The organism is Pseudomonas germanica (assembly GCF_019614655.1).
Taxonomy (GTDB): domain Bacteria; phylum Pseudomonadota; class Gammaproteobacteria; order Pseudomonadales; family Pseudomonadaceae; genus Aquipseudomonas; species Aquipseudomonas neuropathica.
The window spans coordinates 5,307,501-5,420,674 of the sequence record NZ_CP071586.1 but is presented as its reverse complement, the minus strand read 5'-3'; the positions used below and the strand labels follow the sequence as shown (position 1 = coordinate 5,420,674).

Genomic DNA, 113,174 nt, shown 5'->3' with positions numbered 1-113,174 from the left:
CAACTACATCAACGATCCGAAAGCGGACCCGGCCGACACCGCCAAGAAACTGGGCGCAGCGATCAAGTCGTCCAAATAAGCGTCGGTAGCACAGGCTTCTCCTGTGGGAGCGAGCCTGCTCGCGAAGGCGTTGTGTCAGTTGCTCCATCCGTCGACTGACACCGCATTCGCGAGCAGGCTCGCTCCCACAAGGGATCTCACTGTAGTTTTTATTCCCTGTACTGGATTTCCCCATGAGTTCTGTTGCTGTGTTCAGCAAGGCCTCGCCGTTCGATGCATTGCAACGCTGGCTACCCAAACTGGTGCTGGCGCCGAGCATGTTCATCGTGCTGGTGGGCTTCTATGGCTACATCCTGTGGACGTTCATTCTGTCGTTCACCACCTCGACCTTCCTGCCCAACTACAAGTGGGCCGGTCTGGCGCAATACGCGCGGTTGTTCGACAACGACCGCTGGTGGGTCGCGAGCAAAAACCTCGCGGTGTTCGGCGGCATGTTCATCGGTATCACTCTGGTGATCGGCGTGTTGCTGGCGGTGTTCCTCGACCAGCGCATCCGTCGCGAAGGCTTTATCCGCACCATTTACCTGTACCCGATGGCGCTCTCGATGATCGTTACCGGTACCGCGTGGAAATGGCTGCTCAACCCGGGCATGGGCCTGGACAAATTGTTGCGTGACTGGGGCTGGGAAGGCTTCCGTCTCGACTGGCTGATCGACCCTGATCGCGTGGTTTACTGCCTGGTGATCGCCGCTGTCTGGCAAGCCTCGGGCTTCATCATGGCGATGTTCCTCGCCGGCCTGCGTGGCGTTGATCAATCGATTATCCGCGCTGCACAGATCGATGGCGCGAGCATGCCGACGATCTACTGGAAAGTGGTGCTGCCAAGCCTGCGTCCGGTGTTCTTCAGTGCGGTGATGATTCTGGCGCACATCGCGATCAAGAGCTTCGACCTCGTCGCGGCGATGACCGCTGGTGGCCCGGGTTATTCCTCCGACCTGCCGGCGATGTTCATGTATTCCTTCACCTTCAGTCGCGGCCAGATGGGCATGGGCTCGGCCAGTGCGATTCTGATGCTCGGTGCGATCCTCGCGATCATCGTGCCTTACCTGTATTCCGAGCTGAGGACCAAGCGCAATGACTAGTCTCGCTGCCAAACCTGCTATCAGCCTGAGTCGCATCGCGATCTACGCGGTGCTGATCATCGCCGTACTGCTTTATCTGGTGCCGCTGGTGGTTATGTTGCTGACCAGCTTCAAGACCCCGGAAGACATCAGCACCGGCAACCTGCTGAGCTGGCCGACCGTGGTCAGCGGCATCGGCTGGGTCAAGGCCTGGGCCACGGTTGACGGTTACTTCTGGAACTCGATCAAGATCACCGTTCCGGCGGTAATCATCTCCACCGCCATCGGTGCGTTGAACGGTTATGTGCTGTCGTTCTGGCGCTTCCGCGGTTCGCAGTTGTTCTTCGGTCTGTTGTTGTTCGGCTGCTTCCTGCCGTTCCAGACCGTGCTGCTGCCGGCCTCGTTCACCCTCGGCAAGATGGGCCTGGCGAGCACCACCACCGGTCTGGTGTTTATTCACGTGGTTTACGGTCTGGCGTTCACCACGCTGTTCTTCCGTAACTACTACGTGAGCATTCCGGATGCACTGGTGAAAGCTGCACGCCTGGATGGCGCGGGGTTCTTCACGATTTTCCGCCGCATCATTCTGCCGATGTCGACGCCGATCATCATGGTTTGCCTGATCTGGCAGTTCACCCAGATCTGGAACGACTTCCTGTTCGGTGTGGTGTTCTCCAGCGGTGATTCGCAACCGATCACGGTGGCGCTGAACAACCTGGTCAACACCAGCACCGGCGCCAAGGAATACAACGTTGATATGGCAGCGGCGATGATCGCCGGCCTGCCGACCCTGCTGGTCTATGTGGTCGCAGGCAAGTATTTCGTGCGCGGGCTGACAGCCGGCGCAGTCAAGGGGTAATCATGGCAACGCTCGAACTTCGCAACGTCAACAAGACCTACGGTGCCGGCCTGCCGGACACCCTGAAGAACATCGAACTGTCGATCAAGGACGGTGAGTTCCTGATCCTCGTCGGCCCGTCGGGCTGCGGCAAGTCGACCCTGATGAACTGCATCGCCGGCCTGGAAACCATCACCGGCGGCGCGATCATGATCGGCGACCAGGACGTCAGCGGCATGAGCCCGAAGGATCGCGACATCGCCATGGTGTTCCAGTCCTACGCGCTGTACCCGACCATGAGCGTGCGCGAGAACATCGAATTCGGTCTGAAGATCCGCAAGATGCCGCAGTCGGCGATCGACGAAGAAGTCGCGCGCGTCGCCAAGCTGTTGCAGATCGAACACCTGCTGAACCGTAAGCCGGGTCAACTCTCCGGTGGTCAGCAACAGCGTGTGGCGATGGGCCGTGCTCTGGCGCGGCGACCGAAGATTTATCTGTTCGACGAACCGTTGTCCAACCTCGACGCCAAGCTGCGCGTCGAGATGCGCACCGAAATGAAACTGATGCACCAGCGCCTGAAAACCACCACGGTCTACGTGACCCACGACCAGATCGAAGCGATGACCCTGGGCGACAAAGTGGCGGTGATGAAGGACGGCATCATTCAGCAGTTCGGCACGCCGAAAGAGATCTACAACGATCCGGCCAACCTGTTCGTCGCGAGTTTCATCGGTTCGCCGCCGATGAACTTCATTCCGCTGCGCCTGCAGCGCAAGGACGGCCGTCTGCTGGCGCTGCTCGACAGCGGCCAGGCGCGTTGCGAGTTACCGATGAGCATGCAGGACGCCGGGCTCGAAGATCGCGAAGTGATCCTCGGCCTGCGCCCGGAGCAAATCGTACTGGCGAACGGCGAGGGCAATGGCCTGCCGAGCATTCGTGCCGAAGTGCAGGTGACCGAGCCGACCGGTCCGGACACCCTGGTATTCGTCAACCTCAATGAAACCAAAGTCTGCTGTCGCTTGGCGCCGGATGTGGCACCGCAGGTGGGCGAGAACCTGACGCTGCAATTCGATCCGTCGAAAGTGTTGTTGTTTGATGCCAACACCGGTGAGCGCCTCGGCACTGCCGGGCAACCACAGACCGATGCGCGGTCTGCGAACGTCGCCCAATTCAAAGGCCGCTGAAGATCGATGCTGGAATGCGGTCATGTGGGAGCTGGCTTGCCAGCGATGAGGCCGGCACATCCAACATGGATGTCGCCTGAAGCACCGCCATCGCTGGCAAGCCAGCTCCCACAGGGATTGGATTCCAAAAGGAGCACGCGGTGGATTGCCTGTAATCCATCGCACTTTATGTAAACCGCGTTAGATAAAAACAGTTAATAACAATAAAGACGAGGATGTAGGGATGAAAAAGAAACACGTCAATGCCCGGTTGATCTGCCAAGTGTCGGCTGCGGCGGCCTTGGTGCTGGCCGGTAACGCCATGGCGGCGGATGCCTTCAGTTCCGATTCGAAATGGATGACCGGCGACTGGGGTGGCGAGCGTACCAAGCTGATCGAGCAGGGTATCGATATCAAGGCTGACTACGTTGGGGAAGTCGGTGGCAACCTGAACGGTGGCTACAACGACGACAAGACCGCGCGTTACGCTGACCAGTTCGGTCTGGGCGTGGCACTCGATCTGCAAAAGCTGTGGGGCTGGGATAACACTCAGGCGAAGATCCAGCTGACCAACCGTAACGGTTACAACATCTCCAACGACCGCGTTGGCGATCCGCGTGCCGGCACCTTGAGTTCGTCGCAAGAAGTTTACGGCCGTGGCCACATGGTGCGTCTGACCCAGTTGTGGATTCAGCACCAGTTCTTCGACAACAAACTCGACGTCAAGGCCGGTTACTTCGGTGAAGGCGAAGACTTCAACACCTTCCCGTGCGACTTCCAGAACCTGGCGTTCTGCGGCTCGCAAGTGGGTAACTGGGCGACCAACATCTGGTACAACTGGCCGGTCAGCCAGGCCGCGATCCGTGTGAAGTACAACATCAACGACGAGCTTTACGCGCAGATAGGTGCGTACAACCAAAACCCGTCGCAGCTGGAACACGGCAACGGCTTCAAGCTCAGTGGCAGCGGCACCAAAGGTACCGTTCTTCCGGTCGAGCTGGTCTGGTCGCCGAAGGTCAACAGCCTGCCGGGCGAATACCGCGTCGGTTACTACAAGAGCACGGCCGATGCCGACGACGTTCGCGAAGACGTCAACGGTTTCGACGCTGCTACTACTGGCGATGCCTACAAGACCCACAGCAGCAAAAGCGGCTACTGGTTCGTCGCGCAACAGCAACTCACCAGCCACAACGGTGATGCGACCCGCGGTCTGAACATCGCGGCCAACGCCACGTTCCACGACAAGGACACCAACTTCATCGACAACTATCAGTCGGTGATGTTTGTCTACAAAGGCCCGTTCGACGCGCGTCCGAAGGATGACGTCGGTATCGGCGCGGCGCGTATCCACGTCAACGATGACGTGAAGAAAAACGCCGAACTGCTGAACGCTTCCAACGGTGTGTCGGACTACGACAATCCGGTGTTCTCGCCAATTCGTGAAACCGAATACAACTACGAGATCAACTACGGCTTCCACGTCACCAACTGGCTGACCGTACGTCCTAACCTGCAGTACATCACTCACCCGGGTGGTGTGGATGAAGTGGACAACGCATTGGTCGCTGGCCTGAAAATTCAGTCTACGTTCTAACGCGTCTGCGATAAGCTCCTCTCTATGTGCGCATATTTGCGGACAGCCAAGGCTGTCCGCTTTTTTTTGGGGGCGGCGCACCCCTGTGAAAGACGAGTTCAGGATCGTGGCAAATGCATGAGCATCCGCTACAACGCTTCTTCAAATCCCTGCGTGAACAACCGGTGTTCGCCTGGGAGCGCTATCAGATGCGCGACGTGTTGGTGATCGATCACCCGCTGTGTCAGGCGGTGTTCAGTCGTCAGGGCGCGCAGTTGCTGCACTTTCAGCCGCGCGGGCAAAAGCCGTGGTTGTGGTGTGCGGCGAAGTGGCCGCATGTCGGCGCTATTCGCGGTGGTGTGCCGGTGTGCTGGCCGTGGTATGGCCGTCATCCGAGCGAAAACGCCTGGCCATCGCATGGTTGGGCGCGACTGCTCGACTGGAAGTTGCTCGACAGCAGCAGCGCCGAAGATGGCGTGCGCCTGCACTGGCAATTGCAGCTATGCGACTGGCAGGTTGACCTGCATGCACATCTGGGCGAACGCATGGAACTGCGCCTGAGCACCGAGCATCAAGACGATATGCCGTGCCAGTTGAGCCAGGCTTTGCACGCTTACTGGCGTATTGGCGATGTCGGCGAGATAGCGCTGTCTGGGCTTGAAGGTGCGCAGGGCTATGACCAGTTGAATCGCCAGGTTTGCCAGCAGGAAGGCGAGTTGCGTGTGGATGGCGGCTGTCAGCGGGTGTTCCAGCATGACGGCGAATTGCAGCTGAAAGATCACGCCTGGCAGCGTGAGTTGTGCATTGATACCGGTGACAGTGCGGACACGGTGGTCTGGCATCCGGGCGCGCGGCCGTTGTTGGGCGTGAGCTGGGATGAGATTTCGGAGTTTGTCTGTGTGGAAGCGGCGGCGGGTGGGACGGACAGCTTGCACCTGGCGCCGGGGGAGAAGGCGCATTTGAGTTTGCAGGCGTGGGCGGCGGCTTGATGATCGTTCCCACGCAGAGCGTGGGAACGATCAACCCCTGTAGGAGCTGCCGAAGGCTGCGATCTTTTACGCGAAGCGTCCTAATTAAACTCGTCACCCACCGGATACCGGCTGGCATTCAAACTCTCTTTGATCTTGCGCAAATGCGGCTGGAAATCCACCCCGCGACGCAACGTCATCCCGGTCGCCAACACATCCAGCACCGTCAACTGAATGATCCGCGAAGTCATTGGCATATAAATGTCGGTGTCTTCCGGCAACGGAATATTCAGGCTCAAGGTACTGGCCTTGGCCAGCGGCGAATTCTCCGCCGTCAAACCCAACACCGAAGCCCCGTTCTCGCGAGCAATACGTGCCACCTCGACCAACTCGCGGGTGCGGCCGGTGTAGGAAATGATCACGAACAACTCACCGGTGTGCGCCACCGACGCAATCATCCGCTGCATCAACACATCAGCATGCGCGGTCACCGCCAGGTTGAAGCGGAAGAACTTGTGCTGCGCATCCAGTGCCACCGGTGCCGAAGCGCCGAGGCCGAAGAAGTGGATCTGTCGCGCCTGAATCAACAGGTCGACAGCGCGGCTGATCAGGTTCGGGTCCAGCGCCTGACAGGCACTGTCCAGGGACGCGATGGCGCTGCCGAAAATCTTCTGCGTGTAGGCCTCGGGATTGTCGTCGGCCTCGACCGCGCGGCTGACATACGCCGCGCCGCTGGCCAGACTCTGCGCCAGTTGCAGCTTGAGTTCGGGATAGCCGCTGACACCGAACGAACGGCAGAAACGGTTGACCGTCGGTTCGCTCACCGAGGCTGCCTGGGCGAGGGCGGCGATGCTGAAGCGGGTGGCCTGCTGCGGGTTGAGCAGGATCACCTCGGCGACTTTGCGTTCGGCCTTGTTCAGGTCTTCAAGGCGACTCTGGATCTGTTCCAGTAAATTTCGCACGCGGTCCATATGGAATTCCTAATTCACCTGCGCAAAGGTGCGCCGGGCTATGCAAATTGGGCCTTTGATATGGCCCGTAACGGTGGCCTATCCTACTGATGGCTCCGACCGACCACCACTCGGAATCTGTATTTTGCGAAAATGTTGTGGTTATTACTACATTTTCCCTTGAGTGATGCCTTGAAAAAAGGTATTTGTAGCTTAACTTGATAAAAGAACAAACATCATGCCTTCGATTACGGTTGAACCGTGCACCTTTGCCTTGTTCGGCGCGCTTGGCGATCTGGCCCTGCGCAAGCTGTTTCCTGCCCTTTATCATCTCGATGGCGCCGACCTGCTGCACGAGGACACGCGCATCATCGCGTTGGCCCGTGAAGAAGGTTCCGAGCAACAGCACATGGCGTTCATCGCCGCCGAACTGCGTCGTTATGTGGGCAAAGAGCTGGACGAGGCCGTCGCCGAGCGTTTTCTCGCACGCCTGACCTACCTGCACGTCGACTTCCTCAAATCCGAAGATTACGTGGCGCTGGCCGAACTGGCTGGCAGCACGCAACGCATGATTGCCTACTTCGCCACCCCTGCGGCGGTGTACGGCGCGATCTGCGAAAACCTGGCGAAAGTCGGTCTGGCAGAAAATACCCGCGTGGTACTGGAAAAGCCGATCGGCTCCGACCTCGAATCCTCGCGCAAGGTTAACGACGCCGTGGCGCAGTTCTTCCCGGAGAACCGTACCTACCGCATCGACCACTACCTGGGCAAAGAAACCGTTCAGAACCTGATCGCCCTGCGTTTCGCCAACAGCCTGTTCGAAACCCAGTGGAACCAGAATTACATCTCCCACGTGGAAATCACCGTGGCCGAGAAGGTTGGTATCGAAGGCCGTTGGGGCTACTTCGACAAGGCCGGCCAACTGCGCGACATGATCCAGAATCACCTGTTACAGCTGCTTTGCCTGATTGCCATGGACCCGCCGGCCGACCTGTCCGCCGACAGCATCCGCGACGAAAAGGTAAAAGTGCTCAAGGCGCTCGCGCCGATCAGTCCGGAAGGCCTCACCACACAGGTGGTGCGCGGCCAGTACATCGCTGGCCACAGCGAAGGCAAATCCGTACCGGGTTACCTCGAAGAACCGAATTCCAACACCCAGAGCGACACCGAAACCTTCGTCGCTTTGCGTGCCGATATCCGCAACTGGCGCTGGGCCGGCGTGCCGTTCTACCTGCGGACCGGCAAGCGCATGCCGCAAAAACTGTCGCAGATCGTCATCCACTTCAAGGAACCGTCGCACTACATTTTTGCGCCGGAACAACGCCTGCAGATCAGCAACAAACTGATCATCCGCCTGCAACCGGACGAAGGCATTTCCTTGCGCGTGATGACCAAAGAGCAGGGCCTGGACAAAGGCATGCAACTGCGCAGCGGCCCGCTGCAACTGAATTTTTCCGACACCTGGCGTAGCGCGCGGATCCCCGATGCCTACGAGCGGTTGTTGCTGGAAGTGATGAACGGCAATCAGAACCTGTTTGTCCGTAAAGATGAAATCGAAGCCGCGTGGAAATGGTGTGACCAGCTGATTGCCGGGTGGAAAAAATCCGGTGACGCGCCCAAGCCGTATGCGGCCGGGTCGTGGGGGCCGATGAGCTCCATTGCATTGATCACGCGGGACGGGAGGTCGTGGTATGGCGATATCTGATGTGCAACTGCCTGCGGGCGTGAACGCTCACGAATTCAAGAGCCCGGTGTTGTTGGCCGAAGGTCTGGCGCTGAACGTCGCCAAGCAATTGAGCGACGCCATTGCTGCACGCGGCAACGCGGTGCTGGTGGTGTCCGGCGGTCGTAGCCCGGTGGCGTTTTTCCAGCACCTGGCCAAGCAGGAACTGGACTGGTCGAAGGTCGTCGTGACCCTCGCCGACGAGCGCTGGGTACCGGTTGAACATGCCGACAGTAATGCCGGTTTGCTCAAGCAATACCTGCTCAAAGGCCCGGCAGCCAAGGCGCAGTTCCTCAGCCTGTATAGCGCGGCGGCCAACGTCGAGCAGGCTGCTGAACAGGCTGATCGCTTGCTTGCCGAATTGCCGCCGATTGACGTGCTGGTATTGGGCATGGGCGATGACGGTCACACCGCGTCGCTGTTCCCCGACAGCCCGAACCTCGCCGAAGCGCTGCAGGCTGATGGCACGCGCCGTTGCTGGCCGATGCTGGCGCCAAGCGTGCCGCGTCAACGCCTGACCATGAGTCGTGCGCTGCTGGCCTCGGCCAAACACAAGATTCTGTCGATTTCCGGTCAGTCGAAACTGACCACCCTGAATGCCGCACTGGCATCCGACGTCGCCGCCATGCCGGTGCGCGCGTTTTTGCAACCTACGTTAGAGATTTACTGGTGCCCATGAGCCAAGGAACAGCCGCTATGACAACCCCATCCCCGACCGTTTCCATGGCGGACAAAGTTGCCCTGATCGACAGCCTCTGCGCCAAGGCGCGGATCCTGCCGGTGATTACCATCGCTCGCGAACAGGACGTGCTGCCACTGGCTGACGCTCTGGCTGCCGGTGGCCTCACCGCGCTGGAAGTGACCCTGCGTTCGCAGTTTGGCCTCAAGGCCATCCAGATCCTGCGCGACCAGCGTCCGGAATTGATGACCGGTGCTGGCACCGTGCTCGATCGCAACATGCTCGCGGCTGCCGAAGCCGCTGGCTCGCAGTTCATTGTCACCCCAGGCATCACCCGCGACCTGCTGGAAGCCAGCGTCGACAGCCCGATTCCGCTGTTGCCGGGCATCAGCAACGCCTCCGGCATCATGGAAGGCTACGGTCTGGGTTATCGCCGCTTCAAGCTGTTCCCGGCTGAAGTCAGCGGTGGTGTAGCAGCAATCAAGGCCCTCGGCGGTCCGTTCGGCGAAGTGAAATTCTGCCCGACTGGCGGCGTCGGCCCGGCCAACATCAAGAGCTACATGGCGCTGAAAAACGTCATGTGCGTGGGCGGTAGCTGGATGCTTGATCCGGAGTGGATCAAGAACGGCGACTGGGCCCGTATTCAGGAATGCACCGCTGAGGCACTGGCGCTGCTGGACTGATTGTTACCAGACACTTCGTTGTGTGTTCTACGGCTTTACGGTGCGCTTGGTCGGTGCACCGTTTTTTTTTGCCTGAAAATTGCTGTGTAGAAGCCATGTAGGAGCTGTCGAGTGAAACGAGGCTGCGATCTTTTGACCTTGCTCTTGAGCGCCAACATCAAAAGATCGCAGCCTTCGGCAGCTCCTACATCGACACCGTTACGACGCGATACATAGTTACCGCACAGCCGCGTTTGCGTGGCGCTAATCTGCGTTCATCTTACGGAAGAGAGAACGCCTCATGGATGACCATCAATCAGTAGTCTTGCCACACCCACCTCTGCGGCAACGGACCATTCAAATCCCTGGCAGCTTCGATTGGCGCAAAACCGAAGGCAAGGAGCGCAACATCAGTAGCGGTGTCGAAGGCCTGCCACTGGTTTTGCGTCTGACCCTGGTCGATCTCATGACCGGTGAGCCGGTGGTTGGCGCCCGGGTCTGGATCGAACAGCACATTGGTGCCGATACGCTGTGTGGAACCCAGTCGACCGACAGTCAAGGCATCGTACGGTTTACCAGTATTTACCCGGATCGACCCTCTGGTGGTGCTTCGTGCATCGCCATGACCGTGTGCATCGCCAGCGACGATCAACATTCGCAAGCACTTCACGAAGCCTGGAACGGACGGCTGCATCTGCCCTGTGCCTGCCGCTGTGAGACCATCGGAAATGACGCCTCGCGGCTGGAGTTGCGACCGATTGCCGGGGCAGGCGTGGAGGATGGCTACTTCGGTTGCCAGACGATCGGCGTCGACACATTTGCGGTGTCGTCGCAGATCGGCCTTGCGGGCTACGAAAAGTCCACGGGCGCGGTGTTTTAGCGCAGCTCGTTCAGCGCCCGCACCAGTAACTGCATGTCGGCAGCGGTGGTGGTCAGCCCCGGTGTAATGCGGATGCTCGGCCCGCTGGCTGCGCCATGGCGCACCACGGTGAACAGGTTGTAGTCGTTGAGCAGACGTTCGGTCATCGCCTGTTGATCGTCGTGTCGAGTGAAGCGCATGGATGTGATGCCGCAATACAGCCGAGGGTCGTCGGGCGTCATCACTTCGATGCCCGGCAAGTGCCGCACCGCGCTGACCCAAAGGTTGCGCAGATAATTCAGGCGAGCGCCCTTGGCTGGTGCGCCGCCGAGGGAACGGTGCTCCTCGAACACCAGCGGCAAGGTCATCAGCGCCGGAATGTTGGGCGTGCTGTACGAAGTGCGCGCACGGATGTCATTGCCCGGGTAATGCATTTCGCCCATGTCCGGATCAATGTCGGCCAGGCGGTGTGGCGCGATATAGAGGAAGCCGAGGGTGAGCGGTGCGCCGATCCATTTGTGCAGGTTGTATCCGGCGAAAGCGATGCCGAGGGCATCAAGATCGAACTCGATCTGACCGAGTGCATGGGCGCCATCTAGGATGACATCGACGCCATGCTCTTTGGCCAGCGCGGCGATGGCTTGCACCGGCATGACCAGACCGGTGCGGTGAGTGACGTGAGTCAGGGCCATCAGCTTGACTTGCGGATGACCGACGAAGGCTTCGCGGTAAGTCTCCACCAGGCTGTCGTAGCTCGTCGGGTGCGCGTGAGCAATCTCGATCACTTCAGCGCCGCGCTGCCTGGCGAGCCAGCGCATGGCGCCTTTGACCGTGTCGTATTCCAGATCGCTGATCAGCACCTGATCGCCCGGTTGCAAGCGGTTGTAGTTGCGAATCAGCGACTGCAGGCCTTCGGTGGCATTGCGGGTGAACGCCACACTCTGCGCGCGCACGCCAATCAACTCGGCCAGTTGCGCGCGAATATCGAGGTTGTCGTGCTGCTCGAAACGCTGGCGCACGTACACCGAGTTGCTGGTGTTGATCAGCTCGATGTTGCGCTGGTATTCCTCGATCACCGTGCGCGACATGCGCCCGAAATAACCGTTTTCCAGGTTCACGGGGCCGGGTTGAACGTCGTAACGATCGGCGAACGTTCGCCAAAAGGCTTCGTCACGGGCGCGGCGGGTGTTATCGGGCATGGTCGGCTGACTCAAGAGAGAGGAAGGCGCTTCAATGGCGCGGAGCAGGTTTGCCGTGTTTGGCGCGCAGCGGTTCGAGCAGGTCCGAGAGGCCGTTATGGTCGATCTCCTGCATCAGTGCGAGCAAGCCACCGAGTTCGCCGTGCGGGAAACCTTCGCGGGCAAACCAGTTCAGGTATGGCCCCGGCAGGTCAGCAATGATCCGGCCTTTGTATTTACCGAAGGGCATTTCGCGGGTGATCAGCAGTTCGAGTTTTTCAGGATTCATCGGTGAGATCGTCTGGCTTCAAATCAGCTTGGAAAATACAGGCATTCTGCATGCAGGCCAAATGACAGATCATGCAAATAACCGTGATACAGATAGTTCACTTATCTTTAACTAACTGATTTATAAGTATTTTTTAAAAATAAAAAAGCTGGCATGCACACTGCAATATCCCTTGCATCTTCAACCAATCGCAAGGAATTGAAAAATGACCGACATGAATAAAGAAGCCATCTCTGTACTCAATGACCTGATTGAAACCAGCAAGGACGGTCAGGAAGGGTTCAAGACTTGCGCTGAAGACATCAAGCACCCAGAACTGAAAACCCTGTTTGTAACTCGCTCCGCTGATTGCGCCACCGCTGCAGCAGAACTGCAAGCCGAAGTTCGCAAGCTGGGCGGCGATCCGGAAACTTCCACCAGCGTCAGCGGTGACCTGCACCGTCGCTGGGTCGACGTCAAAGCCATGTTCACCGGCAAAGACGAAGAGGCTGTACTGAACGAAGCAGAGCGCGGTGAAGACCATGCGCTGAAGGCCTACAAAGAAGCCCTCGAGAAAATCAGCAAGCATAATCTGGTAGGTATTCGTGACCTGGTTGAACGCCAATACCACGGCGTACAACGCAACCACGACCAGGTGAAAGCCCTGCGTAACCAGGCTCGCGCTCGTTCGTAAGCGTTTGCCGGTTATAAAAAACGCCAGCTAGTCTGGCGTTTTTTGTGTCTGGAAAAAGCACAAGCCCCTCACCCTAGCCCTCTCCCGGAGGGAGAGGGGACTGACCGAGGTGGCTGTTGGAGATACACCGACTTGAGCGATCTGAGGTGAACTCAGGTTTTGAAAAGCACGAAGATCGGCTCCCTTTCCCCCTCGCCCCCCTGGTGTATGTACCGGAGACATGGTGGACAGGTGTTCGGAGACATGGTGGACACATTTTAATAGACACATTGCTCATCGCGAAGGAGATGGCCTGTGTCTTGGGAAGAGGTGTCCACCGTGCAGCTTCGTTCAGAATTCGTGCTGTTGGCTCGGCAAGAAGGGGCCAATGTTCGGCAGCTTTGCCGTCGATTCAATATCAGCCCAAGCACTGCCTACAAATGGCTCAACAGGTTTGAGACCTCAGGTGCAGAGGGATTGATCGATCAGTCTCGACAACCAAAGACATCACCCAAACGTTGCGCTGACGATGTTGAGCAGCAGATTCTGACCGTGAGTCAGGAGTACGCCGCTTGGGGCGCTCGCAAGCTCAAGCGTGTGCTGGAAGACGACGGCAAAGTGATGCCTTCGGTCAGTACCGTGCATGCGGTTTTACAGCGTCATTCGCGCGTTGATCCAAAGGCCGCTGAGATCAAACCGTTTATCCGGTTCGAGCATGAAGCGCCCAACGATCTTTGGCAGATGGACTTCAAGGGACATATCAGCCTGGCTCAGGGGCGTTGCCATCCGTTGACGATATTGGACGATCATTCACGGTTTTCGCTGTGCATCGCGGCATGCATTAATGAGCAGCGCCAAACCGTTCAGGAGCATCTAATCAGGACCTTTCGGCGTTTCGGCCTGCCTTTACGCATGACGATGGACAACGGTTCGCCATGGGGTGATCAGACAGGTGTTTATACCGCACTGGAGGTCTGGCTGATGAGCCAGGGCATCAAGGTCGGCCACTCCCGACCTTATCACCCGCAAACCCAGGGAAAGCTGGAGCGCTTCCACCGCAGCCTGAAAAGGGAAGTCCTGCAAGGCCAGCTCTTCATCGATCTGGACGATGCGCAACGGGCGTTTGATATCTGGCGTGAGATTTACAACCAGAAGCGCCCGCATCAAGCACTGGGCATGCAGGTTCCTGCTACTCGCTACAGTAGTAGCCCGCGGGAATATCAGGAGCAACCGGCGGCGCCTGAGTACGATGATGGGGATGTGGTCAGGAAGGTTCAGGTGAAGGGCGAGATCTACTGGGGCAATCGTGAATACACAGTTGGAAAGGCATTTTACGGGAGGTCAGTGGCTATCAGGGAAACGACGGAGGACGGCATCCACGATGTCTACTGGAGTAGACATCGTATCGCCCGAATCGACTTGAACTTGCAGATCGTGACGGCAGGTAAGAAGATCTAAAACCGTCCACCATGTCTCCGAACATGTGTCCACCATGTCTCCGGTACATACACCTGGGGAGAGGCTGGGGTGAGGGGGAAAAGCTTTACCTGACACCCCGCTAATCAATCAGCCAATGCTAATCGCCGGCAAAGTCGGCAACGTCACCGTCTGCTGCTTACGCGGCGCCAGAATCTCAGCCTCACCATCCACCACCAGCTCATCACGCTGGTTGAACACACGAGTGGCAATGCGCACGCGAAACTTCGGTAGCTTCTCGAGAATTTCCAGGCGCACGGTCAGCGTGTCACCGATCTTCACCGGCTTCTGAAAGCTCATCTGCTGACCGATATAAATAGTGCCGGGCCCAGGCAGCTCGCAGGCAACGGCGGCACTGATCAGCGCACCGCTGAACATACCGTGGGCGATACGCTCCTTGAACATGCTGGCGGCAGCGAACTCGGCGTCCAGGTGCACCGGGTTGTGGTCGCCCGACATCGCGGCGAACAGCTGGATGTCGCGCTCTTCGACGGTCTTGCTGTAGCTGGCGGTCTGGCCGACTTCGAGGGCTTCGTAAGGGATGTTGGTAACCTGGGTCATCGGTCTCGATTCCTGTGACGGATTCAGTGAATCCACAAAAAATTATTCGCTGCGATGAGGTCGCGGATGGCTCAAGGCCTGATCGATCCAGGCCAGCACATCAGCGATCACTTCGTCGCGGTTGGTTTCGTTGAACAATTCGTGCCGCGTCTGCGGGTAGATCTTCAGTTGCAGGTGCTGGCTGCCGGCCGTGCGCAACGCATTAGCCAGATCTGTCAGACGCTTGCCTTCACTCACCGGATCACATTCGCCGCCGATTACCAGCAGCGGCAGGCCCGGGTCGATCTGGGCGAGATTGGACGCTTTGCTGATCTGCTGCAAGCCGCCGAGCAGGTCGATCCACAGTTGATTGGTGCAGCGAAAGCCACACAGTGGGTCGTTGGCGTACAGGTCGACCTCGGCCGGGTCGCGGCTCAGCCAGTCGAACGGTGTGCGCGCCGGTTTGAACTTGTTATTGAACGAGCCGAACGACAGCCACTCGATCAACGCGCTGCGACCCTTGCCACCCTGACGCAGTTTTTCCAGGCGAGCGATCTGCCGCGCAGCGCGGTACAGCGCAACGGGTTGAAAGTTGGAACCACTGAGAATCGCCCCGTGCAGGCTGGCGCTGTGATGCAGCAGATAACCTTGGGCGAGGTAGCTACCCATACTGTGCCCCAGCAGGATGATCGGCACACCAGGGTGCTGCTGGCCGATGTGCTGATTGAGGCTGGCTAGATCGCCGAGTACTTTGCACCAGCCGTCGTCATCGGCGAAGTGGCCGAGGGTACCGTGATTGGCGGTTTTGCCATGTCCGCGTAAATCCGGCGCGTACACGCCATATCCTTTGTCGCAAAACGTGTCCGCCAATCGCGCATAGCGGCCGCTGTGTTCGGCCATGCCATGGGCCAGCAGGATCACCGCTTTCAACGGCGCCGCCGGCAGCCATTGATTGACGAACAGGCGGCTGCGGTCACTCGCGTCCAGCCATAGGGTGTCGTGGATCATGGCGATTCCTTTGCTCAAAGTCGGATCATTGTATAGCGCGTCTGATCAGCCCACGCCACGGCAGGAAGATTCACACGATCAATGACGGCTTTGGCCATATTTGCCTCAATGGCCATAACTGCTAGTGTCCGTGAAGCTCCGCTTTTTCAGAAATGACAGAAAGCGGCCCGGATCGGCTCAGGTAAAGAGGACAAGAACAATGCAACCTGATTTCTGGAACGACAAGCGCCCGGCCGGCGTACCGCTGGACATCGACATGGGTGAGTTCAAGTCGGTGATCGAGGTGTTCGAGCGTTCCTGCAAGAAGTTCGCTGATCGCCCGGCGTTCAGCAATATGGGGATCACCCTGACTTACGCTGAACTTGAGCGGCAGAGCGCCGCCTTCGCCGGTTACCTGCAGGCGCATACCGATCTGGTTCCGGGCGATCGCATCGCCGTGCAGATGCCCAACATCCTGCATTACCCGATTGCCGTGTTCGGTGCACTGCGTGCCGGGCTGATCGTGGTCAACACCAACCCGCTGTATACCGCACGGGAGATGCGCCACCAGTTCAAGGATTCCGGCGCGCGGGCGCTGGTGTACCTGAACATGTTCGGCCAGAAGGTCCAGGAAGTACTGGCCGACACCGACATCCAATACTTGATCGAAGCCAAAATGGGCGACCTGATGCCCACCGCCAAGGGCTGGCTGGTCAACACCGTGGTCAGCAAAGTGAAGAAAATGGTCCCGGCGTATTCGCTGCCGCAGGCCATCTCCTTCAAAAGCGCACTGCGCATGGGCCGAGGTCTGGGCATCAAGCCGCTGAAGGTCAGCCTCGACGACATCGCCGTGCTGCAATACACCGGTGGCACCACCGGGCTGGCGAAAGGCGCGATGCTCACCCACGGCAATCTGGTGGCGAACATGCAGCAAGTGCGCGCCTGTCTCGCGCAACTCGGCCCGGACGGGCAGCCGCTGCTGCGCGAAGGCCAGGAAGTGATGATCGCACCGCTGCCGCTGTATCACATCTATGCCTTCACCGCGAACTGCATGTGCATGATGGTTTCCGGCAACCACAACGTGCTGATCACCAACCCGCGCGACATTGCCGGCTTCATCAAGGAGCTGAAGAACTGGCGCTTCTCCGCGCTATTGGGCCTGAACACCTTGTTCGTGGCGCTGATGGATCACCCGGATTTCAAGACCCTCGATTTCTCCAGCCTGAAGCTCACCAACTCAGGCGGCACCGCGCTGGTCAAAGCCACCGCCGAGCGTTGGGAACAGATGACCGGTTGCCGCATCACCGAGGGTTACGGCCTGACCGAAACCTCGCCAGTGGCCTGCACCAACCCGTACGGCGACCAGTCGCGGCTGGGCACGGTCGGCTTGCCGGTGCCGGGCACGTTGCTCAAAGTCATCAACGATGACGGTGTCGAACAGCCGATGGGCGAGCGCGGCGAGTTGTGCATCAAGGGCCCGCAGATCATGAAAGGTTATTGGCACAAGCCTGAGGCCACTGCCGAAGTGCTGGATGCCGAGGGCTGGTTCAAGTCCGGTGACATTGCGGTGATCGATCCGGACGGTTTCGTGCGCATCGTCGATCGCAAGAAGGACATGATCATCGTCTCTGGTTTCAACGTTTATCCGAACGAGATCGAAGACGTAGTGATGGCGCACCCGAAGGTCGCCAATTGCGCGGTGATCGGCGTGCCGGACGAGCGTTCCGGGGAGGCGGTGAAGCTGTTTGTGGTGGCGCGGGAAACCGGGGTCAGTCTCGAAGAACTCAAGGCTTACTGCAAAGAGAATTTCACTGCGTATAAGGTGCCGAAACACATCGTGTTGCGTGAGTCATTGCCGATGACGCCTGTCGGGAAAATTCTGCGGCGCGAGTTGCGCGATATCGCGTAAAAGTCAAAAACACAAAGATCGCAGCCTTCGGCAGCTCCTACCTTGGAATGCATTTCCTGTAGGAGCTGTCGAAGGCTGCGATCTTTTGCTTTAAGCCCCCGAAAACCGGGGCTTAAAAGGTGTTCTAGGATTTTTGCTCTAAAATGACTGCTAGGTAGTCTTGAGTCATGATAATGACTGTAGGGGCCGCTTTTGGCTCTAGTCGACCCTTGGCAAAGCTGCTACTCTCGGCGCGCTTTGTGACTTCTCGGCCTCTGTAAAAGCCAGATTCACCAATACCAAACACACACCAATAATAATCGCATCAAATGCGGTGAAGAATTCGCGTTGCTGAGGAGTGGGCTTCCATGATCGAAGACTTTTGGAAGGATAAATACCCGGCTGGAATTGCTGCCGACATCAATCCGGACGAGTATCCGAACATTCAGGCAGTGTTGAAGCAATCCTGCCAACGCTTCGCCAACAAACCGGCTTTCAGCAACCTGGGCAAGACAATCACCTACGGTGAGTTGTACGAATTGTCCGGTGCGTTTGCCGCGTATCTGCAACAGCATACCGATTTGCAGCCCGGCGATCGAATCGCCGTGCAACTGCCCAACGTTCTGCAGTACCCGGTGGCCGTCTTCGGTGCGATTCGCGCCGGGCTGATCGTGGTCAACACCAACCCGCTGTACACCGCGCGGGAAATGGAACACCAATTCAACGACTCCGGCGCCAAAGCCCTTGTTTGCCTGGCGAACATGGCGCATTTGGCTGAAACCGTGGTGCCGAAAACCGGCGTCAAACACGTCATCGTCACCGAAGTCGCCGACCTGCTGCCACCGATCAAGCGCCTGCTGATCAACAGTGTCATCAAGTACGTGAAGAAAATGGTTCCGGCCTATCACTTGCCAAAAGCCGTCAAGTTCAATGACGTGCTGAGCAAGGGCCAGGGTCAACCGGTGGCCGAAGCCAATCCCGACAGCGGCGACGTTGCGGTGCTGCAATACACCGGCGGCACCACGGGCGTGGCCAAGGGCGCGATGCTGACCCATCGCAACCTCGTCGCCAACATGCTGCAGTGCAAGGCGCTGATGGGTTCCAACCTCAATGAAGGTTGCGAGATCCTGATCACGCCGCTGCCGCTTTACCACATCTATGCGTTCACCTTTCATTGCATGGCGATGATGCTTATCGGCAACCACAACATCCTCATCAGCAATCCGCGCGACCTGCCGGCGATGGTCAAGGAACTGTCGAAGTGGAAGTTCAGCGGTTTCGTCGGCCTCAACACGCTGTTTGTCGCGCTGTGCAACAACGAAGGTTTCCGCAAGCTGGATTTCTCGGCGCTGAAAGTTACGTTGTCCGGCGGCATGGCCTTGCAACTGGCCGCTGCCGAGCGCTGGAAAGCGGTCACCGGTTGCGCCATCTGCGAAGGTTACGGCATGACCGAAACCAGCCCGGTGGCCACGGTCAACCCGATCCAGAACATCCAGATCGGCACCATCGGTATTCCGGTGCCATCGACCCTGTGCAAAGTCATCGATGATGCCGGTGTCGAGCAGCCGCTGGGTGAAATCGGCGAACTGTGCGTCAAGGGCCCGCAAGTGATGAAGGGTTACTGGCAGCGTCAGGAAGCCACCGATGAAATGCTCGACAGCGAAGGCTGGCTGAAGACCGGTGACATCGCGCTGATCCAGCCGGACGGCTACATGCGCATCGTTGATCGCAAGAAAGACATGATTCTGGTCTCCGGTTTCAACGTCTACCCGAACGAACTGGAAGACGTGCTGGCGACCCTGCCGGGTGTGTTGCAGTGCGCAGCCATCGGCGTGCCGGACGAGAAATCGGGTGAGGCGATCAAGATTTTCATCGTCGCCAAACCGGGCGTCACGCTGACCAAGGAAACCGTGATGGAGCACATGCGCGCCAACGTCACGGGTTACAAGGTGCCACGTTCGGTGGAGTTCCGCGATGCGTTGCCGACCACCAACGTCGGCAAGATCCTGCGCCGCGAGTTGCGTGATGAAGAGCTGAAGAAGATCAAGGCCAAGTCCGCCGCCTAAAACACCAAGCCCCGCAGATGCGGGGCTTTTTGTTGGTGTATGCGAGGGAGTTTGCAGTGTCCGGTAAATCCTACCCCCTCACCCCAACCCTCTCCCCCAGGGGGGCGAGGGGGAAGGGAGCCGATCGGGGGGCTGTTTAGAATCTGAGTTCAACTCGGAATCTCAGGTCGGCGTACCTCGTCCAGACACCTCGGTCAGTCCTCTCTCCCTTGGGAGAGGGCTAGGGTGAGGGGAAGGGGGCTGCCAAATCCTACTGACGGAACGGCGCAAAATTCACATTGGTCCCCGCCGGACGCATGTCCTGCAGATACGAGTCCTTGTCCGCACTCAATTCCAGGCTCAACGCGGCTTTACGCTTGCCTTCATTACGAATCACCAGCCCTTCCAGCTTTTCACGCAGAAACACCGTCGGCACTTTCAGGTGCAGCAGTTCGTCAGTGGCTGGCGTGTGCATCAGCAGGTGAATCCACTCGTACTGACCGATGGCCAGACGCGACACCGGCAGATCGAACCACCAGATGTTGCGGTTACGGTTCAGTTCGGCGAAGTGGCAGTTGTTGGTGCCGAGCACGGCGCCGCCCAGTTCCTTGTTGCGACGGGCAATGGCCTGCGTTTTATCGAGTTTCATAACATTCCTGCGGGATCGGTTCCTGGCGCTTGACGCCCATATGTTGCGCATTCTCGGGGCTACGCACGCAAACATAAAGCCCAACCTGCACGCCGCGACGAAATGAGCCGCTGAAAATAAATGAAACTTGGCGCAAACCCGGCCAGTCAATCATTACGTACTGACTTTTCCCCCTAATTGCACCAAGGAGAAACACCATGAGTAGCACAGGCGATAAAGTAAAAGGCATGGCCAACGAAGCAGTCGGCAACATCAAGCAAGGCGTCGGCAAAGCCACCGACAACACCAAGCTGCAAGCCGAAGGCAAGATTCAAGAGAAAAAAGGTGAGGCCCAGCAAGCGGTCGGCAAAGCCAAGGACGCGGTCAAAAAAGGTGTCGACAAGGCGTAATTCAGCCTTGAACGAAATACATGAACGGCCATCCAAGGATGGCCGTTTTTGTGTCAAAAGCCTGCAGCAACCCGACGAGGTTCGCCAAACAGGCTACCGTGATGTAAAAAACGGCCCCTGAGTCGCCACGACTTCAACCTGTATTGCGGCGAAAGGAGACGCGAATGATATTTCCAGACATGAAAGGTCTGCCCCTGCATCGGGTGATGGTGCGCACGGTCACTGAATTCGTCGACGACGAGATGTCGACCTATGCCTCGGCACTGGCCTACCAGATGCTGTTCTCGCTGTTCCCGTTCATTCTGTTCCTGATCGCCCTGATCGGTTTCCTGCACCTGCCGGACTTTTTCTCCTGGCTGCGCCTGCAATCGGAACTGGTCCTGCCACCGCAGGCGCTGGAGCAGGTCAACCCGGTGATTGACCAGTTACAGCAGTCCAAGGGTGGCCTGCTTTCCGTCGGTATCGTTATCGCCCTGTACACTGCCTCCGCGGGCGTGCGCTTGATGATGAGCGCGATGAACGCCGCGTATGACGTGGTCGAAGGCCGGCCGATCTGGAAGCGTTTTCCACTGTCGATTGTCTACACCGTCGGCATTGCCGGCATGCTCCTGGTGGCCGCTGCGCTGATGGTGCTCGGGCCGCAGGTGATGGGCTGGATCGCCGCGCAGGTGGGACTGGAAGACTTCATCGTCACCGTGTGGACCATCGCGCGCTGGCCGGTGATCGTGATTCTGATGATGGTCGCTGTGGCACTGATCTACTACGTCATGCCCGACGTCAAACAGGAATTCCGCTTCATCACCCCCGGTTCGGTATTGGCCGTGGTGGTGTGGATCATCGCCTCGTTGGGTTTCGCTTTCTACGTGAAGACCTTCGCCAACTACAACGCGATGTATGGCAGCATCGGGGCGATCATCGTGCTGTTGCTGTATTTCTACATTTCCGCTGCGGTGCTGTTGCTCGGCGCCGAGATGAACGCGGTGATCGAGCACATGTCCAGCGAGGGCAAGGATGCGGGTGAGAAAGTCCCCGGCGAACTCGATGAACATCCCAAACAACACGTCTCGGGCCTGGGCCGCGATCATTCGCTCAAGCCGGACACTGACGAAGTCTGATCATGATCCGTGAAATTCTGAAAATGGGCGACGAGCGCCTGCTGCGCATTGCCCCGCCCGTGCCAGCCGAGATGTTCGACAGCCCCGAGCTGTGGCAACTGATCGACGACATGTTCCAGACCATGGAAAGCGTCGGCGGCGTCGGCTTGGCGGCGCCGCAGATCGGTGTCGATCTGCAATTGGTGATCTTTGGTTTCGAACACAGCGAACGCTACCCGGACGCTGAAGCGGTGCCGCAGACGATCCTGATCAATCCGCTGATCACGCCGTTGAGTCCGTTGATGGAGGAGGGCTTTGAAGGGTGTCTGTCGGTGCCGGGTTTGCGTGGCGCGGTAGATCGTTATCAGCAGATCCGCTACGAAGGGTTTGATCCGAAGGGCGAGCCGATTGTGCGCATTGCTTCAGGTTTCCACGCACGGGTTGTGCAGCACGAATGCGATCACCTGATCGGCCGGTTGTACCCGTCGCGCATCACCGACTTCACTAAGTTCGGTTTTACCGAAGTGATGTTCCCGGATCTTGATCCCACAGCTGACGATTGATCCAGTGCCCAGCACATATCCCTGTGGGAGCGAGCCTGCTCGCGAATGCGCAATATCAGTGACAGATTCTGTGACTGACACACCGCTTTCGCGAGCAGGCTCGCTCCCACATTGGTTTTTGCATGTCCTTCAGGATTGAGCGGGAACCCTTTCCATCGCAATCATCGGCTTGCTCCGCGCATACCGGCTCAAGCGCTCCGCCATCGCCTGCGGCAGCGCCGGGTCGAACGTGAATCCGCGTCGCTCATAAAACTCGCGCAAATCCGGATGACAGAACAGCCACACCGGCTCGCTCACATCCTGCACCGCCGCTGCAATCAGCTTTGCGGCAATGCCCTGTTCACGACACCCCGGATCAACGAACAGCCCGGTCAACCAATGCCCGCCGGACACTGGCCGCAAGCACAACGCGGCAACAATCTCGCCCCGTCGCGCGACCCACAATTGTGCCTCACGAACCGCTTTCATCGAGGACTGGTGGCTGCGGTAAAACTTGTTCATCAACGGCCATAACGACTCGTCGAGCAGGCTGTATTGGGTGTCGGGCATGGGATCGGACTGTCGGCGCTGAAAGCGGCGATTATAAAAGAACGCGCGCAACAGGATAGGTGTATACCTGAGCCTACATCCCCTGTGAGTGGAGTACGCATCATGTCCAAAGGTATGGATTCAAAGAAAGCCGCAAAGAAGAAACCGGCCAAGACCGCGATTGAAAAACGCGCAGAGAAGAAAGCCAAAAAGGTCGACATCTTCGGTCACTGATCACGCCTTTCCGGAGCCCGGTTCTCGGGCTCCTGCCTGAACCCGAAAATAATCTGCAAGATTGCACCGCGTCGTTGCACAGAAGGGGAAGAGTCCCGTTCCGAGCAATGCCATGCCCCATTACTTCGACGCCGCCCATCGTCAGCAGATCGAAACTCTGCGCCAACGCTTTACTGCCCGTACCGAGTGGCCGACCTGGTTGTTGCTGATCGGCGTCTATGGCGGCTGGTTTGCCATTGTTCTCAATAGTCATTGGCTGGGCCGTGCCTTGAGCACGCTGTTGCTGACTCCGCTGCTGGTGTTGTGGCTGTCGTTGCAGCACGAGTTGCTGCACGGGCATCCGACGCGCTGGGTTCGCTTCAACAAGATCCTTGGCTACGCGCCGTTTGCCGTGTGGTATCCGTACACGCTGTATCGCGACAGCCATTTGCTGCATCACCGTGATGAGGATCTCACCGTGCCCGGCGTCGATCCGGAAAGCCGCTATCTGACCCGCGTTGGCTGGCAGGGCAGTTCGCCGTTTGAACGCAGCTTGCACTGGTTGAACAAAACCGTGCTCGGGCGCTTTGTGATCGGCGCACCGCTGGCGCTGATGGCGCTGGCCAAAGAAGAGTTGCTGCGGCTGAAGAATGGCGAGCGCCAGGCCTGGTTGATGTGGCTGACCCACGGCCTGCTCACGTTATTGATGCTGTGGTTTGTCGCCCGTGTCAGCGTGCTGCCGGTCTGGCATTACGTGCTGCTGATCAGCGTGCCGGCGCTGTCGATTGCGATGATCCGCTCCTACTATGAACACCGCCCGCATGCGCAGCCGGAGCAGCGCACCGTCTTGAACGAAGCGGGTTGGCCATGGCGCTGGTTGTTCCTGAATCTGAATTTTCATCTGGTGCATCACGACTTGCCGAAGCTGGCGTGGTACGACTTGCCGACGGTTTACCGGATGCATCGCGAGCAATGGATCGCGCGCAGTGGCGGGTTTCTGGTGCATGGGTATGGCGAGTTCTGGCGGCGCCATGGAGTCAAGCCGATCGACAGTCCCGAGCATCCTTACCACTAACCCAAGAACACCACAAAACCCTGTGGGAGCGAGCCTGCTCGCGAAGGCGTCGTGTCAGTTGATGGATCTGTTGCCTGCCCCAGCGCTTTCGCGAGCAGGCTCGCTCCCACATTGGTTATTTGTAACTCGGGGAAAATGTGTATGGCTCAACACCACACCGAACTGCTGATGTACGTCGCCCCCGAGCCGATCCGCGCGGCCAATGAGCGCTGGATTGCGCGCATTATCGAGCAACTTGGCCACACTCGCCTGAGTGCTGAAGACCTGTCTCTGCCAGAACTCTGGCTATCCCCCGATCTGCTGCTCACGCAAACCTGCGGCTATCCACTGATGACTGTATTGCGCGGACAAGTGCGCATCGTCGGCCGCCCACGCTACGAACTGCCCGACGCCAGCGCTGGCAATCATTGCAGCCTGATCCTCGGCCACGCTGACGACCCACGCAAAACCCTGGCGGACTTTCACAACAGTCGCGGGGTGATCAACAGCGAAGACTCCAACAGTGGCATGAACCTGCTGCGTCAGCGCTTGGCGCCACTGAATCAGGACGGACAATTCTTCGCCTCGGTCGGTATCAGCGGCGGCCATCGCGAGAGCCTGCGCTGGCTGCGGGAAAACCGCGCCGATCTGGCTGCCATCGACAGCGTTACCTACGCCTATCTCGCCCGGTATGTGCCTGAAGAAGTCAGCGCCTTGCGGGTGATTGCGCGCAGCGCCCTGAGCCCGACCCTGCCGTTTATTACGGTAGGTAGCGCTACGGATGAGCAGGTCGAGCAGCTCCGACAGGTAATGAATGAAACCTTGCGCGAACTCCCTGATGTCGTACAGACCTTGGGATTGCCTGAGGTGTTTGCGGCCAGTGAGCGCGATTATCAAATCCTGCTCGACTATCAGCGTGAGGCTGAAGGACTTGGCTATGGGCGCTTGCGCTAAAGATCGCAGCCTTCGGCGGCTCCTACAGGGGATCGGTGTAGGCGCTGCCGAAGGCTGCGATCTTTTGATCTTTTATTTGTAAATGGAATATAAAGATTCGTTTTAAGTATTTTATAACGAATAAGGCGCCTTGCTACGATCGCGCCACCGGAACACCGGACATTCAGCGACCCCTCATCAAGGAGCCCCTATGTCCGGCGCCGACCTTTCCCATCGTCACACCGTGGACGGCCTGTTTCGCGCCCACTATGGTTGGCTCTGTGCTTATCTGCGCCGTCATCTGCATGACGCGGCCAGCAGCGAAGACATCGCCGCCGAAACCTTCGCCCAATTGCTCGAAGCCCCAGCGCTGAGGGCCATTCGTGAACCTCGCGCCCTGCTGACGACTATCGCCCAACGCCTGCTTTATCAGCGCTGGCGACGCGGTGATCTGGAACGTCACCATCGCCAGCACATCGATGTCGATTACGCCGCTTCGCCTGAAGACCTCGTAACGCTGTCGCAAACCCTCAACCGCATCGATCACAGCTTGCAGCGCTTGCCCGGCAAAGTCCGCGCGACGTTTCTGCTCGCCCGCATCGACGGCCTGACCTACCCGCAAATCGCCACCGAACTGGGTATCTCCCAGCGTTCGGTCAGCGTGTACATGAGCCGTTCCCAAGCGCTGTGCGATCGCCACAGCGCCAACCAATTCCTGCAAAACAAGAGGTCTGCATGAGATCGATCAAAACCCTGCTCGGCACGTCGTTGCTGGCTCTGAGCCTCAGCGTTGGTACTGTTTCGGCTACGGAGAAAACCGTGCCGATCCACTTCGGCGACATCACCTGGGAGAGCGGCAGTTTCATCACCGAAGTGCTGCGCCTGATCGTTGAGAAAGGCTATGGCTACCCGACCGACACGTTGCCCGGCAGTACGGTCAGCCTTGAGGCCGCATTGGCGAAAAACGATATCCAGGTGATTGGCGAAGAATGGGCCGGGCGCAGTCCGGCGTGGGTCAAGGCGGCCGCCGAAGGCAAGGTGTTCGGTTTGGGCGATACGGTCAAAGGCGCCACCGAAGGCTGGTGGGTACCTGAGTATGTGATTAAGGGCGACCCTGAACGCGGGATCAAAGCGTTGGCGCCGGAGTTGAAGTCGGTGGCGGACCTGCCGCGCTACAAAGACGTGTTCCGCGACCCGGAAGATCCGTCTCGCGGGCGCTTCCTCAATAGCCCGACCGGCTGGACCTCGGAGATCGTCAACAGCCAGAAGCTCAAGGCTTATGCGCTAAATGACAGCTTCGTCAACTTCCGCACCGGTTCCGGCGCGGCGCTGGATGCCGAGGTGGCATCGTCGATCAAGCGTGGCAAACCGGTGTTGTTCTACTACTGGTCACCGACGCCGCTGCTTGGCAGATTCAAACTGGTCAAACTGGATGAGCCGCCATTCGATGCCGAGGCCTGGAAGACCCTGGCCGATGCCAACAATCCCAACCCCAAGGGCACCCGCTCAATGCCGGCGAGCCTGGCGATTGGCGTGTCGGCGCCGTTCAAGGCGCAGTATCCGGAGCTGGTGACGTTCTTTGAAAAGGTCGATCTGCCGATCGATCTGTTGAACCAGACACTGGCGGGGATGAGCGAAAAACGTTTGCAGCCGAGAGTGGTGGCGCAGGCGTTTTTGCGTGATCAGCCGCAGGTCTGGAAGCCTTGGGTGCCCGCGGAGGTGGCGACCAAGGTGAACGGGAGCCTGTAAGTCATTTCTGGTTTTTTTGTAGTGCTGCAACTTTTGCCTTCGCGAGCAGGGGCAGGCGTTCCAATGTGGGAGCGAGCTTGCTCGCGAAAGCGTCCGCCCCGCCAACAATTCTCCCCGCGCTGAACCGTTTCTTGTGCAAAAAGTGCCAGATACTGGCCGACTAGTGGCCTTGCGCAGGTCTTTGCACTGGCTATGCTTCCCATAACTAACTATGTCGACCGTCATGTCAAAACATGGCTGAAACACATCGTTGGTCCGTGAATTCATGCTGCCAGAGTGCGCAACCCAAGGCACCGACACTGAACCAACAAGGAGCGTCGCTTACATGGAAGTTCTTCAACGCGTTAGGGCTGGCCCGCGTGCGGGCTATCAAGAGAAGGATGTCTTGATTAGAGCGTCGCTGCATGGACGCTCCGATTGATCATCATTTATCACCTGACAACTTCCTCCCGTGGAGGAATGCGTGTGCCTGTTCTGTGGAACGTAGTGGTGGATCGTGAAAGAACTGAACTTTCATCAAATCAAAAGTCCGCGCGGAAGGTGATACAACCATGTTCAACCTACATCACAAGGCTGACCTGCAGGAAATCGAGCGCTTCAGCTGCGCCCTGACCGAGGCCAATGCCAAGTTGGCTGCGATCAGCCGCTCGATGGCAATGATCGAGTTCTCCCCTGACGGCATCGTTCTGGATGCCAATGAAAATTTTTGCAAGACCATGGGCTACAGCGCCGATGAAGTGCGTGGCAAACATCATCGGGTGTTTTGTGAAGAGATGTTCTACCGCAGTGAGGAATACGCAAAGCTGTGGCGTGACCTGGCCCGTGGTGAACCGATCAGCGGGACTTTTCTGCGTTTGAACAAGGCCGGCAGGGAAGTCTGGCTCGAAGCCAGTTACATGCCGGTGTATGGCCCGGACAAGCAAGTCCACAGCGTTATCAAAGTGGCTGCCGACATCACCGCTCGGGTGAATAAAGAACACGAAGAAGAAAGCATGCTGGCAGCGATCAGCCGTTCGATGGCGGTGATCGAATTCACCCCGGAAGGCAACGTCATTGCCGCCAACGACAATTTCCTCAAGACCATGCAGTACTCGCTCAACGAAATCGTCGGTCATCATCACAGCCTGTTCTGCCATCGTGCCGAAGCCGAGTCCGCGCAGTACAAGGCATTCTGGGCCTCGCTCAACCGTGGCGAATATCACTCGCACCGTTTCGAGCGCAAGAACAAATCGGGGCAGATGGTTTATCTCGAAGCCTCGTACAACCCGTTATTCGATGCCAAGGGCCGACTGTACAAAGTGGTCAAGTTCGCCAGCGACATCACCCATCAAATGACCACCTTGCAGAACGCTGCCGAATCGGCCCACAGCACCTCGGTACAAAATGACGCCTGCGCGCAAAAAGGCTCACAGGTCGTGCAGCAAACCGTGCAGATCATTCAGGACATCTCCCGCGACCTCAACGAAGCTGCCGCCAGCATCGATGCAGTGAGCAAACAGTCGGACATCATCGGCACCATCGTTCAGACCATTCGCGGCATTGCCGATCAGACCAACTTGCTGGCGCTCAACGCGGCGATTGAAGCGGCGCGGGCCGGGGAACACGGGCGCGGTTTTGCCGTGGTAGCGGACGAGGTGCGTAGCCTCGCGGCGCGCACCAGTCAGGCGACGCTGGAGATTGTCGAGGTGGTGCGCAAAAACCATGACCTGTCGCTGAGTGCGGTGTCGAGTATGCAATCAAGTCTGAGCCGCACCGGGCTCGGGGTTGAGCTGGCCAATGAGGCGGGGGAGGTGATTCTGGAAATTCAGCAGGGCTCGCGGCATGTGGTGGACGCGATCAGTCAGTTCAATGAGACCCTGCAACTGAACTGATTTCTTCAGCTGGATACAATCAATGTGGGAGCGAGCTTGCTCGCGAAAGCGATGTGTCAGTAGGTGGAAATTTCACTGATACACCGCCTTCGCGAGCAGGCTCGCTCCCTCATTTGATTTCGGGTGACTTGAAGATCAGAGCGCAGCAAGAAACTTGTTGGCCTGCTTGTCACTGTCCTTCACATCGTTGTCTTTTTCCGCCTGCGCCAACTTCATCTTGTCCTGCAAGCGCTCGGCGATCTCTTTGCCGATGGCCAGTTGTTTCTCCGGCGGCATGGCTTTGATGTCGTCTTCGGTCAGCCCCATGGACTGCAGGATACTGTCGCGCAGACGCTGTTCCGGCGTCTTGCTCATGTAGTCCTTGAACTCGTCGGTGGCGGATGTCGCTGAGGTGCTGGTGGCGTCGGTCGATTGCAGGTTCACGCGGGTCTTGGCGAACGCTTCGTCGACGTTATCGCTGATGCGTGTGGCTTCGCTGACTTGCTGGGTGGCGATCTGCGTCGCCGAGTCCTGCACCTTGGCATTGGCTTCAGCGGTTTGCGCCTGGGTCTGGTTTTGCAGGGTTTGCAGCATGGCGCCGTGCAGGCCACCTTGCAGACCGGCGGCTGCCGTGGTGGTGGCATCGTCATTCAGCGCTTTGGGCAGGTGAATGATTTGCTGTTGTTTGGCACTGATCAACATGACGTGTAGACCTGTAGGTAATTGCTGACTCGCGTATCGGAGCAATTACCGTGCCTTTTGAATAAATCCTTTTATTTCAACAGCTTGATCATCAGTCAGGTATTCGTGGCGGTCATCCCTTGCCGATAAGCGGCAGAGGATGACCGTTGTCCATCAGCGATGAGCGATGTTTTCCAGCGCCAGATTGCGCGTGCGCGGGCCGAACCAGCCGATGGTCAGCATCACGATTAGCATGCTGCTGACGATAAACGCCAATACCCCCGGCGTACCGAAATTGTCGAGAAACAAGCCGATCAACAAGCTGCTGAACACTGTCGACAAGCGACTGAACGAATAACAGAAACCCACGGCGCGCGCGCGGATGTTGGTCGGGAACAATTCGCTCTGGTACGAGTGATAGCTGAAACTCAGCCAGGCGTTGCAGAAAGTGATCATCACCCCGCAGAAGATCAGCCCGAATGCGCTGGTCTGCAGGGCGAACAAGGTGCCGAAGGTCATCGCGCCGAGGGCCGAACCGACGATCTGCCATTTGTTCTCGAAGCGGTTGGCGAACTTGACGAACAGCAGCGGCCCGAGCGGGTAGGCGAGGGTGATGATGAAGGCGTACATCAAACTGTGAGTGACGCTGACGCCCTGACCGGACAGCAGCGCCGGCAGCCAGTTGCCGAAACCGAAGAACCCAATGGCCTGGAAGATGTGGAACACGATCAGCATCAACGCGCGGCGGCGATACGGTGGCTGCCAGATATCGGCGAAGCGGCCCTTGCCTTCGACATCGACCGGAACGGCTTCGGGGGCGTCCAGCGGTTTACCGTGATCCTTCGCGCAGCGTGCTTCGATGCCATCGAGAATCCGGTTGGCTTCCTCAAAGCGGCCATGCTGCGCGAGCCAGCGCGGCGACTCCGGCAGACGCTTGCGCAGCCACCAGATAAACAGCGCAAACACTGCACTGGCCAACACCACCCAGCGCCAGCCGCTGATGCCGAACGGCGCTTGCGGCACCAGCCACCACGACATCAATGCCACCGCCGGCACTGACAGGAACTGCACGAAAAACGCGAAGGCAAAGGCTGAGCTGCGCATGCGTTTCGGCACCAGTTCCGAGAGGTAAGCATCAATGGTGACCAGCTCGATGCCCAGGCCGATGCCAACCAGAAAGCGCATGCAGATGATACCCAGCGCCGAACTCTGAATCCCCATCAACACCGTTGCCACCGTGTACCAGACCAGCGCGAAGGTGAAGATCGCACGGCGGCCGAAACGATCCGCCAATGGGCTGAGCAGACTGGCGCCGAGGAACAGGCCGAGAAACGTTGCCGAGGCAAACGCTGCCTGATCAGAGAAACCGAACACGCCCTGATTGCCAGTGGCAAAGATCCCGTCGCGGATCAGTCCGGGGCTGATGTAAGCGGTCTGGAACAGGTCGTAGAGTTCGAAAAACCCACCGATCGACAGCAGCGCCACCAGCCGCCATATCGTCGCGACCGCCGGAAGGCGATCGATGCGGGCTGATACCTGAGCAGCGCGGATCGGGTCGATGCCGTCGCTTTGTGCGGTGGCGGGGGCGTGTGCAGTCATGGGCTGGTCCATTTTTTATTGATGGAAAAGCTTAGCCTGCTATCGGAGTTCACGGATTGTGAATATCGGCGGATTAAACAGATAAACCGCTGAATTCTCGCAATATCTGCTTACGAATTAACGATTTATGCCGCAGCCGCCGAATCTGGTAGCGCCGAGGCTGGCAGCCCGAAAATCCGGTCAAACAGCCAATTGAAGGCAAACGTGTAGCAGGGGATGAAAATGATCAGCGCCAGATCGAGCAGAAACGCCTGCACCAGACTGATGTTCATCCACCAGGCAATCAACGGAATCAGGAACACGATCAGCGTCAGTTGAAAGCCCACCGCGTGAGCGATACGGCGTTTCACTGTGCGCGTGCGCGATACCTGGCGACTTTCCCAGCGCTCGAACAGCGAGGTGTAAATGAAATTCCAGGTCACGGCGATGGTGGTGATGATCACCGCCAGTGGCCCGGTGCTGCCCGGTGAGGTGCCGGACAATAACGCCAGACCGAGGGCGGAGAAAGTCATGCCGATCACTTCGTAGAGCGACACGTAGACCAGTTTGCGTTTGACGCCTTGCATGGGGAGTTGCCTCTTTCTTGCCGTTTGTCGCCAGCGGGACTGGCGAAGGCGGCGAAAGATAGCTTCAATAGGGCTGACAGAAAAAGTCAGTAGCTTTCAGTTTTGTTGATAGGTGTGCAAATTGAATTTCAACAGTGACAGCATCGAGCTGTTTCTTGCCGTAATCGAACGCGGCTCGTTTTCGGCGGCGGCGCGTGCGTTGGGCAAAGTCCCGTCGGCCGTAAGTATGGGGATCGGCAACCTTGAGGCGGAACTCGGTTATCTGCTGTTCGACCGCAGCCATCGCGAACCGCAACCCACGGCGATGGCGCTGTCGCTGGTGCCACACGCGCGGCTGATTGCCGAGCAACTCAAGCAGTTGCAAGTGCATGCGGTGGAACTGTCGTTGGGGCTGGAGAGCAAGTTGTCGATCGGCGTAGTCGCGGACATCGACCGGCGCCGTTTGCTGGCGGCGATCAAGGTGATCGCCGAGCACCATCCGTTGCTCGATATCGAAGTGCTGACCGCACCGCAGGACGACGTGTTGGCGATGCTGCACAGCGGCCGCGTCAGCCTGTGCCTGGCGTTCGCCGGATTGAGCATGAATGTGCTGGAGCGTTTTCAGTTTGTCGGCAGCGAACGGATGATCGCCACCCTGGCGGCGGACAGTCCGTTGTTGCAGGGGCAGGATCTGTTTCTTGAGGATCTGGTGCATGTACGGCAAATCATCGTCGCCAGTCGTGACTTGCCGATCAGTGAAACGCGGCCGTTGGTGGCGGAGTCGTATTGGCGCACCGATAGCCTTGAGACGGCGATGGAAATGGTCGAGGCGGGATTGGGCTGGGGCAATTTTCCGTTGTCGGTGGTGCAGTCGCGGATCGAATCCGGGCGACTGAAACGGCTGAATTTCCGCAACATCGAAAACGGACTGGTGATGCCGGTGCATGCGGTGTGGCTCAAGAGCCAGCCATTGCAGAAGGGCGCGCATGCCCTCGTCGAATTGTTGGGCGGTTGATCGTTCCCACGCAGAGCGTGGGAACGATCGGTTACCTGTTGTCAGGTACTTTCGCGAATCTTCAGTTCAAAGCCCATGTCTTCCACCGGACGCGCCACGCTGTTACCCGCCATCAACGTCAGCATCTGCTCCGCCGCGCGCCGGCCGATCGCTTCACGCGGGGTGTTGATGCTGCTCAGGCGCGGCACCATGTGCTCTGACATCGGCAAATCGTTGAAGCCCAAAATCGCCACCTGCTCGGGAATCTTGATGCCGTGACGCAGCGCTTCCAGTAACGCACCCTGCGCCAGGTCGTCGTTGCCAAAGAAGATCGCATCAACGTCCGGATGCGCCGCGAGCAATTGCAAAAACAACTCCCCGCCCAAGCCCACCGATGAAGAACGAGGCGTCAGTACTTCCAGATCCGGGTCGTAACGCCCGGCCTTTTGCAACGCTTTGCGAAAGCCTTCACCGCGCAACAACGTGCGCTGATCAAGTTGCGCACCGATGTAAGCCAGACGCATGCGCCCACGTGAGAGCAAATGCTCGGCCGCCGTTTCACCGGCACTGAGCTGCGAGAAGCCGACGCAATTCACCCCGGCAGCGCTGTCCAGTTCCATCATGTACACGCAGGGAATATTGCTCGCCTCGATCATCCGTCGTGAACTTTCCGTGCGATCAAACCCGGTCAGCAAAAATCCACGCGGCTGATAGGCCATGTAGTTGCGCAGCAGGTTTTCTTCTTCATCGCGTGAATAGTGGAAGTTGCCGATCAGCACTTCGAAGCCTTTGGGCGTGAGCACCCGATGAATGGCTTCCAGCGTATCGATGAACAGAAGGTTGGACAGTGAAGGCACTAATACCACGACCGAATGGCTCTGCGCCGAGGCCAATGCGCGGGCGGCAGGGTTGACCACGTAGTTGAGTTCGAGCGCGGCTTTCTGGACTTTTTCCACAAGGTCAGTGGCCACGGTGCTGACACCGCGCAAGGCCCGGGAGGCGGTAATCGGGCTGACACCGGCCAGGCGGGCAACTTCATTCAGGGTGGGACGGCCGGTGGTGCGGGTATTTTTATCGTTTTTAGGGGAGGTCATCGGGCGGCTTGCCAAACAAAAATCAAGGCACTAAGGTAGCGCTGTCCTGATGCAGCTGTAAATGCGTAAGCGAGGTCCTGCCTGATCTTCGCTTTTTGGCGTTGGGAACAAACCTGCTGCAACCCAAAAAAACGACAAGAAGGCGTCGGCAACTTCTGCCTGTGCACTAGAGTCATAGCTAGCAAAGGTAGCGCTGTCTGCGCGCTGAGGTGTTATATGAGTCATCCCATCACCGCCCTGGTCATCATGGGCGTTGCCGGTTGCGGCAAGACGTGCGTCAGCGAGGCCCTGTGCCAATTGAGCGGCGCCACTGCCATTGAAGGCGATACTTTCCATCCGGCCGCGAACATCGAAAAGATGAGCGCGGGGATCCCCCTGAACGACGACGACCGTGCCGGCTGGCTCGACAGCCTGTGCGATGAACTGCGTCGCGTCGACGCGCTGGGCAAACGCCCGGTGCTGACTTGCTCGGCCCTTAAACACAGTTATCGCGAAGTGTTGCGCAGCGCCTTGCCGGGCCTGGGTTTCGTGTTTCTTGAATTGACCCCTGAAGTTGCCGCTGAACGTGTGTCCCACCGTCCGGGCCACTTTATGCCCGCGACGTTGATCGAAAGCCAGTTCGCCACCCTCGAATCGCCGAAGGGTGAGCCGTTGACGTTGGCGTTGAATGCTTCGATCCACAGCGTTGAAGAGCTGGCGTCCCAGGCTCACGTCTGGTGGCAGGCCCACGGTCTGAAGCAGGCGGTATGAGTGTGTTGAAAGAGATAGCGCTGTCCTTCCGACTTCTGTTTAACCCGCTTTAATAACAACAACAATCCAGGAGACACCCCCAATGTTTGGCATGTCCCACGACGCCTACCTGCTGCTCGATGCAGTGGTCACGGTAATCGGCCTGATTATCCTGATCACCAAATTCAAGATTCACCCGTTCATTTCCCTGACCATCGCCGCCGCGTTCCTCGGCCTGACGTCGGGCATGCCGATCGGCACCATCATCAAAGCGTTCCAGGACGGCTTCGGTGGCGTGCTCGGTTTTGTCGGCATCATCCTTGCGCTGGGCACCATGCTCGGCAAAATGATGGCCGAATCGGGCGGGGCGGATCAGATCGCCCAGACCCTGATCCGTGCGTTCGGTAAAGACAAAGTCCAGTGGGCGATGATGTTCGCCGCGTTTCTGGTGGGTATCCCGCTGTTCTTCGAAATCGGCTTCGTGCTGCTGATTCCGTTGGTGTTCATCGTTGCGCGCCGCACCGGCGTGTCGATCATCAAGATCGGTATCCCGCTGCTCGCCGGTCTGTCCGCCGTGCACGGTCTGGTGCCACCGCACCCGGGCCCGCTGCTGGCCATCGGCGTGTTTGGCGCTGACATCGGCAAGACCATTCTCTACGGTCTGATCGTTGCGCTACCGACCGCGATCATTGCTGGTCCGATCTTCGGTACGTTCATCGCCAAGCACATTCCGGGTCACCCGAATCAGGAACTGGTCGATCAACTGGCCCGCGAAAATGACGACTCGACCACGCTGCCGAGCTTCAGCATCACCCTGATCACCGTGCTGCTGCCGGTGTTCCTGATGCTGCTGAAAACCTTCGCTGACGTGGCGCTGCCGGACGGTCACTTCTTCCGCACCTGGATGGACATGATCGGTCACCCGATCTCGGCACTGCTGCTGGCGTTGCTGCTGTCGCTGTACACCTTCGGGCACAAGCAGGGCATCGGTTCGCAGCAAATGCTCAAGTGGCTCGACTCGAGCCTGGCGCCAACCGCCGCGATCATTCTGATCATCGGTGCCGGCGGTGGCTTCAAGCAGATGCTGGTCACCAGCGGTGTGGGCGACGTGATTGGCCACATGGCGGTCAGCGCGCAGATCTCGCCGATCCTGTTGGCGTGGCTGGTGGCGGCGGTGATCCGTATCGCGACCGGTTCGGCGACTGTGGCGACCATCACGGGCGCGGGCATTGTCGTGCCGGTGGTGGGGATGATCCCGGGCGTTAACCGTGAGTTGCTGGTGCTGGCCACCGGCGCCGGTTCGCTGATCCTGTCCCACGTGAACGACGCCGGTTTCTGGTTGGTGAAGCAGTACTTCAACATGACCGTGGCCGAGACGTTCAAGACCTGGACGGCGATGGAAACCATCCTCTCCATCGTCGCGTTGGGCTTTATCCTGCTGTTGTCGCTGTTCGTTTAAGCGGCTTCACGCAGACACAAAAAAACCGCAGCGATGCGGTTTTTTTGTGGGTGATCGTTCCCACGCGGAGCGTGGGAACGATCAGAGGTGGGTCAGTTATTTGGTAACTAACCCATCCGCCCGGAACATCCCGCGAATCCCGCGCACCGCCTGACGAATCCGGTCCTGGTTTTCGATCAGCGCAAAGCGCACATGATCGTCGCCATACTCACCAAACCCCACCCCCGGCGAGACGCAGACCTTGGCCTCGGCCAGCAGTTTCTTGGCAAACTCCAACGAACCCAGATGCGCGTAGGCCTCAGGGATCTTCGCCCAGACGTACATCGACGCCTTCGGATTCTCAACCATCCAGCCCAGTTCATGCAGGCCTTTGACCAGCACGTTGCGGCGCTGGCGATACTGCTCGGCGATGTCGCGCACACACTGCTGATCGCCTTCCAGCGCGGCAATCGCCGCCACTTGCAGCGGGGTGAAGGTGCCGTAGTCGTGGTAGCTCTTGATCCGCGCCAGAGCGTTGACCAGTTCCGGGTTACCGACCATGAAACCGATGCGCCAGCCGGCCATGTTGTAGCTCTTGGACAGGGTGAAGAACTCCACCGCAATGTCCTTGGCGCCTGGCACCTGCATGATCGACGGGGCTTTCCAGCCGTCGTAGACGATGTCGGCGTAAGCCAGATCGTGAATCACCAGCACGTCGTACTGCTTGGCGAGGGCGATCACCCGTTCGAAGAAATCCAGTTCCACGCACTGTGCGGTCGGATTCGATGGGAAGCCGAGGATCATCATTTTCGGTTTCGGAATCGAACCGCGAATGGCCCGTTCCAGTTCGTCGAAGAAGTCCACGCCTGGCACCAGCGGCACCGAACGCACCTGGGCACCGGCAATCACCGCACCGTAGATGTGAATCGGGTAGCTCGGGTTTGGCACCAATACGGTGTCGCCCTGATCCAGGGTCGCCAGCATCAAATGCGCCAGGCCTTCCTTGGAACCGATGGTGACGATGGCTTCGCTTTCCGGGTCGATGTCGACCTCGTAGCGTTGCTTGTACCAGTTGGAAATCGCCCGGCGCAGACGCGGAATACCCTTGGATGTGGAGTAACCATGGGTGTCTTCGCGTTGGGCAACCTGGACGAGTTTTTCGACAATATGCGGCGGCGTGGCGCCGTCGGGGTTGCCCATGCTCAAGTCGATGATGTCTTCACCACGACGCCTGGCAGCCATTTTCAGCTCGGCGGTGATGTTGAAAACATAAGGGGGGAGTCGATCTATGCGCGCAAAGCGGCGCGGCGAACCTTGTTCAGCCATTGTTGCCTCGGATAACGTAAGCGCCCGGAACCGTCCGAGCGACGCTGGTCACTGCGGTGACCTGTGGCGGAAGATAAGGTCAGTGATGGCATACTGTCCAGCCCGTTTGTAAACAATTTTGTCCCAAGGAAATCGGTAGATGGAATTCACCAGCGGCTTCTTGCTGAGCCTTTCGCTGTGCCTGGATATCGGCGTGGCCAACATCGCCATGATCACCCTGGCGATGCAGCGCGGTTACTTTCAGGGCTTTGCGCTGGGCCTCGGCACCTGTGTTGGCGACCTGGTTTATGCGGTTCTGGCGCTGGCCGGGATGACCGTTTTGCTGCAATACGAGACCGTGCGTTGGGTTTTGTGGATTGGTGGTTCGGCGCTGCTGATCTACTTTGCGGCGAAGATGATTTACTCGGCGATCCATCACGAAGCGCTGCTGGCCGAGACGGCGGAAGTGGGGCAGAACTCCCATCGCAAAGAGTTCTTCCGGGGGATATTTCTCGCCATGTCGTCGCCGAGCGCGATTCTCTGGTTCGCGGCGGTGGGCGGCACCTTGATTGCGCGTTCCGGTGGTGGCGGTCCTTTGAGTTCGGCGCTGTTCCTCGGTGGGTTCCTCTGCGCCGGACTGCTGTGGTCCGCCGGTTTGTGCTTCGCTGCGAGCCATGGCGGCAAGCTCTTGGGCGATAAGCTATTACGCTATTCCTACATGGCATCTGCAGCGATCTTCTGCTATTTCGCGGTGTACGTGATCGTATCTGGCTACAACGAATTTGTCGGTTCGGGCGCCGTCGAGCAGTTGCACGCGCTGTAACCGTGCGATTTGGATCGGGCTTTCTATACTCCCAGCCGAACCCCTTTTTTTGTTCCAGGAGTCGAGTCATGGATGAGCAAAAACGCGTCGAAGTGGCTGAACCTCGCTTCGAACATGGACACTTCTTGCTGATTGCAGGTTTTCGCGGTCGATTTACCCAAGACACAGCCAAAGACATCCCGGCGCTGTGGGAAAAGTTCTTGCCGCACCTGGGAAAGATCCAGGGGCAAAAGAACGAAGTGACCTACGGTGTCTGCAGCAATTTCGACGGCAAGGGCGGCTTCGATTACATCGCCGGGGTGGAAATCAGTAAGCTCGATGACCTCGACCAGAAGGTCTACCAGTGGGTCGAAGTGCTGCCTCGCCAGTACGCAGTATTCGAGCACAAAGGACCGCTCGAGCAATTGCCACAAACCCTGCAATACATCTACAAGACCTGGTTGCCGACCTCTCATTACGTGGAGCTCAACGCCCCGGAGCTGGAGCGTTACAGCGCGGATTTCAATCCGAAGCTGCACACCGGCAAACTGGAAATCTGCGTGCCGGTCGATACCAAGGCCTGAGCCGACAAGCATGAGGCGGATCAATGATCCGCCTCATGGTTTTCAACCCCGCTTGCCTTTGCCCAACCGTCGCGCCCGCAACAGGTCGATGCCCAGAGTGATAAAGCCGAACGTACTGATGCCCAACACCATCAACAGGCCGATTTCAACGCTGCTCATAAGCGGTTTCCCCCAAGGGTAGTCAGAGACACACCTGAGAAATAGCCCGCCGCGAACCCGAAGAAAAGCACTTATACGCAGGCTTTACGCCGCCCTTGCGCATCGATATGCAGGCCTTATTCCTTTATGCTTTCGGCACTTTCTTCTGCCGATTTCCGAGCCGCCATGAACACCGTTATCCGCAACGTCACCGCCGCCGACCTGGACCGCTGCTACGCCATCGAAACCGTTGCCTACGAAGGTGACGAAGCGGCCACCCGCGAGAAGATCGCCACGCGCATTGCCACCTGGCCGGAAGGTTTTGTCGTTGCCGAGGTGGACGGTGAGGTCGCAGGCTTCGTCAACTCCGGCGCGGCGTTTGATGTGCAGATGTCGGACGAGGCGTTTAAGGAGCTGATCGGCCACGACCCGAAAGGGCCGAACGTGGTGATCATGTCCGTGGTGGTGCACCCGGATTATCAAGGGCAGGGGCTGGCCAAGCGCTTGATGGGCGAGTTCATCGAGCGCATGCGCGGGATGGACAAGGCGACCATTCATTTGATGTGCAAAGAAATACACATCCCGCTGTATGCAGGCTTTGGCTTCGCTTACATCAAACCGTCTGAGTCCGATCACGGCGGCATGGCGTGGCACGAGATGATCCTCACACTCTAAAGCCAGCCCGATCTCCACTGTAGGAGCTGCCGAAGGCTGCGATCTTTTGATCTTGATTTTTAACAGCAAGGTCAAAAGATCGCAGCCTTCGGCAGCTCCTACAAGGGATCGAGTTGTGTCAGTAGAGGGTGTCGGTTACGCGTTTCGGCGCTTCACGGTCGTAGGTTTCGGCGTCGAACTGGCCGTCATTCAGGCGTTTGTGAAACGCGCCGGCGGAGGGCAGAGCCGAGCGCGGCAGATGCGTTTCAGGATTCCACGCATCCGAGCGTACAAACGCTTTGGAACAATGAAAGAACGCCGCTTCCACCGTCACCAGCAACACCGTTTTCGCCGGTTTGCCGTTCACCGCAAAGCTTTCCAGCAACTGCGGATCAGCGCTGATCGTCGCCGTACCATTGACCCGCAACGTCTCGCCAATCCCCGGAATAATGAACAACAACGACAGCCGCGAATCGTGCAGCACATTGCGCAAGGTATCGATGCGGTTGTTACCTGGGCGATCGGGCAACGCCAGCGTGCGTTCGTCAATGATCCGCACAAACCCGGCTTTGTCACCGCGCGGCGAATTATCCAGGCCATCGGTGCCCACCGAGCTGACAATCACCAGCGGCGACAGGCGCACCATTGCTTGATAATCCTCGTTGAGAAAACCGATCTGCTTGCGCAGCGCTCGTTCATGCGGCAGTCCGTAAATCGCTTCCAGTGCTTCGATTGAGTCGATCATCGTGCTTCCCTCGATGACTTAGAAAAACAGGCCCATGCGCCGTTCGTAACCGATCCGGCCCTTGTACGCTTCGCCGCTGTCGACGTAGCCGTGCTTGGCGTACAGCGCGATGGCCGCGTCGTTATCCGCATCCACCGACAATTCCAGCCCCTTGATCTCCGGCCACGCCTGACGTGCAACTTCGGGCAACGCTTGCAGACACGCCTTGCCGTAACCCTTGCCCTGAGCGCGACGATCGACCTGCAACGCATGCAGGGTGGCGCTGTGTTCATCGGCCCAAGCCGGCAACACCGGCGGGCGCTTGAGCAACAGAAACGCCACCGGCACGTCATCCGCCAGCAGCGCAAAACCCTTCACCCCGGGGCCGGGTTTCGACAGCAGGGTGTGCAAAGCACCGTGGATATCACCGGAGAACTTGATCTGCTCGGCATGGATTTCAATCGCCTCGACTTGCTCACGCTGCAAGGCGTTCAGGTTGTCGTACGGCACGAGTTGGGCTGACACGGGAATTTCCTTTTTCCTACAAAGATGAGGCTCGGATTCTAGCGATTTTGTCTTCTGCGGAAATTTTTTGTTTCGCCTGTCGATCTGCCCGTTCGCCGAACGACTAAGGGTGTCTTCACAACAAAAACCACGGAGAACAGCATGAGCGCACAAACCGATATCCAGACCCTGATCAACACCTACCGCGAAGCCGTCATGAAAAAGGACGTGGAGAAAGTCATGGCGCTGTACGCCGACGACATCGTCTCTTTCGACGCGATCAAGGCCCTGCAATTCAAGGGTAAAGCCGCCTACCGCGCGCACTGGGTCGAGTGCATGGAAATGTGCCCCGGCCCGCACATTTTCGAGTTCCACGAAATCGCCATCGAAAGTGCTGACAACATCGCTTTCGCCCACTGGGTGGCCAACTGCGGCGGCACCAATGACAAGGGCGAAACCCAGAGCTGCTGGATGCGCGTCACCGCTTGCTATCGGCAGGTTGGCGGGGCGTGGAAAATCGCCCACGAACACTGGTCGGCGCCGTTTGATCCGATGAGCGGTGCGACGCTGTTCGATGTGACCCCCTGATCTTCAGCCATAGTTGAACCGTCCGATTCAGGAGAACGCCATGAAGTATTTATGCCTGGTCTACAGCGATGAACGCCTGCTGCATTCATCGCCCGACAGCCCGGAGGACGCCGAGTGCTGGGCCTACGCCGAGTCGATCCAGGGCAGCGGGCGGATGGTTGCCGCCGAGGCGCTGGAGTCGGTGCAGACCGCCACCACGGTGCGTATGCGCAACGGCAAACTGTCGATCACCGACGGCCCGTTCGCCGAAACCAAGGAGCAATTGGCCGGTTTCTACCTGATCGACGCCAAGGACCTCAACGAAGCGATTCAGGTTGCCGGCGATATTCCGGCCGCGCGGGTGGGCAGCGTTGAAGTACGACCGGTGCGGCAATTGAATGTCTGAGGTCAAGGCGCGGGTCGAGCGGGTCTACCGCGAAGAATCGCGGCGGATCCTGGCGACGCTGATTCGCTTGCTGGGTGATTTCGACCTCGCCGAAGAAGCCTTGCACGAGGCGTTCTTCGTCGCGGTCGAACGCTGGCAGCGCGACGGCGTGCCGGACAACCCGCGCACCTGGCTGGTGTCTACCGGGCGCTTCAAGGCAATTGATGTGTTGCGCCGCCGCGCGCGGTTCAAGGCCTCGCAGCCATTGTTGTTGGCGCAGCTGGAAGAACTGGAACAGGCGGACTGGAGCGGTGAAGACGTGGAAGACGATCGTCTGCGGCTGATTTTCACTTGTTGTCACCCGGCGCTGGCGGCGGATGCGCAAGTGCCGCTGACGTTGCGCGAAGTCTGCGACCTGACCACCGAGGAAATCGCCCGCGCCTTTCTCTCCGCGCCGGCAGCGATTGCCCAGCGCATCGTGCGCGCCAAAGCGAAGATTCGTGACGCGAAAATTCCCTATCAAGTACCGAGCCTGAGCGAACTGCCCGAGCGCCTCGATAGCGTGTTGCGGGTGATTTATCTGGTGTTCAACGAAGGGTATTCGGCGTCGTGCGGGGCCGAGTTGATCCGTGAAGATCTGACCCGCGAGGCGATACGGCTTGGCCGACTGTTGATGGAATTGCTACCGGAGCCGGAGGTGATGGGGCTGCTGGCGATGATGCTGTTGCACGAGTCGCGACGGTCGGCGCGCACTTCGCCGAGTGGTGAACTGGTGCTGCTGGATGATCAGGATCGATCTCAGTGGGATGCCGGGCTGATTGCTGAAGGTAGTGCGCTGGTTGAGCGTGCGCTGACGACACGGCGGTTTGGGCCATACTGTTTGCAGGCGGCGATTGCGGCGGTTCATGCTGAGGCGCCGTCGGCGGGGGAGACGGATTGGGAGCAGATCGTTGGTTTGTATGACGTGCTGTTGCGTGCGATGCCTTCGCCGGTGATCGAGTTGAACCGGGCGGTGGCGGTGGCCAAGCGGGATGGGGCGCTGAACGGTTTGAATCTGATTGAAGGGATTTTGGGTCGCGGCGAGTTGCAGGATTACCACTTGGCGCATTCGGCGCGGGCGGAGTTTTGTCGGCAGTTGGGTAGGGTGGAAGAAGCGCGGGCTGCGTATATGCGGGCCTTGGAGCTGACCCGGCAAGAGCCGGAGCGGCGTTTTATCGAAGGGCGGCTCATGGCGCTGGAATGGCCCTCACCCCAGCCCTCTCCCTCCGGGAGAGGGCTGGGGTGAGGGGCTTTTGACTTCAGGCTTGCCAGCGATTGGCAGCGCCGCTATTCCAGCATCTTGCTCAACAACCAGCTCCCCGCCGGCCCCGGCGGATACAGCCGCGACCACAACGCATCGACAAACACCGGCTTAGGCCAGCCGCGCACCTTCAACTCCACCAGCAAATCATTGCCAAAACGCTGCGCCAGCCAACGCGGCAACGGCGCCCAGCCAAAACCTTTTTCGGCCATTTCCAGCAACATCAGATAACTCGGCGCCGACCACACCCGACCTTTGCCGCGACTGTCGTAAGGATTGACGATAGTCGCCAGGCGCAATTCACGGTGTTGTTCCAGGGTGTGTTGATCAACGAGATCAAGCTTGGCCAGCGCGTGATCGCGATTGACGAACAGGGCGATTTCCGTGCGCTCGGCCACCGTCGAGGTCGCCAGGTCCGGTGGGTAGTTCTCTTGCATTTCGGCGAAGGCCAGATGCGCACGACCGCGCTGCACCAGTTCGATCAGGTCATCGCATTCGGCGATCAGGCATTCCAGCTCCAGATCCGGATAACGCTGCTCAAACCCGACCAGCGCCGCTTCAAAACGGTCCGACTGATAAGTGTCGGAAATCGCCACGGTCAGCTTCGGCTCGACGCCTTGGGACAACTGCCGCGCAGTCATTTCCAGACGACTGCTGGCCGCCAGAATCGCCTCAGCGCGTTGCAGCATCACATGCCCGGCCGGGGTCAGCGCCGGTTTGCGGCTGCTGCGATCGAACAACTGCAGATCCAGATCGATCTCAAGGCTGGCCACCGCCGCGCTGATCGTCGACTGACTGCGCCCCAGTTTGCGCGCCGCTGCCGAAAACGAGCCTTGGGTCGCCGCCTGGACAAATGCCAACAGCACTTCCTGCGAGATCATCAACTATCGCCTTGATCGATGGTTATTGGTTATGAAGTATCGGTATCAAGATAGATCATGGCAACCATCTTCACTCAAGGAGTCAGGCCATGACTGCCCACAAATCCATCTCTGAACGTATTTTCCAGGCCATCGGTTTCGAACTGCTGGCGATTCTGATCTGCACCCCGTTGCTGGCGTGGATCATGCAAAAACCGATGCTTGAAATGGGCGCGGTGACGGTGTTGATCGCCCTGTTGGCGCTGGGCTGGAACGTGGTGTTCAACCGCTTCTTCGATCGTCTGCTGGCGCGTATGAACGTTGCGCACAATGCCTGGGTACGGGTGGTGCACGCGTTGCTGTTCGAAGGTGGTTTGATCGTGATGGGTGTGCCACTGATTGCTTGGTGGTTGTCGGTCAGCCTGTGGCAGGCGTTTTTGCTCGACATCGGCGTGTTGCTGTTCTTTCTGCCGTACACTTACGTGTATCACTGGGGCTACGACGTACTGCGCGAACGCTTCATGACCCGTAACGCTTGCCAAGGCTAGCACCACCCCCGTGTAGGAGCTGCCGAAGGCTGCGATCTTTTGCTGTTGATTTTTAAGGGCAACATCAAAAGATCGCAGCCTTCGACAGCTCCTATAGGGGGCAAGTGTTTTCAGCGTTGGTTAGAGGAACATGCCGCCAGATGCCTCGACCCGCTGACCATTGATCCACTGCGCACCGGGCGACAGCAACAACGCCAACGCCCCGCCAATATCATCCGGCTGCCCGGCCCGGCCCAGCGCGGTGTTGTCGGCGACCATCGCATTCACCGCCGCATTGTCGCGCACGGCACCACCACCGAAGTCAGTTTCGATGGCCCCCGGCGCGAGAATGTTTACACCAATCTGCCGCGCACCCAGCTCTTTGGCCTGATAACGGGTCAGCACTTCCATTGCCCCTTTCATCGCCGCATAAGCGCCGTAACCCGGCAAGCTGAAACGGGTCAGGCCGCTGGAAATATTGATGATCCGGCCGCCGTCGTTGATCAGGGGTAGCAATTGCTGGGTCAGGAAGAACGGCCCTTTCAACTGAATATTCATCAGCAGATCGAACTGCTCCGGCGTGATTTCGGCGAACAGCGCGTGCACGCCGATCCCGGCATTGTTGATCAGGAAATCAAAGCGCTGACGTTTGAAGGTTTCCTGCAACGCGTGCTCAACCTGCGCACCGAAACCGGCAAAACTCTCGCTGCGGCTGACATCCAGTTGCAGCATCACGGCTTTGCCGCCGAATTTTTCCAGTTCAAGCACCAGCGCTTGGGCCTCATCGGCGCGACTGTTGTAGGTGCCGATGATGTCGATGCCTTGAGCGGCGAGGTGCAGGGCGGCGTTTTTTCCCAGGCCACGACTGGCGCCGGTGATCAATGCGATTTTGCGGTCCATGGTTTTTCCTCGATTGCCGTGAGTGATCAGGTGATGGATCAAAGTTTATTTGTCCGTCCTATGGTGATAAACAGACTGAAACCGGAATCACTGATCGGTTAAACCGAACAATCAATAGGTGGCCCATGAACAAACTGGAACTGCTGCGCACCTTCGTCCGGGTCAGCGAACTGTCGAGTTTTACCCTCGCGGGCGAGAGCCTTGGCTTGCCGCGCTCGACCGTGTCCGAACATGTGCAAGCGCTGGAAACCCTGCTCGGCACGCGTCTGCTGCAACGCACCACGCGCAAGGTGCAGGCGACGCAGGACGGCCTGGTGTTGTACGAGCGCAGCAAGGATCTGCTCTCGCACATGGACGAGATCGAGGGCTTGTTCCGCCAGGACGAGGCGTCGCTGACCGGGCGCATTCGGGTGGACATGCCGAACATTCTCGCGCGGCGTCTGATCATGCCGCGCCTGCCGCAGTTCATAGAGCGTCACCCGAACCTGGAACTGGAAATCAGCAGCACCGATCGCCGGGTTGATCTGCTCAGCGAAGGCTTCGATTGCGTGGTGCGCATCGGCGCGCAACCGGATCAGTCGGTGGTCGCGAGGCACCTCGGCGACTTCCAGATGGTCAACTGCGCCAGCCCCGCGTACCTCGAGCGCTACGGCGTGCCGCAAACCCTGGAAGATCTCGCGCAGCATCGGCTGGTGCATTACGTCGGCGTATTGGGTTCGCGTTCGGAAGGTTTTGTGTACGAGGAGGGCGGTCAGGTTAAACGCTTGCCGATGGCTGGCAGCATTACGGTCAACAGCACTGACGCTTACGAGTCGGCGTGCCTGGGCGGTTTTGGTCTGACGCAGGTGCCGCGCACCGGTATGCAGCCGCATCTGGAAAACGGCGAACTGGTGACCGTATTGCCGCAATTCACCGCGCCGGCGATGGGGATTTCATTGCTCTATGCCAGGCAGCGACACTTACCTTTGCGAGTGCGCGTGTTCATGGATTGGCTTGGCGATCTGATTCGCTCCGCGCTCTGAACCTGAACACCAAAACTGTAGGAGTGAGCCTGCTCGCGATAGCGGTGTGTCAGTTTAATCAATGTTGACTGACACACCGCTATCGCGAGCAGGCTCACTCCTACAGGGGATCTTCGTCGGTCAGAAGATCTGGGTGAACAGCCAGTACAGGCTGCCTGACAGCAGGATGGCGGCGGGCAGTGTCAGCACCCACGCCATCAACAGATTGCGGATGGTCTTCATCTGCAACCCGCCACCGTTGGCGACCATGGTCCCGGCCACCCCCGAAGACAACACATGGGTCGTCGAAACGGGCAAACCAAACATGTCCGCCGCGCCAATGGTCAACATCGCCACGGTTTCCGCCGAGGCGCCCTGGGCATAGGTCAGGTGGGTCTTGCCGATCTTCTCGCCGACCGTCACCACAATCCGCTTCCAGCCGACCATGGTGCCCAGCCCCAGCGCGATGGCCACGGCGATCTTCACCCACAGCGGAATAAACCGCGTGGCGTTGTCGATCTGTTGCTTGAACAGTTGCAGCTTGCTGCTGGTGTCGGCGTCGAAATTGCCGACCTTGTTCTTGTCCATCAGGCGAATGCTTTCGCTGGCCAGGTACATGTCGTTACGCACGTTGCCCATGGCTTCGGCCGGGACTTTCGCCAGTGAACCGTAGCCTTTGACTTCTTCACCGATGTGCCCAGTGAGGGCGGCGAGGGCGGGGATCAGTTGCGGCGTGGCGTCCTTGCTGCGCACATAATCGGAGAGCACCGCACGCGGATCGGCGGGCGTCGGCAGCGGTGCACTTTTCACCAGCGCCTGCTGGGTGACTTGCGCCACGGCGGCAAACTGCAGCGATTGTTCTTCGGGCATGGTGCGGTTCAAGGCGTAGGCCATCGGCAATGTGCCGACCAGAATCAGCATGATCAGGCCCATGCCTTTCTGGCCGTCATTGGAGCCGTGGGCGAAGGACACGCCGGTGCAGGTCAGAATCAGCAAACCGCGAATCCACCACGGCGGCGGGGTGTTGCCTTTAGGGGCCTTGTACAGCGCGCGATTCTTCACGAACGCACGCAGCGCCAGCAGCAACAGCGCCGCGCAACCGAAACCTACCAGCGGCGAGAGCAGCAAGGCGTAACCAATCTTGGTCGCCTGCGCCCAATCGACACCGCTGGTGCCGTCACGGCCGTGCATCAAGGCGTTGGCCACGCCGACGCCGATGATCGAACCGATCAGCGTGTGCGAAGACGACGCTGGCAAACCCAGCCACCAGGTGCCGAGGTTCCACAGGATCGCCGCGATCAGCAGGGCGAAAATCATCGAGAAACCGGCAGACGAACCGACCTGCAGAATCAACTCCACCGGCAGCAACGCGATGATGCCGAACGCCACCGCGCCGCTCGAAAGCAACACGCCGAGAAAGTTGAAGAACCCCGACCAGACCACCGCGACATTCGGCGGCAACGAGTGGGTGTAGATCACCGTCGCGACGGCGTTGGCGGTGTCGTGGAAACCGTTGACGAACTCGAAACCCAGGGCAATCAGCAGCGCCACGCCGAGCAGCAGGAACGGCGTCCACGTGGTGACTACCGTGCCGAGTTCGTGCATGTCGTGCATCAGGCTGTAAGCGGTGAACAGCATTCCCATCGCCAACACGGCGAAAAAGATCACGTAGGTAAACGGGCCGGTTTTCTTGTCGAGGGCTGGCCTGCCACTGTGGGCGGACGCGGGGCTGGCGGTCAGGGAGGGAGTAGCCATGGCAGGACAATCCTGAGCGAGGGAAGGAATGTCGCCCATGATCGTTGCAGAATGTTACAGAGAGACTGCGCCATGTCAGTGTTTGGCTGATTAGCCCCACCGTCGGTCTTCTGCTCGTTCCCACGCTCTGCGTGGGAATGACGCCCGGGACGCTCCGCGTCCCTGTGACGCAGAGCGTCACTTGATGCATTACCACGCAGAGCGTGGGAACGAGCGTTCAGGCGTCAGTAATCCCCGCGTTTGCGAAACGCCCAGCGCCCGGCAATCACGGTAAACGTCGCCACCAGTGCAACCAAAATCCAGAACCCTTCCGGATCTTGCGACAACGGCACCCCACCCACATTCATCCCGAAAAAACCGGCAATGATGTTGATCGGCAGCGCCAGTACCGTCACCACGGTCAGGGTGAACAGCGTGCGGTTGCTCTGTTCGTTGAGGTTGGCGGCGATCTCTTCCTGCAACAGTTTGATCCGCTCGCCAAGGGCGGTGAGGTCGTTGATGATCAGCGCAAACTCCTCGGTGGATTTGCGCAACTCCTTGACGTCTTCCTTTTGCAACCAGGGCGGCGGCCGGTTGAGCAGACGCAGCAACGAGCCCGGCTCCAGCGCCAGCAGCCGTTGTAAACGCACCAACACGCGGCGATTGGCACCGAGTTCGGCACGGTTGGTCGACAGCCGGGAGGAGAGCAATTCGTCCTCGACCTGATCGACGCTCATGCTGGTCTTGCGCACAATCTGCGTTAGCACTTCACCCTGATCGCGCAGCAGATGCACGAGCAATTCCGATGGCGAACGAAAGCGCTCGCCGGCTTTCACCGACGAGCGCAATTTATCCACCGAGTGCAGCGGTTGCAGACGCGCACTGACGATCAGTTTGCTGCGCACACAGACCCACAGCGTCGACACGTCCGAGGAGACCATGCTGCTGAGGTTGAACACGACATCGTTGACCACCGCCAGCAACGCCGAGTCGACATGCTCGATGCGCGTCGACCGCGAGCCTTCATGCAACGCCTCGAAAAACTCTTCGGGCAATTGCAGATGACTTTTCATCCAGCGCTCGCACGCCGCGTGCGCCAGATTGAGGTGCAGCCAAAGAAATTCGCCACTGTCGCTGTCGTCCTGCAAACAGCGCAACGCCGTGGCGGAATCGACTTCGCGGCCACGTTCACCGGGCAGGAAGCGATAGCCGTAGAGCAGGCCAAACAGATCGGGATCGCGATGGCTGATATCGAGGCTGTGGTTCATGAAGGCTCGCTGCGAGGAGGGGGCGTCGGTGCGTAAATGGCAGGTTCACTGAGCCGCATCATCGCAATGTCACATGACGTTTATGTGACGGCAAAGTGACGTCAAATCAGCGACTTACCGATGGTCGGATTTTCTTCAAGAGGCGCTCTGGCGTGCCGATCACACTTGGGTTACGTTGCGCGCGCTTGGCCATGAGCAAAGGCGTGCCGACAGGGATGTCCGGCAAAATTTCACGCCTTACCGGGCGTGCCTCATCCTTGTCCTGAGTATCTTTCGATGCTGCAAAAATCCCTGAGAGCGCAAATTCTCGCCCTGCTGAGCGGCAGCCTGCTGGCGGTGCTGTTGATTGCCCTAGCCTGTTTTCATTTCCTCTCCAACGGCGTGCAGAGTTACAGCCAGTTGATCGCCGGTCCCTTGCACACTTCGCAATTGATCGACGAGGCCAACCTGCAATTCAAGGTGCAGGTGCAGGAATGGAAAAACGTTCTGCTGCGCGGCAAGCAGCCGGCGGATCTGGCCAAATATTGGGGTCAGTTCCAGGATCGTCAGCGCGATGTGCAGAACATCCTCGGTGAACTGGCCAGCCAGAAAGGCATCGAGCCGAGCCTGAAAAACCGCATCGAACGTCTGCGTGAAGAACATCGTCTGCTCGGCGCTGCCTACCAGAAGGGCCGCGATGCCTACGTAGCGGCTGGTGGCGATCCGACGGCGGGCGACAGCGCGGTCAAAGGTGTCGACCGTGCCGCCAGCGACCAGATGAGTGAACTGGTTGCCGAACTGCGCAAACAGGGCACCGCGCAATCGGCGCTGATCAGTGCTGACGCCGATCGCACCGTGTGGCTGGGGCTGTTGGTGATGCTCGCATCGGGCCTGCTGATCGGCCTGCTGAGCCTGTGGCTGGTCAACCGCAACCTGGTCGAACCGATCCGCAAACTCATCGATTACGTCACTCAGTTGAGTCGCGGCAAACTCGCCGAGCGCGTGGTCAGCGACCGCCAGGATGAGCTGGGCAACCTCGCCGCCGCCGCCAACACCTTGCGCGATTTCCTCGCCGAAACCTTCACCCGTTTGCAACGCAGCGCCAGCGATCTGGATAGCGCCAGTGGCGAGTTGAATGCGATCGCCACGACCATGGCCGGCGGCACCAACGAACAATTCAATCGCACCGATCAAGTGGCCACGGCGATGAACGAAATGTCCGCCACCGCGCAAGAAGTCGCACGTCACGCCGCTGATGCTGCGCGTGCGGCCGACGATGCCGACCAGTCCGCCCAGCAGGGTGAAAAGGTCATGCAGAGCACCATCCATTCGATCACCCAGATGCGCGGCGAAATCGCCAATACCGCCACGGTGATCCGTCGTCTGGAAGCCGACAGCGGCCGCATCGGCAAAGTGCTGGAAGTGATTCGCGGCATCGCCGAACAGACCAACCTGCTGGCCTTGAACGCGGCCATCGAAGCGGCGCGCGCCGGTGAGGCCGGGCGTGGTTTTGCCGTGGTCGCCGATGAAGTGCGCAACCTCGCACAACGCACCGCCGAGTCGATCATCGAGATCAACCAGATCATCCAGAGCGTGCAGACCGGCGCGGTGGACGCGGCGCAAGCCATCGACAGCGGCCAGACGCGCAGTGATGAAAGCGTCGAGCAGGTGACCCAGGCCGGCGCGATGCTAGAGCGCATCACCCACGCGGTGGAAGCGATCCGCGACATGAACCGTCAGATTGCTACCGCTGCCGAAGAGCAGACCTCGGTGGCCGAGGACATCTCGCGCAACCTCACCGAGATCACCTCGATCGCCAGCACCAACCTCGACAACGTGCAGCGCACCGAAAGCGCCAGTCAGAACCTGCATAGTCTGTCGGGTGAGCTGAACGAAGTCACCGCGCGTCTGAGTGCCTGACGCCAATGCCTGTGTACCGGTTCGGATACCGAGTCGGTACACAGTCGATCTCAAATTGAAGCAGCCGTGGTCGATGACCGGTTATCTATAACCGGCATTGGAGCCTTTCCATGGTCAGCATTACTTCAGTTTCGATCAATCAGACCGTCACGACACCCACCAGTAAAACCGCAATCAGCGACGTTGGTGACGATACCTCGACCACGGCAGCCGCCAGCACTGGCGTGAAAGCGGACACCAGCAAAGTGGCTGCGGGCGGTGGTGCGGCACCCGCGGGTGACAGCGATTCCAGCAGTGAAGAATCGGATTCGGTGAAAGAACTGCGCAAGCAGATTGCCGAGTTGCAGAAGCAATTGCAGGAGGAGCAGCAAGCGCTGCAAGCGGCCCAGGCGAAGCAGGAAAGTTCGGATGCCAAAACCGCCGAAGTAGCCGCCGCACAAGCGCAGATCACCGCCACCTCGGCCTCCCTGTCCACCGCCACCGCCACCGCCTCGCTGTTGCAGGCGTTGCAGGATTCCGACTCGAGCACTTCGGGGGCGTTGGTCAGCACCTCGGTGTGATGCCTTTTCCCCTCACCCTAGCCCTCTCCCAAGGGAGAGGGAACTGACCGCGGTGACTGTTCGAGCTACGCCGACCTGAGATTTCGAGGCGCACTCAGGTTCTTGTTGTTTTCCTGATCGGCTTCAAGATTGCGAGTCGAACTCAGGCATTGAAAAGTCCCCGATCTGCTCCCTTCCCCCATCGCCCCCTTGGGGGAGAGGGCTGGGGTGAGGGGGAGAAAATTTCACTGACAACACATCAAAAAAGCCGAACACAAAAAAAGCCGCACGATCTTTCAATCGTGCGGCTTTTGGTGGTGCGTTCAATCAAGTGTCTTGCTTGTTGCTCAACACCTTGCCAGTGGTCGCATCAAAGTCCACATCGAACTCTTTGCCATCAGCAGTTTTCAATTCAACTTCATACTCATAACCGTTGAAGTGGTTATCCAGGTCAGTGTCAGTAATAGTTGCACCCGGATGCAGTTTCAGCGCTTCGGCATTCATCGATTCCAGCGACTTGATCTTGCCTTCCTTGACCAGTTGCGGGATCTGGTCGACGCGGACATCAGCCAGGGCCACGCCAGCAGTGAGGGTCAGGGCAGCGGCGGTAAACAGGGCAGTCAAAGTTTTCATCGGTTCATTCCTTGGGTGACTCGTTTAAGTGGCCTCAGGTTAACCAGCGCAACTTAACTCACCCTTAAAACCCTGCACCCAAACAAAACGGGCAAGCCATGCACCGGCACAGAACCTGTGGGAGCGTGGCTTGCCCGCGATGAAGGCGCCTCGATTTCAGATCAGAAGCCGTTGTTCTTCAACACCTGATCAACCGTGCCAGCCGCCGGGCGTTTGTAGAACTTCAACAATTCGCTGGCGCGGTTGGTGAAGATGCCGTCGACACCGGCCGCCATGACTTTGTCGAAGTCCACCGGCTCATCGACGGTGTAGACGTGCACCAGCAGGCCTTGATCATGGGTGTACTGGTTCATCCACGGTTGCACCAGATCCGAATAGCTCTGGTCGCCGCCCTTGGTCAGCTTCGCCGACGGGCCGGTACCGATGGCACCTTGGGCCTTGGCGTAATCCACCCATTGCTTGAATTCGGCTTCGGACTTCGGCTCTTGTTTGCCGTAGAAAACGTTTTTGTCTTTCTCGCCAGACTCGGCAAAGGTCACTTTCGATTTTGGCTCGATGCTGCCTTCGCCAACCCATAGCAGGAGGATCTTCGGCACTTGCGGCATTTCTTTTTCCAGCAGGGCGAGGCTGTTCTTCTCGAACGTCTGCAGGATCACCTTGCCTTTACCCTGACCCACACCCAGTGCGCTTTTCGCCAGCTTCGAACCGGCCGGGCTCAGCCAGCCACGATCCTGGAGTTTTTCCTTGAGGTCTTTCTCGATCCCGGGAAACAGCTGCGGCTCTTTGGTCTCGATGTACAGGCCCGGCTTGTGTTGCGGGTTGGCCTGGGCGATGTCGATGATTTCATCGAGGGTCAGAATTTTCAGCCCGGCGTAGGAAGGGCGCGCGCGATCGGGGTACTTGGCGTTGAACCAGCTGCCAGCGTCGAGGGTTTTCAGTTCGGCCATGGTGAACGCGGTGGCCGAGGCGTCCTTGCGCTCCGGAAACTTGCTGGCGACGTCGGTGGTGCGTTGCAGGTTGTCGTCGTGCAGGGCGAACAGCACGCCGTCCTTGCTGCGCTGCAGGTCCATTTCCAGGTAATCGGCGCCCAGGTCGCGGGCCAGTTTGTAGGACGCTGCGGTGGATTCCGGTGCATCGAAGGACGCGCCACGGTGAGCGATCACCGCTGGGTGCGGGATGCCGTGGGCCGCAGCAACGGCGTCGGGATCAGCGTGGCTGGCGGCGTGCGCCTGACCGAGGCCGAGCAGCAGGCTCAGAACCAGGGCGCTTTTGGTGAAAGTGGCGGGCATGTTCGAGTTCCTTTCGCAGGGCATTTTCAAAGACCTACCTTTTAACAACTGAATCGATTGCGTGCTATCGCAGGACCGACATAAACGTATTAAAAGCGATTTTTCCTGCACTTTTGTGGCGCGGTTTGCAGTACGCTTGCCCTCGGCAGACGTCCCGGCAGAGGGCGCGCCGCTCCGTTGCCCTGCGTGTAAACCATCGATCATTTTTCGTGAGGTTTACCATGCGCATCACCTCCCAACTCATCTGCCAGGCTGCCGACGATCTCAAGGGGTTTGTCGGCCTCAACCGCAAGACCGGTCAATACATCGTGCGTTTCAGCGAAGATTCGTTCGGCATGGACGTGGCGGATGACGGCATTATTCCTGTGAATGAATTCGTCTGGGCGCCGGCGACGGCGCAGACCATGACCCTTAAGCGCGAGTTGATTCAGCTATTGCTGGATCAGAACATCGACGAGCGGATCAACATCACCGAGCCGTTGCGCGTTTATATGAGCAAGGTTGAGGTGCCGGAGATTGTCGCGGTGCGCAGTCTGGTGCGCGGCTGATATTTTTAGTGGCTGTACCGGCCCCGTCGCTGGCAAGCCAGCTCCCACAAATACGGTGTGATCTTCAGAACAGCGCATAGCCTGTGGGAGCTGGCTTGCCAGCGATGAGGCCGGAGAGTTCACCACCAACATCACAGGCTGAACCGATACTCGCGTTCGACTTTGCATACCCGCGTATGAAACGCCGAATACCATTGCGAACGACCACGCGCCTGAATCTCCCGATGTTCAGGATGCTGCCGCCACGCCAGAATCGCCGCTTCGCTCTGCCAATACGACACCGTAATCCCGACGCCATCCGCTCCTCGAACCGACTCCACCCCAAGAAACCCCGGCTGCTCACTGACCAACGCAGCCATGCGCTCAGCAGCCTCGGCATAGCCGTTGTCACCCTCGGTTCGAGTCGAGGTAAAAATCACCGCAAAGCAGGAAGCCATCAACGTGCCTCCGCACAAGCTTCGACAAACGCGCGCACCAGCGGCGGCATCAACCCTTTGAGCGCCGCACGTTCCGGTTGAAATAGCGTGGCGACAAAGAACCGCTGATCCTTGAGTTCAATCGCGCGCAAATCCCCTGACGAATCATGACCGACAGCTTGTAGCCGATCGTTCAACAGTTGCCGTTCGAACAGCGGATTCACACCGAAGCGGCAGCGATAACCTTCACGAATCTCAGACGTTTCGTACGCCTTGGCGATCAACGATCCGGGCACCAAGTGAATGCTGTCCACCGCTTCGACCAGCGAACAGGTCAACGGCGTGAGTACCGCGCGTTCTGAGTCGGGTGATGTTTCACCATGTTCCGCATCCACCCAGCCCAACACGTTGCGGGAAAATTCCAGCACGGCATGCTGAAAGCCGCCGCAGGTGCCGAGGAAAGGGCGCTGCTGTTCGCGGGCAAAACGGATCGCTCGCAGTGCGCCTTCTTCACTTTTGTAGGGGCTGGCCGGTACGCACCAGAAACCGTCGAAATCGCCGAGTGGTGTATCGGCGTGGATCTGCTCGGTGGCCAGCCATTCGAATTGCACGTTGCGATTGAGGTGTTCGGCGACCAGACCGAGGGCGACGGGAATGGCTTGGTGGGCGGTGACTTGCGGGTCGTAATCGCCAATCAGGGCGATACGGACGGCGCTGTTTTCCATGGGAGTTCCCTGCGCTTGTTGATTGATGGCGCTCACTATAGATTGGCGTTCACGCACTCAATATGGGCGTTTCCCCAAGTGATTAATGCAGTGACGCACTATCAGCTCGACTACCCCGATCTCGCCCTGATTCTAGCCTTGGTGCGTGGCGGCTCCCTGGCCCGTGCTTCGCAGCTATTGAAGGTCGACGTGTCGACGGTGTTTCGCGCCGTGCGCCGTCTCGAAGCCGCACTCGGTCAGCAATTGTTCGAAAAAAGCCGCGCCGGTTACCTGCCGACGAACCTCGCGCAGACGCTGGCCGAGCAAGCTGAACGCGCCGAACAGGCATTGGAAGCCGCACGTATCGGCGTGGAGCAGGGCGGCGAAGTGGTCAGCGGCACGGTGCGCCTGACCTGCACCGATTCGGTGTTGCAGGGTTTGCTGCTGCCGGCGCTGGCGCAGTTCATGCCCAATTATCCGGCGCTGACCCTTGAACTGAGCACCTCCAACGACTTCGCCAACCTCAGTCGCCGTGATGCCGACATTGCTCTGCGCCTGACGCGGACACCGCCCGAGCATCTGGTCGGACGGCAACTGGCGAAGATTTCCTACCGGGTCTGCGCCAGTTCGCGCTATCTGCAAAATGTCGATGCTTCGGATCTGACGACGTTGACCTGGATCGCCCCGGATGACTTTTTGCCCGATCATCCGACTGTCGCCTGGCGTCGCCAGCACTTGCCCGGCGTCACTCCGGGGTATCGCTGCAACAGCATGTTGTCGGTGACAGAGCTGGTTCGTGCGGGCCTCGGTGTGGCGGCGTTACCGGACTTTCTGATCATCGACGGTTTGCAGGCGTTGAGCGAGCCGCTGCACGGTTACGACACTGCGTTATGGTTGCTGACCCGCGCGGATTGCCGAGCCTTGCGTTCGGTGGTGACGTTGTTCGATGAACTTGGGCGTGCGCTGCGTTTGCCGTGATCAGCGCTGCGGGTTCTGGCGCATATGATCGTGCAGCTCGCTGGTCAGGCTGGCGATGCGTTCGGTGAGGTTTTTGGTCATCTCGGTGAGGCGGGTGTTCTGCTCCAGCAGCTCAAGCAGTTGCGCGGTGTTCTTCGCCGCTTGGGCCTGACGCTCGGTATTGGCCTGTGCCAACGCTTCACGGTGTAGCGCATCGGCATCGGCTTGTGCCTTGTCGCGCGCGGCCTGACGGGTTTGTGCCAGCAGAATCAGCGGTGCGGCATAGGCGGCCTGGAGGCTGAACGCGAGGTTGAGCAGGATGAACGGGTAAACGTCGAATTGCGTCACGCCCGACACGTTGAGGCCGATCCACACCGCGACGATCACGGTTTGCGCCCCGAGAAACAGCGGCGTGCCGAAGAACCGCGCGAAAGCCTCGGCGCGCAGGGCAAACTTGTCGTTGCCGAAGGTGGTGTTGAGGTGGGCGTGGGGGCGGTGGAAGCGCAGGTGGTCGACGGGAGCTGTTTCAGGCAATGCGGGTTTTTCAGTGGTCATGGTGCACTCGGCAGGACTTGAGACTGAAGCTCACTATAGTCCTGCATCGCGGCTCATTGCCCTTTCGCGAGCAGGCTCGCTCCCACATTGGATTGCATTTCCCTGTGGGAGCGAGCCTGCTCGCGAAGGTCGCGCCTCGGTCTACTGACCCTGCATCGATTACCCCGGCACCCGTTCATTGGCAAACATGCTCACCGCATCCACCGCCTCACTGGCACCATCACGAATCTGCAGAATCACCGTCCCCGCCTGATTCGCCAACTCGACGCCTTCAGCCGCACGGCCACGGGTGCCTTCCATGCTCTTGATGGCCTGACGGGTTTCGCTCTGGATCAAACCGATCATGGTGGATATCTCCGCCGTCGAGCCGCTGGTACGCCCCGCCAGCAGGCGCACCTCATCGGCAACCACGGCAAACCCGCGGCCCTGTTCACCGGCGCGCGCCGCTTCAATTGCAGCGTTGAGCGCCAGCAGGTTGGTCTGGTCGGCAATCGAGCGGATGGTGTTGACGATGGCGGTGATCTGCTCGGAGCGTTCCCCCAGTTGTGCAATCAGCGTTGAAGACTCGGCAATGTCTTCGGCGATTTCGCGCATTTCGCTGGCGGCTTGCTGGATCACCTGCGTACCTTGCTCGGCGACTTTTCGCGTCGCTACCGAGATGTGATAAGCCGCGCTGGCACTGCGTGCGTCCTGTTCGTGTTGCTCGACGCGCGCGGTCACATCGGAGGCGAATTTCACCACTTTGCACAAGCGCCCGGCAGCGTCATAAACCGGGTTGTAATTGGCTTCGAGCCAGACTGTTTGCCCGCGTTTATCCACGCGTTCGAACTGCCCCTGGAACAATTCGCCCTGATTCAAGCGCCGCCAGAAATCCTCATAGGCGCTGCTGTTGACCAGTGCCGGCGTGCAGAACAAACGGTGATGTTTGCCTTTCAGCTCGGCGAGGGTGTAACCCATACGTGTCAGAAAGTTCTGATTGGCCGTGAGAATACTGCCGTCGAGGTTGAATTCGATGACCGCCATTGCCCGGTCGATCGCCTGTAACTTGGCATTGGCCTCACTTTCCCGCTGCACCTTGGCGGTCACGTCCATGGCGTACTTGACCACTTTCACCACCCGTCCCGAGGCATCTTTGATCGGGTTATAACTGGCTTCCAGCCAGATCGGCTGGCCCTTGCCGTCGACCCGCTCAAACGTACCGGACTGAAACTGGCCGTTTTTCAGGCGTGACCACAAATCCGTGTATTGAGCACTGCGCCCGAACTCCGGTGTGCAAAAACGTCGATGGGGCTGACCGATCGCTTGTTCGGCGGTGTAACCCATGGTCTTGAGAAAGTTGTCGTTGGCGCGCAGCACGACGCCATCGAGGTCGAACTCGATGACCGCCATCGAGCGATTGATCGCTTCGAGCAAGCCGGCTTGTTCGGTGAGGGTGCGCTGAAGATCGTCGACGACGGCTTTGTGGCGATTAAAGAACATGTTCGCAGTACTCAGGAAGTGGGGAAGATCGAGGATTCAGTCCCTATTTCCGCGCCGGCAGACCGAATGCGCGGACGGCATTCGGCAATGACTGCTCAATGCCAGTATTCCTTAGCTGGCAGATGGCTACTTATACAAAACTTCATAAACTTGTACAAGAGAGTAATTATTTGTAATTTTGTATAACTTTTTAGGCGTCGGCGTTGTCAGTCGCGGTCCTGGTCAAGGCCACGCTGATGGTGTTGCGGCCCGTGTGTTTAGCGATGTAGAGCGCTTTGTCGGCATCGTCCAGCCAGTCCAGTGCATCCTTGTACAAGGATTGATAGCGCGCCAAACCGATACTCAGGCCCACTCGCAACTCTGGCACCTGCGGATGACGATACTGCTGCAATGCCTCGCGCAATTGCTCCATCAGGGCTTCGGCCTTGTGCAGGGGCAGTGTCGGCAGGATCACGCAGAACTCGTCACCGCCGTAGCGCCCGGCCAATTCGTACTGGTCCAGCAGGCGTTTGAGCTCCTGACTCAATTGCTGAAGCACTTCATCGCCGACGATGTGCCCGAAGCTGTCGTTGATCTCCTTGAAATGGTCGATGTCGATCAACGCCAGCGTGGCTTGGGTGTTGTGTTGGCGGCACTGCTGAAATTTCAGGTGCAGCAGGTCTTTCCAGGCCCCGTGATTGAGCAGGCCGGTGAGGCTGTCGGTGCGGCTCAGGGCACTCAGTGCGCGCTTGTGTTGGGAGAGTTTGATCGTCAGGTGATAACACACCATGCCCAGCGCGAGCGGATACAGGGTGAGCATCGGCAGGCAGGCCCAGACTTGCATTTGGGTCATCGTCAGGCTGAATTTAACACCGAAAATCGCCCAGCCCAGCAGTACACCGGCGAGTTGCGCGAGGGCGCCGAACACGAACAGACGTTGGCCGCCGGCGGCGACGTTGTTCATGGTCATCATCGACAGGATGGTCACGGTGGTCAGCGGGTTGAACTGAAAGCACGCCGCCCAGAAACCGCCGAACATCGAGTCGTATAACAAATTGCGGCGTTCAGCCTGATACGGGAATGCCGAGCGCGTGGAGATCTGGTAAGCCAAGTGCGGCCAGGCGAAACCGTTAAACAACAACAGCGCCCACAGCCAGTCGGGCATGGTCAGCGGATACAACGCCGCAGCGACGCTGAAGAATCCCACGCCCAAGCCAATGGCTCTGGGCAGATAAATACGTCTGGCGAATGACAAGCCTTTGCCGCGTTGGTTTTCCATGATGCCCTGCGCGAAATTCATCCTGAAATACTTTGCAGTATTTTCTCAGGCTAACCGTTCGTCGGTCGATTGTCGGACATTGTCATTTATTCCAACGGGAATAATCAGTGTCCTTCCGAGCCATTTAGTCGATGGTTCGCGCAGGAGAGGGGCGATTTAGAGCTGATAGTGGGCCAGAAACATCTGCAGCGCCGATTCGGCGACGCTGTTCTGCATATCGACATCGAGGGCGGCACGGCCCATCGACATCTGCGGCCAGAAAGCAAAGGTCTTGAGCAAGCCTTGTACTTGCTGTGCGGCGAATTCCGGATCGACCGGTTTCAGTCGGCCGTCAGCCTGCGCGGCGCGAATCCACACGGTCAGACCTTCCTCGCGCTTGCCCATGCGCTCGACCATGTTCTGCGCGCGCTCCGGTGAGTGAATGGTGGCGGCAATTGCCACACGGGCCAGGGTCAGGAAATTCTCGTCAGCCATCAACTGCATTTTGGCCTGGAGCATCTGCCTTAATTGCTCGCGCAAGGGCTGATCGCGGTTATAGACGACGGATTGCTCTGCGCTGATTCGTGCCCACAACTGGTTGAGAATTTCGGCGAACAACTCCTCTTTGCTAGGGAAATGGTTGTACACCGTGCGTTTCGACACACCGGCGGTGGCGGCAATCTTGTCCATGCTGGTGATCTCAAAACCGTTGGCACGGAATTCGGCAATCGCCGCTTGAATAATGGCTTCGCGTTTACGGTCGGTGAGGCGCTGTGGAGCTGTCATAAGTACGCTTCGGCAAAGAAAAGATGAAATTACACTTGGCAGTTTACTTGTCATCCGCTTTGATGCAACCTAGAAACTACACCGAGCAGTGTAATGTTGCGTTAATCCTCGCAACCTAAAAAGCAGACAGTTCGGCCTATGCGTGCAGCTTGGCCATTTATCGTCCCAACCGTGGAGAAACCGCGAATTGCGCGGTTTTTCTGGAGTCATTCAGTCATGGCCAATCCTGTTTCTATCCCGGATAAAACATCCACGCCTGAAGCCTCTCGACAGGCTCAAGGCCTGTTTCGTAACCATGCGCCGGTGCAACGCGAAGGCCTGCGCAAAATGCTGCGGATCATGTGGAACATGATTTTCCACAAACCGCGCAACACCCGGCCCGCTGCGCCGATCCCGGTGCAAGCATTGACTCGGGAAGAGCTGCTGGCAGCGCCCAATCACAGCGTCTATCGCCTCGGTCACTCGACCTTGTTGCTGAAACTGCGCGACAAATTCTTCATCACCGACCCGGTCTTCGCCGAGCGTGCATCACCAGTGCAGTGGGCCGGGCCGAAACGCTTCCACCAGCCGCCGATCAGCATCGACCAATTGCCGCCGATCGAAGCGGTGATTCTGTCGCATAACCACTACGACCACCTCGATTACCAGGCCGTGCTCAGACTGGCTGCCAAGACCAACCTGTTCCTGACGCCACTGGGCGTCGGCGACACGCTGATCAAATGGGGCATCGAAGCCAGCAAAGTCCGCCAGTACGATTGGTGGCAGGGCGCCGAGATTGCCGGCATCCGTTTCGTTGCTACACCGTCGCAGCATTTTTCCGGCCGTGGCCTGTTCGATGGCAACAGCTCCCTGTGGGCGTCCTGGGTGATGATCGACGGCGACACGCGGATCTTCTTCAGCGGCGACAGCGGCTACTTCGATGGCTTCAAACGCATCGGCGAACAGTACGGCCCCTTCGACCTGACCCTGATGGAAACCGGCGCCTACAACGTCGAATGGCCGCACGTGCACATGCAGCCCGAAGAAACCCTGCAAGCGCACATCGACCTCAAGGGCCGCTGGCTCTTCCCGATCCACAACGGCACCTTCGACCTGGCGATGCACGCCTGGCACGAACCGTTCGACCGGATTCTGGCACTGGCGTGGGAACGCAGTGTTTCGATTACCACGCCGCAGATGGGGGAGGCGTTTAATATCGCTCAACCGCAACGCGGGGAGGCGTGGTGGTTGGTGGTTGAAGGGGAGAGTGAGGGAGTTGTACAGAGCGCTTAATGAGTTTCAGGTTAAGCAAACACCACTTCAATTCGGCCTTCTTTCCGTGATCGGGGGGCCGATTTCACTACGATCTGCACGTCTCGCCCAAGATGCGAAAGACATTCCATCATTTTGGCTTCACTGATCCCTCGAAATTTACCCCGCAGCATTTCGGAAAGTTTTGGCTGGGATAATCCAAGGATTTCAGACGCCTGAATCTGAGTGAGATGGCGAGCCTTGATGATCTCGCCGATCTTCGCCGCGAGCTGCGACTTAACCTGCATTTCACTGGCATTGGGCAGTTCGAGGTCTTGGTAGACGTTCCCGCTACCCTTTTCAATTTCTATCATTTTCTGATCCTTTCGCGTGATCCTGAGCGGCTCGAAGGCGGTTTCGTATCAGATCAACATCGGACTGAGCCGTTTTGATTCCGGTAGTCGACTTCTTTTGAAAGCAGTGCAATACATAAATGGCACTGCCGAAACGAACCGTATAGATGGCACGGTAGGTGTTGGTGTCGAAGTTTTCGATCAGCTCCAGTACACCTGCGCCTCCAAACCCTTTCAGGGGTTTTGCATCCGGATGCTTCAAACCAATCTGGGCCAAATCCAGTGCATAACCAAAAACATCCTGTACGTCTGTGGGCATCTGCTTGAGATCTTTCTTGCTACTGCAGACCCACAAGAGCGGCTTCCTTGCACTCATGCGAAAATATACCTATTTAGGGATAAAGATCAACTCGTTCTCTCAATCAGCCATCGCAAAATCCCCACGCCCCACCGATTCCAACGGCGCACGCTGAACACTCGCACTACGCCCCGGCGCAAACCCCGGAAAGAACACCAACCCCTGCGCCTCGAACCGGTAAGCCAGCGCCAGTCGCGCCGCATCCGCAACATCCTGCTGCGCTTCAAAGCGTTGAATGTCTTCAACCGAAATCTCAGCCTCCCGCGAGAGCTGTTCCACGCTCCAGCCCAGCATCGCTCGGGCCTGGACGCAGTGCGTCGGGGTGAACTGGAAAAGGGCAATGCGTTCGAGGATGTGGTTCATCGCAAGAGAGGCCATGGTGTGCTCCGGGCTCAAGAGTGCTGATTGAAAATGTACTGTGTTTTTGTACAGTTGTTTTCGGCCGGGATCAAACGCATTTTTTGATTTGCCCTAATTCGCCGCCTCCAACCAGACGGACGGTGCCTGTCCGAGGATCCGCCGGAACATCGTCGAGAACGCCGCCGGGCTCTCATAACCGAAGTCCAGCGCGATGCGCGTCACCGCTTCACCCGAGGCCAAACGTGCCAGCGCCAGGACCACGCAGGCCTGCTGCCGCCATTGTCTGAAGCTCAGCCCGGTTTGTTGACGAAACAGTCTGTTGAAGGTGCGCAAGCTTATGTGTAACTGGTCAGCCCATACCTGTGGTGATTGGTGGGCGTACGGCTGATGCAGAAAGTTCTGACAAATAGACAGGAGTTTTCCGTCAGTCGGCAGCGGAATGTGCAACGGCAGCGGCGCACTGCGCGTCAATTCATGCAGCAACAGATCAATCAACACGCCGTCGCGTCCGCCCAAGTCATAGGTCAGCGGTAACTCCACCGCCTCCATCAGCAAATGCCGCATCAACGGCGACACACTGATCACCTGACAGCGCTCCCCCAAATCCACTGCACCCGGTTCGATGTACAAGCTGCGCGTGCTGACCCCAAGCATCAACACCTCGTGCGCCACCCCCGGCGGAATCCATACCGCCCGCTGCGGCGGCACCACCCAGTTGCCGTCATGGGTGCTGACCTGCATAACCCCGGTCGCGCCGTACAACAATTGCGCCCGACGATGCGTGTGAAAAGGCAGCAAGTGACCGTGGGAATAATCCGTACCGATCGCCACCACCACGCGCGGCGTGTCATCCAGCAGATTGATCGAAACATTGCGCATCAGGCGTTTTCCGGTGGTTGGCGTAAACGCAAACATTATTGGCTGACTTGCTGAAGCAGGCCAAGCGATGCCGTTCTATCGTCGATCGCTCTCCTTTCATGGAAACCTCGTCATGTTCTATTTACTGCTGACCCTCTTCGGCTGCCTGACCGGCATCACCGCCGTCCTGTTCGGCTTCGGCGGCGGCTTCGTCGTGGTGCCGCTGCTGTATCGCCTGCTCACCGCCAGCCACGGCGCCGACGACCCGATCGGCCAATCGGCGATGCACATCGCCGTCGCCACCTCGACCTGCGTGATGATCGTCAACGCCCTGATCGCCACCGACAAACACCGCCGGGCCGGTAATCTCATCCGCCATTACCTGTGGCCGCTGGGTGGGTTTATCGGGATGGGTGCGGTCGTTGGCGCGATAGCGGCGGTGTGGGTCAGCGGCGACGTGATTCGCTACGCGTTCATCGCCTACCTCGGCGTGACCATCGTCGATTGCCTGTTACGACGCGGATTCCTCACGCAAAACGCAGACGTCATCCCACGCCGACTTGGCGCTATGGAAACTTCCGCAGGCGGTGTAGGCATCGGCGTCATCGCGACGTTTCTCGGTGTAGGAGGCAGCGTCATGACCGTGCCGCTATTGCGCCGTTGCGGGCTGAGCATGTCGCAAGCGACGTCCATGGCCAATCCGTTGAGTGTGCCGGTGGCATTGGCGGGGACGCTGACGTACATGGCGTTGGCCGGGTTCAGTCAGGCAGAGCTGGGCGTGTGGTTTGTCGGGTATGTGGATCTGCTCGCGTTTGCGGTGCTGACGGTTGGCTCGCTCATCGGGATTCGATTGGCCGCGCCATGGATTGGGCGGATCCCGGATCGGGTGCATGCCTGGGTCTATATTGGTTTGCTGATTATTGTGCTGCTGTGCATTTCGCTTAAATGAACCATTGCCAGGTTACAGCGGAAGAAACCAAAATCGGTAACTGAACGCTGTCCTCAGCAACGACCAGAGAACCAGGATGTTGATCTTCAATTGCACCGAAGCCGCCAGTAAGTTTTTCAGCCGTGTTCACAAAGGCAAAAAGATTACGCCGGTGGACACTAATCCGCCGTCCTCAATCATTGAAGATGATGAGTCGAGCGGCGCTGATGAGCAGTGGCTGGTGCACGCGATAACGGTACAACGCAAGCATGTGTTGCTGGTCATTCACGTCCAGACCCGCTATTGCCTGATTTTCGCTGATGCGAAAAAGGCTGACACAGAAGACTTTGTTGATCGATTTGTGGATCGTTGGGTCAAGGGGATAGTGATCAACGCCCATCATCACGACCTCGGGCAGTGGTTAAACCCTGAGTTGATGTTGGCGCGGCTGAAACAGACTTGTGAGCATCAACGGTTCTATCGACGTAGTCATCGCAGCGCGCAAAAACACATTGATGAGATTGCATGGATTTTCCAGGACAAGGTCGCCCATACGGGGTCTTTGCCACCGGATGAAATCACCGCGATGGTATTTGACGAGCAAATGAATGACACGCCGAGGAACAGCAAGGGCGCCAAGTCTTACTACTTTCCGGATGAGGAAATGGCGCTTCACTGGCTGCGTCATTACTGCTTTCTTGATGACGTCCAGCTTCATGCTGCCAAGGAACGTCGCCAACAAATGGCTCGGGAAATTGCGGCGCTGGAGCACGAAGCCTGGCTTAAAAAGTACGAGCAAGAAAACTCGAATAGTTAAGCGGCCCCCGCCATAATCCGCAGCGTATTTTTAGCGCCGGCGCCTATGTGCCGACGCGACCTCCGACTCCTTCAAGGATTGATTCATGCTCAAGGGACTGATGCGCCTGGCGCCATATGCCGCGGCGCTGTTCACACTGATTTCCACTGCCCATGCCGAAGATGGCCGGCGCGTATTTACCGGTACGCTGGGTAAGACACCGATTGTCGTGGAGCTGAATACCACACAGCCGGACGAAGTGACTGGCCGCTACTTCTATGAGAAGTACCATCGCGATCTGCCCCTAAGCGGCGCGTTGCAGGACAGCACACTGACCCTGACCGAGGGCAACAATCGTTACGGTGATGAAAAGCCTCTGCCAACGTTGAAGCTGGAAGAGAACGGCGACGGCTGGCAGGGCGAGTGGCAAAGTCCGAAGGGAAAAAAGCTGTCAGTGCAACTCACCGAGGCCAAAGCTCCGACGCCTAGCGCTAACACGCTGCCAATCATCGCCGCGCTGCCGAGCGGCGAGTTGTACGAATACTTGCGAGTGCAGGGGCTCAATCTCAAAGCCACGAAGAAAGACAATTTCATGGGCTACACCCTGCAATGGTGGACGGAGCCCGACTCGAAAATTGCCCTGTTCAGTGTGGAATCCGGTTTGCCGAAAGATGATCTGCAGCGGGTTAATCAGCAATTGCTGGGACGGCTCTGGCTTGAAGTCATCCGTTATCACAGTTGCCAATTGAGTGGCGGAGAGAACGTCGATTTCATGCAACAGGCAGAACCGAAAATGATCTCGCCAGCCGTGGTCAGCCTGAATATCTCGACCAGCTATTACTGCGGCGGCGCGCATCCGGACTTCGGTGATTCCCCGCTCAATATCGACGTGAAAACCGGCCACCCGCTGTCCCTCGAAGATGTGCTGTGGGTCGGAGAGGGCAAACCGCTGCTACATGCCGAGCGCGACAGCCTGGGCGACAAACCGCTGAGCAAGGACGAAAGTAACGCGCGCTATCAGTACGTAAGCAAAGAGTTGGTGCCATGGGTAATCAAGCAATTCACCGCCCTGTACCCCACAGAAATGAAGAAACCGACGGGAGATGACGACTGCAACTTCCAGGATGAGAGCATCTGGGGCACTTCACCTTGGTACTTCACCGAGAAGGGCTTGTACCTCGGCGCCTACTTCGCCCGCGTGCAACGCTCTTGCGATAGACCTGACTGGTCGATCCTGCCGTACTCCGTCGTCAAACAACACCCCGGCGCCGTCAAACTGCAACTGCCCCAAGGCTAACCGTCACTCCAGCCCCGGCGCTTCACGAATAATGAAGTGATCCAGGTTCTCGATATTGGCATTGAAGACCTCGAAAGGCTTTTCGGGGTTCTTCTTGCCGGGCACCTGCTTCAACTCCGGCGTCACCCCATAGAAGAAACAGAACAACGCCTTGTCGCTATCCGCCGCGTGCTTGATCTCCTCCAGAAACGCCTTGCGCTTGCGGTAGTTGTCGATCAGCTTCTTGTTCAGATAAACACTGACCGGGTACGGCTTCTTCTTACTGTCCTCGGGCTTCTTGAACCAGACCTTGTCCTCGAAATCGATCCGGAAACTGGCACCACTGTGGAAGTCCTCAATCTTCTTGATCCGCCCCCAGTAAATCAGCCCCTTGTTGTCCGTCAGATACTCGATCTTCTTGAAGAACGAACTGTACGGCGCCGAATGCTCGCCGACCTTCAACGGCATCCGCTTGAGCAACTCCTTGTCCGCGAAGTTCGAAACAAAACACTCCACCGGATGCGCAAACACACTGGTCTTGTCCGGCGCTGACTCTCGACTCGCCGACTCTTTACCACCGTCCACCGCCACCCGCACCGGATCATCCCGCAACACATCCGCCACCCCCGCTGGCGCGACAGGCTTGCGCACATACTCACGCCGGGTGAGCAGCAACTCTGATGGGAAGTGCTCCTCACGCCCGTCATCCACCTCGCCATCCGCCGTTTCAACGCCAGACGCTGAAACCTTCAAACTCACATACGGACAACCCGCTACATGCTGGGTAGTGGGCAGATTCTTGAAGTGCGGCGTGCGCACGTAATTCACATTCTTGGCGTTGAACGTGCCCAACTCGTTGGAAGCCTCAAACGCCGAACGACACGCATCGTTGGGGCACTGGAAGTGCTCCTTCGCGGAGTCAAACGCCACCGTCTCATCGAAATTAAGATCGCGAACGTCATAGATCGACAACTTGTCGTCGAGGCTGAGGCAGTAGGCGAGATCGAATTTCATGGTGGGGCTCGGATCCTTGAGTGGGGGAGGGGTATTAATAGCGGGAGGCGGCGCGGGTTGCACTGATTGTTTTCAGGATGATGCGGAATTTGTGGGAGGCAGCGTGCTGGCGATTCTAGGCTTCAACAAGATTTCAATCCCCACACCGCCACTGCAGACCATGCACCACCTTGTGGCCAGGGAGCTTGCTTCCGCTGGGGTGCGAAGCAGACTCAAGAACAACAAATAGGGTTAGTCAGATAAACCGCGATTATTCCTTTTCGAGTCTTCCAACGCTGTCATACAGCCAAGCAGTGAAAGCCTCTCTGTCGTCCGAATGGTGGCAACGTTGGTGACAGTTGGGACACAACGCCACAACATTCGTCTCAAGGTCCGAACCCTTTTGCGACATATGCTTAACGTGATGCACTTCCAGAAACGGCTTCCCATCCTTCTCAAATGGAGCAGGTTCGCCACAGCCTTCGCACTCAAAAAACGGCGTGCACTTCAAACATTCCTGGGTCAGTTTTCATGCACCTGTTTGGTGCGCATGAAATAATTATTTTCCACAGAAAAATGATGACACATTAATTAAGACTGGATATTCTCTGGTCGAGCAGAAAGGAATCTCGTTGCACTAAAGTGCTCCCATGTTATCGGACAAGGATGTGACATACATGTCTTCCCTAATGACTTCGCCTGCCACTCTCTACGAAACCGTCGGTGACGGCGTAGAGTCCAGTAATGCCTCATGGAGTTTCGGAGGCACGACCCCGCAACACTTTGACTCCCATGTATCGAAATCCGTACCTAAATATAAGGACGGGCACGATATCGTGCTGTCGCTCAGTGACTTTTTTGTAAAGAGCGACAGCACCTGTTACGAGCTGGGTAGTTCTACCGGCACCCTTACCCGACAACTCGCACAGCGTCATTGCGCCTCGGCAAAGTGGGTGGGCATTGATGTGGAAGACGCCATGACCCGCAAGGCAAATGAGCTTCTGAGCGCATCGCCGCAGCACAATGTCAGCTTCGTTACCGATGACATCCTGACCTTTCCTTATGAAAAAAGCGATCTGATAGTTGCGTACTACACTATTCAGTTCGTGCACCCGCGTATTCGCCAAGCCTTGTTTGATCGTATCTACGAATCGTTGAACTGGGGCGGTACTTTTATCATGTTTGAAAAAGTACGCGGCCCGGATGCGCGCTTTCAAGACATCCTCAGTAGCCTGTATGTAGATTATAAACGCGACCAGGGTTATAACGCCGATGAAATCCTGGCGAAGACAAGAAGTTTGAAAGGCGTACTTGAACCTTTTTCCACGGCTGGCAATATGGATATGTTATCTCGCGCCGGCTTTAAGGATATAGCCAGTATATTCAAGTACATATGCTTTGAAGGTTTCTTCTGCATCAAGTGACCGGGATGTCATCGTGAGTACAACTATAGAGCAACAGTATTTGCAAGTTTTGCAAATGCCTGGAAAGTTTTGCGCGCAGAAAATGAACTGTGAATTGTGCAGTTCCAAAGCACATTGGGTTTTACTGGAAAGTGTCCAAGGTCCTGGTGATCAGGTCGTGGCATTGCCTGTACTCGGCTGCCAGGATTGCGGGCATATTTTCCAGCAGTACCGCTTCGATGAAGCCTTTTACAACGCCTACTACGACAAATTCTACCGCCTGACCCTGTTTGGCAATACGGAGCCGGAGCGCGCCTTCTTTCTAGACCAGGTCCGCCGTGGCGAACACCTGTGTCGGTACTTGCACGATGTGCTGCCCGCCAAAGGCAAACTGCTTGACGTCGGTTGTTCCGCCGGCGGCTTGATGATTCCCTTCGCTAAACGGGGATGGACTGTCAGAGGCAACGACCCCGACCGCGCCTATGTGGAATACGGCAAAAAAATCGGCCTGGATATCGATCTGGTGGGCGCCGAACATATGAGCCCTAGTGGTGATTACAACCTGATCATCATCAATGGTTCGCTGGAACATGTTCATGATGTCAACCAGGTCATGCAACTTTGCCGGAAGGCCAGTGCCGAGGACGGATTGTTGTTGATTGAGGGGCGCGCGCTGGGTTATGGCATCGAGCAAGGGTTTCTGACGCATAACCATCGCCGTTACTTGAGTGCCAGTAGCATCGAGTACTTGATGTGCCTGCATGGTTGGGAACCGATCCAGACCACCCACGAACCGGTGTGCGGGCCGACCAGGCCGGGAGCGGTGTTCGTGCTGGGCCGCGCCTGTGCCCAGCCTGCCACCGAACGCCTCGAAAGCATTAAGGCCCAGGGTCGCAAGGCACTTCAGGAGTCTTACATGCCCAGCCTGCACGCGTTGCGAGCCCGCGCATGAGTGCCTCGGCCTGCGTTCTCGAAAAGTCGAGCATCCAAGCCCATCCCTGCTTCAGGGATGACCTGGTCGTGACCTCGCCGCCTGCCGATTCGGTGACGGGGCGCTACAACCTCTACGACCCTCGTAATGATATTGGCTTTGAACTGGGCAAGGCCGAGTACTCACTCGCTTTGCTCTTCGATGGCCAGCGAAGCCGGCAAGACATTGCCGACGCTGCCCTTGCGCAGCATCGAATAAAGGTCAGCCCTGAGAAGCTCGCGCAGTTCGAGCGCAAGCTACTCAATCTGAAGTTGCTGAGCAGCGAGCGAACCGCTCATAAAAAGGATCTGCGTGATCCCGCCACGGGTATCACCTACGGCCCGCTAAAAGAATATCTGCTGATTAATTTGGTGAAAACCGATCCGCAGCCTTTGCTCGATCATATTTACCGGTGGGCGCCCTGGTGCTGCCGCGCGGTATTCATTTTGCCGCTGCTGGCATTGGCCCTGGCGAGCTTCGTGTATCTGGGTATGCACTTCGGCACGTTCCTGGCCGATGTCGGCGAGACGTATATCCACAGTTACCACTGGTTGCTCTGGCACTTCCCGGTCATTTTGACGTCCATCGCCCTTCATGAACTGGGGCATGCGATGGCCTGTCGTCATTATGGGGTCAAGGTTAACGATTTCGGAATCGGCATCTACGTGTTGCTCGCCACCGGCTGGGTACGTCCGGTGCAGACGCAATGGTCGCAGCTGCCACTGAACCAGCGGGTGATCACCATTCTGGCAGGACCCTTGGTTAGCCTTCTGTATGCCGGCGTGGGCATAGCCCTGTGGGCAATGTTTCGTGACACCGAAGGTGTTTTACCGGCTCTTTTTGTCGTGATGATCGTGGCTTCGTTCATTTCCCTGATACCGACGCTGCTGCCCATCTTCAATGGCGACACGTACCTGGCCATTACCGAAGTGCTCGGCCAGCCACGCCTGCGTCAGCGTGCTTTCAACCATGTAAAGCGCCATTGGCGTACTGCGCCGCTGGAAACGGTTTCCCCTGCATTGCGCAGACTCTACTGGGGTACATTTCTGTTGACCTGCCTGGGCTGGGTAATCGCCTGGTGCTTCACCGCAGCCACCTTGATTCGCCTTTTCAACCACCCATAAGGACAGTGACATGACTCAATCTACTGTGACCCCGGCTATCGCCAACGCGGATGAACTCACCACCGAATCCACCACCAACGTCGCACCGCAAGCCCTCAACGAAACGGCGTTCGAAGAGTTTGATCTCGACGATATCGAAATCATCGAAAGCAAAGTTTTCGCCTGATCGTTTCAAACGCTTCCTCGGCGTTACGTCGAGGGAGCCGTCCCCTTCCTCTGACTGGGCAACCACATGGCTCACTTCGTTAAGCCCGAACCGATTGGTGTGGGTATCCAGTACAACCCCGAGATTCTCGACTGGTTTCCGTTTGAGGACATCGAAGTCGATGTGCTGGAAATCCTTCTCGACAACATCATGGCCCCCATGGACGGCCCGCAGATTATCAGGCCCGCAGCCAAGGAGATGATCAATCGGCTGGCTGAGAAGTTCACCTTGCTGGCGCATTCCAATTACGGTTGCGATTTCGGTTTCAGCCCTCTCGAAGAAACCGCCGCGGTGCAACGCCATGTGCCCCTGGCCAAAATGCTGAACAGCCCATGGGTCGCCAACCATTGTTTCTATGGCGACAACTCCTGGCTGGACATCTGGAGCAGCCCGCTGCAGTTTTCCAATGCCGAGGTGCTCCGTTGTGCCGAACGCGCAAAGATGTTGCAGGCCCATTACGGGATGCCGCTGGCCCATGAAAACGCTGCTTATTACCTGCAATGCCCGGGCGCGGAAATGCGTGAAGCTGAGTTCCTGGCCCGGCTCGTACAGCAGTCCGGCACCTTTTTGCACCTGGACTTGCACAACATCTACACCAATCACTTGAACCTGAAAAATTTCGACTTGCGCGACTACCTCGACACCTTGCCATTGGACAAGGTGATCTCGGTGCATCTGGCGGGTGGCAGTTGGCACGAAGGGCTTTACCACGACTGGCATGACTCGTGTGTGCCTGAACCTGTCTGGGATCTATACGAGGAGCTTATGTCTCGTACCCAGCCTTCGGCGATCATCCTGGAATACCAGGGGCAGGCCCACCATGCGCTGACACGGGTGATGGACGCCAACGACGAACACATGATCGTCACCGATGTGCGCCGCGCACAGAAAATCTGGAATCACTACACCAAACCGGTTAAGGAGCTGATGCATGGATGCTGAGCAGGTCTGGAAGCTGTGGCGACGCCTGCTACGCGATGAAACACTGCAGCAGCAGTTGTACGAAGCCCAGGGGGCGACTCAATGGCTGGAGCATTATCCCGATGACGAGCGGGCGATTTTGCAGGTGTATGCCAGTCAGTTTGAGAGAGTGAAATGGTTCGTCGAGAACTATCAGTTCCGCTTGGTCAATTCGTTTATCAACGCGCTGGAAACCGGTGCCCCGTTGACGTTGCGCGCGTTGCTCAACATCGGGCTGGATCTGCCTGAACTGTCCAAGGCATTTCTGCGGCAACAAAATTGGCTCGATTATGGGCCAAGAGTTTATGGCTATTGCGATGCGGCGCTGGGGTTTCTGCTCGAGCGCCAGGAACTCGCTGATTACCCGCAGATCCTTGACCTGATGGGGCTTGAGCGCGAATGTGTGCGCCTTTACACCGGACTTGTGGAAACCAGCGCCGTGGTGCCGGGCCATTATCAGCGCACCGACGGTGCACGCATTTACCAGAGTAGCTATGCGCTGTCGCAGTGGTTGCGCGACAAAAGCCTGTTGGGGCGTAGCAGCCCGGAGGAAACCAGCCAACACATCCTGGTGTATTTACCTGACCCTGAGGCCCGCCATAAATTTACGCTCATAAGCCCGCGCGCGGCGCATCTCTATAGATGCCTGGAGCAACCGCAGTCACTCGCCACTTTGATGCAGATACTGAGTTCCTCCCCCACCGCGCAACTCAGCAGTGAAGACCTGTCATTGCTCGGTAAACTGCAGCAACTCAACGCAATCAGGATGCCGGTCTAGAACATGGAAAGCTCACAATACTTCTGGCTGCGCTCGACCGGATTTCCCATTCATCACTTGACCGATCTGGGCCGGTTCGCCGACCTGCCATCGTGCCGTGTCTTTGAACAAAACTTCCGCTCACTGCAGGCGTTGAAGGCAACGTTGCTTGAGAAAGCCAACGCGCACTCACCGCAGGCCTGCCGCAAGCTCATCCGCAAACTCAACGAGCACCAGGTCCTGCAACTCTCTGATCTGCCGGAAGTACTGCGCGAACCACTGGCCGAGTCTTTGCAGCAATGGAACGGCTTATTGGAGCGGACGGCGGCACGTGAAGAGGCAGCCGAGGAATATGACGCCTATCTGGAAAGTGCCCGCCAAGGGTTGATCGACTTCCTGGATGACGACGCAGTCGCCGAGGCTTTATTCATATCTAACCCCTCGGCGATGACACGTATCCGTGAGCTGGTCCGGGATCGGCACGGCAGAAACGATACCCGCAAAAAACAGAAGCTGCGTTTGGGCTGGAGTTACGCGCAACGTTTTTGCGCCAAGAACGATACCTCAAGTTTTTTCGGACCTTTGGCCTGGGGCCGGTTCGATGCCAACCAGGCTGACAATGTACGTCTGACCCAAGGTGACACGGCGTGGATCAAGGAGCGCCACACATTCTTCGAGAACTGGGTGGTGCAGCGGCTCGTCGAACAGATTAACCGGCAATGTCCAGACACCGACCGAATGCCGTTGCAGCTCAATACCGGTTGCTATCTGCAAGAGCAGATCCTGTTCATGCCGATTGGCAAAAGCCAGCGCCTCACCCCGCAAACCGCTCGGGTATTGCACTACATCAGCGACCAACAGGGTCAAGAGCCCACGTTTGCAGGTATGTTGAGCGCCTGTCCGGAAGTCGCGCCCAGCACTCTGCGCGACCTGCTGGAGCACTTGGTGAGCAAACGGATCGTGCGCCGAGGCTGGCAAGTATCGCCTCGCGAGCGAAGCCCCATCGCGCGGCTGCAGCGCTGCCTGGTCGACGCGCAAGTGTCCGCTGATTTCGGCCTGGCCTGGCAATCGCGCCTTGAAGCATTGGAAGGCTTGCGCCGGGATTATGCCCACGGCGACCTGATGCGCCGGACCGAATGCCTGGAGGGTTTGAACCAGCTGCTTGGCGAGGCTGGGGTCGACCTCAGCCGAGAAACCGGCGCCATGTATGTCGGACGTTACCCGGTGTACGAAGATTGTTCGAGAAACATAGACATCAGCCTTGGCCAGGCCATGCTCAGCCAGGTCAATGAAGAACTGGCGCCGCTGATGCGCATCAATCAGTGGCTGATCAAAGCCATCGCGCATCAACTCAATGAGGCTTTCATTGAAGTCTGGGAACAGCGCCAGACTGCCAGCCCCGATCAGCCAGTTGATTTTCTCGACCTGCTCAACACCCTCGCGCCTCTGTTACCTGCACTTGAAGCGCGCCTCATCCTCGATCTCGAGCAGCGCCTGGAAACAGCCTGGACGCAAGTGCTGCAGGACTTCCCGGACCATCCCGAGGTACAACTTTGCGCGGCGGACATCGAACGCCTGATCACTTTGCTCAATAACGATCTGAATGTTGCTGGCTTCGAGGTGTTCGGCAGCGACTATCATTCTCCGGATATCCTGCTCTCCAGCGCGTCGGTCGAGGCCTTCAATCGCGGCGACTACCAAATCATCGTGGGTGAAGTGCATCCGGCAGTCCATACTCTGAGCCAGCCCGTCGCCGCGCCGTTCGGACCGTTCAATACTCAGATAAACCAACAGGTAGAGGCGTTATTCCAACGCCCTCGTCTGGTATTGGCTGACTCGCCCGAAAGCTATCAACGCTCCCACATCGACTGGCCTTTGCAGCCCTCATATTTGCAACTGGTGCTGCCGTCTGGCGGCGGTTGTGTCGCGGCGCATCAACAGTTTGCCGCCGGCAGGGCAAAAGTGCTGCGGGTGAACGGTCGCCTGCAAGTGGTCGATGCCCTGGGTCAGTTCAGCGAAGACTTGCTGTGCGTGTATTCCACCCCCATGCATCGGCTGGGCTTCGCCTTGGCTGGCAGCGCCGTGGCCAAACACGAACACCGACGTATCTGGTTGGGCCGCACCCTCTACAAGCGCGCTTCCTGGCTATTTACCAGCGATCTCCTGCCAGAGCCGAAGGGCTCGGTCGACGAGCTTGAGCACACCCTGCAATGGCGTGCCTGGGCCGCCGTCAACGGTTTGCCCCGTTATGCCTTCGTCAAGATTGATACCGAACCCAAACCGCTGTTCCTCGACTTCGATAATCCGTTGTCCTTCGACGGCATCACCAATGCGCTGAAGAATGCTGGTCACGTAAAGTTCTCTGAAATGCGACCGTGCCCCGATGAACTTTGGCTTGAAGAGGTGCGGGGGCGTTTCTGCTGTGAAATACGCACAACCTTTTCCACATGCGAGGCTTCGACATGAGTAATGAGAATACAGGCTCGTGCGCCAAGGCCGACCAGGAAATCAAGCACACGTTTTTGTACCTGTTCTTGACCATATTCATCCCGTTTGGCCTCGGCCATTTTGTGTCGTACCTGTTTCGCACGGTCAATGCCTTGATTTATGTGGACCTGGAACGGGAACTGAACCTGCCCCCCAGCAGCCTGGGTCTCCTGACCGGCGTGTATTTTCTGACCTTCGCTGCGGCGCAGATTCCGCTCGGTGTCATGCTCGACCGCTACGGTCCGCGCAGCGTGCAGGCACCTATGCTGCTGTTCGCCGTGTTGGGCTCTCTGATTTTCAGTTTCTCCCATACCGAACTGGGTCTGATCATTGGTCGCGGTCTGATCGGCCTGGGTGTCGCTGGTTCTCTGATGAGTGCGATCAAGGCGTGCGCCATCTGGTTGCCCGCCGAACGCCTGCCGTTGAGTACGGCATGCCTGTTATCGGTAGGCGGCCTGGGCGCCATGGCGTCCACCACGCCCTTGCATGAACTGCTCAAGTGGATCTCATGGCGTGAAGCATTCTTGATCCTGGCGCTACTGACTTTGTTCGTCTGCGTGGTCATTCATTTCAGCGTGCCGCGCACCTACAAACCCAAACACACCACTCTCGCCGAAATGTCCAAGGCCGTGGGGACGCTGTATTCCTCATGGGTATTCTGGCGACTGGCGTTGTACTCGGTATTTGCCCATGCGATCTATATGTCGGTGCTGTCGCTGTGGATGGGACCGTGGCTACGCGATGTCGCCCAGTTGAGCGAATCCAGCATGGCCAATACCCTGCTCTGGGGCACCGTGGCGATGGTTGCAGGCTCGCTGGCCTTCGGCTCGATCACAGATTACCTGCGGCGCTTTGGCGTTCAACCGATCATGGTATGCGGCGCCGGGGTTTCGATTTTCATCGTATTTCAATCGCTGATGATCAGCGGACTGCCTGTATCGCCGCTGTTGATTGCTATGGGTTTCAGCTTCTTCGGCACCTCGACGACCATGAACTACGCGATCGTAGCTCAGTCGGTATCGCCTGAGCTGGCCGGGCGGGTCAGTTCGTCGTTCAACCTGGTGGTGTTCGTGCTGGCGTTCGTCTTGCAATGGTTGATGGGGGAAATTTTGAACCTGTGGCCGGCAACTGGGCATGGGCACCCGGTAGAGGCTTATCAGTGGTCGCTGGGAGTGATGATTGCGTTGCAGGTGCCGGGGGTGTTGCTGTGGCTGAGTTTTAAGCCGTGGGAACTGAAAACAGCGACGGCGCGGTAAACCAGGACTGCCAGATCGTTTTCGTTCAGAAGCCGACTCGAAAAAAAACCCGCATGTGCGGGTTTTTTTTGGGGTGCAGCTAGAATCAATCCCAGCTCAACGCCCCACCAGTCTGATACTCAATAACCCGAGTCTCAAAGAAATTCTTCTCTTTCTTCAAGTCCATAATCTCGCTCATCCAAGGGAACGGGTTAGTCGTCCCTGGATACTCTTCTTTCAAACCGATCTGCGACAAACGACGGTTAGCGATGAACTTCAGGTAGTCCTCCATCATCGCCGCGTTCATGCCCAGTACGCCGCGAGGCATGGTGTCACGCGCGTATTCGATCTCCAGCTGCGTACCCTGCAGAATCATCTGGGTCGCTTCTTCCTTCATCTCGGCATCCCACAGGTGCGGGTTTTCGATTTTGATCTGGTTGATCACGTCGATGCCGAAGTTCAGGTGCATGGATTCGTCGCGCAGGATGTACTGGAACTGCTCGGCGACGCCGGTCATTTTGTTGCGGCGGCCCATGGACAGGATCTGGGTGAAGCCGCAGTAGAAGAAGATGCCTTCCAGAACGCAGTAGTAGGCGATCAGGTTGCGCAGCAGTTCTTTGTCGGTGTCCGGGGTGCCGGTTTCGAACTTCGGATCGGAGATCGAACGGGTGTATTTCAGGCCCCAGGCGGCTTTTTTAGCGACCGATGGAATCTCGTGGTACATGTTGAAGATCTCGCCTTCATCCATGGCCAGCGATTCGATGCAGTACTGGTAGGCGTGGGTGTGGATCGCCTCTTCGAAAGCCTGGCGCAGGATGTACTGGCGGCATTCCGGGTTGGTGATCAGGCGGTACACGGCCAGGACCAGGTTGTTGGCAACCAGGGAGTCGGCGGTGGAGAAGAAGCCGAGGTTACGCATGACGATGCGGCGCTCGTCGTCGGTCAGGCCTTCCGGGTTTTTCCAGAGGGCGATGTCGGCGGTCATGTTGACTTCTTGCGGCATCCAGTGGTTTGCGCAACCGTCCAGGTACTTCTGCCAGGCCCAGTCGTACTTGAATGGCACGAGTTGGTTGAGGTCGGCGCGGCAGTTGATCATGCGCTTTTCGTCAACGGCGACACGGGCGGAGGCGCCTTCGAGCTCGGCGAGGCCTTCGGCAACGTCGAGGGAGTTCAGTGCAGCCTTGGCGCGGGCGACAGCGGCCGAGTCGTCGGCGGTCACGGCGCGGGCTTCCAGCGCGGCGGCGCCGCCGGCGTTGTCGAGGCGGTCCATGTTGGCTTCGCTAGCGTGGCCGGCGTTGGCGCCTTTCACTGCTGCTACTTCACTGTCTTCTTTGTCGAATTCGTCCCAGCTCAGCATGACGTGTCGTCTCCTGCGTGAGGGCCTGTGCCCGTGTGAAACCTGATTGGTTGGTTTTTCACACGGTCGTACAGACCGCGTTGGATGTCGTTTTTTGCAGCGATGCACGCAGGCAAATAAACAGAAATTTTGACGGGTTCCGAGAGCCTCTGATGGGCGCAATCAGCGTTGAACGCTGCTGCGGGGCTTCAGAATGGCTTTTGCTCCCTGTAAGGGAATATTGCTGACCCGTATGGGGCGGCATTATAGGGAAAAAAACACGGCTGTGCTGAGGCGAATCCGCGCATGGAGCGGTCGAGGAGGGTGGTTTTTCGACGAGAGTGAGGGTTTACAGGGCTTTGCCGGGGATAGATTTTTTTTCGTAAAAATCTCGCTATTGTGAATTTGCTCAAAAAACGAACAAAAAAACCGATTTTTCACTACATCTAGTGTTTTGCAAGCATTTTTACCGGCTTCAAACACAACTGAGCCCGACCGAAGTCGGGCTGGAATCGACCCTCAATGAAGCGCTGAGAGATCCAATTCGGTGCAGTCTCAAACATCAATTGGTACAGCCGTTACCCATGATGCTGTAACGCAGGATGTGACGCTGACCTTTGGAGTCGTCGTATTCCATTTTGGCTGGAACCACTTCGCAGACATTCGGAACTTCGCTCATGGAAACAACTTTGGCGATGTCCAGGTGAGTCGAGTAAGTGTATTCCTCAACAACCGGTTGTTGCTGCGCGACATCAGTCGGAACCTCATCTGCCATGGCGGTTGCGCACAGACTGCTGAGGGCCAGAACCAATAAAGCTTTCATTTCAGATTTACCTTTTTGAGGTCGAGTGGGGTCACGCAACCTTTTTAGGGTTGCGTGTGGAACTTCATCATTTGCAGTTATTACTGGAGAGCTGGATTAACGGCCTTCGTGGGGGCTGTAACGTTGTTAATCGCGTTTGCCTTGTCGGCGAGGTGAATTTTAGGGAGATGGGGCGGGGGTAAACAGACCGGGTTTTGATAAACACCTTTGGCAGATTTGGTAACAATCCCCGAAATCCCCCTGTAGGAGCTGCCGAAGGCTGCGATCGTTTGATCTGGATGTTTAGAAGCAAGATCAAAAGATCGCAGCCTTCGGCAGCTCCTACAGGCGGCGTGGGGCATGGGGTTGAGGGTTTTGGTTCGGTATCGCCACGACTTGTAGGGGCTTGTTACTACCATCGTCGAATGGTTCTATGGCCCCCGCCCCGTTACAACAGGGTCATACAAAAACAACTATTACACCGAGGTAGGAAAGATGAGTGCGGCTTCTCTGTATCCCGTTCGTCCCGAGGTTCTGGCTAACACGCTGACTGACGAGGCGACCTACAAAGCCATGTACCAGCAGTCGGTCGTCAACCCTGACGGCTTCTGGCGCGAGCAAGCCAAGCGTCTCGACTGGATCAAGCCTTTCACCACGGTGAAACAGACGTCGTTCGACGATCACCATGTCGACATCAAATGGTTTGCCGACGGCACCCTGAACGTTTCCTACAACTGCCTCGACCGTCATCTGGCCGAGCGCGGCGATCAAGTCGCGATCATCTGGGAAGGCGACGATCCATCCGAAAGCCGTAACATCACCTACCGCGAACTGCACGAGCAAGTGTGCAAACTCGCCAACGCCTTGCGTGGTCAGGACGTGCACCGCGGCGACGTGGTAACCATTTATATGCCGATGATTCCCGAAGCCGTGGTCGCCATGCTGGCCTGCACCCGGATCGGCGCGATTCACTCGGTGGTGTTCGGCGGTTTCTCGCCGGAAGCCCTGGCCGGTCGCATCATTGACTGCAAATCGAAAGTGGTGATCACCGCTGACGAAGGCATCCGTGCCGGCAAGAAGATTTCCCTCAAGGCCAACGTCGACGACGCGCTGACCAACCCGGAAACCAGCAGCATCCAGAAAGTCATCGTGTGCAAGCGCACCGGCGGCGACATCAAGTGGAACCAGCATCGCGACATCTGGTACGAAGACCTGATGAAAGTGGCGGGCACCGTCTGCGCGCCGAAAGAGATGGGCGCGGAAGAAGCGCTGTTCATCCTTTATACCTCCGGCTCCACCGGCAAGCCGAAGGGCGTGCAGCACACCACTGGCGGTTATTTGCTGTACGCGGCGATGACCCACGAGCGCGTGTTCGACTACCGTCCGGGCGAAGTCTACTGGTGCACCGCCGACGTCGGCTGGGTCACTGGCCACAGTTACATTGTCTACGGCCCGCTGGCCAATGGCGCGACCACGTTGCTGTTCGAAGGCGTGCCGAACTATCCGGACATCACCCGAGTGGCGAAGATCGTCGACAAGCACAAGGTCAACATCCTCTACACCGCACCCACCGCGATTCGCGCGATGATGGCCTCGGGTCAGGCCGCCGTTGAAGGTGCGGATGGCAGCAGCCTGCGTCTGCTCGGTTCGGTCGGCGAGCCGATCAACCCGGAAGCCTGGGACTGGTACTACAAGAATGTCGGTAAGTCGCGTTGCCCGATCGTTGATACCTGGTGGCAGACTGAGACCGGCGGCAACATGATGAGCCCGTTGCCGGGTGCCCACGCGCTGAAGCCGGGTTCGGCAGCACGTCCGTTCTTTGGTGTGGTGCCGGCGCTGGTCGACAACCTCGGTAACATTATTGAGGGCGAGGCTGAAGGCAATCTGGTGATTCTCGACTCGTGGCCAGGTCAGGCGCGCACGCTGTATGGCGATCACGATCGTTTCGTCGATACCTACTTCAAGACCTTCCGTGGCATGTATTTCACCGGTGACGGCGCGCGTCGTGATGCCGATGGCTACTACTGGATCACCGGGCGCGTGGATGACGTGCTTAACGTCTCTGGCCACCGCATGGGTACGGCCGAGATCGAAAGCGCGATGGTTGCGCATCCGAAAGTTGCTGAGGCGGCGGTGGTCGGTGTGCCGCATGACATCAAGGGGCAGGGCATTTATGTCTATGTCACGTTGAAGAATGGCGAGGAGCCGACTGAGCAGCTTCGTCTGGAATTGAAGAACTGGGTGCGCAAGGAGATCGGCCCGATTGCTTCGCCGGATGTGATCCAGTGGGCGCCAGGGCTACCGAAGACCCGCTCGGGCAAGATCATGCGCCGGATTCTGCGCAAGATTGCCACGGCGGAATATGACGGGTTGGGGGATATCTCGACCCTGGCGGATCCGGGTGTGGTGCAGCATTTGATTGATACGCACAAGACCATGAATGTTGCTTAAGCATTCGGCTTGATGCATTGAAAAGCCCCGTCCGGTGTTTGCCGGGCGGGGTTTTTTTGTGTCTGGGGGTTTTGTGGTGGCTGGGCGGGCCTCTTCGCGAGCAGGCTCGCTCCCACAGTTTGACCGAGTACCTTCCGATCGTTCCCACGCTCTGCGTGGGAATGCCTCCCTCGACGCTCTGCGTCGGCTCCGGGGACGCGGAGCGTCCCTTGCTGCATTCCCACGCAGAGCGTGGGAACGATCGGGGGGTCAATAATTATCGATCTCCCCCGTAAGACATTTCCCCCTGTTACCCAACACCTTCCACGTAACCGAATGTGTAACCGCCCGCCCCGGAGCGGGGCAAAGGGAAACGCATTGCCCCGTTTTAGAGCCTCGAAACCCCCGGTGAAAAATAAGACACAACGCTGCGCTTGCCGGATTAGAAGGGTTTGCGAATAATAGGCCCGCAATTTGCAGCATAGATCGGTTCACTGTCTTTCGCTCCTGCATGAAATTGCAAGGCTGTCAATGTGCTCAAGTCGCTTTCTCTGTGCATCTGTAATTAGTTGTCGCATTGAAGAAATATCGGCTTCGGGCCTGTCGTTAGAATGCCGATCACTCGCTCATCGTGGCTGACGTTGAAATCTCCGACGGTTTCAATGGGAAATTTCCCACCGATGCAGCAACCGATTTCCCGATTCACCCATTCGCATATTGGGCTGTCGCTCACTCTGCCGTTTTTGCCCTTTACCGATGGAGTCCCAAGATGAAGAAACTTGTGCTGCTTGGCGCCCTGGCACTGTCCGTGCTGTCGATGAACGCCTTCGCTGACGAAAAACCTCTGAAGATCGGTATCGAAGCGGCTTACCCTCCGTTCGCTTCGAAAGCACCGGACGGCAGCATCGTCGGTTTCGACTACGACATCGGCAACGCTCTGTGCGAGCAGATGCAGGTCAAGTGTGTGTGGGTCGAGCAAGAGTTCGACGGTCTGATTCCTGCACTGAAAGTGCGCAAGATCGACGCGATCCTGTCGTCCATGTCGATCACTGAAGATCGCAAGAAGTCGGTCGACTTCACCAACAAGTACTACAACACCCCGGCACGTCTGGTCATGAAGGCCGGTACTCAGGTCAGCGAAGGTCTGGCTGAGCTGAAGGGCAAGAACATCGGCGTGCAACGTGGTTCGATCCACGAGCGTTTCGCCCGCGAAGTCCTCGCCCCGCTGGGTGCCGAGATCAAGCCGTACGGCTCGCAGAACGAAATCTACCTCGACGTGGCTGCCGGTCGCCTCGACGGTACCGTGGCTGACGCTACTCTGCTGCAAGATGGCTTCCTCAACACCGACGCCGGCAAAGGCTTCGCGTTTGCAGGTCCTGCGTTCACCGACGTCAAATACTTCGGCGACGGCGTAGGCATCGCAGTCCGTAAGGGTGACGCCCTGAAAGACAAGATTAGCGCGGCCATCGCGGCCATCCGTGAAAACGGCAAATACAAGGCAATCCAGGACAAGTACTTCGCCTTCGATATCTACGGCAAGTAAAACGTCTCTGCGACAAGTCCGAAATGGCGCAAGCAACAGGATCTCTGCGGTTTGCGCCATTTTTTCATCCCAACTTTCGAGGACCTGAATCATGTTGAAAGGCTACGGGGCTGTCATCCTCGATGGCGCATGGCTGACGCTTCAGCTCGCCTTGTCGTCCATGGCTCTGGCCATCGTTCTCGGGCTGATTGGTGTCGCGTTACGCCTGTCGCCGGTGCGCTGGCTGGCGTGGCTGGGCGATCTGTATTCCACGGTGATCCGCGGGATTCCTGATCTGGTGCTGATCCTGCTGATCTTTTACGGCGGTCAGGATTTGCTCAACCGCGTCGCACCGATGCTCGGCTATGACGATTACATCGATTTGAATCCGCTGGCCGCCGGCATCGGCACCCTCGGTTTCATCTTCGGTGCGTACCTGTCGGAAACCTTCCGTGGCGCGTTCATGGCCATTCCAAAAGGTCAGGCCGAAGCGGGCATGGCGTACGGCATGAGCAGTTTTCAGGTGTTCTTCCGGGTGATGGTGCCGCAGATGATTCGCCTGGCGATTCCGGGCTTCACCAACAACTGGCTGGTTCTCACCAAAGCCACCGCGCTGATTTCCGTGGTCGGTCTGCAAGACATGATGTTCAAGGCCAAGCAGGCGGCAGATGCCACCCGCGAGCCTTTCACCTTCTTCCTCGCAGTGGCGGCGATGTACCTGGTGATCACCAGTGTTTCGTTGCTGATCCTGCGTCAACTTGAGAAGCGCTACTCGGTAGGCGTAAGGGCGGCTGATCTATGATCTTCGACTACAACGTCATTTGGGAGGCCATGCCGCTGTACCTCGGCGGCCTGCTGACCACCCTTAAACTGCTCGCGCTGTCGCTGTTTTTCGGTCTGCTCGCGGCCCTGCCGCTGGGGCTGATGCGCGTCTCGAAGAACCCAGTCGTCAACGGCGCCGCGTGGCTTTACACCTACGTGATTCGTGGCACGCCGATGCTGGTGCAACTGTTCCTGATCTACTACGGTCTGGCGCAGTTCGAAGCGGTCCGCGAAAGCTTCCTGTGGCCATGGCTGTCCAGCGCAACGTTCTGCGCGTGCCTGGCCTTTGCGGTCAACACCAGCGCCTACACCGCGGAAATCATTGCCGGCAGCCTCAAAGCCACGCCGAACGGTGAGATCGAAGCGGCCAAGGCCATGGGCATGTCGCGCTTCAAACTGTACAAGCGCATTCTGCTGCCATCGGCCCTGCGCCGGGCACTGCCGCAGTACAGCAACGAAGTGATCATGATGTTGCAGACCACCAGTCTGGCCTCCATCGTGACCTTGATCGACATCACTGGCGCAGCACGCACGGTCAACGCGCAGTTCTATCTGCCGTTCGAGGCGTACATCACCGCTGGCGTGTTCTACCTGTGCCTGACGTTCATTCTGGTCAAGCTGTTCAAACTGGCCGAGCGTCGCTGGTTGAGCTACCTGGCCCCGCGGAAGCACTGATATGGAACGCATCGACCACGTATTGCCGTGGAGCCACTTGGGCAGCGAGCGCAAGATTTCGGTCTTTCGCTTCGGTCGCGGCGAGCGCAAGGCCTATATTCAGGCCAGCCTGCACGCTGACGAATTGCCGGGCATGCGCACCGCCTGGGAGCTGAAAAAGCGCCTCGGCGAACTCGAAGCCAAAGGCCTGCTCAACGGTGTCATCGAGCTGGTGCCAGTCGCCAACCCCTTGGGTCTCGGGCAATTGCTGCAAGGCAATCACCAGGGCCGTTTCGAGGCCGGCAGTGGCAAGAATTTCAATCGTGATTTCGTCGAACTGAGCGCGCCGGTTGCGGCCGCTTTAGCCGACAATCTCGGTGACGATCCGCACGCCAATGTGCGCCTGATTCGTCAGGCCATGGCCGATCACCTGGCGGCATTGCCAGAGGCGAGCAGCCAGTTGCAAGGCATGCAGCGCGTGTTGCTCAGCCATGCCTGCACAGCCGACGTGGTGCTGGACTTGCACTGCGATGCCGAAGCCGCACTGCACATGTACGCGTTGCCGCAGCATTGGCCGCAGTGGCGCTCACTGGCCGCGCACCTGAATGTGAAGGTCGGATTGCTCGCGGAAGATTCCGGCGGCAGCTCGTTCGATGAGGCTTGTTCGCTGCCATGGCTGCGTCTGTCGCGGCAGTTCCCTGATGCGCAGATTCCACTGGCGTGTCTGGCAACGACCATTGAGCTGGGCGGTCAGGCCGATACCGGTCGCGCCGAAGCTTGCGCGTATGCTGAAGGCATTCTCGCCTTCCTCGCCGAGCAAGGTTTGATCACCGGCGAGTGGCCGAACCCGGCGCACGAGGCCTGTGAAGGCATGCCGTTCGAAGGCACCGAGTTGCTGTTCGCGCCGCATCCGGGCGTCGTAAGTTTTCTGCGCAAGCCCGGCGAGTGGGTCGAGGCCGGCGACGAGATTTTTGAAGTGATTGATCCTCTGTCCGATCGGGTCAGCACGGTGTGTGCTGGTACCTCCGGGGTGCTGTTTGCCATTGAACGGCTGCGTTATGCCCAACCCGGTTTCTGGCTGGCCAAGGTGGCGGGGCGCGAAGCGCTGCGTCACGGGCGCTTGCTCAACGACTGACTGACTGTTTTTGTGAGAACCGACCGCATGTACAAACTTGAAGTCCAAGACCTGCATAAACGCTATGGCAGTCACGAAGTGCTCAAGGGCGTGTCCCTGAAAGCGGCAGCCGGCGATGTGATCAGCATCATCGGCTCCAGTGGCTCCGGCAAAAGTACTTTCCTGCGCTGCATCAACCTGCTCGAGCAGCCGCACGCGGGCAAGATTCTGCTCAACAACGAAGAGCTGAAACTGGTGGCGAACAAGGACGGCGCGCTGAAAGCCGCTGATCCGAAACAGCTGCAACGCATGCGTTCGCGCCTGTCGATGGTGTTCCAGCATTTCAACCTGTGGTCGCACATGACTGCTATTGAAAACATCATGGAAGCGCCGGTTCACGTACTGGGCGTACCCAAGTACGAAGCCCGCGAAAAAGCCGAGTACTATCTGAACAAGGTCGGTGTGGCCCATCGTAAAGACGCGTTCCCGGGGCACATGTCCGGTGGCGAGCAGCAGCGTGTGGCGATCGCCCGTGCGCTGGCGATGGAACCTGAGGTGATGCTGTTCGACGAACCGACTTCAGCCCTCGACCCGGAGCTGGTGGGAGACGTGCTGAAAGTCATGCAAGCGCTGGCTCAGGAAGGTCGCACCATGGTCGTGGTCACGCACGAAATGGGCTTTGCCCGTGAAGTGTCGAACCAGTTGGTGTTCCTGCACAAAGGTGTTGTTGAAGAAAGCGGCAACCCGCGTGAAGTGCTGGTGAATCCGCAGTCTGAACGTTTGCAACAATTCCTCTCGGGCAGTTTGAAATAAATCAGGGCTGCCGTTGTGCACCGCGATAGTGCATGCTTCGCAGCCAGTAGGCTGGCTTCAATTTCCTGTAGGAGCTGCCGAAGGCTGCGATCTTTTGATCTTCAACAACAAGATCAAAAGATCGCAGCCTCGTTTCACTCGACAGCTCCTACAGTTGATCGGTGTTGGTCTCAAGATTTGTGTTCATTTACGGGCTAGCATTGGCCCATGCCTTCATCACTGTTCTTCGTTTCGGATCGCCCGCCCATGACTGCCCATCGAATTGGTTTCCTGATTTGGCCCAGCACTAAAGCGTTGACGCTGGCGCTGGCGGAGGAAGCCTTGCGTGTTGCTCAGCGTGTGCACCCGGAGGTGGTTTACGAGCTGTCGTTCCTGCAGGCGGAAGCCGTGACCGCAGCGGCGGCCGAAGGCGCCTGGCAATTGCCCGGTGAAGCCTGGACCGGCAAACTCGAAAACTTCCAGAAACTGTTCCTGCTCGCTGACGAGCCGCCGACCACATTGGCGCCGGCACTGAGCAGTGCGCTCAAGCAATTGGTACGTGCGGGTACGGTCATCGGCGGTCTGTCGGCCGGTGTCTATCCGTTGGCGCAACTGGGGTTGCTCGACGGTTATCGTGCTGCCGTGCACTGGCGCTGGCAGGACGATTTCGCCGAGCGTTTCCCTAAAGTCATTGCCACCAGTCACCTGTTCGACTGGGATCGCGATCGCCTGACCGCGTGCGGCGGCATGTCCGTGCTTGATCTGCTACTGGCGGTATTGGCTCGCGATCACGGTGCAGAGTTGGCCGGAGCGGTTTCGGAAGAACTGGTCGTTGAACGCATTCGCGAGGGCGGCGAGCGTCAGCGCATCCCGTTGCAGAACCGTCTCGGCTCCAGCCATCCGAAGCTCACCCAAGCGGTGTTGCTGATGGAAGCCAACATCGAAGAACCGCTGACCACCGACGAAATCGCCCAGCATGTGTGCGTGTCCCGTCGCCAGTTGGAGCGGATCTTCAAGCAATACCTCAACCGTGTGCCGAGCCAGTACTACCTGGAGCTGCGCCTGAACAAAGCCCGGCAGATGTTGATGCAGACCAGCAAGTCGATCATCCAGATCGGCCTGTCCTGTGGCTTCTCCTCGGGGCCGCATTTCTCCAGCGCCTATCGCAACTTCTTCGGTGCCACGCCGCGGGAAGATCGCAACCAGCGGCGCAGCAGCAGCCCGTTCGAGTTGTCGTCAGTGCCGCCAGAACGTGGCTGACGGCGGGTCAGCTATGCCTTGTCGATGGTAATGGTCGCTCCTCGCCATCGGAAAAATCCGAATCCACGAAGTCGTCAAGTTCGCGCCGGACCCCCGTCCTCCATCTTTCGTTCATTTGCTCGTTAAACGCCGTGGTGTATCTGTCCAGGCGTTGCTGACTTTCCGGGTGAAGGGGGTTGTCGTCGAAGTTGTATTCGGTCACGGCGTCGCCGGGCTGTGAAGGAAACTCGCCTGGCAACTCGGTAATCGCGTTCCCGGACAAGTCCGCGCTCGTCAATCGAGGCAGCTCGAACAGACCGTCAGGTACCTTGCTCAAGGCGCAATTGCCGAGACGCAGATTGTCCAACTGCGGGAGATGCCTCAGGTCTGGAACAATGTTGAGCGGATTGTTGCTCAGGTCCACGGAACTCAGGTTTTTCCAGCCTGCGAAGGCCTCTGCAGCCGGTTCCGTCAGGGTGATTCCACAGTCGGGCAGATGCAGGCTGCGCAGCCTGTCCATAGCGAAGATCGGGGCGGGAATCTCGCCCAGCGGAAATTTGCGGATGTCGATGTCTTTGAGCTTGGGAAAAAGCTCCAGCAGACGATCAACCCGAGGCGGGGCGGACGCTTTGGTGGTCAGATTCATTTTTTCAATGTGGTCAAAGCGTGCGGTCAGCGGCGGCAGCTCACCGGTAAACGACAACTCGCAGTAAACCGCTGGATCTGTCAGGAACGTGGGCGTTAGGCGCAGTTCCTTTTCCAGGTTGAGCCTGAAGGTTTGGCGATTGAGTTTTTCCGTCGCTGCAGCGTCGTTCCCAAGTGGCATCTGCGTTACAGGATCGCTGGGAGGCTCATTTGCCCAGGTGCCCAGGCGGTCGAGCAGGCCGGTCAGCTCGGTTTTGCGGCGCATCAGCTCAAGACGTCCATCGGCCAGCGTACCCGGAAGGCTGTAGATAAGATCGTTGGCGTCGAAACCGGACAGCGATGGGTAAAGACTTTGAGCCAGTTCGATGTCGTCCTGTCGAGCGGAGATACCAAAGTTGTCGGCCTTGGCCTGGAAAGCGGCTTTGACTCGTTCTCTGGAAGCCTCTGACAGCGGGTTGCTGCCCAGTTCCATGCCGCGACCAGAATAACGCGTCAGTTCCGCCGGCAGTTCGATGATGTTGTTGTCGCTCAGCAACGCCACTTCCAGATGCGGCAGCTGTTCCAGCCCGGCAGGCACACTATCGATCCCGGTGTTGATCAGATCGATGAACGTCAGGTTTTGCAGTGTCGATACATCGGGCGTGGCCTGCAATGTGTTGGCGTACAAGTCCAGCGATTTCAATCGGGTCAGCGTGGACAGGATCGCTTGTCCTTCAGGATCCAGAGTGATCTGGCACTTGCTCAGCATCAACGTTTCGAGCGACGGCAGGCTTTGAAGCGCTTGAGGTATGCGGCCGAGGCCGAAGCCCTGCAGTTCCAGTCCCTGCAATCCGCTGAAGCTTCTGAGAAAACCCCCGGAAACCTTCAGCCCTGGATTGCCCTGAAGATTGAGATGCGTGATGTGAGTGAAATCAGTGCTCAGCTCCGGTAACTCACCGGTAAACGCCGGCTTGGCATCGAAGGTGTTGAACCGTAGTGCTGAATTGTCGTTACGCCGGCCGCGCCAAAGTTGCTCAAGCTTGTCGCTGAATTCTTGTCTGGCGGCGAGTTCTGTGGCTTTTTCCTGAGCAGTCCATGGCAGTTCAGTCAACGGATTGTTGACCGGCAGACGCTCACGCCACGCGTTGAGATCACCCATCATTCGGGCGATTTCTGCCTCCCAACTGAGCAGTTGAGTCGTGCCGGCCAGCAATGTCCCGGGCAGGCGATAAATCATGTTGATGGCCGCGTTGTCACCCAGTCGCGGGAACAGTCTTTGCGCCATGGCAATGTCAGCCGATGCCGGTTTGACCCGGAAGTTGCGTCCCTGTGTGGCGTAGTAGCGCTTGATGCGCTCGCGAGCATTCAAGGACAGCGGATTATCGTTCAGATATACGCCGTCGGCCTGATCGGCACTCAAGCTGAAAAAAGCGTCCGGCAGCTCGGTGATGTTGTTGTTATTGAGATGGAGAATTTCAAGAGCCGGATGCTCGGCGATACCCTCGGGCACGCTGCTGATATCTGTATGGGCAAGTGAAACGCTCTTCAGGTCTGGCAAGGCGTTCAAATCAGGTGCGATTGTCAGCGGGTTGTGGCTCAGATCGAGCAACTGCAGTTTGGACATGGCACCGAGCAGTTGCTGCCCTTCAGGCGTGAATGTCAGCGCGCAGTCAGTCAGTTTGAGCTCTTTGAGATCCTTGAGGCGCCCGACGAATGAGGGGATGTCATCGAGCGCGAAGGCTTTCAGTTCCAGCGCCTGAAGATTCGGGAACAAGGCAGCAAATGAATCGATGCCTGTGGTCGTTGCATTGCCTGCAAGCTTGAGGCTTGTCACGTGATCGAAGTTCACAGTCAGGCGGGGCAGTTCGCCGAAGAACTTCAGGTCTGTCGCAAAAGACGCGGTGCGCGCGCCGGTGTCAATTGACCTTTCACGCCAGAAATCCTCCATGAGCTCCTTGAAGGCGGAACGCGCGTCTTGTTGCTCCAGACGCTCGCCTTCGCTAAGCACCTGACCTGTAACCGGGTGCGCTGATGGAGTTTCCAGTGCCCAGCGCGCCAGATCCTCGCGCATCTGTTGCAGCTCCGCTCTCCAGCGCACGAGTTGTTTTCGACCGCCGGCCAGGTCGCCAGGCAAGTCGTAGATCATCTCGCTGGCCTCTTGGGCGTTCAGACCGGGAAACAACTGCCGGGCGAGGGCAACGTCTTGCTCGTCAGCCAGTACGTCAAAGTCGTTTCGATGGCTGCGGAAGTAATTCTTGATCTGGTCGCGGGAGGCTGCCGATAGCGGGTTGTCGGCAAGGTCAATAGCGTCACTGCGATCGGCGGGAAGGTCGAACAGCGCGTCAGGCAGTTGCGTGATGCGGTTCCCCGCAAGCACCACGGTTCGAAAACCCGGATGGCTGGTCAATCCTTCAGGCACGACGGTCAGCCCGCAGTTGGACAGGTCGAGATCGTCCAGTTGGGGCAGCAGGTTCAGGTCGGGGAACGTCCCCAGCGGATTGTTACTCAAGTTCAGCGAGTCGAGGCTGTCGAGTGAAAGCAGCACAGCCTGATTTTCCGGGGTCATGACCACGCCACAATTTTTCAGCTCCAGGTCGGTCAGTCGAGGCAGTTTTACTTCGCCAAGCGCAAGCGGCTCCAGTTCGAAGCCGTTCATTTTCAGCTCGGCCAGGTTCGGGAAGCACTCGACGAAGCGCAGGGCGTTGGTGATATTGGCGTTGCCGTTGAGGTCCAGCTGGGTAACGTGCTCGAAACCGGCGCTGAGCGTCGGCATATCCCCCGTGAACGTTGCCGTTGCCCTGAGTACTTTGAGGCGGTAGTAGCCGGGCGGGCTGCGCCAGAGCTGCTCGATCTGTTGCGCAAAGGATCGCCTGGCGTCCAGTTCGCGGGTTTGTGCTTCAAGGGGCAGACGTTCGCCCGTCTCAGGGTCAAGGACGGCGGCCTGGTTGGTCCATTGATTGAGTTCGAGATTCAGGGCGCCGAGTTCATCTTCCCAGCGCGACAACTGTGCACCGAATTCGGCCAACGGCCCGGGCAGTCGGTACAACACCTGTGTAGCTTTTTCAGCATCAAGGGCTGGGAACAAGGCGATCGTGCGCTGCAGATCTTCCTGCACAGGCCGTACACCGAAGTACTTTCCGGTGTGCTCGAAGAACACTTTCACCCGTTCGCGAGAGGCCGCACTCAACGGGTTGTCAGCAAAGGTGTAACCGTCGCTGAGGGAGCTGGGCAGGTTGAAAAACCTTTCCGGTATCCGGGTGATGCGGTTGCGATCGAATTGCGCCGAGATCAGGCGTGGATGATCCAGCAAATCGTCGGGCACCGTGTAAATACCGGTATTCGACAGATTGACGTAACGCAATGCAGGCATCGAGTGCAGGTCCGGCGGCAAGCCCAGCGCGTTGCCTTCCAGATCGAGCAGAGTGAGTTGCGGCATAGAGGCGAACACCGACTCGGTGACCGTTGTCAGGCTGACTCGGCAATCGCGTAATCTCAATTCGCGCAGCGAGCGCATCGAGGTCAGCGCTTGTGGCAGGCTTGGCAGGTTGAGGTTGCGCGCATCCAGAATCTGCAACTGACTGAAAGACTGCAAAAAGCGCTCGACCGAGGTGGTCATTGGGCTGCCATCAATGCCGAGCGAAGTGATATGACTGAAATCGCTCGAGAGGACGGGCAAGTCGCCGATGATGGCGTGCTTAAGCAGCACGGCGTGCCCGGCGGCGAAGCCCTGTTGATCGTAGTGCGTGACGTTCTCCCGTCGCCAGCTTTTGAGTAACTCGTCCCTGAGCAACCTGCGGTTCTGGATTTCGGCGCGCTTCTCCAGCGGCGTGAGCGCCATGCCGGTTTCGGGGTGAATGGCGGGCGGATTGTTGGCCCAGACATGCAGTTCGTTCTGCAATTGCAGGTAGTCATTTTGCAAGCGAAGTATCTCTGCGCGTGGGCCAGCGGGACTGCGTAGCATGCTTTCGGTGAGATAACCCACCTCATGGTTCGACATCCGCGGATAGAGCACCCGGATGTCTTCTTCGAGTGTGCGCGGTTGGGAACTGGGGCGCGGCGGACGTGGTGGCGCAGGGGGATAACCATCGGTCCCCAGCAGCCACAGTGTGTCGACAGCCGACGGTTGGGTCGGCGTATCGCCGATCACCTGACGCAACTCATTGCGCTCAAGCGTACGTTCGCGAATGGTCGCCTTCAGCGCCTGGCCCTGGCCAATCCGGATGTCGAGGTTCTGGCGCTCGCTGTCGGGTAATGCGTACAACAGGCTGGAATAGAAATCGCTGAACGAATGCAGCTGCTGCCCACGATCGTCGTAAGGTTGATATTGGCCATCGTCGCGGCGAACCAGAACCTTGTGTGCGACTGCATCTTCACGGCCGATGGTGTCCAGTAACGGGCCCTCGTAGCGCCTGTCCCGGATCTCGATGCGTACATCGCCGCTCCAGCCTGGCAACAATTTGAGGCTGTGCAGCGCCAGAGAGTCGGAGTCGGAATTGCTCACCGAGTCCAGCTCCAGGCCTTCATAGGCGCGGGTAACGCGCACCTCCTGACTGGCCATCTGCATGAGTGCCTGCTGGCGCGCGGGCAATTGTCCTTCGTTGATCTGCAACAGTTCGCTACCGGTCGCGGTATCGAGCAGTTCGCGGGTGATGCTGGCCGGCAGTTCGGGAGGGTGGGCCTTGAGTCGTGTCGCCAACGGATCATCGAGGTGCTGAAGGGCCTGATAACGCGTCTCGAACAGCGCGCTCCTGTTGCGTTTGGCGAGATCGGCCACTTGCTTGCGCAGGTTCTGGCTGCGTACCTCGACGGACTGCGTCGGTCCCGCAAAGGGTTCGTTCAACAAGGCTTTGATCTGCGTCTCGTCGAGGCTATAGAGCAGGGTTTTAAGCACGTCGTCACCGAGCAGTCTGTCCTGGCGCAGTTCGGTCACGGGCAGGCTTGTGTCCGCAGACGATTGCCACAGCCGCTGCCCTTGTCGATCGAGCAGACGCAGGCACTTATCGCTTGGCCAACGCCCGTATTCGCTGAGCACCTGCAACTGTGTGACCGGATCAGCGCGCAAAAACTCTTCGGCGACATGGCTCTCGAGCTGATCGATGAAGCGTTGCAACTGCTGATCAATCTTGAAGCGCTGGATACTGTCGGCAAGCAAAGGCGGGACTTTTTCCTGATTGACATGCATTTTGCGCAACGCGTCTTCGCTGGTTCCGCTGATCCGCAAGACGGTTTCGCGCTCGTTCGGCGACAGGCTCTCGACGGAAGAACCGATACGGCGCAGAACCGTCTCGCCATCCCATTCCAGCGGTTGCTCGAGTTCAGTGTGCCAGGCGCCTTCGCCATTGTGGCGCACCACCGGTTGGTAAGCGTCGGGGCGGCTCGGGTGTTCAATGCGGTACTGCCCCGGCACCTGGCTTTCTTTTACTGCAAAGTGGGCATCCTCCAAGGGCAGCAGGCGCTTGCCCTGATGCGTGTGCAAACCCAGCGCATCGGGTTGCGAATCTGCCGTTGGAACCTGCGGGTGCTTGTAGCGTTCGAGATCCGGCTCCCAATAGCGGGTCTTGCCACTGGCCAGTTTTACCGGTTTGAAGCGGTCGATGAACGCCACGACTTCCTTGGGCAAAATCTTGCGGAACTCGGCCGCGCCAATCTTGCCGCCCACGGCGAACAGGCCCAACTGGATCATCGATTCCACGGTGCCCATCAAGAGTTCCAAGGCTTCGGTCGTTCGCCCCTGCGCCCACTCGATGACGCCTTCGAACGCTTCATCGAGCATTTGATAGGCCATGTACGCCATCATGGCTTCACCCAGCACCGGCACGAACGGCGCAACGATCAGCGCGGCGGTCTGCACGATGGTGGAAATGATGTTGCTCACCGAGTCCCAGAAGGCCCAGCGCGCTTTTTGGTCGACCACCGCGGTGGGTACGGCGATCACCCTGGCGTCATTGAAGATCTTGTTCAGTTTCGCGTGATGGATGTGTTGCCAGAGATTGTCATGGAACGCGGTCAGCGTGGTTTGCAGATCCGGGCGCTCGACAGCGGTGTCGCGCCATGCGGGCAGCGAGCTGCCGGACTCGGGCGGGTGCCACATGATCTGGCTCAAGCGGCTATTGAGGGTGCTGAAGAAAACACCTCGATGTTCGTGGTTCACGAATCGGCTGAAAAACTGCTGGTAGTCTTTCGAGCGCAACTGGCGGGTCAGTTCAGCGACCAGGTCGTAGGTCGAGGCGTATTCCTTGAAAGGGTGCTCGGGATCATCGGGGACATAAGCAACCACCCTTGCCGGGTCTCGCGAGGCGTACAGGTCTGGGGCAAACACGACGATACCGGTCAGCGGTGCGCACAGCATCCCCATGTCATGGCACAACACCGCTGCCCCGCTGATGTACAGGCCTTTCATGCCGTCGAGCACGGCATCGATCAAGCGAAAATAGCTTTCCGACACATCGCGGTTCATCCGCGCCCACTGCAGGGCGGCTTTCATCGCGGCTTTCTGGCTGTCATCGATTTTGTTGCGCAGTACGGTGGCCACCATCGGATCGGTATAGCCGAGGTTGTCTTTGAGATGGGCCTTGTATCGCGCGCCGATGTCCAGTCTTCGGCACAATCGGGTGAAAGCGGCGATGCTCATTTTCGCCTTGATCGCCGGCAGGGGACTGAACTGGCCGCTGACGGTGGGACGAGTGACGAAGGTCGAGTCAGCTTCGAAGGCATCGTCACGGGTTTCCGATTCCTCGAAGTTGTGCAGCGCGGCCTCCAGTAACGACACGGTCCAGGCGCGCGTGCCGGTGCGGATCGGAAACCACGGAGTGGTTGCGGGGATGTACAGGCGCACGAAGGTGTTGCGCACATCCAGGTCCAGGCCGAACCAGTTTTTCAGTTCTTGCTGGAGCAAGGGCTCGGCAAAGGTGCTGGCGTCCTGCAAGTGCTCCAGGCTTTGATCGACCTTGCTTTGCGCGGCCCATTGCGTGGCGTTGAGGCTATTCATCTGCTGATGTTGCTCGGCAGGTGCCGACTGGAGAGTGAGGGACAGGCGCGGCAGGCTGTTCGTGAGTGCCAGGCGGCGAGTCGGTGTCGCGGCGCCGAGCCAATCGGGCAAGGCATTTTTCAGCGGCAGGTAATGATCGTCTGGATGCAGCGCGTTGTTCGTGGCGGTCGAGGCTGTCGGAGGGTGTCGCTGAGTCAGGTGCATGGGCCATTCCTTGGCGTTGAAAAGAACGCGCAGCAAATCAGCAACCGGCCACCCTTGTGCGGTACATATTTATATCTTTGTCGCAGGGTTGAGTTGGTATTCTCTGCAGCCTGCCGCAAATCGACGGTGCCAGTTAAACTGCGCCTTTGCGACGCTATATGTCGCATTGCCGTAAACCCGGGAAAATCCGGGGTTTGCGCTATAAGAAGTTGTCGCTTGGCGACAAGGCCGGGCTGAAAACTGTCCTTACAATCCTCACCAAGCTCGCCAGTTTCAGGCGAGTGTTCCTCTTCAGGAGACTCCGATGTCCGTTGAGCACGCTGCGGTACAACGCGCCGATTTCGACCAGGTAATGGTTCCCAACTACGCGCCTGCCGCTTTCATTCCGGTGCGTGGCGCCGGTTCCCGCGTCTGGGATCAGGCCGGCCGCGAGCTGATCGACTTCGCCGGCGGGATTGCCGTTAACGTATTGGGCCATGCGCACCCGGCGCTGGTCGGTGCACTGACCGAACAGGCGAACAAGCTGTGGCACGTGTCCAACGTGTTCACCAACGAACCAGCCCTGCGCCTGGCGCACAAGCTGATCGATGCCACGTTCGCCGAGCGCGTGTTCTTCTGCAACTCGGGCGCTGAAGCCAACGAGGCCGCGTTCAAGCTGGCCCGTCGCGTTGCGTTCGACCGTTTCGGCACTGAGAAGTACGAAATCATTGCGGCGCTGAACAGCTTCCACGGTCGTACCCTGTTCACCGTCAACGTCGGTGGCCAGTCGAAGTACTCCGACGGTTTCGGCCCGAAAATCACCGGCATCACCCACGTGCCTTACAACGACCTGGCCGCGCTGAAAGCTGCGGTTTCCGACAAGACCTGCGCGGTCGTGCTGGAACCGATTCAGGGCGAGGGCGGCGTACTGCCGGCCGAACTGGCTTACCTGCAAGGTGCCCGCGAACTGTGCGACGCGAACAACGCGCTGCTGGTGTTCGACGAAGTGCAGACCGGCATGGGCCGCAGCGGCAAGCTGTTCGCTTACCAGCATTACGGCGTGACCCCGGACATCCTGACCAGCGCCAAGAGCCTGGGCGGCGGTTTCCCGATTGCGGCGATGCTGACCACCGAAGCGCTGGCCAAACATCTGGTCGTCGGCACTCACGGCACCACCTACGGCGGCAACCCGCTGGCGTGTGCGGTCGCTGAAGCGGTGATCGATGTGATCAACACCCCTGAAGTGCTGAACGGCGTGAACGCCAAGCACGACAAGTTCAAGGCGCGCCTTGAGCAGATCGGCGAGAAATACGGCCTGTTCACTCAGGTGCGTGGCCTCGGCCTGCTGATCGGTTGCGTGCTGAGCGATGCCTGGAAAGGCAAGGCCAAAGACATCTTCAACGCCGCTGAAAAAGAAGGCCTGATGATTCTGCAAGCCGGCCCGGACGTGATTCGTTTTGCCCCGAGCCTGGTGGTGGAAGACGCTGATATCGATGCCGGTCTGGATCGTTTCGAGCGCGCGGCTGCTGCACTGACGCAAGCCTGATAGACCCTTCGGCGCCTGGAGCTTTCAGGCGTCGATCAAAATTTTATGCCGGACCAGATCAACTGTAGGAGTGAGCCTGCTCGCGATTGCGGTATGTCAGTCAACTCATTGGTTTCTGACAGACCGCAATCGCGAGCAGGCTCACTCCTACATTGATCTCCATGTAGGCCCGGTTATTTTTTTTCTGTGAATTTATAAGAGAAAGGAGTGACACCATGCTGGTGATGCGCCCCGCGCAAATGGCTGATCTGGGCGAGGTACAGCGTCTGGCTGCGGACAGCCCGATTGGTGTCACTTCCTTGCCGGATGACGTGGAACGTCTGAGCGACAAGATTGCCGCGAGCGAAGCCTCGTTTGCTGCCGAAGTGAGCTTCAACGGTGAGGAAAGCTATTTCTTCGTCCTCGAAGACACCGCCACCGGCAAGCTGGTCGGCTGCTCGGCGATTGTTGCTTCGGCCGGTTACTCGGAGCCGTTCTACAGCTTCCGCAACGAGACGTTCGTGCATGCCTCCCGTGAGCTGAAGATCCACAACAAGATCCACGTGCTTTCGCAGTGCCACGACCTGACCGGCAACAGCTTGCTGACCAGTTTCTACGTGCAGCGCGAGCTGGTCGGTTCGCCGTGGTCCGAGCTCAACTCCCGTGGCCGTCTGCTGTTTGTCGCCAGTCACCCGGAGCGTTTCGCCGATTCGGTGGTGACCGAGATCGTCGGTTACAGCGATGAGAACGGCGACTCGCCATTCTGGGATGCCATTGGTCGCAACTTCTTCGACCTCAATTACGCTGAAGCCGAGCGTCTGTGCGGGCTGAAAAGCCGTACGTTCCTCGCCGAGCTGATGCCGCATTACCCGATCTACGTACCGCTGCTGCCGGATTCCGCCCAAGAGGCGATGGGCCAGGTGCACCCGCGTGCGCAGATCACCTTCGACATCCTGATGCGCGAGGGCTTCGAGACCGATCACTACATCGACATTTTCGACGGTGGTCCGACCCTGCATGCACGTGTGTCGGGGATCCGTTCGATCGCTCAGAGCCGCGTGGTGCCGGTGAAGATCGGCGAGCCGGTGAAAGGTGCCGGGCGTCAGTATCTGGTGGCTAACGCGCAGTTGCAGGATTACCGCGCGGTGTTGCTGGAGCTGGATTACGCGCCGGGCAAACCGGTGACTCTGGATCTGGAAGCGGCCGAAGCCCTGGGCGTCGGTGAAGGTGCCAGCGTGCGCCTGGTGGCGGTTTAACGCCTTAGCGAGTTTCACGGGTGGCGAAGGCGGCCCGTTTGAGGAGATAGCATGATTGTTCGTCCCGTACGCAGCAGCGATTTATCCGCTCTGATCGACCTGGCCCGCAGCACCGGCACCGGCCTGACCACATTGCCGGCCAACGAAGAACGTCTGGCCCACCGGGTCGGCTGGGCCGAGAAGACCTTTCGCGGCGAAGCTGGCCGTGGCGACGCGGACTACCTGTTCGTGCTCGAAGACGACGATGGCCGCGTGGTAGGGATTTCCGCCATTGCTGGCGCCGTTGGTCTGCGTGAGCCGTGGTACAACTTCCGTGTCGGTCTGACCGTCAGCGCTTCGCAAGAGCTGAACATCTACCGCGAGATCCCGACGCTGTTTCTGGCGAACGATCTGACCGGCAATTCCGAGCTGTGCTCGCTGTTCCTGCACGCCGATTACCGCAACGGTCTGAACGGTCGCATGCTGTCGAAGGCGCGCATGCTGTTCATCGCGGAATACCCTGAATTGTTCGGCAACAAGATCATCGCCGAAATGCGCGGTGTGTCCGATGACGCCGGCCGTTCACCGTTCTGGGAAAGTCTCGGTCGTCACTTCTTCAAGATGGAATTCAGCCAGGCCGATTACCTGACCGGTGTCGGCAACAAGGCTTTCATTGCTGAGCTGATGCCGAAATTCCCGCTGTACACCTGCTTCCTCTCCGAAGGCGCACGTAACGTCATCGGTCAGGTGCACCCGGACACCGAGCCAGCCTTGGCGATGCTCAAGAGCGAAGGTTTCAGCTACCAGGGTTACGTCGACATCTTCGACGCAGGTCCGGCCATTGAATGCGAAACCGGCAAGATCCGCGCGGTACGTGACAGTGAAGCGCTGGTGCTCGCTGTTGGCACACCGGGCGAAGACGCCACGCCGTTCATCATCCATAACCGCAAACGCGAAGACTGCCGCATCACCGCTGCGCCGGCGCGTCTGGCTGCCGGCACCCTGGTGGTCGATCCGCAGACCGCCAAACGTCTTCAACTCAACGCTGGCGATCAAGTGCGCGCCGTGGCGTTGTCCGCTGCACGGGAGTCGAAATAATGAATTCGCTATACATCGCAGGTGAGTGGCTGGCCGGTCAGGGCGAAGCCTTTCAATCGCTGAACCCGGTGACCCAGCAAGTGCTGTGGTCGGGGGAGGGTGCCACGGCTGCGCAGGTTGAGTCGGCTGTGCAAGCTGCGCGTCAGGCGTTTCCGGGTTGGGCACGTCGCACGCTGGACGAGCGCATCACTGTGCTTGAGGCTTTTGCCGCGTCGTTGAAAAGCCACGCTGACGAACTGGCTCGCACCATTGGTGAAGAGACCGGCAAACCACTGTGGGAATCGGCGACCGAAGTGACCAGCATGGTCAACAAAATTGCCATCTCGGTGCAGAGCTACCGTGAACGTACCGGCGAGAAGAGCGGCCCGTTGGGCGACGCCACCGCCGTATTGCGCCACAAACCACACGGCGTGGTCGCGGTGTTCGGTCCTTACAATTTCCCAGGGCACTTGCCGAACGGCCATATCGTTCCGGCGCTGCTGGCCGGCAACAGCGTGCTGTTCAAACCCAGCGAACTGACCCCGAAAGTCGCCGAGCTGACGGTCAAGTGCTGGATCGAGGCCGGTCTGCCGGCGGGCGTTTTGAACCTGTTGCAAGGTGCGCGCGAAACCGGCATTGCGCTGGCGGCGAACCCGGGCATCGACGGCCTGTTCTTCACCGGTTCGAGCCGCACAGGCAACCATCTGCACCAGCAGTTTGCCGGGCGTCCGGACAAGATTCTGGCGCTGGAAATGGGCGGTAATAATCCGCTAGTGGTTGATCAGGTCGCGGATCTGGATGCGGCGGTTTACACGATCATTCAGTCGGCATTCATCTCTGCCGGCCAGCGTTGCACCTGTGCACGCCGTCTGCTGGTGCCGCAAGGCGCGTGGGGCGACAGCCTGCTCAAGCGTCTGGTGGAAGTCAGTGCGAGCATTGAGGTCGGTGCATTCGATCAGCAACCAGCCCCATTCATGGGCTCGGTGATTTCCCTCGGCGCGGCGAAAGCGCTGATGGATGCTCAAGAACATCTGTTGGCCAACGGCGCCGTGTCGCTGCTGGAAATGACTCAGCCGCAGGCCCAAGCCGCGCTGCTGACCCCGGGAATCGTCGATGTCACCGCAGTTGCCGATCGCCCGGACGAAGAGCTGTTCGGCCCGTTGCTGCAAGTAATCCGCTACACCGATTTCGAAGCGGCGATCGCTGAAGCCAACGACACTGCTTACGGCCTGGCCGCAGGTCTGTTGTCGGATTCTGAAGCGCGTTATCAGCAGTTCTGGCTGGAAAGCCGCGCCGGTATCGTCAACTGGAACAAACAACTGACCGGTGCTGCGAGCAGCGCGCCGTTCGGTGGTGTCGGCGCTTCGGGCAACCACCGCGCCAGCGCCTATTACGCGGCGGATTACTGCGCGTACCCGGTGGCCTCGCTGGAAACCCCAAGCCTGGTGTTGCCTGCTGCCCTGACGCCCGGCGTGAAGATGGCGTGATGCCCATTCGCGAGCAGGCTCGCTCCCACAGGTTCAGTGGTGTTCACACATATTGTGTTCAACATAAATCCTGTGGGAGCGAGCCTGCTCGCGAAGGCCGCGCCTCGGTCTAAAAGAATAGTTACTGAAGCCTATAACAACAGATTCTCGTGGAGCCTCGCTGATGAAATCCTATGAAGTCAATTTTGACGGTCTAGTGGGGCCGACCCATAACTACGGCGGTCTGTCCTACGGTAACGTTGCCTCCCAGAGCAACAGCCAGCAGTCTTCGAACCCGAAGGAAGCGGCCTTGCAAGGTCTGGCGAAGATGAAAGCGCTGATGGAAATGGGCTTTCAGCAGGGCGTGCTGGCGCCACAGGAACGTCCGGACGTGGCCGCCCTGCGCCGTCTGGGCTTCAGCGGCACCGACGCGCAAGTGATCGAGCGCGCCGCCAAAGAGGCGATGCCGCTGCTGGTCGCCAGCTGCTCCGCGTCGAGCATGTGGGTGGCTAACGCCGCGACTGTCAGCCCGAGTGCCGACACCGCAGACGGTCGCGTGCATTTCACCGCCGCCAACCTCAACTGCAAATACCACCGCAGCATCGAGCACCCGACCACCAGCCGTGTGCTCGGCGCGATGTTCGCCAATCAGCAGCACTTCGCGCATCACGCGGCATTGCCAGCGGTAGCGCAATTCGGTGACGAAGGCGCGGCCAACCACACGCGTTTCTGTCGAGAGTATGGCGAGGCGGGCGTCGAGTTTTTCGTGTTCGGCCGCAGTGCGTTCGACAACCGTTTCCCGGCGCCACAGAAATACCCGGCGCGCCAGACCCTCGAAGCCTCGCAAGCGGTCGCGCGTCTGCACGGTCTGCGAGACGAAGGCGTGGTTTACGCGCAGCAGAACCCGAACGTGATCGATCAGGGCGTGTTCCACAACGACGTGATCGCCGTCGGTAACGGTGAAGTGTTGTTCTATCACGAAGATGCATTCCTCGAGACCGATCAGATGCTCGCCGAACTGCAAAGCAAGCTCGCCAAAGTCGGCGGCAACTTCCAGTCCGTGTGTGTGCCGCGTTCGGCAGTCACCGTGGATGATGCGGTGCGTTCCTACCTGTTCAACAGCCAGTTGCTCTCGCGTCCTGACGGCTCGATGCTGCTGATCGTGCCGCAAGAGTGCCAGGCCAACGAGCGCGTCTGGGCTTATCTGCAAAGCCTGACCAGCTCCGGCGGTCTGATTCGCGAAGTGAAAGTCTTCGATCTCAAGCAAAGCATGCAGAACGGTGGTGGCCCGGCGTGCCTGCGACTGCGCGTCGCGCTTAACGAAACCGAACTGGCGGCGGTCAACCCAGGGGTTATCATGACGCCACCGTTGTACGGTTCGTTGACCGCATGGGTTGAAAAGCACTACCGCGACCGCCTGAGCGAAACCGATCTGGCGGATCCGCAATTGCTGCTTGAATGCCGGACGGCACTGGATGAACTGACGCAAATCCTTAAACTGGGCGCGGTTTATCCATTCCAGATCAATTGATGGCCGGCGCGTCGCCAGAACGCGGCGCGCGGCTTGTCTCCCCAAGAGAGTAAAAACATGAGCGATTCCCTGCAGTTGATCCTTGAAGACACCGACGGCACGCAACTGCAAACCTCGTGCACCCGCGTCGCGGTCATGTGGCAAGGCAAAGAGCTGTGGATCCAGCAGGACGGCCGTGGCCAACTGCTAATTGGCGTGGACGTTGAAGAAGGTGACGCCGAGTACGCCAACCTGCTGCTGCGCCCATTGGCGACTAATCTGGTAAGTCTGCAACTGGAAATGGAACCGGCTGACGTCGGCGACGACGAAGACCACGTGCACGGCCCGGATTGCAACCACGATCACTAAGGAAACCGCTCTATGCTCGCCCTCGGCAAACTGCTTGAACTGACCCTCGCCGGCCGTGAACCGGCGGAGAAGACTCAACTGACTGTCGAAGGCGTGCGTATGCGCTGGTTGAGCGAAGGTGCGCTGGAAGTCCGGCCACCGCAAACGCGCGACAATGGCCTGGACCTGCTGCTGTCGGCAGGCATCCACGGCAACGAGACAGCGCCGATCGAGTTGCTTGATCGGCTGCTGCACGATATCGCTCGCGGTGACCTGAAGCCGCGCGCACGCATTCTGTTCCTGTTCGGCAACCCGGAAGCGATTCGCAAGGGCGAGCGTTTCGTCGAGCAGGACGTCAATCGGCTGTTCAACGGCCGTCATGAACAAAGCAGTGGCAGCGAAGCGCTGCGTGCCTGTGAGCTGGAACGTCTGGCGGCGAGTTTCTTCAGCCTGCCGGATCGCCAGCGTCTGCACTACGACCTGCACACGGCGATTCGAGGCTCGAAGATCGAGCAATTCGCGTTGTATCCGTGGAAGGAAGGTCGCCAGCATTCGCGTCTTGAGCTGGCGCGTCTGCGTGCTGCCGGGATGGAGGCGGTGCTATTGCAGAACAAGCCTTCGATCGTGTTCAGCTCCTACACCTACGACAAGCTCGGTGCCGAGGCGTTTACGCTGGAACTGGGCAAGGCGCGGCCGTTCGGGCAGAACGACGGCGTCAATGTCTCGCTATTGGAGACTCGTCTGCAGCAGATCATCGAAGGCACTGAGCCGGAAATGGCTGAAGCGCAGCTGGACGGTTTGCAGCTGTTCAGCGTCGCCCGGGAAATCATCAAGCACAGCGATGCATTCCGCCTGAACCTGCCGCAGGACATCGAAAACTTTTCAGAGTTGGAAGTGGGTTACGTGCTGGCCGAGGATTTGGCCAATACCCGTTGGGTGATTGAGGAGGAGGGAGCACGCATCATCTTTCCCAATCCCAAGGTCAAGAACGGCTTGCGCGCGGGCATCCTGATCGTGCCGGCCACCGACGAAAACCTCGCCTGACAGCGATCTCTAAACCGGCACAAACCCAATGTGGGAGCGAGCCTGCTCGCGAAAGCGGTCTATCAGTCAACTTATCATCGACTGGCAGTCCTTCTTCGCGAGCAGGCTCGCTCCCACATTTGATTTGAGTGAGGTCAAAACCTCACTCGGCGTCAGACCGCTACAGCATGCGGCTCGGTGCGGCGCAGTGCGCGAACCTTGCGCAACGTATCGGCGCAAGTCCGCGCCGCTTCCTGGCCCTTGTGTACAAAGTGCTCAAAGAAGAACTTCTGATGCTCGTCAGCGGCATGGAAGTGATGCGGCGTCAGGGACACCGAGAACACCGGCACTTCAGTTTCCAGCTGCACTTGCATCAGGCCGCTGACCACCGACTGAGCGACGAACTCGTGACGGTAGATGCCGCCGTCCACGACCAGGGCTGCGGCGACGATGCCGGCATAACGACCGGTTCTGGCCAGCAACTTGGCGTGCAGAGGCATTTCAAAAGCGCCGCCGACTTCGAAGATGTCGATGTCCGATTCCTGATAACCCAAGGCAAGCATTTCGGCGACGAAGCCTTTACGGCTCTGGTCGACGATTTCCTTGTGCCAGCAGGCCTGAATGAACGCGACGCGCTCGCCGTGAGGGTGTTTGCTTTTGCTGTCGATAGCGGTGGGTTGCATGTTCTGACTCCTGTTTGTGTGAAAAACAGGGCGTTATGAATCGAAAGGGATTCAAGGGTGCGCACACGCACAACATCGCGCGGACGGCCCTTTGGCGTTAATCCCGTTCTCTCTTCATCCGGACTATGACCGTCGGCCCCGGAATCACACCGGGTCTGCTGACCTTGCCATCGCGCACAACCCAAGCTGTGTTCGTCGCCAAGCGCTCGCGGGCTATGCGCATTGCGCGCAATTACCGCCGGTGGGGAATTGCACCCCGCCCTGAGAACGTTTTTGCCGCCCTTTATCGGGCGGCGCAGCGTTTTTAACACAGATTGTGGCTTTGTGCATTGCGCCTTTCTGATGATTGCCATCGAATTTTCTGGCGGTTCGAAACGACTTTTCCTTGCGCAAGGGTTGATTAATCCGAGCGATGACCGCAGTAATTCAACTTCGTAAAGGGATTTCCCCTGCTGATTAGAGGCCAGGTTCATGAGCGTTATCGATCTTCGCAGCGACACCGTCACCCAACCGACTCCCGCCATGCTCGATGCGATGACCGCAGCGGACACCGGTGATGACGTTTACGGCGAAGATCCGACGGTCAATCGTCTCGAGGCCGAACTGGCCAAGCGATTGGGTTTTGCTGCCGCATTGTTCGTACCGACGGGCACCATGAGCAATCTGTTGGGGTTGATGGCGCACTGTGAGCGCGGCGACGAATACATCGTTGGCCAGCAGGCGCACACCTACAAATATGAGGGCGGTGGCGCGGCGGTGCTGGGCTCGATCCAGCCGCAGCCGCTGGAAGTGCAGGCCGACGGTTCGCTGGATCTGGATCAGGTCGCGGCGGCGATCAAGCCTGACGACTTCCATTTCGCCCGGACTCGTTTGCTGGCGCTGGAAAACACCATGCAAGGCAAAGTCCTGCCGCTGGAGTATCTGGCCCGCGCCCGCCGCTTCACTCAGGACAAAGGCTTGCAACTGCACCTCGACGGCGCGCGCCTTTACAACGCGGCAGTCAAGCTGGGCGTCGATGCTCGGGAAATCACTCGGTACTTTGATTCGGTGTCGGTGTGCCTGTCCAAAGGCCTTGGCGCGCCGGTGGGCTCAGTGCTGTGTGGCTCTGAGCAGTTGATCGGCAAGGCTCGTCGCTTGCGCAAAATGGTTGGCGGCGGCATGCGTCAGGCCGGGCTGCTGGCAGCGGCGGGGCTGTATGCGCTGGACCACAATGTTGATCGTCTGGCAGACGACCATGCCAACGCACAGTTACTGGCCGAGGGCTTGCGTGAAGCAGGTTTCATCGTCGAACCGGTGCAAACCAACATGGTTTATGTGCAAATGGGTGAAAAAGCTGAAGCGATCAAGGCCTTTGCCGCCGAACGCGGGATCAAGTTGAGCGCTGCCGCACGTCTGCGCATGGTCACGCACATGGACGTCAAACGCTCGCAAATCGAGCAAGTGATCGCGACATTCGTCGAGTTTTCGCGCAAGTGATAGCGTTAGCCGTCCAATTGACCGTTTCTATCGTATAAACACGCTGTACCCCGCGCGCAGGGCCGATATAATGCGGCCCTTTGCCGTCGCTTCGTCTGTTGACGTTTCGAACAGGCCTTTGGCCGCAGCCTCCGTGGAAGAACCTAATGAAAAGCGCAGAAATCCGTGAAGCCTTCCTTCGCTTCTTCGAAGAGCAAGGCCACACCCGTGTAGCCTCCAGCTCTTTGATTCCGGGCAACGACCCGACCCTGCTGTTCACTAACGCGGGGATGAACCAGTTCAAGGACTGCTTCCTGGGCCAGGAAAAACGTGCGTACACCCGCGCGACCAGCAGCCAGAAATGCGTGCGTGCCGGTGGCAAGAACAGCGACCTGGAAAACGTCGGTTATACCGCTCGTCACCACACATTCTTCGAAATGCTCGGTAACTTCAGCTTCGGCGACTATTTCAAGCACGACGCGATTACCTTTGCCTGGACCTTCCTGACCGGCGTTCTGAAACTGCCGAAGGAAAAACTCTGGGTCACTGTCTACGCCTCCGACGACGAAGCGTATGACATCTGGACCAAAGAAATCGGTGTGCCGGTCGAGCGCATGATCCGCATCGGCGACAACAAAGGCGCGCCTTACGCCTCCGACAACTTCTGGACCATGGGCGATACCGGCCCGTGCGGCCCATGCACCGAGATTTTCTACGATCACGGCGACCACATCTGGGGCGGCCCACCGGGCTCGCCGGAAGAAGACGGCGACCGTTACATCGAGATCTGGAACAACGTGTTCATGCAGTTCAACCGCACCGCCGATGGCGTGTTGCATCCTTTGCCAGCGCCGTCGGTCGATACCGGCATGGGCCTGGAGCGGATCAGTGCGGTGATGCAGCACGTCAATTCCAACTACGACATTGACCTGTTCAAGAACCTGCTGAAGGCCTCCGCTGAAGCCATCGGTTGCGAAAATGGCGACCAGTCTTCGCTCAAGGTTGTTTCCGACCACATCCGTTCGTGCGGCTTCCTGATCGCCGACGGCGTGCTGCCGTCCAACGAAGGTCGCGGTTATGTACTGCGCCGGATCATCCGTCGTGCCTGCCGTCACGGTAACAAATTGGGCGCCACCGGCAGCTTCTTCTACAAGATCGTCGCGGCGCTGGTCGCCGAGATGGGCGAAGCGTTCCCGGAACTGAAGAAGCAGCAGAGCAACATCGAACGTGTGCTCAAGGCTGAAGAAGAGCAGTTCTCCAAAACGCTGGAGCACGGCCTGAAGATCCTCGAGCAGGATCTGCTGGAACTCAAAGGCACCGTGGTGCCGGGCGACGTGGTGTTCAAACTCTACGACACCTACGGTTTCCCGATGGACCTGACCGCTGACATCGCCCGCGAGCGCAGCCTGACTGTCGACGAAGCCGGTTTCGAACGTGAGATGGAAGCCCAGCGTGTTCGCGCGCGTTCGGCCAGCTCCTTCGGTCTGGACTACAACACCCTGGTCAAGGTTGATGTCGCCACCGAATTCACCGGTTACAAAGACACCAGCGGTTCGGCAAAAATTGTCGCTATCTATAAAGATGGTCAGTCGGTCGACGTCTTGAATGAGGGCGAAGAGGCGGTGATCGTTCTGAATCAGACGCCGTTCTACGCTGAATCCGGCGGCCAGATCGGCGACTGCGGTTTCCTGCAGGCAGGTAACGCGCGTTTCGACGTACGTGACACCACCAAGACCGGTGGCGCCTTTCTGCACCACGGCGTGCTGGACTCGGGCAGCCTGACCATTGGCGCGCCAGTGGAAACCCACGTCGATGCCGAAGTGCGTCACGCTACCTCGCTGAACCACTCGGCCACGCACTTGCTGCACGCTGCATTGCGTCAGGTCTTGGGCGAGCACGTTCAGCAGAAAGGTTCGTTGGTGGATAGCCAGCGTCTGCGTTTCGACTTCAGCCACTTTGAAGCGATCAAGCCGGAACAGATCAAAGCGCTGGAAGACATCGTCAACGCGGAGATCCGTAAGAACTCCGCGGTTGAAACCGAAGAAACCGACATCGAAACCGCGAAGAACAAAGGCGCCATGGCGCTGTTCGGCGAGAAGTATGGCGACAACGTGCGCGTGCTGAGCATGGGCGGCGATTTCTCCGTCGAACTGTGTGGCGGTATCCACGCCAACCGTACCGGCGATATCGGCCTGCTGAAAATCATCAGCGAAGGCGGTGTGGCATCAGGCGTGCGTCGTATCGAGGCAGTCACTGGTGCTGCAGCACTGGCTTACTTGAACGCGGCAGAAGAACAACTCAAGGAAGCGGCCAGCCTGGTCAAGGGCAGCCGCGACAACCTGATCGACAAGCTGTCGGCTGTGCTGGAGCGCAACCGCCAACTGGAGAAACAGCTGGAGCAGTTACAGGCCAAGGCTGCCAGTGCCGCGGGCGACGATCTGTCGAACTCGGCAGTGGACGTCAAGGGTGTGAAGGTTCTGGCCGCACGTCTGGATGGTCAGGACGGCAAGGCGCTGCTGGCGCTGGTTGATCAGCTGAAAAACAAACTCGGCCGCGCAGTGATCCTGCTCGGCAGTGTCCATGAGGAAAAGGTCGTACTGGTTGCAGGCGTAACCAAGGACCTGACTGGCCAACTCAAAGCCGGTGATTTGATGAAGCAGGCTGCTGCGGCAGTGGGCGGGAAGGGCGGTGGTCGTCCGGACATGGCGCAGGGCGGCGGTGTCGACGCCGGCGCACTGGATGGTGCTTTGGCGCTGACCGTTCCATTCGTCGAGCAGGGTTTATAAGGCAGTCCGCCCGGCCCGCAGTCTAGTGGCGGGCCCGGCGGCTGTTCGAGTGATTATTGGGCGCCCTTCATGGGCAGAGGCGGCTTTGAAATGGCTTTGATCGTACAGAAATTTGGAGGCACCTCGGTCGGTACCGTCGAGAGAATCGAGCAGGTCGCCGACAAGGTTAAGAAATTCCGCGATGCCGGCGATGACCTGGTGGTTGTGCTGTCTGCAATGAGCGGCGAAACCAACCGTCTGATCGATCTGGCCAAGCAAATCAGTGGCGACACTCAACCGGTTCCGCGTGAGCTGGACGTGATTGTTTCCACCGGCGAGCAGGTGACGATTGCCCTGCTGGCCATGGCGCTGATCAAGCGCGGTGTGCCGGCGGTGTCGTACACCGGTAATCAGGTGCGGATCCTGACCGACAGTGCGCACAATAAAGCGCGTATCTTGCAGATTGATGACCAGAAGATTCGCGGTGATCTGAAAGCAGGTCGCGTGGTGGTTGTCGCCGGTTTCCAGGGCGTCGACGAGCACGGCAACATCACCACCCTCGGTCGTGGCGGTTCCGACACTACCGGCGTGGCACTGGCTGCCGCGTTGAAGGCTGACGAGTGCCAGATCTACACCGACGTTGATGGTGTCTACACCACCGACCCGCGCGTTGTGCCGGTCGCTCAGCGTCTGGACAAGATTACCTTTGAAGAGATGCTGGAAATGGCCAGCCTCGGTTCTAAGGTGTTGCAGATCCGTGCGGTGGAATTCGCCGGCAAGTACAACGTTCCGCTGCGCGTACTGCACAGCTTCAAGGAGGGTCCGGGCACCCTCATTACTATTGATGAAGAGGAAACCATGGAACAGCCGATCATTTCCGGCATCGCTTTCAACCGCGATGAAGCCAAGCTGACCATCCGTGGTGTGCCAGACACCCCGGGCGTGGCGTTCAAGATTCTCGGCCCGATCAGTGCCGCGAACATCGAAGTCGACATGATCGTGCAGAACGTCGCGCACGATAACACCACCGACTTCACCTTCACCGTGCACCGCAACGACTACCAGGCCGCACAGACCGTGCTGGAAAACACCGCTCGCGAGATCGGTGCCCGTGAAGTGGTTGGCGACACCAAGATTGCCAAGGTCTCGATCGTCGGCGTCGGCATGCGTTCCCACGCAGGTGTGGCCAGCCGCATGTTCGAATCCCTGGCGAAAGAAAGCATCAACATCCAGATGATCTCGACCTCGGAAATCAAGGTTTCCGTGGTGATTGAAGAGAAGTACCTGGAACTGGCCGTGCGCGCTCTGCACACGGCTTTCGAACTGGATGCTCCGGCCCGTCAGGGCGAGTAATTCCGTTTCTTGAAGGGCGCGGTCTGACCGCGCCCTTTATTTTTTGAATGGCGCGAGCCCTGAACTGTTCTTTTGCTCGCGCTGGTCAATACTCAGGCATGTAGGGCTACGATCGCTCCGGTTGTAGGTCGGGTGCCTTTTTTTTGCAGACTGTTGTCCCTGAAATGAATTGCGTGAGGAGAAAGGTATGCTGATTCTGACTCGTCGGTGCGCAGAAAGCCTGATTATCGGTGATGGCGAAATCACCGTGACCGTGCTCGGCGTTAAAGGAAACCAAGTGCGTATCGGCGTCAACGCCCCGAAAGAGGTTGCCGTGCACCGTGAGGAAATTTACCTGCGTATAAAGAAAGAGAAGGACGAAGAACCAAGCCATTAATTTTTATCGATTTTTATGTTTGCAAACGGGGAAAAGGTTGGTTAAGATACGCCCCGTGTTGCGGAGAGCTGGCCGAGTGGCCGAAGGCGCTCCCCTGCTAAGGGAGTACACCTCAAAAGGGTGTCGGGGGTTCGAATCCCCCGTTCTCCGCCATTATTTGCTTAGTACGTTGTAATCTGGCTTTTTCTGTAAGTTGTTGAAATTAATAGAAAAAGTGGTTGGAATAGAGATTAGACGGGCTATAATGCGGCGCAACAAATGCACTCGTAGCTCAGCTGGATAGAGTACTCGGCTACGAACCGAGCGGTCACAGGTTCGAATCCTGTCGAGTGCACCATTTAAGAGTCAGTTACAGCAATGTAAATGACTTGGCTTCAACCAGGTGTGATCTGGTCTAACAAACACAAATGCACTCGTAGCTCAGCTGGATAGAGTACTCGGCTACGAACCGAGCGGTCACAGGTTCGAATCCTGTCGAGTGCACCATTTAAGAGTTAGTTGCAGCAATGTGAATAACTTGGTTTCAGCCAGTTGTGGTCTGGTCTAAAAACACAAATGCACTCGTAGCTCAGCTGGATAGAGTACTCGGCTACGAACCGAGCGGTCACAGGTTCGAATCCTGTCGAGTGCACCATATACCAAAAAGCCCGCGTTTAACGCGGGCTTTTTGCTGTCCGGGATTTGGCTTTTGCTTTCACGCATCCTCGCTCGTCAAAATCAATTTGAGCCGAACGTCCTCGCTTGAGGTCGTATCGATAGCTCGTCGTCGATGTTCGGATATTTACCTTGTGCGGTTTACCTAGCGCGCTCTCGACATCTTGTTGGCTCATGCCGGCAATGACACGGCGATTGATGATCGCTTCGCGACGTTGCCTGGCGTCGATCAGGTTTCCGCATCTGTCTTCAGCGTGACCAACAATCCCCAGTGCTCGAGTTTTTGTTGTCATCCCGGATATTTCTTCATGGTTGTGTTCCGGCATCACCGCCACGACTGATCCGGGGGAATAGGGGTGGACTTCCTGTGCTGAGCGCTGCTCGCCGTGCGCACAACTCATCGAGGTGAAGGTGATGCTGCCATCATCGGCTTCGCAACGATGGAGGGTAAGGGCGGCCCCGGTGGGCGGCAGGCAGAGCAGACAGGTGAGCACAAGGTGGGATGGTTTCAATGGCATTCGGCGTCCTCCATGACGATCTACGCTCAAGGGTAGTCGCTACATTTTCAAGCGCCGGTGTGTTTTCTTTTCAGGATGAGTCGTCGCATTTGCAGGGATCAGGACAGTGCTCAGGTTTGTTTCGCAAGCGCTTGTTTCGACCGCGATTTTTTAACGTTTTAAACCGTCAGGCGGTGTATCATTGCGCCCGTCAGCCCCGCCGGGGCTTATGGAAAACCTCCATGGACTTACCCAGTAGTTACTCAGTAAATAGTTTCACCAATCATGAATTGACTGATTGATCCTTCCGGCGTGCCCCGCTGCTGGGAGTGGAGTTCGCCTATGTCTGAAATCGAAGTAAAGAAAACACAAGAAAGCCTGCAGGATCGCCTGGCTCAGGTCGTCGAACTGCTGCAGCGTCAGCGGGTCGTGGAAGACCTGACTCACCGCCAGGAAGGCGCGCATCACGATCGCGTCGAAAATCTGGTTCACCGACAAAATCTCGTCGAGCTGCAACGCAAGCTTGATGATCTGCACTCTGCCGACGTCGCCTACATCCTTGAAGCCTTGCCGCTGGACGATCGTCTGACGCTCTGGCAATTGGTCAAGGCTGATCGCGACGGCGACATTCTTCTCGAAGTATCCGACTCCGTTCGTGAAACGCTGATCGCCGACATGGACGATCACGAGCTCTTGGCTGCGGCCAAGGACATGGACGCCGACGAACTTGCTGACCTGGCTTCCGAGCTGCCGCGAGACGTCGTCCATGAGCTGATGGAGAGTCTGGATAACCAGCAACGTGAACGCGTACGGTCGGCCCTGTCATACGACGACGAGCAGGTCGGTGCGTTGATGGACTTCGAGATGGTCACCATCCGTGAGGATGTCAGTCTCGAAGTGGTTCTGCGTTATCTGCGTCGACTCAAAGAGCTCCCCGGCCACACCGACAAGCTGTTTGTGGTCGATTACGACGGCGTGCTCAAGGGTGTGTTGCCGATCAAGCGTCTGCTGGTCAACGATCCGGAGAAACAGGTTGCCGAGGTGATGGCCAGCGATCCGGTGAGTTTCCATCCGGACGAAGATGCTTACGACGCCGCTCAGGCGTTCGAGCGTTACGACTTGATCTCGGCCCCTGTAGTCGACAAGAACGGCAAGTTGATCGGCCGTCTGACGATCGACGAAATGGTCGACCTGATTCGTGAAGAAAGCGAGAGCGAAGTTCTCAACATGGCCGGTTTGCGTGAAGAGGAAGACATCTTCGCCTCCGTCTGGAAGTCTTTACGCAACCGTTGGGCATGGCTGGCGGTCAACCTGATCACTGCGTTTGTCGCCTCTCGAGTGATCGGTCTGTTCGAAGGCTCGATCGAGAAGCTGGTAGCGCTCGCAGCGCTGATGCCGATCGTGGCGGGTATCGGCGGCAATTCCGGTAACCAGACGATCACCATGATTGTTCGCGCCATGGCGCTCGACCAAGTCAGCACTGGCAATACCTCGCGTCTGATGCGCAAGGAGTTGGCGGTGGGCTTGATTAACGGCTTGGTCTGGGGCGGTGTGATCGGCGTCGTTGCTTATCTGCTCTACGGCAGTTGGTCGTTGGGCGTGGTAATGACGGCAGCGATGACGCTGAATCTATTGCTGGCTGCGTTGATGGGGGTGTTGATCCCTATGACCCTGGCGAAGATGGGGCGAGATCCGGCGATGGGGGCGAGCGTGATGATCACTGCGATGACGGACAGCGGTGGTTTCTTCATCTTCCTCGGGCTGGCGACAATCTTCCTGCTCTGATCGGTATTAGCGAAACAGCCCGCCAATTGGCGGGCTTTTTTGTGGCTGCGAAATCTCAAATGCCGCGCAAAAAAAAGCCAGCAATTAAGCTGGCTTGAGATGTTCGGTATGGCTCAGGACGCGTCTGCTGCCATTTCGGCGTCATGGGCAATCAAGGACACCAAAGCGTTTTGCTGACGATGAGACAGCTGGCGGAAACGTTGCAACAGCTCGCGCTCGTGCAACGACAGTTCCGGGCTGTCCAGGCGCATGCTCAGCTCTTCGCCCAGTGCACCTTCCTGAATAAGACTCTGCTCAAGGCGCGCAATGATCTCGGAGTTCATGCTGCGATGATGATTGCGAGCCACCTCGGCAATGCGTTCACGCATTCCGTCTGGCAGACGTACGACGAACTTGTCAGCCGTACGGCTGGAATAAATTGCCTGTTTCAATGGGCGCATATATTTAACCGGTTAGTTCAGGGGAGCGGTTCTCGGGATTGGCCGCAGGATGTGTGGTAGGACAAGCATCCGCGCCAAATGGTTCAACCTGAATTGTTAAGAGGCCCGCATCATGCCTCAAAATTGCCAGATCATTGGCGTCAATTCTGTGACAAATATTGAGCTGGGTAAAGGCGTAATGCCAGCACCAATTAT

Annotated in this window: 104 protein-coding genes, 4 tRNA genes, 5 pseudogenes and 1 riboswitch (1 of these 114 only partly in view); of the genes and pseudogenes, 74 read left to right on the top strand and 39 right to left on the bottom strand. The window is 58.3% G+C overall.

The genetic code is table 11. From position 1 onward, the window contains the following. From J0G10_RS24055 to J0G10_RS24030, 6 genes are all read left to right on the top strand, one after another. Positions 1-79: the 3' portion of an ABC transporter substrate-binding protein gene (locus tag J0G10_RS24055; RefSeq protein WP_016983700.1), read on the top strand. Its footprint begins 1,223 nt before the window's first position; only the last 79 of its 1,302 coding nucleotides appear in the window; its start codon lies beyond the left edge, outside the window; it ends in the stop codon at positions 77-79. A 154-nt stretch (positions 80-233) separates the two neighbouring features. Further along, positions 234-1,142, top strand: coding sequence for a carbohydrate ABC transporter permease (locus J0G10_RS24050; RefSeq protein ID WP_095048188.1), 909 nt, complete (start codon positions 234-236; stop codon positions 1,140-1,142). Beyond that, a complete protein-coding gene (locus J0G10_RS24045) occupies positions 1,135-1,980 on the top strand; it encodes a carbohydrate ABC transporter permease (RefSeq protein WP_093430462.1) in 846 nt (281 codons plus the stop codon). Before J0G10_RS24050 ends, J0G10_RS24045 begins: the two co-directional genes overlap by 8 nt. Before the next feature lie 2 nt (positions 1,981-1,982). After that, positions 1,983-3,143 carry an ABC transporter ATP-binding protein gene (locus J0G10_RS24040; protein WP_095048187.1) on the top strand — a complete coding sequence of 387 codons (1,161 nt, stop codon included), beginning with the start codon at positions 1,983-1,985 and terminating at the stop codon, positions 3,141-3,143. A gap of 223 nt (positions 3,144-3,366) precedes the next feature. Further along, on the top strand, positions 3,367-4,716 hold the full coding sequence (locus J0G10_RS24035) for a carbohydrate porin (RefSeq protein ID WP_095126181.1): 1,350 nt from the start codon (positions 3,367-3,369) through the stop codon (positions 4,714-4,716). 113 nt (positions 4,717-4,829) lie between these two features. Next, complete coding sequence (locus J0G10_RS24030) at positions 4,830-5,684, top strand: D-hexose-6-phosphate mutarotase (RefSeq protein WP_064391715.1); 855 nt, start codon at positions 4,830-4,832, stop codon at positions 5,682-5,684. An 80-nt stretch (positions 5,685-5,764) separates the two neighbouring features. Here the strand turns inward: J0G10_RS24030 and J0G10_RS24025 are convergent, their stop codons facing one another. Then, a complete protein-coding gene (locus J0G10_RS24025; protein WP_171057240.1) occupies positions 5,765-6,625 on the bottom strand; it encodes a MurR/RpiR family transcriptional regulator in 861 nt (286 codons plus the stop codon). Between the two features lie 226 nt (positions 6,626-6,851). On the opposite strand from J0G10_RS24025, the gene zwf reads away from it, so the two are divergent. From zwf to J0G10_RS24005, 4 genes are all read left to right on the top strand, one after another. Further along, on the top strand, positions 6,852-8,318 hold the full coding sequence (zwf, locus tag J0G10_RS24020; RefSeq protein WP_064119140.1) for a glucose-6-phosphate dehydrogenase: 1,467 nt from the start codon (positions 6,852-6,854) through the stop codon (positions 8,316-8,318). After that, on the top strand, positions 8,305-9,015 hold the full coding sequence (gene pgl / locus J0G10_RS24015; protein WP_095048185.1) for a 6-phosphogluconolactonase: 711 nt from the start codon (positions 8,305-8,307) through the stop codon (positions 9,013-9,015). Before zwf ends, pgl begins: the two co-directional genes overlap by 14 nt. 17 nt (positions 9,016-9,032) lie before the next feature. Then, positions 9,033-9,698, top strand: coding sequence for a bifunctional 4-hydroxy-2-oxoglutarate aldolase/2-dehydro-3-deoxy-phosphogluconate aldolase (locus tag J0G10_RS24010; RefSeq protein ID WP_008082815.1), 666 nt, complete (start codon positions 9,033-9,035; stop codon positions 9,696-9,698). Positions 9,699-9,978: 280 nt separating this feature from the next. Then, positions 9,979-10,557, top strand: coding sequence for a peptidase associated/transthyretin-like domain-containing protein (locus J0G10_RS24005; protein ID WP_220556891.1), 579 nt, complete (start codon positions 9,979-9,981; stop codon positions 10,555-10,557). Here the strand turns inward: J0G10_RS24005 and J0G10_RS24000 are convergent. Both J0G10_RS24000 and J0G10_RS23995 read right to left on the bottom strand, forming a co-directional pair. Continuing rightward, positions 10,554-11,735 carry an aminotransferase class V-fold PLP-dependent enzyme gene (locus J0G10_RS24000; protein WP_220556890.1) on the bottom strand — a complete coding sequence of 394 codons (1,182 nt, stop codon included), beginning with the start codon at positions 11,733-11,735 and terminating at the stop codon, positions 10,554-10,556. The two genes, J0G10_RS24005 and J0G10_RS24000, sit on opposite strands and share 4 nt — an antisense overlap. Positions 11,736-11,766: 31 nt before the next feature. Then, the gene (locus tag J0G10_RS23995) at positions 11,767-12,003 is read right to left on the bottom strand and encodes a DUF3820 family protein (protein WP_003227425.1); all 237 of its coding nucleotides are present in this window, start codon (positions 12,001-12,003) and stop codon (positions 11,767-11,769) included. A gap of 205 nt (positions 12,004-12,208) precedes the next feature. Here J0G10_RS23995 and J0G10_RS23990 point away from each other — a divergent pair, with 205 nt between their 5' ends. Both J0G10_RS23990 and J0G10_RS23985 read left to right on the top strand, forming a co-directional pair. Then, positions 12,209-12,676, top strand: coding sequence for a ferritin-like domain-containing protein (locus J0G10_RS23990; protein ID WP_016983691.1), 468 nt, complete (start codon positions 12,209-12,211; stop codon positions 12,674-12,676). Between the two features lie 294 nt (positions 12,677-12,970). Beyond that, positions 12,971-14,113: an IS481 family transposase gene (locus J0G10_RS23985; RefSeq protein WP_220556126.1), complete on the top strand. Its 1,143-nt coding sequence runs from the start codon at positions 12,971-12,973 to the stop codon at positions 14,111-14,113. 108 nt (positions 14,114-14,221) lie between these two features. Here J0G10_RS23985 and J0G10_RS23980 read toward each other — a convergent pair whose 3' ends face one another. Together J0G10_RS23980 and J0G10_RS23975 are read right to left on the bottom strand one after the other, a co-directional pair. Continuing rightward, the gene (locus J0G10_RS23980; RefSeq protein ID WP_003227420.1) at positions 14,222-14,692 is read right to left on the bottom strand and encodes a MaoC family dehydratase; all 471 of its coding nucleotides are present in this window, start codon (positions 14,690-14,692) and stop codon (positions 14,222-14,224) included. 42 nt (positions 14,693-14,734) lie between these two features. Next, positions 14,735-15,679 carry an alpha/beta hydrolase gene (locus tag J0G10_RS23975; RefSeq protein ID WP_220556889.1) on the bottom strand — a complete coding sequence of 315 codons (945 nt, stop codon included), beginning with the start codon at positions 15,677-15,679 and terminating at the stop codon, positions 14,735-14,737. 199 nt (positions 15,680-15,878) lie between these two features. Between J0G10_RS23975 and fadD2 the strand changes: the two genes are divergently transcribed. Next, a complete protein-coding gene (gene fadD2 / locus J0G10_RS23970; protein ID WP_095048181.1) occupies positions 15,879-17,567 on the top strand; it encodes a long-chain-fatty-acid--CoA ligase FadD2 in 1,689 nt (562 codons plus the stop codon). 347 nt (positions 17,568-17,914) lie between these two features. Beyond that, positions 17,915-19,612 carry a long-chain-fatty-acid--CoA ligase FadD1 gene (fadD1, locus tag J0G10_RS23965; RefSeq protein WP_095048180.1) on the top strand — a complete coding sequence of 566 codons (1,698 nt, stop codon included), beginning with the start codon at positions 17,915-17,917 and terminating at the stop codon, positions 19,610-19,612. 250 nt (positions 19,613-19,862) lie between these two features. Here fadD1 and J0G10_RS23960 read toward each other — a convergent pair whose 3' ends face one another. Then, positions 19,863-20,240: a hypothetical protein gene (locus J0G10_RS23960; RefSeq protein ID WP_007917843.1), complete on the bottom strand. Its 378-nt coding sequence runs from the start codon at positions 20,238-20,240 to the stop codon at positions 19,863-19,865. Between the two features lie 197 nt (positions 20,241-20,437). Between J0G10_RS23960 and J0G10_RS23955 the strand changes: the two genes are divergently transcribed. From J0G10_RS23955 to def, 3 genes are all read left to right on the top strand, one after another. Beyond that, the gene (locus J0G10_RS23955; RefSeq protein WP_093430455.1) at positions 20,438-20,629 is read left to right on the top strand and encodes a CsbD family protein; all 192 of its coding nucleotides are present in this window, start codon (positions 20,438-20,440) and stop codon (positions 20,627-20,629) included. 164 nt (positions 20,630-20,793) lie between these two features. After that, the gene (locus J0G10_RS23950; RefSeq protein ID WP_007917840.1) at positions 20,794-21,744 is read left to right on the top strand and encodes a YihY/virulence factor BrkB family protein; all 951 of its coding nucleotides are present in this window, start codon (positions 20,794-20,796) and stop codon (positions 21,742-21,744) included. A 2-nt stretch (positions 21,745-21,746) separates the two neighbouring features. After that, the gene (def, locus tag J0G10_RS23945; RefSeq protein ID WP_095126179.1) at positions 21,747-22,286 is read left to right on the top strand and encodes a peptide deformylase; all 540 of its coding nucleotides are present in this window, start codon (positions 21,747-21,749) and stop codon (positions 22,284-22,286) included. A 129-nt stretch (positions 22,287-22,415) separates the two neighbouring features. On the opposite strand, the gene J0G10_RS23940 is transcribed toward def, so the two are convergent. After that, complete coding sequence (locus tag J0G10_RS23940) at positions 22,416-22,835, bottom strand: GNAT family N-acetyltransferase (RefSeq protein WP_095048178.1); 420 nt, start codon at positions 22,833-22,835, stop codon at positions 22,416-22,418. Between the two features lie 325 nt (positions 22,836-23,160). Here J0G10_RS23940 and J0G10_RS23935 point away from each other — a divergent pair, with 325 nt between their 5' ends. The 6 genes and pseudogenes from J0G10_RS23935 to J0G10_RS30380 all read left to right on the top strand — a co-directional run bounded on the left by J0G10_RS23935 (position 23,161) and on the right by J0G10_RS30380 (position 28,634). Continuing rightward, positions 23,161-24,102, top strand: a complete 942-nt coding sequence (locus J0G10_RS23935) for a fatty acid desaturase (protein ID WP_220556888.1) — start codon at positions 23,161-23,163, stop codon at positions 24,100-24,102. A gap of 141 nt (positions 24,103-24,243) precedes the next feature. Beyond that, positions 24,244-25,035: a phosphate/phosphite/phosphonate ABC transporter substrate-binding protein gene (locus tag J0G10_RS23930; RefSeq protein ID WP_220556887.1), complete on the top strand. Its 792-nt coding sequence runs from the start codon at positions 24,244-24,246 to the stop codon at positions 25,033-25,035. A 190-nt stretch (positions 25,036-25,225) separates the two neighbouring features. After that, positions 25,226-25,753 (top strand): sigma-70 family RNA polymerase sigma factor, encoded by a 528-nt coding sequence (locus J0G10_RS23925; RefSeq protein WP_095048175.1) that lies wholly within the window; start codon positions 25,226-25,228, stop codon positions 25,751-25,753. Beyond that, entirely contained in the window at positions 25,750-26,763 is a 1,014-nt protein-coding gene (locus J0G10_RS23920) for an ABC transporter substrate-binding protein (RefSeq protein WP_220556886.1), read from the top strand. Before J0G10_RS23925 ends, J0G10_RS23920 begins: the two co-directional genes overlap by 4 nt. 551 nt (positions 26,764-27,314) lie before the next feature. Further along, positions 27,315-28,091, top strand: a pseudogene (locus J0G10_RS30385) (PAS domain-containing protein); the annotation flags it as partial. A gap of 3 nt (positions 28,092-28,094) precedes the next feature. Then, positions 28,095-28,634 carry a methyl-accepting chemotaxis protein gene (locus J0G10_RS30380; RefSeq protein ID WP_225919999.1) on the top strand — a complete coding sequence of 180 codons (540 nt, stop codon included), beginning with the start codon at positions 28,095-28,097 and terminating at the stop codon, positions 28,632-28,634. 135 nt (positions 28,635-28,769) lie between these two features. Here J0G10_RS30380 and J0G10_RS23910 read toward each other — a convergent pair whose 3' ends face one another. The 3 genes from J0G10_RS23910 to J0G10_RS23900 form a co-directional block, all read right to left on the bottom strand. Then, on the bottom strand, positions 28,770-29,315 hold the full coding sequence (locus tag J0G10_RS23910; protein WP_220556884.1) for a hypothetical protein: 546 nt from the start codon (positions 29,313-29,315) through the stop codon (positions 28,770-28,772). A 153-nt stretch (positions 29,316-29,468) separates the two neighbouring features. After that, the gene (locus J0G10_RS23905; protein WP_220556883.1) at positions 29,469-30,893 is read right to left on the bottom strand and encodes an MFS transporter; all 1,425 of its coding nucleotides are present in this window, start codon (positions 30,891-30,893) and stop codon (positions 29,469-29,471) included. A 125-nt stretch (positions 30,894-31,018) separates the two neighbouring features. After that, positions 31,019-31,459, bottom strand: a complete 441-nt coding sequence (locus J0G10_RS23900) for a PACE efflux transporter (protein ID WP_093430448.1) — start codon at positions 31,457-31,459, stop codon at positions 31,019-31,021. Between the two features lie 121 nt (positions 31,460-31,580). Between J0G10_RS23900 and J0G10_RS23895 the strand changes: the two genes are divergently transcribed. Then, positions 31,581-32,453 (top strand): LysR family transcriptional regulator, encoded by an 873-nt coding sequence (locus tag J0G10_RS23895; RefSeq protein WP_220556882.1) that lies wholly within the window; start codon positions 31,581-31,583, stop codon positions 32,451-32,453. Positions 32,454-32,494: 41 nt separating this feature from the next. On the opposite strand, the gene gntR is transcribed toward J0G10_RS23895, so the two are convergent. Continuing rightward, positions 32,495-33,526, bottom strand: a complete 1,032-nt coding sequence (gntR, locus tag J0G10_RS23890) for an HTH-type transcriptional regulator GntR (protein WP_220556881.1) — start codon at positions 33,524-33,526, stop codon at positions 32,495-32,497. 216 nt (positions 33,527-33,742) lie between these two features. Between gntR and J0G10_RS23885 the strand changes: the two genes are divergently transcribed. Together J0G10_RS23885 and J0G10_RS23880 are read left to right on the top strand one after the other, a co-directional pair. Then, complete coding sequence (locus J0G10_RS23885) at positions 33,743-34,276, top strand: gluconokinase (protein ID WP_095048167.1); 534 nt, start codon at positions 33,743-33,745, stop codon at positions 34,274-34,276. Between the two features lie 82 nt (positions 34,277-34,358). After that, complete coding sequence (locus tag J0G10_RS23880) at positions 34,359-35,714, top strand: GntP family permease (RefSeq protein ID WP_220556880.1); 1,356 nt, start codon at positions 34,359-34,361, stop codon at positions 35,712-35,714. Between the two features lie 96 nt (positions 35,715-35,810). Here the strand turns inward: J0G10_RS23880 and alaC are convergent, their stop codons facing one another. Further along, complete coding sequence (gene alaC / locus J0G10_RS23875) at positions 35,811-37,019, bottom strand: alanine transaminase (protein WP_053122962.1); 1,209 nt, start codon at positions 37,017-37,019, stop codon at positions 35,811-35,813. A 139-nt stretch (positions 37,020-37,158) separates the two neighbouring features. Here alaC and J0G10_RS23870 point away from each other — a divergent pair, with 139 nt between their 5' ends. The 3 genes from J0G10_RS23870 (at position 37,159) to J0G10_RS23860 (ending at position 39,197) form a co-directional block, all read left to right on the top strand. After that, positions 37,159-37,821: a LysE family translocator gene (locus J0G10_RS23870; protein WP_095048165.1), complete on the top strand. Its 663-nt coding sequence runs from the start codon at positions 37,159-37,161 to the stop codon at positions 37,819-37,821. A gap of 68 nt (positions 37,822-37,889) precedes the next feature. Beyond that, the gene (locus tag J0G10_RS23865) at positions 37,890-38,384 is read left to right on the top strand and encodes a GyrI-like domain-containing protein (protein ID WP_095048164.1); all 495 of its coding nucleotides are present in this window, start codon (positions 37,890-37,892) and stop codon (positions 38,382-38,384) included. 324 nt (positions 38,385-38,708) lie between these two features. Further along, on the top strand, positions 38,709-39,197 hold the full coding sequence (locus tag J0G10_RS23860) for a GNAT family N-acetyltransferase (protein ID WP_220556879.1): 489 nt from the start codon (positions 38,709-38,711) through the stop codon (positions 39,195-39,197). Positions 39,198-39,315: 118 nt separating this feature from the next. Here the strand turns inward: J0G10_RS23860 and J0G10_RS23855 are convergent, their stop codons facing one another. Together J0G10_RS23855 and J0G10_RS23850 are read right to left on the bottom strand one after the other, a co-directional pair. Further along, positions 39,316-39,921, bottom strand: coding sequence for a pyridoxamine 5'-phosphate oxidase family protein (locus J0G10_RS23855; protein ID WP_220556878.1), 606 nt, complete (start codon positions 39,919-39,921; stop codon positions 39,316-39,318). Positions 39,922-39,939: 18 nt separating this feature from the next. Then, on the bottom strand, positions 39,940-40,425 hold the full coding sequence (locus J0G10_RS23850) for a GNAT family N-acetyltransferase (protein WP_095048161.1): 486 nt from the start codon (positions 40,423-40,425) through the stop codon (positions 39,940-39,942). Positions 40,426-40,566: 141 nt separating this feature from the next. Between J0G10_RS23850 and J0G10_RS23845 the strand changes: the two genes are divergently transcribed. From J0G10_RS23845 to J0G10_RS23835, 3 genes are read left to right on the top strand one after another with little or no spacing between them, the layout of a single operon-like run. Further along, entirely contained in the window at positions 40,567-40,992 is a 426-nt protein-coding gene (locus tag J0G10_RS23845) for a YybH family protein (protein ID WP_095126173.1), read from the top strand. A 40-nt stretch (positions 40,993-41,032) separates the two neighbouring features. Beyond that, positions 41,033-41,377: a YciI family protein gene (locus J0G10_RS23840; RefSeq protein WP_095048159.1), complete on the top strand. Its 345-nt coding sequence runs from the start codon at positions 41,033-41,035 to the stop codon at positions 41,375-41,377. Then, on the top strand, positions 41,370-42,641 hold the full coding sequence (locus tag J0G10_RS23835) for an RNA polymerase sigma factor (protein WP_220556877.1): 1,272 nt from the start codon (positions 41,370-41,372) through the stop codon (positions 42,639-42,641). The genes J0G10_RS23840 and J0G10_RS23835 overlap by 8 nt, the downstream gene beginning before the upstream one ends. A 41-nt stretch (positions 42,642-42,682) precedes the next feature. Here J0G10_RS23835 and J0G10_RS23830 read toward each other — a convergent pair whose 3' ends face one another. Continuing rightward, positions 42,683-43,537 (bottom strand): LysR family transcriptional regulator, encoded by an 855-nt coding sequence (locus J0G10_RS23830; protein WP_220556876.1) that lies wholly within the window; start codon positions 43,535-43,537, stop codon positions 42,683-42,685. A gap of 89 nt (positions 43,538-43,626) precedes the next feature. On the opposite strand from J0G10_RS23830, the gene J0G10_RS23825 reads away from it, so the two are divergent. Further along, positions 43,627-44,064 (top strand): multidrug/biocide efflux PACE transporter, encoded by a 438-nt coding sequence (locus J0G10_RS23825; protein ID WP_095126172.1) that lies wholly within the window; start codon positions 43,627-43,629, stop codon positions 44,062-44,064. Between the two features lie 120 nt (positions 44,065-44,184). On the opposite strand, the gene J0G10_RS23820 is transcribed toward J0G10_RS23825, so the two are convergent. Continuing rightward, positions 44,185-44,943: an SDR family NAD(P)-dependent oxidoreductase gene (locus tag J0G10_RS23820; protein ID WP_220556875.1), complete on the bottom strand. Its 759-nt coding sequence runs from the start codon at positions 44,941-44,943 to the stop codon at positions 44,185-44,187. A 125-nt stretch (positions 44,944-45,068) separates the two neighbouring features. On the opposite strand from J0G10_RS23820, the gene J0G10_RS23815 reads away from it, so the two are divergent. Then, a complete protein-coding gene (locus J0G10_RS23815) occupies positions 45,069-45,965 on the top strand; it encodes a LysR family transcriptional regulator (protein ID WP_220556874.1) in 897 nt (298 codons plus the stop codon). A gap of 120 nt (positions 45,966-46,085) precedes the next feature. Here J0G10_RS23815 and J0G10_RS23810 read toward each other — a convergent pair whose 3' ends face one another. Continuing rightward, entirely contained in the window at positions 46,086-47,699 is a 1,614-nt protein-coding gene (locus tag J0G10_RS23810; RefSeq protein WP_220556873.1) for an inorganic phosphate transporter, read from the bottom strand. A 224-nt stretch (positions 47,700-47,923) separates the two neighbouring features. Next, positions 47,924-48,946, bottom strand: a complete 1,023-nt coding sequence (locus tag J0G10_RS23805; RefSeq protein WP_007917764.1) for a transporter — start codon at positions 48,944-48,946, stop codon at positions 47,924-47,926. Positions 48,947-49,222: 276 nt separating this feature from the next. On the opposite strand from J0G10_RS23805, the pseudogene J0G10_RS30375 reads away from it, so the two are divergent. The 3 genes and pseudogenes from J0G10_RS30375 to J0G10_RS23795 form a co-directional block, all read left to right on the top strand. Further along, positions 49,223-49,912 (top strand): annotated as a pseudogene (locus tag J0G10_RS30375) (methyl-accepting chemotaxis protein); the annotation flags it as partial. Between the two features lie 165 nt (positions 49,913-50,077). Next, on the top strand, positions 50,078-50,845 hold the full coding sequence (locus tag J0G10_RS30370) for a methyl-accepting chemotaxis protein (protein WP_414927069.1): 768 nt from the start codon (positions 50,078-50,080) through the stop codon (positions 50,843-50,845). A 110-nt stretch (positions 50,846-50,955) separates the two neighbouring features. Continuing rightward, positions 50,956-51,405 carry a hypothetical protein gene (locus tag J0G10_RS23795; RefSeq protein WP_220556871.1) on the top strand — a complete coding sequence of 150 codons (450 nt, stop codon included), beginning with the start codon at positions 50,956-50,958 and terminating at the stop codon, positions 51,403-51,405. 306 nt (positions 51,406-51,711) lie between these two features. Here the strand turns inward: J0G10_RS23795 and J0G10_RS23790 are convergent, their stop codons facing one another. Next, entirely contained in the window at positions 51,712-52,017 is a 306-nt protein-coding gene (locus tag J0G10_RS23790) for a PepSY domain-containing protein (RefSeq protein WP_194933667.1), read from the bottom strand. Between the two features lie 161 nt (positions 52,018-52,178). Next, positions 52,179-53,306, bottom strand: a complete 1,128-nt coding sequence (locus J0G10_RS23785) for a glycerophosphodiester phosphodiesterase (protein WP_095048149.1) — start codon at positions 53,304-53,306, stop codon at positions 52,179-52,181. A 221-nt stretch (positions 53,307-53,527) separates the two neighbouring features. Between J0G10_RS23785 and J0G10_RS23780 the strand changes: the two genes are divergently transcribed. Next, positions 53,528-53,854, top strand: a complete 327-nt coding sequence (locus tag J0G10_RS23780) for a DUF2025 family protein (protein WP_116029935.1) — start codon at positions 53,528-53,530, stop codon at positions 53,852-53,854. Between the two features lie 131 nt (positions 53,855-53,985). Here the strand turns inward: J0G10_RS23780 and J0G10_RS23775 are convergent, their stop codons facing one another. Both J0G10_RS23775 and J0G10_RS23770 read right to left on the bottom strand, forming a co-directional pair. After that, positions 53,986-54,291: an antibiotic biosynthesis monooxygenase family protein gene (locus tag J0G10_RS23775; protein ID WP_220556870.1), complete on the bottom strand. Its 306-nt coding sequence runs from the start codon at positions 54,289-54,291 to the stop codon at positions 53,986-53,988. Next, entirely contained in the window at positions 54,291-54,995 is a 705-nt protein-coding gene (locus tag J0G10_RS23770; RefSeq protein WP_220556869.1) for a CTP synthase C-terminal region-related (seleno)protein, read from the bottom strand. The genes J0G10_RS23775 and J0G10_RS23770 overlap by 1 nt, the downstream gene beginning before the upstream one ends. Before the next feature lie 15 nt (positions 54,996-55,010). Between J0G10_RS23770 and J0G10_RS23765 the strand changes: the two genes are divergently transcribed. Further along, positions 55,011-55,952: a LysR family transcriptional regulator gene (locus tag J0G10_RS23765; RefSeq protein ID WP_220556868.1), complete on the top strand. Its 942-nt coding sequence runs from the start codon at positions 55,011-55,013 to the stop codon at positions 55,950-55,952. Here J0G10_RS23765 and J0G10_RS23760 read toward each other — a convergent pair whose 3' ends face one another. From J0G10_RS23760 to J0G10_RS23745, 5 genes and pseudogenes are all read right to left on the bottom strand, one after another. Continuing rightward, the gene (locus tag J0G10_RS23760; RefSeq protein WP_095048144.1) at positions 55,953-56,486 is read right to left on the bottom strand and encodes a DUF1003 domain-containing protein; all 534 of its coding nucleotides are present in this window, start codon (positions 56,484-56,486) and stop codon (positions 55,953-55,955) included. It lies immediately after the preceding gene. Between the two features lie 159 nt (positions 56,487-56,645). Further along, a pseudogene (locus J0G10_RS30365) lies at positions 56,646-57,083 on the bottom strand (methyl-accepting chemotaxis protein); the annotation flags it as partial. Between the two features lie 108 nt (positions 57,084-57,191). Beyond that, positions 57,192-57,875, bottom strand: a pseudogene (locus J0G10_RS30360) (PAS domain-containing protein); the annotation flags it as partial. 280 nt (positions 57,876-58,155) lie between these two features. Then, positions 58,156-59,223: a diguanylate cyclase gene (locus tag J0G10_RS23750; protein WP_220558892.1), complete on the bottom strand. Its 1,068-nt coding sequence runs from the start codon at positions 59,221-59,223 to the stop codon at positions 58,156-58,158. Positions 59,224-59,379: 156 nt separating this feature from the next. Then, positions 59,380-59,988 (bottom strand): TetR/AcrR family transcriptional regulator, encoded by a 609-nt coding sequence (locus tag J0G10_RS23745; RefSeq protein WP_095048142.1) that lies wholly within the window; start codon positions 59,986-59,988, stop codon positions 59,380-59,382. Positions 59,989-60,204: 216 nt separating this feature from the next. On the opposite strand from J0G10_RS23745, the gene J0G10_RS23740 reads away from it, so the two are divergent. After that, positions 60,205-61,260, top strand: coding sequence for an MBL fold metallo-hydrolase (locus J0G10_RS23740; protein ID WP_095048141.1), 1,056 nt, complete (start codon positions 60,205-60,207; stop codon positions 61,258-61,260). Positions 61,261-61,271: 11 nt separating this feature from the next. On the opposite strand, the gene J0G10_RS23735 is transcribed toward J0G10_RS23740, so the two are convergent. From J0G10_RS23735 to J0G10_RS23720, 4 genes are all read right to left on the bottom strand, one after another. Then, a complete protein-coding gene (locus J0G10_RS23735) occupies positions 61,272-61,592 on the bottom strand; it encodes a helix-turn-helix domain-containing protein (protein WP_095048140.1) in 321 nt (106 codons plus the stop codon). Continuing rightward, a complete protein-coding gene (locus J0G10_RS23730) occupies positions 61,579-61,947 on the bottom strand; it encodes a type II toxin-antitoxin system RelE/ParE family toxin (RefSeq protein ID WP_095048139.1) in 369 nt (122 codons plus the stop codon). The genes J0G10_RS23735 and J0G10_RS23730 overlap by 14 nt, the downstream gene beginning before the upstream one ends. 42 nt (positions 61,948-61,989) lie before the next feature. Beyond that, positions 61,990-62,307: a helix-turn-helix domain-containing protein gene (locus tag J0G10_RS23725; RefSeq protein ID WP_095126164.1), complete on the bottom strand. Its 318-nt coding sequence runs from the start codon at positions 62,305-62,307 to the stop codon at positions 61,990-61,992. A 93-nt stretch (positions 62,308-62,400) separates the two neighbouring features. After that, on the bottom strand, positions 62,401-63,168 hold the full coding sequence (locus tag J0G10_RS23720) for an AraC family transcriptional regulator (protein WP_095126163.1): 768 nt from the start codon (positions 63,166-63,168) through the stop codon (positions 62,401-62,403). A gap of 112 nt (positions 63,169-63,280) precedes the next feature. On the opposite strand from J0G10_RS23720, the gene J0G10_RS23715 reads away from it, so the two are divergent. The 3 genes from J0G10_RS23715 to J0G10_RS23705 all read left to right on the top strand — a co-directional run bounded on the left by J0G10_RS23715 (position 63,281) and on the right by J0G10_RS23705 (position 66,168). Next, the gene (locus J0G10_RS23715) at positions 63,281-64,096 is read left to right on the top strand and encodes a sulfite exporter TauE/SafE family protein (RefSeq protein ID WP_220556866.1); all 816 of its coding nucleotides are present in this window, start codon (positions 63,281-63,283) and stop codon (positions 64,094-64,096) included. Positions 64,097-64,172: 76 nt separating this feature from the next. Then, a complete protein-coding gene (locus J0G10_RS23710; protein WP_095048135.1) occupies positions 64,173-64,892 on the top strand; it encodes a DUF6933 domain-containing protein in 720 nt (239 codons plus the stop codon). Positions 64,893-64,977: 85 nt separating this feature from the next. Next, positions 64,978-66,168, top strand: coding sequence for a hypothetical protein (locus J0G10_RS23705; protein WP_095048134.1), 1,191 nt, complete (start codon positions 64,978-64,980; stop codon positions 66,166-66,168). Positions 66,169-66,171: 3 nt separating this feature from the next. On the opposite strand, the gene J0G10_RS23700 is transcribed toward J0G10_RS23705, so the two are convergent. Next, entirely contained in the window at positions 66,172-67,161 is a 990-nt protein-coding gene (locus J0G10_RS23700) for a hypothetical protein (protein ID WP_220556865.1), read from the bottom strand. A 250-nt stretch (positions 67,162-67,411) separates the two neighbouring features. Then, positions 67,412-67,627: pseudogene (locus J0G10_RS23695) on the bottom strand (HNH endonuclease); the annotation flags it as partial. A gap of 190 nt (positions 67,628-67,817) precedes the next feature. Between J0G10_RS23695 and J0G10_RS23690 the strand changes: the two are divergent. From J0G10_RS23690 to J0G10_RS23655, 8 genes are all read left to right on the top strand, one after another. Beyond that, positions 67,818-68,564: a methyltransferase domain-containing protein gene (locus J0G10_RS23690; RefSeq protein ID WP_245398001.1), complete on the top strand. Its 747-nt coding sequence runs from the start codon at positions 67,818-67,820 to the stop codon at positions 68,562-68,564. Positions 68,565-68,604: 40 nt separating this feature from the next. Then, positions 68,605-69,495, top strand: a complete 891-nt coding sequence (locus J0G10_RS23685; protein WP_245398000.1) for a class I SAM-dependent methyltransferase — start codon at positions 68,605-68,607, stop codon at positions 69,493-69,495. After that, positions 69,492-70,637: a M50 family metallopeptidase gene (locus J0G10_RS23680; protein WP_220556864.1), complete on the top strand. Its 1,146-nt coding sequence runs from the start codon at positions 69,492-69,494 to the stop codon at positions 70,635-70,637. The genes J0G10_RS23685 and J0G10_RS23680 overlap by 4 nt, the downstream gene beginning before the upstream one ends. 10 nt (positions 70,638-70,647) lie before the next feature. After that, entirely contained in the window at positions 70,648-70,803 is a 156-nt protein-coding gene (tglA, locus tag J0G10_RS23675; RefSeq protein WP_156685508.1) for a 3-thiaglutamate biosynthesis pearlin carrier peptide TglA, read from the top strand. A gap of 66 nt (positions 70,804-70,869) precedes the next feature. Continuing rightward, a complete protein-coding gene (locus J0G10_RS23670; RefSeq protein ID WP_095048131.1) occupies positions 70,870-71,784 on the top strand; it encodes a DUF692 domain-containing protein in 915 nt (304 codons plus the stop codon). Next, positions 71,774-72,580, top strand: a complete 807-nt coding sequence (locus tag J0G10_RS23665; RefSeq protein ID WP_095126161.1) for a hypothetical protein — start codon at positions 71,774-71,776, stop codon at positions 72,578-72,580. Before J0G10_RS23670 ends, J0G10_RS23665 begins: the two co-directional genes overlap by 11 nt. A gap of 57 nt (positions 72,581-72,637) precedes the next feature. Next, entirely contained in the window at positions 72,638-75,025 is a 2,388-nt protein-coding gene (locus J0G10_RS23660) for a lantibiotic dehydratase (protein ID WP_245397999.1), read from the top strand. Further along, the gene (locus tag J0G10_RS23655; protein ID WP_095048128.1) at positions 75,022-76,302 is read left to right on the top strand and encodes an MFS transporter; all 1,281 of its coding nucleotides are present in this window, start codon (positions 75,022-75,024) and stop codon (positions 76,300-76,302) included. Before J0G10_RS23660 ends, J0G10_RS23655 begins: the two co-directional genes overlap by 4 nt. Positions 76,303-76,387: 85 nt before the next feature. Here J0G10_RS23655 and J0G10_RS23650 read toward each other — a convergent pair whose 3' ends face one another. Together J0G10_RS23650 and J0G10_RS23645 are read right to left on the bottom strand one after the other, a co-directional pair. Further along, on the bottom strand, positions 76,388-77,638 hold the full coding sequence (locus J0G10_RS23650; RefSeq protein ID WP_095126160.1) for a ribonucleotide-diphosphate reductase subunit beta: 1,251 nt from the start codon (positions 77,636-77,638) through the stop codon (positions 76,388-76,390). Positions 77,639-78,179: 541 nt separating this feature from the next. Then, on the bottom strand, positions 78,180-78,440 hold the full coding sequence (locus tag J0G10_RS23645) for a DUF2790 domain-containing protein (RefSeq protein ID WP_093430405.1): 261 nt from the start codon (positions 78,438-78,440) through the stop codon (positions 78,180-78,182). Positions 78,441-78,914: 474 nt separating this feature from the next. Here J0G10_RS23645 and acs point away from each other — a divergent pair, with 474 nt between their 5' ends. The 7 genes from acs to argR all read left to right on the top strand — a co-directional run bounded on the left by acs (position 78,915) and on the right by argR (position 87,013). Next, positions 78,915-80,870, top strand: a complete 1,956-nt coding sequence (acs, locus tag J0G10_RS23640) for an acetate--CoA ligase (RefSeq protein ID WP_007912698.1) — start codon at positions 78,915-78,917, stop codon at positions 80,868-80,870. A 748-nt stretch (positions 80,871-81,618) separates the two neighbouring features. Continuing rightward, positions 81,619-82,392, top strand: a complete 774-nt coding sequence (locus J0G10_RS23635) for an ABC transporter substrate-binding protein (protein ID WP_220556862.1) — start codon at positions 81,619-81,621, stop codon at positions 82,390-82,392. A 91-nt stretch (positions 82,393-82,483) separates the two neighbouring features. Further along, positions 82,484-83,173 (top strand): ABC transporter permease, encoded by a 690-nt coding sequence (locus J0G10_RS23630; protein WP_007912702.1) that lies wholly within the window; start codon positions 82,484-82,486, stop codon positions 83,171-83,173. Beyond that, a complete protein-coding gene (locus J0G10_RS23625; RefSeq protein ID WP_007912703.1) occupies positions 83,170-83,868 on the top strand; it encodes an ABC transporter permease in 699 nt (232 codons plus the stop codon). Before J0G10_RS23630 ends, J0G10_RS23625 begins: the two co-directional genes overlap by 4 nt. 1 nt (position 83,869) lies before the next feature. Beyond that, entirely contained in the window at positions 83,870-84,982 is a 1,113-nt protein-coding gene (locus tag J0G10_RS23620) for a M14 family metallopeptidase (RefSeq protein WP_220556861.1), read from the top strand. 27 nt (positions 84,983-85,009) lie between these two features. Next, on the top strand, positions 85,010-85,774 hold the full coding sequence (locus J0G10_RS23615; protein ID WP_007912705.1) for an ABC transporter ATP-binding protein: 765 nt from the start codon (positions 85,010-85,012) through the stop codon (positions 85,772-85,774). 246 nt (positions 85,775-86,020) lie between these two features. Beyond that, entirely contained in the window at positions 86,021-87,013 is a 993-nt protein-coding gene (gene argR, locus J0G10_RS23610) for a transcriptional regulator ArgR (RefSeq protein ID WP_176471324.1), read from the top strand. Positions 87,014-87,020: 7 nt separating this feature from the next. On the opposite strand, the gene J0G10_RS23605 is transcribed toward argR, so the two are convergent. Beyond that, positions 87,021-94,808: a dermonecrotic toxin domain-containing protein gene (locus J0G10_RS23605; protein ID WP_220556860.1), complete on the bottom strand. Its 7,788-nt coding sequence runs from the start codon at positions 94,806-94,808 to the stop codon at positions 87,021-87,023. A gap of 304 nt (positions 94,809-95,112) precedes the next feature. On the opposite strand from J0G10_RS23605, the gene J0G10_RS23600 reads away from it, so the two are divergent. From J0G10_RS23600 to astE, 7 genes are all read left to right on the top strand, one after another. Next, positions 95,113-96,333, top strand: coding sequence for an aspartate aminotransferase family protein (locus J0G10_RS23600; RefSeq protein ID WP_008077923.1), 1,221 nt, complete (start codon positions 95,113-95,115; stop codon positions 96,331-96,333). 215 nt (positions 96,334-96,548) lie between these two features. Beyond that, on the top strand, positions 96,549-97,568 hold the full coding sequence (aruF, locus tag J0G10_RS23595) for an arginine/ornithine succinyltransferase subunit alpha (protein ID WP_007951057.1): 1,020 nt from the start codon (positions 96,549-96,551) through the stop codon (positions 97,566-97,568). A gap of 51 nt (positions 97,569-97,619) precedes the next feature. Next, positions 97,620-98,645, top strand: a complete 1,026-nt coding sequence (astA, locus tag J0G10_RS23590) for an arginine N-succinyltransferase (protein ID WP_095048121.1) — start codon at positions 97,620-97,622, stop codon at positions 98,643-98,645. Then, positions 98,642-100,111, top strand: a complete 1,470-nt coding sequence (gene astD, locus J0G10_RS23585; protein WP_176471327.1) for a succinylglutamate-semialdehyde dehydrogenase — start codon at positions 98,642-98,644, stop codon at positions 100,109-100,111. Before astA ends, astD begins: the two co-directional genes overlap by 4 nt. Positions 100,112-100,274: 163 nt before the next feature. Beyond that, positions 100,275-101,621: an N-succinylarginine dihydrolase gene (astB, locus tag J0G10_RS23580; protein WP_095048119.1), complete on the top strand. Its 1,347-nt coding sequence runs from the start codon at positions 100,275-100,277 to the stop codon at positions 101,619-101,621. A 57-nt stretch (positions 101,622-101,678) separates the two neighbouring features. Further along, complete coding sequence (locus tag J0G10_RS23575; RefSeq protein ID WP_016983958.1) at positions 101,679-101,969, top strand: hypothetical protein; 291 nt, start codon at positions 101,679-101,681, stop codon at positions 101,967-101,969. Positions 101,970-101,981: 12 nt separating this feature from the next. After that, entirely contained in the window at positions 101,982-102,992 is a 1,011-nt protein-coding gene (astE, locus tag J0G10_RS23570; protein WP_220556859.1) for a succinylglutamate desuccinylase, read from the top strand. 152 nt (positions 102,993-103,144) lie between these two features. Here astE and J0G10_RS23565 read toward each other — a convergent pair whose 3' ends face one another. Then, positions 103,145-103,654: a 6,7-dimethyl-8-ribityllumazine synthase gene (locus tag J0G10_RS23565; RefSeq protein ID WP_220556858.1), complete on the bottom strand. Its 510-nt coding sequence runs from the start codon at positions 103,652-103,654 to the stop codon at positions 103,145-103,147. A gap of 101 nt (positions 103,655-103,755) precedes the next feature. Then, positions 103,756-103,927: riboswitch (FMN riboswitch) on the bottom strand. 198 nt (positions 103,928-104,125) lie between these two features. On the opposite strand from J0G10_RS23565, the gene ltaE reads away from it, so the two are divergent. The 8 genes from ltaE to J0G10_RS23525 all read left to right on the top strand — a co-directional run bounded on the left by ltaE (position 104,126) and on the right by J0G10_RS23525 (position 110,237). Next, a complete protein-coding gene (ltaE, locus tag J0G10_RS23560; RefSeq protein ID WP_095048116.1) occupies positions 104,126-105,130 on the top strand; it encodes a low-specificity L-threonine aldolase in 1,005 nt (334 codons plus the stop codon). 146 nt (positions 105,131-105,276) lie between these two features. Then, positions 105,277-107,895, top strand: coding sequence for an alanine--tRNA ligase (alaS, locus tag J0G10_RS23555; RefSeq protein ID WP_095048115.1), 2,619 nt, complete (start codon positions 105,277-105,279; stop codon positions 107,893-107,895). A 90-nt stretch (positions 107,896-107,985) separates the two neighbouring features. Beyond that, a complete protein-coding gene (locus J0G10_RS23550; RefSeq protein WP_007919332.1) occupies positions 107,986-109,227 on the top strand; it encodes an aspartate kinase in 1,242 nt (413 codons plus the stop codon). Between the two features lie 187 nt (positions 109,228-109,414). Then, positions 109,415-109,603, top strand: a complete 189-nt coding sequence (csrA, locus tag J0G10_RS23545; RefSeq protein ID WP_002554426.1) for a carbon storage regulator CsrA — start codon at positions 109,415-109,417, stop codon at positions 109,601-109,603. A gap of 62 nt (positions 109,604-109,665) precedes the next feature. Next, a tRNA-Ser gene (locus J0G10_RS23540) sits at positions 109,666-109,756 on the top strand. A gap of 107 nt (positions 109,757-109,863) precedes the next feature. Next, positions 109,864-109,940: transfer RNA gene (locus tag J0G10_RS23535), tRNA-Arg, on the top strand. Positions 109,941-110,012: 72 nt separating this feature from the next. After that, a tRNA-Arg gene (locus J0G10_RS23530) sits at positions 110,013-110,089 on the top strand. Positions 110,090-110,160: 71 nt separating this feature from the next. Next, a tRNA-Arg gene (locus J0G10_RS23525) sits at positions 110,161-110,237 on the top strand. A gap of 19 nt (positions 110,238-110,256) precedes the next feature. Here J0G10_RS23525 and J0G10_RS23520 read toward each other — a convergent pair. Continuing rightward, entirely contained in the window at positions 110,257-110,775 is a 519-nt protein-coding gene (locus J0G10_RS23520) for a cell envelope protein SmpA (RefSeq protein WP_095048114.1), read from the bottom strand. A 321-nt stretch (positions 110,776-111,096) separates the two neighbouring features. On the opposite strand from J0G10_RS23520, the gene mgtE reads away from it, so the two are divergent. Beyond that, positions 111,097-112,539 carry a magnesium transporter gene (mgtE, locus tag J0G10_RS23515; protein WP_095048113.1) on the top strand — a complete coding sequence of 481 codons (1,443 nt, stop codon included), beginning with the start codon at positions 111,097-111,099 and terminating at the stop codon, positions 112,537-112,539. Positions 112,540-112,652: 113 nt separating this feature from the next. On the opposite strand, the gene J0G10_RS23510 is transcribed toward mgtE, so the two are convergent. After that, on the bottom strand, positions 112,653-112,979 hold the full coding sequence (locus J0G10_RS23510) for an Arc family DNA-binding protein (protein WP_003178899.1): 327 nt from the start codon (positions 112,977-112,979) through the stop codon (positions 112,653-112,655). Positions 112,980-113,174 lie beyond the last annotated feature (195 nt).

What these genes read in the sequence shown, in the direction of transcription:
- J0G10_RS23520 (WP_095048114.1), bottom strand. Translation starts at nt 110,775, where the DNA reads ATGCCATTGAAACCATCCCACCTTGTGCTCACCTGTCTGCTCTGCCTG.
- J0G10_RS23740 (WP_095048141.1), top strand. Translation starts at nt 60,205, where the DNA reads ATGGCCAATCCTGTTTCTATCCCGGATAAAACATCCACGCCTGAAGCC.
- J0G10_RS23645 (WP_093430405.1), bottom strand. Translation starts at nt 78,440, where the DNA reads ATGAAAGCTTTATTGGTTCTGGCCCTCAGCAGTCTGTGCGCAACCGCC.
- J0G10_RS23730 (WP_095048139.1), bottom strand. Translation starts at nt 61,947, where the DNA reads ATGAGTGCAAGGAAGCCGCTCTTGTGGGTCTGCAGTAGCAAGAAAGAT.
- J0G10_RS23700 (WP_220556865.1), bottom strand. Translation starts at nt 67,161, where the DNA reads ATGAAATTCGATCTCGCCTACTGCCTCAGCCTCGACGACAAGTTGTCG.
- J0G10_RS23715 (WP_220556866.1), top strand. Translation starts at nt 63,281, where the DNA reads ATGTTCTATTTACTGCTGACCCTCTTCGGCTGCCTGACCGGCATCACC.
- J0G10_RS23855 (WP_220556878.1), bottom strand. Translation starts at nt 39,921, where the DNA reads ATGATCGACTCAATCGAAGCACTGGAAGCGATTTACGGACTGCCGCAT.
- J0G10_RS23635 (WP_220556862.1), top strand. Translation starts at nt 81,619, where the DNA reads ATGAAGAAACTTGTGCTGCTTGGCGCCCTGGCACTGTCCGTGCTGTCG.
- argR (WP_176471324.1), top strand. Translation starts at nt 86,021, where the DNA reads ATGACTGCCCATCGAATTGGTTTCCTGATTTGGCCCAGCACTAAAGCG.
- J0G10_RS23785 (WP_095048149.1), bottom strand. Translation starts at nt 53,306, where the DNA reads ATGCCCGCCACTTTCACCAAAAGCGCCCTGGTTCTGAGCCTGCTGCTC.
- J0G10_RS23770 (WP_220556869.1), bottom strand. Translation starts at nt 54,995, where the DNA reads ATGGAAAACAGCGCCGTCCGTATCGCCCTGATTGGCGATTACGACCCG.
- J0G10_RS23760 (WP_095048144.1), bottom strand. Translation starts at nt 56,486, where the DNA reads ATGACCACTGAAAAACCCGCATTGCCTGAAACAGCTCCCGTCGACCAC.
- J0G10_RS23565 (WP_220556858.1), bottom strand. Translation starts at nt 103,654, where the DNA reads ATGCAACCCACCGCTATCGACAGCAAAAGCAAACACCCTCACGGCGAG.
- astB (WP_095048119.1), top strand. Translation starts at nt 100,275, where the DNA reads ATGAAATCCTATGAAGTCAATTTTGACGGTCTAGTGGGGCCGACCCAT.
- J0G10_RS23725 (WP_095126164.1), bottom strand. Translation starts at nt 62,307, where the DNA reads ATGGCCTCTCTTGCGATGAACCACATCCTCGAACGCATTGCCCTTTTC.
- zwf (WP_064119140.1), top strand. Translation starts at nt 6,852, where the DNA reads ATGCCTTCGATTACGGTTGAACCGTGCACCTTTGCCTTGTTCGGCGCG.
- J0G10_RS23665 (WP_095126161.1), top strand. Translation starts at nt 71,774, where the DNA reads ATGGATGCTGAGCAGGTCTGGAAGCTGTGGCGACGCCTGCTACGCGAT.
- J0G10_RS23745 (WP_095048142.1), bottom strand. Translation starts at nt 59,988, where the DNA reads ATGACAGCTCCACAGCGCCTCACCGACCGTAAACGCGAAGCCATTATT.
- astE (WP_220556859.1), top strand. Translation starts at nt 101,982, where the DNA reads ATGCTCGCCCTCGGCAAACTGCTTGAACTGACCCTCGCCGGCCGTGAA.
- J0G10_RS24005 (WP_220556891.1), top strand. Translation starts at nt 9,979, where the DNA reads ATGGATGACCATCAATCAGTAGTCTTGCCACACCCACCTCTGCGGCAA.
- fadD2 (WP_095048181.1), top strand. Translation starts at nt 15,879, where the DNA reads ATGCAACCTGATTTCTGGAACGACAAGCGCCCGGCCGGCGTACCGCTG.
- J0G10_RS23620 (WP_220556861.1), top strand. Translation starts at nt 83,870, where the DNA reads ATGGAACGCATCGACCACGTATTGCCGTGGAGCCACTTGGGCAGCGAG.
- J0G10_RS23690 (WP_245398001.1), top strand. Translation starts at nt 67,818, where the DNA reads ATGTCTTCCCTAATGACTTCGCCTGCCACTCTCTACGAAACCGTCGGT.
- J0G10_RS23655 (WP_095048128.1), top strand. Translation starts at nt 75,022, where the DNA reads ATGAGTAATGAGAATACAGGCTCGTGCGCCAAGGCCGACCAGGAAATC.
- ltaE (WP_095048116.1), top strand. Translation starts at nt 104,126, where the DNA reads ATGAGCGTTATCGATCTTCGCAGCGACACCGTCACCCAACCGACTCCC.
- J0G10_RS23605 (WP_220556860.1), bottom strand. Translation starts at nt 94,808, where the DNA reads ATGCACCTGACTCAGCGACACCCTCCGACAGCCTCGACCGCCACGAAC.
- J0G10_RS23930 (WP_220556887.1), top strand. Translation starts at nt 24,244, where the DNA reads ATGGCTCAACACCACACCGAACTGCTGATGTACGTCGCCCCCGAGCCG.
- csrA (WP_002554426.1), top strand. Translation starts at nt 109,415, where the DNA reads ATGCTGATTCTGACTCGTCGGTGCGCAGAAAGCCTGATTATCGGTGAT.
- def (WP_095126179.1), top strand. Translation starts at nt 21,747, where the DNA reads ATGATCCGTGAAATTCTGAAAATGGGCGACGAGCGCCTGCTGCGCATT.
- J0G10_RS23720 (WP_095126163.1), bottom strand. Translation starts at nt 63,168, where the DNA reads ATGCGCAATGTTTCGATCAATCTGCTGGATGACACGCCGCGCGTGGTG.
- alaS (WP_095048115.1), top strand. Translation starts at nt 105,277, where the DNA reads ATGAAAAGCGCAGAAATCCGTGAAGCCTTCCTTCGCTTCTTCGAAGAG.
- J0G10_RS23575 (WP_016983958.1), top strand. Translation starts at nt 101,679, where the DNA reads ATGAGCGATTCCCTGCAGTTGATCCTTGAAGACACCGACGGCACGCAA.
- mgtE (WP_095048113.1), top strand. Translation starts at nt 111,097, where the DNA reads ATGTCTGAAATCGAAGTAAAGAAAACACAAGAAAGCCTGCAGGATCGC.
- J0G10_RS23550 (WP_007919332.1), top strand. Translation starts at nt 107,986, where the DNA reads ATGGCTTTGATCGTACAGAAATTTGGAGGCACCTCGGTCGGTACCGTC.
- J0G10_RS23825 (WP_095126172.1), top strand. Translation starts at nt 43,627, where the DNA reads ATGACTGCCCACAAATCCATCTCTGAACGTATTTTCCAGGCCATCGGT.
- J0G10_RS23880 (WP_220556880.1), top strand. Translation starts at nt 34,359, where the DNA reads ATGTTTGGCATGTCCCACGACGCCTACCTGCTGCTCGATGCAGTGGTC.
- tglA (WP_156685508.1), top strand. Translation starts at nt 70,648, where the DNA reads ATGACTCAATCTACTGTGACCCCGGCTATCGCCAACGCGGATGAACTC.
- pgl (WP_095048185.1), top strand. Translation starts at nt 8,305, where the DNA reads ATGGCGATATCTGATGTGCAACTGCCTGCGGGCGTGAACGCTCACGAA.
- J0G10_RS23955 (WP_093430455.1), top strand. Translation starts at nt 20,438, where the DNA reads ATGAGTAGCACAGGCGATAAAGTAAAAGGCATGGCCAACGAAGCAGTC.
- J0G10_RS23810 (WP_220556873.1), bottom strand. Translation starts at nt 47,699, where the DNA reads ATGGCTACTCCCTCCCTGACCGCCAGCCCCGCGTCCGCCCACAGTGGC.
- J0G10_RS23865 (WP_095048164.1), top strand. Translation starts at nt 37,890, where the DNA reads ATGGATGAGCAAAAACGCGTCGAAGTGGCTGAACCTCGCTTCGAACAT.
- gntR (WP_220556881.1), bottom strand. Translation starts at nt 33,526, where the DNA reads ATGACCTCCCCTAAAAACGATAAAAATACCCGCACCACCGGCCGTCCC.
- J0G10_RS24040 (WP_095048187.1), top strand. Translation starts at nt 1,983, where the DNA reads ATGGCAACGCTCGAACTTCGCAACGTCAACAAGACCTACGGTGCCGGC.
- J0G10_RS23820 (WP_220556875.1), bottom strand. Translation starts at nt 44,943, where the DNA reads ATGGACCGCAAAATCGCATTGATCACCGGCGCCAGTCGTGGCCTGGGA.
- J0G10_RS23870 (WP_095048165.1), top strand. Translation starts at nt 37,159, where the DNA reads ATGGAATTCACCAGCGGCTTCTTGCTGAGCCTTTCGCTGTGCCTGGAT.
- J0G10_RS24035 (WP_095126181.1), top strand. Translation starts at nt 3,367, where the DNA reads ATGAAAAAGAAACACGTCAATGCCCGGTTGATCTGCCAAGTGTCGGCT.
- J0G10_RS23940 (WP_095048178.1), bottom strand. Translation starts at nt 22,835, where the DNA reads ATGCCCGACACCCAATACAGCCTGCTCGACGAGTCGTTATGGCCGTTG.
- astA (WP_095048121.1), top strand. Translation starts at nt 97,620, where the DNA reads ATGATTGTTCGTCCCGTACGCAGCAGCGATTTATCCGCTCTGATCGAC.
- J0G10_RS23735 (WP_095048140.1), bottom strand. Translation starts at nt 61,592, where the DNA reads ATGATAGAAATTGAAAAGGGTAGCGGGAACGTCTACCAAGACCTCGAA.
- J0G10_RS23925 (WP_095048175.1), top strand. Translation starts at nt 25,226, where the DNA reads ATGTCCGGCGCCGACCTTTCCCATCGTCACACCGTGGACGGCCTGTTT.
- J0G10_RS23950 (WP_007917840.1), top strand. Translation starts at nt 20,794, where the DNA reads ATGATATTTCCAGACATGAAAGGTCTGCCCCTGCATCGGGTGATGGTG.
- J0G10_RS24030 (WP_064391715.1), top strand. Translation starts at nt 4,830, where the DNA reads ATGCATGAGCATCCGCTACAACGCTTCTTCAAATCCCTGCGTGAACAA.
- J0G10_RS23900 (WP_093430448.1), bottom strand. Translation starts at nt 31,459, where the DNA reads ATGCAAGGCGTCAAACGCAAACTGGTCTACGTGTCGCTCTACGAAGTG.
- J0G10_RS23935 (WP_220556888.1), top strand. Translation starts at nt 23,161, where the DNA reads ATGCCCCATTACTTCGACGCCGCCCATCGTCAGCAGATCGAAACTCTG.
- J0G10_RS23600 (WP_008077923.1), top strand. Translation starts at nt 95,113, where the DNA reads ATGTCCGTTGAGCACGCTGCGGTACAACGCGCCGATTTCGACCAGGTA.
- J0G10_RS23980 (WP_003227420.1), bottom strand. Translation starts at nt 14,692, where the DNA reads ATGACCCAGGTTACCAACATCCCTTACGAAGCCCTCGAAGTCGGCCAG.
- J0G10_RS23845 (WP_095126173.1), top strand. Translation starts at nt 40,567, where the DNA reads ATGAGCGCACAAACCGATATCCAGACCCTGATCAACACCTACCGCGAA.
- J0G10_RS23960 (WP_007917843.1), bottom strand. Translation starts at nt 20,240, where the DNA reads ATGAAACTCGATAAAACGCAGGCCATTGCCCGTCGCAACAAGGAACTG.
- J0G10_RS24045 (WP_093430462.1), top strand. Translation starts at nt 1,135, where the DNA reads ATGACTAGTCTCGCTGCCAAACCTGCTATCAGCCTGAGTCGCATCGCG.
- J0G10_RS23780 (WP_116029935.1), top strand. Translation starts at nt 53,528, where the DNA reads ATGCGCATCACCTCCCAACTCATCTGCCAGGCTGCCGACGATCTCAAG.
- J0G10_RS30380 (WP_225919999.1), top strand. Translation starts at nt 28,095, where the DNA reads ATGACCACCTTGCAGAACGCTGCCGAATCGGCCCACAGCACCTCGGTA.
- aruF (WP_007951057.1), top strand. Translation starts at nt 96,549, where the DNA reads ATGCTGGTGATGCGCCCCGCGCAAATGGCTGATCTGGGCGAGGTACAG.
- J0G10_RS23885 (WP_095048167.1), top strand. Translation starts at nt 33,743, where the DNA reads ATGAGTCATCCCATCACCGCCCTGGTCATCATGGGCGTTGCCGGTTGC.
- J0G10_RS23710 (WP_095048135.1), top strand. Translation starts at nt 64,173, where the DNA reads ATGTTGATCTTCAATTGCACCGAAGCCGCCAGTAAGTTTTTCAGCCGT.
- J0G10_RS23615 (WP_007912705.1), top strand. Translation starts at nt 85,010, where the DNA reads ATGTACAAACTTGAAGTCCAAGACCTGCATAAACGCTATGGCAGTCAC.
- J0G10_RS23805 (WP_007917764.1), bottom strand. Translation starts at nt 48,946, where the DNA reads ATGAACCACAGCCTCGATATCAGCCATCGCGATCCCGATCTGTTTGGC.
- J0G10_RS23990 (WP_016983691.1), top strand. Translation starts at nt 12,209, where the DNA reads ATGACCGACATGAATAAAGAAGCCATCTCTGTACTCAATGACCTGATT.
- J0G10_RS23815 (WP_220556874.1), top strand. Translation starts at nt 45,069, where the DNA reads ATGAACAAACTGGAACTGCTGCGCACCTTCGTCCGGGTCAGCGAACTG.
- J0G10_RS23835 (WP_220556877.1), top strand. Translation starts at nt 41,370, where the DNA reads ATGTCTGAGGTCAAGGCGCGGGTCGAGCGGGTCTACCGCGAAGAATCG.
- J0G10_RS23920 (WP_220556886.1), top strand. Translation starts at nt 25,750, where the DNA reads ATGAGATCGATCAAAACCCTGCTCGGCACGTCGTTGCTGGCTCTGAGC.
- J0G10_RS23910 (WP_220556884.1), bottom strand. Translation starts at nt 29,315, where the DNA reads ATGTTGATCAGTGCCAAACAACAGCAAATCATTCACCTGCCCAAAGCG.
- J0G10_RS23905 (WP_220556883.1), bottom strand. Translation starts at nt 30,893, where the DNA reads ATGACTGCACACGCCCCCGCCACCGCACAAAGCGACGGCATCGACCCG.
- J0G10_RS23680 (WP_220556864.1), top strand. Translation starts at nt 69,492, where the DNA reads ATGAGTGCCTCGGCCTGCGTTCTCGAAAAGTCGAGCATCCAAGCCCAT.
- J0G10_RS23795 (WP_220556871.1), top strand. Translation starts at nt 50,956, where the DNA reads ATGGTCAGCATTACTTCAGTTTCGATCAATCAGACCGTCACGACACCC.
- alaC (WP_053122962.1), bottom strand. Translation starts at nt 37,019, where the DNA reads ATGGCTGAACAAGGTTCGCCGCGCCGCTTTGCGCGCATAGATCGACTC.
- fadD1 (WP_095048180.1), top strand. Translation starts at nt 17,915, where the DNA reads ATGATCGAAGACTTTTGGAAGGATAAATACCCGGCTGGAATTGCTGCC.
- J0G10_RS23995 (WP_003227425.1), bottom strand. Translation starts at nt 12,003, where the DNA reads ATGAATCCTGAAAAACTCGAACTGCTGATCACCCGCGAAATGCCCTTC.
- J0G10_RS23750 (WP_220558892.1), bottom strand. Translation starts at nt 59,223, where the DNA reads ATGGAAAACCAACGCGGCAAAGGCTTGTCATTCGCCAGACGTATTTAT.
- acs (WP_007912698.1), top strand. Translation starts at nt 78,915, where the DNA reads ATGAGTGCGGCTTCTCTGTATCCCGTTCGTCCCGAGGTTCTGGCTAAC.
- J0G10_RS23625 (WP_007912703.1), top strand. Translation starts at nt 83,170, where the DNA reads ATGATCTTCGACTACAACGTCATTTGGGAGGCCATGCCGCTGTACCTC.
- J0G10_RS23650 (WP_095126160.1), bottom strand. Translation starts at nt 77,638, where the DNA reads ATGCTGAGCTGGGACGAATTCGACAAAGAAGACAGTGAAGTAGCAGCA.
- J0G10_RS23790 (WP_194933667.1), bottom strand. Translation starts at nt 52,017, where the DNA reads ATGAAAACTTTGACTGCCCTGTTTACCGCCGCTGCCCTGACCCTCACT.
- J0G10_RS23830 (WP_220556876.1), bottom strand. Translation starts at nt 43,537, where the DNA reads ATGATCTCGCAGGAAGTGCTGTTGGCATTTGTCCAGGCGGCGACCCAA.
- J0G10_RS24000 (WP_220556890.1), bottom strand. Translation starts at nt 11,735, where the DNA reads ATGCCCGATAACACCCGCCGCGCCCGTGACGAAGCCTTTTGGCGAACG.
- J0G10_RS23630 (WP_007912702.1), top strand. Translation starts at nt 82,484, where the DNA reads ATGTTGAAAGGCTACGGGGCTGTCATCCTCGATGGCGCATGGCTGACG.
- J0G10_RS23975 (WP_220556889.1), bottom strand. Translation starts at nt 15,679, where the DNA reads ATGATCCACGACACCCTATGGCTGGACGCGAGTGACCGCAGCCGCCTG.
- J0G10_RS23705 (WP_095048134.1), top strand. Translation starts at nt 64,978, where the DNA reads ATGCTCAAGGGACTGATGCGCCTGGCGCCATATGCCGCGGCGCTGTTC.
- J0G10_RS23840 (WP_095048159.1), top strand. Translation starts at nt 41,033, where the DNA reads ATGAAGTATTTATGCCTGGTCTACAGCGATGAACGCCTGCTGCATTCA.
- J0G10_RS23510 (WP_003178899.1), bottom strand. Translation starts at nt 112,979, where the DNA reads ATGCGCCCATTGAAACAGGCAATTTATTCCAGCCGTACGGCTGACAAG.
- J0G10_RS30370 (WP_414927069.1), top strand. Translation starts at nt 50,078, where the DNA reads ATGGCCGGCGGCACCAACGAACAATTCAATCGCACCGATCAAGTGGCC.
- J0G10_RS24050 (WP_095048188.1), top strand. Translation starts at nt 234, where the DNA reads ATGAGTTCTGTTGCTGTGTTCAGCAAGGCCTCGCCGTTCGATGCATTG.
- J0G10_RS23670 (WP_095048131.1), top strand. Translation starts at nt 70,870, where the DNA reads ATGGCTCACTTCGTTAAGCCCGAACCGATTGGTGTGGGTATCCAGTAC.
- J0G10_RS24010 (WP_008082815.1), top strand. Translation starts at nt 9,033, where the DNA reads ATGACAACCCCATCCCCGACCGTTTCCATGGCGGACAAAGTTGCCCTG.
- J0G10_RS23860 (WP_220556879.1), top strand. Translation starts at nt 38,709, where the DNA reads ATGAACACCGTTATCCGCAACGTCACCGCCGCCGACCTGGACCGCTGC.
- J0G10_RS23775 (WP_220556870.1), bottom strand. Translation starts at nt 54,291, where the DNA reads ATGGCTTCCTGCTTTGCGGTGATTTTTACCTCGACTCGAACCGAGGGT.